General features: G+C 37.6%; 110 protein-coding genes, 3 pseudogenes and 4 riboswitches (2 of these 117 only partly in view). Of the genes and pseudogenes, 24 read left to right on the forward strand and 89 right to left on the reverse strand.

The window, feature by feature from the left end:
• The 10 genes in view from BFJ97_RS11065 to BFJ97_RS11110 are tightly spaced (at most 15 nt apart) and all read right to left on the reverse strand, a layout consistent with a single transcriptional unit that may run on beyond the window.
• Positions 1-813, reverse strand: the 5' portion of a protein-coding gene (locus BFJ97_RS11065; RefSeq protein WP_068984702.1) for a cobalt-precorrin 5A hydrolase. 309 nt of this gene lie to the left of the window's left edge; the window shows 813 of its 1,122 coding nt (coding positions 1-813); the start codon lies at positions 811-813; the stop codon falls past the left edge of the window.
• Positions 806-1,591, reverse strand: a complete 786-nt coding sequence (gene cobM, locus BFJ97_RS11070; RefSeq protein WP_068984703.1) for a precorrin-4 C(11)-methyltransferase — start codon at positions 1,589-1,591, stop codon at positions 806-808. The genes BFJ97_RS11065 and cobM overlap by 8 nt, the downstream gene beginning before the upstream one ends.
• Positions 1,591-2,298 (reverse strand): precorrin-2 C(20)-methyltransferase, encoded by a 708-nt coding sequence (cobI, locus tag BFJ97_RS11075; RefSeq protein ID WP_068984704.1) that lies wholly within the window; start codon positions 2,296-2,298, stop codon positions 1,591-1,593. Before cobI ends, cobM begins: the two co-directional genes overlap by 1 nt.
• The gene (gene cbiE / locus BFJ97_RS11080; protein ID WP_083227001.1) at positions 2,291-3,511 is read right to left on the reverse strand and encodes a precorrin-6y C5,15-methyltransferase (decarboxylating) subunit CbiE; all 1,221 of its coding nucleotides are present in this window, start codon (positions 3,509-3,511) and stop codon (positions 2,291-2,293) included. The genes cobI and cbiE overlap by 8 nt, the downstream gene beginning before the upstream one ends.
• Positions 3,468-4,601, reverse strand: coding sequence for a cobalt-precorrin-5B (C(1))-methyltransferase (locus BFJ97_RS11085; RefSeq protein WP_068984705.1), 1,134 nt, complete (start codon positions 4,599-4,601; stop codon positions 3,468-3,470). Before BFJ97_RS11085 ends, cbiE begins: the two co-directional genes overlap by 44 nt.
• The gene (locus BFJ97_RS11090) at positions 4,601-5,260 is read right to left on the reverse strand and encodes a precorrin-8X methylmutase (RefSeq protein ID WP_053483787.1); all 660 of its coding nucleotides are present in this window, start codon (positions 5,258-5,260) and stop codon (positions 4,601-4,603) included. The genes BFJ97_RS11085 and BFJ97_RS11090 overlap by 1 nt, the downstream gene beginning before the upstream one ends.
• A gap of 12 nt (positions 5,261-5,272) precedes the next feature.
• Positions 5,273-6,034 (reverse strand): precorrin-6A reductase, encoded by a 762-nt coding sequence (cobK, locus tag BFJ97_RS11095; RefSeq protein WP_068984706.1) that lies wholly within the window; start codon positions 6,032-6,034, stop codon positions 5,273-5,275.
• Positions 6,031-6,972 carry a sirohydrochlorin chelatase gene (locus BFJ97_RS11100; protein WP_068984707.1) on the reverse strand — a complete coding sequence of 314 codons (942 nt, stop codon included), beginning with the start codon at positions 6,970-6,972 and terminating at the stop codon, positions 6,031-6,033. Before BFJ97_RS11100 ends, cobK begins: the two co-directional genes overlap by 4 nt.
• Positions 6,973-6,987: 15 nt before the next feature.
• On the reverse strand, positions 6,988-8,661 hold the full coding sequence (cobJ, locus tag BFJ97_RS11105) for a precorrin-3B C(17)-methyltransferase (protein WP_068984708.1): 1,674 nt from the start codon (positions 8,659-8,661) through the stop codon (positions 6,988-6,990).
• Positions 8,662-8,665: 4 nt separating this feature from the next.
• Positions 8,666-9,037: a (2Fe-2S) ferredoxin domain-containing protein gene (locus BFJ97_RS11110; RefSeq protein WP_068984709.1), complete on the reverse strand. Its 372-nt coding sequence runs from the start codon at positions 9,035-9,037 to the stop codon at positions 8,666-8,668.
• Positions 9,038-9,179: 142 nt separating this feature from the next.
• Positions 9,180-9,363, reverse strand: a riboswitch (cobalamin riboswitch).
• Positions 9,364-9,770: 407 nt separating this feature from the next.
• Positions 9,771-9,956, forward strand: a riboswitch (cobalamin riboswitch).
• 258 nt (positions 9,957-10,214) lie between these two features.
• Here BFJ97_RS11110 and BFJ97_RS11115 point away from each other — a divergent pair.
• The 5 genes from BFJ97_RS11115 to BFJ97_RS11135 all read left to right on the forward strand — a co-directional run bounded on the left by BFJ97_RS11115 (position 10,215) and on the right by BFJ97_RS11135 (position 16,742).
• Positions 10,215-10,961 (forward strand): energy-coupling factor ABC transporter permease, encoded by a 747-nt coding sequence (locus tag BFJ97_RS11115; protein ID WP_068984710.1) that lies wholly within the window; start codon positions 10,215-10,217, stop codon positions 10,959-10,961.
• Position 10,962: 1 nt separating this feature from the next.
• Positions 10,963-11,235: an energy-coupling factor ABC transporter substrate-binding protein gene (locus BFJ97_RS11120; protein WP_068984711.1), complete on the forward strand. Its 273-nt coding sequence runs from the start codon at positions 10,963-10,965 to the stop codon at positions 11,233-11,235.
• 5 nt (positions 11,236-11,240) lie between these two features.
• Entirely contained in the window at positions 11,241-12,011 is a 771-nt protein-coding gene (gene cbiQ, locus BFJ97_RS11125; protein ID WP_068984712.1) for a cobalt ECF transporter T component CbiQ, read from the forward strand.
• The gene (locus tag BFJ97_RS11130; protein ID WP_068984713.1) at positions 12,011-12,847 is read left to right on the forward strand and encodes an energy-coupling factor ABC transporter ATP-binding protein; all 837 of its coding nucleotides are present in this window, start codon (positions 12,011-12,013) and stop codon (positions 12,845-12,847) included. Before cbiQ ends, BFJ97_RS11130 begins: the two co-directional genes overlap by 1 nt.
• A 397-nt stretch (positions 12,848-13,244) precedes the next feature.
• Entirely contained in the window at positions 13,245-16,742 is a 3,498-nt protein-coding gene (locus BFJ97_RS11135) for a S8 family peptidase (RefSeq protein WP_068984714.1), read from the forward strand.
• Positions 16,743-16,861: 119 nt separating this feature from the next.
• Here BFJ97_RS11135 and BFJ97_RS11140 read toward each other — a convergent pair whose 3' ends face one another.
• Positions 16,862-17,302: a GNAT family N-acetyltransferase gene (locus tag BFJ97_RS11140; RefSeq protein ID WP_068984715.1), complete on the reverse strand. Its 441-nt coding sequence runs from the start codon at positions 17,300-17,302 to the stop codon at positions 16,862-16,864.
• 302 nt (positions 17,303-17,604) lie between these two features.
• Here BFJ97_RS11140 and BFJ97_RS11145 point away from each other — a divergent pair, with 302 nt between their 5' ends.
• Positions 17,605-18,147 (forward strand): DUF402 domain-containing protein, encoded by a 543-nt coding sequence (locus BFJ97_RS11145; RefSeq protein ID WP_068984716.1) that lies wholly within the window; start codon positions 17,605-17,607, stop codon positions 18,145-18,147.
• Between the two features lie 141 nt (positions 18,148-18,288).
• Here the strand turns inward: BFJ97_RS11145 and BFJ97_RS11150 are convergent, their stop codons facing one another.
• On the reverse strand, positions 18,289-18,687 hold the full coding sequence (locus tag BFJ97_RS11150) for an alpha/beta fold hydrolase (RefSeq protein WP_068984717.1): 399 nt from the start codon (positions 18,685-18,687) through the stop codon (positions 18,289-18,291).
• A gap of 215 nt (positions 18,688-18,902) precedes the next feature.
• Here BFJ97_RS11150 and BFJ97_RS11155 point away from each other — a divergent pair, with 215 nt between their 5' ends.
• Positions 18,903-20,996 carry a hypothetical protein gene (locus tag BFJ97_RS11155; protein WP_175401733.1) on the forward strand — a complete coding sequence of 698 codons (2,094 nt, stop codon included), beginning with the start codon at positions 18,903-18,905 and terminating at the stop codon, positions 20,994-20,996.
• A 234-nt stretch (positions 20,997-21,230) separates the two neighbouring features.
• Here the strand turns inward: BFJ97_RS11155 and BFJ97_RS11160 are convergent, their stop codons facing one another.
• From BFJ97_RS11160 to BFJ97_RS11170, 3 genes are all read right to left on the reverse strand, one after another.
• Positions 21,231-22,469 carry a DNA polymerase IV gene (locus tag BFJ97_RS11160; RefSeq protein WP_068984718.1) on the reverse strand — a complete coding sequence of 413 codons (1,239 nt, stop codon included), beginning with the start codon at positions 22,467-22,469 and terminating at the stop codon, positions 21,231-21,233.
• 775 nt (positions 22,470-23,244) lie between these two features.
• Positions 23,245-24,159, reverse strand: a complete 915-nt coding sequence (locus BFJ97_RS11165; RefSeq protein WP_068984719.1) for a DNA/RNA non-specific endonuclease — start codon at positions 24,157-24,159, stop codon at positions 23,245-23,247.
• A gap of 295 nt (positions 24,160-24,454) precedes the next feature.
• Positions 24,455-25,852, reverse strand: a complete 1,398-nt coding sequence (locus tag BFJ97_RS11170; protein ID WP_068984720.1) for a PLP-dependent aminotransferase family protein — start codon at positions 25,850-25,852, stop codon at positions 24,455-24,457.
• Between the two features lie 128 nt (positions 25,853-25,980).
• Here BFJ97_RS11170 and BFJ97_RS11175 point away from each other — a divergent pair, with 128 nt between their 5' ends.
• On the forward strand, positions 25,981-27,144 hold the full coding sequence (locus BFJ97_RS11175) for a PLP-dependent aminotransferase family protein (RefSeq protein ID WP_068984721.1): 1,164 nt from the start codon (positions 25,981-25,983) through the stop codon (positions 27,142-27,144).
• Between the two features lie 307 nt (positions 27,145-27,451).
• On the opposite strand, the gene BFJ97_RS11180 is transcribed toward BFJ97_RS11175, so the two are convergent.
• From BFJ97_RS11180 to bioD, 5 genes are all read right to left on the reverse strand, one after another.
• Positions 27,452-27,652 (reverse strand): hypothetical protein, encoded by a 201-nt coding sequence (locus BFJ97_RS11180; protein ID WP_068984722.1) that lies wholly within the window; start codon positions 27,650-27,652, stop codon positions 27,452-27,454.
• 322 nt (positions 27,653-27,974) lie between these two features.
• Entirely contained in the window at positions 27,975-28,970 is a 996-nt protein-coding gene (gene bioB / locus BFJ97_RS11185) for a biotin synthase BioB (protein ID WP_068984723.1), read from the reverse strand.
• Between the two features lie 343 nt (positions 28,971-29,313).
• Entirely contained in the window at positions 29,314-29,898 is a 585-nt protein-coding gene (locus BFJ97_RS11190) for a biotin transporter BioY (RefSeq protein WP_068984724.1), read from the reverse strand.
• Positions 29,862-31,268 (reverse strand): adenosylmethionine--8-amino-7-oxononanoate transaminase, encoded by a 1,407-nt coding sequence (gene bioA / locus BFJ97_RS11195; RefSeq protein ID WP_068984725.1) that lies wholly within the window; start codon positions 31,266-31,268, stop codon positions 29,862-29,864. The genes BFJ97_RS11190 and bioA overlap by 37 nt, the downstream gene beginning before the upstream one ends.
• On the reverse strand, positions 31,249-31,953 hold the full coding sequence (gene bioD, locus BFJ97_RS11200) for a dethiobiotin synthase (protein ID WP_068984726.1): 705 nt from the start codon (positions 31,951-31,953) through the stop codon (positions 31,249-31,251). The genes bioA and bioD overlap by 20 nt, the downstream gene beginning before the upstream one ends.
• A gap of 274 nt (positions 31,954-32,227) precedes the next feature.
• Here bioD and BFJ97_RS24695 point away from each other — a divergent pair, with 274 nt between their 5' ends.
• From BFJ97_RS24695 to BFJ97_RS11225, 5 genes are all read left to right on the forward strand, one after another.
• Entirely contained in the window at positions 32,228-32,371 is a 144-nt protein-coding gene (locus BFJ97_RS24695; RefSeq protein WP_175401734.1) for a hypothetical protein, read from the forward strand.
• A 39-nt stretch (positions 32,372-32,410) separates the two neighbouring features.
• A complete protein-coding gene (locus tag BFJ97_RS11205; protein WP_254660157.1) occupies positions 32,411-33,049 on the forward strand; it encodes a hypothetical protein in 639 nt (212 codons plus the stop codon).
• Between the two features lie 322 nt (positions 33,050-33,371).
• Entirely contained in the window at positions 33,372-33,896 is a 525-nt protein-coding gene (locus tag BFJ97_RS11215) for a hypothetical protein (RefSeq protein WP_068984728.1), read from the forward strand.
• Between the two features lie 59 nt (positions 33,897-33,955).
• Entirely contained in the window at positions 33,956-34,654 is a 699-nt protein-coding gene (locus BFJ97_RS11220) for an ABC transporter ATP-binding protein (protein WP_068984729.1), read from the forward strand.
• Positions 34,647-35,759: an ABC transporter permease gene (locus tag BFJ97_RS11225; RefSeq protein ID WP_068984730.1), complete on the forward strand. Its 1,113-nt coding sequence runs from the start codon at positions 34,647-34,649 to the stop codon at positions 35,757-35,759. Before BFJ97_RS11220 ends, BFJ97_RS11225 begins: the two co-directional genes overlap by 8 nt.
• 36 nt (positions 35,760-35,795) lie before the next feature.
• Here BFJ97_RS11225 and BFJ97_RS11230 read toward each other — a convergent pair whose 3' ends face one another.
• The gene (locus tag BFJ97_RS11230) at positions 35,796-36,833 is read right to left on the reverse strand and encodes a beta-carotene 15,15'-monooxygenase (protein WP_068984731.1); all 1,038 of its coding nucleotides are present in this window, start codon (positions 36,831-36,833) and stop codon (positions 35,796-35,798) included.
• 1 nt (position 36,834) lies between these two features.
• The gene (locus tag BFJ97_RS11235; RefSeq protein ID WP_068984732.1) at positions 36,835-37,329 is read right to left on the reverse strand and encodes a MarR family winged helix-turn-helix transcriptional regulator; all 495 of its coding nucleotides are present in this window, start codon (positions 37,327-37,329) and stop codon (positions 36,835-36,837) included.
• A gap of 532 nt (positions 37,330-37,861) precedes the next feature.
• On the opposite strand from BFJ97_RS11235, the gene BFJ97_RS11240 reads away from it, so the two are divergent.
• Positions 37,862-38,908 carry a Cj0069 family protein gene (locus BFJ97_RS11240; RefSeq protein ID WP_068984733.1) on the forward strand — a complete coding sequence of 349 codons (1,047 nt, stop codon included), beginning with the start codon at positions 37,862-37,864 and terminating at the stop codon, positions 38,906-38,908.
• A gap of 82 nt (positions 38,909-38,990) precedes the next feature.
• Here the strand turns inward: BFJ97_RS11240 and BFJ97_RS11245 are convergent, their stop codons facing one another.
• Positions 38,991-39,623 (reverse strand): LysE family transporter, encoded by a 633-nt coding sequence (locus BFJ97_RS11245; RefSeq protein WP_068984873.1) that lies wholly within the window; start codon positions 39,621-39,623, stop codon positions 38,991-38,993.
• Between the two features lie 578 nt (positions 39,624-40,201).
• Complete coding sequence (locus tag BFJ97_RS11250; RefSeq protein WP_254660158.1) at positions 40,202-40,942, reverse strand: tetratricopeptide repeat protein; 741 nt, start codon at positions 40,940-40,942, stop codon at positions 40,202-40,204.
• A gap of 316 nt (positions 40,943-41,258) precedes the next feature.
• Here BFJ97_RS11250 and BFJ97_RS11255 point away from each other — a divergent pair, with 316 nt between their 5' ends.
• The 3 genes from BFJ97_RS11255 to nspC all read left to right on the forward strand — a co-directional run bounded on the left by BFJ97_RS11255 (position 41,259) and on the right by nspC (position 44,149).
• Complete coding sequence (locus BFJ97_RS11255; protein WP_068984734.1) at positions 41,259-41,462, forward strand: hypothetical protein; 204 nt, start codon at positions 41,259-41,261, stop codon at positions 41,460-41,462.
• 321 nt (positions 41,463-41,783) lie between these two features.
• Complete coding sequence (locus tag BFJ97_RS11260; RefSeq protein ID WP_068984735.1) at positions 41,784-43,013, forward strand: saccharopine dehydrogenase family protein; 1,230 nt, start codon at positions 41,784-41,786, stop codon at positions 43,011-43,013.
• Positions 43,010-44,149, forward strand: a complete 1,140-nt coding sequence (gene nspC / locus BFJ97_RS11265) for a carboxynorspermidine decarboxylase (RefSeq protein ID WP_068984736.1) — start codon at positions 43,010-43,012, stop codon at positions 44,147-44,149. Before BFJ97_RS11260 ends, nspC begins: the two co-directional genes overlap by 4 nt.
• A gap of 42 nt (positions 44,150-44,191) precedes the next feature.
• On the opposite strand, the gene BFJ97_RS11270 is transcribed toward nspC, so the two are convergent.
• From BFJ97_RS11270 to mce, 7 genes are all read right to left on the reverse strand, one after another.
• Positions 44,192-45,079 (reverse strand): amidase, encoded by an 888-nt coding sequence (locus BFJ97_RS11270; RefSeq protein ID WP_068984737.1) that lies wholly within the window; start codon positions 45,077-45,079, stop codon positions 44,192-44,194.
• A 43-nt stretch (positions 45,080-45,122) separates the two neighbouring features.
• Positions 45,123-45,216: riboswitch (cyclic di-GMP riboswitch) on the reverse strand.
• Positions 45,217-45,355: 139 nt separating this feature from the next.
• A complete protein-coding gene (locus BFJ97_RS11275; RefSeq protein ID WP_068984738.1) occupies positions 45,356-45,838 on the reverse strand; it encodes a chemotaxis protein CheW in 483 nt (160 codons plus the stop codon).
• Positions 45,839-45,863: 25 nt separating this feature from the next.
• On the reverse strand, positions 45,864-46,979 hold the full coding sequence (locus tag BFJ97_RS11280; protein ID WP_068984739.1) for a M20/M25/M40 family metallo-hydrolase: 1,116 nt from the start codon (positions 46,977-46,979) through the stop codon (positions 45,864-45,866).
• A 163-nt stretch (positions 46,980-47,142) separates the two neighbouring features.
• Entirely contained in the window at positions 47,143-48,102 is a 960-nt protein-coding gene (locus BFJ97_RS11285; RefSeq protein ID WP_068984740.1) for a hypothetical protein, read from the reverse strand.
• Positions 48,103-48,166: 64 nt separating this feature from the next.
• Positions 48,167-48,418, reverse strand: a complete 252-nt coding sequence (locus BFJ97_RS24145; protein WP_139114423.1) for a hypothetical protein — start codon at positions 48,416-48,418, stop codon at positions 48,167-48,169.
• Positions 48,419-48,510: 92 nt separating this feature from the next.
• The gene (locus BFJ97_RS11290; RefSeq protein ID WP_068984741.1) at positions 48,511-50,058 is read right to left on the reverse strand and encodes an acyl-CoA carboxylase subunit beta; all 1,548 of its coding nucleotides are present in this window, start codon (positions 50,056-50,058) and stop codon (positions 48,511-48,513) included.
• Between the two features lie 5 nt (positions 50,059-50,063).
• On the reverse strand, positions 50,064-50,477 hold the full coding sequence (gene mce, locus BFJ97_RS11295) for a methylmalonyl-CoA epimerase (RefSeq protein ID WP_068984742.1): 414 nt from the start codon (positions 50,475-50,477) through the stop codon (positions 50,064-50,066).
• A 125-nt stretch (positions 50,478-50,602) separates the two neighbouring features.
• Here mce and prli42 point away from each other — a divergent pair, with 125 nt between their 5' ends.
• Entirely contained in the window at positions 50,603-50,698 is a 96-nt protein-coding gene (gene prli42 / locus BFJ97_RS24700) for a stressosome-associated protein Prli42 (protein ID WP_175401735.1), read from the forward strand.
• A gap of 20 nt (positions 50,699-50,718) precedes the next feature.
• On the opposite strand, the gene BFJ97_RS11300 is transcribed toward prli42, so the two are convergent.
• The 10 genes from BFJ97_RS11300 to BFJ97_RS11345 form a co-directional block, all read right to left on the reverse strand.
• Positions 50,719-51,696, reverse strand: a complete 978-nt coding sequence (locus BFJ97_RS11300; protein ID WP_068984743.1) for an aromatic acid exporter family protein — start codon at positions 51,694-51,696, stop codon at positions 50,719-50,721.
• Between the two features lie 229 nt (positions 51,697-51,925).
• Positions 51,926-52,366 (reverse strand): BrxA/BrxB family bacilliredoxin, encoded by a 441-nt coding sequence (locus BFJ97_RS11305; protein ID WP_068984744.1) that lies wholly within the window; start codon positions 52,364-52,366, stop codon positions 51,926-51,928.
• 190 nt (positions 52,367-52,556) lie between these two features.
• Positions 52,557-53,654: a methylmalonyl Co-A mutase-associated GTPase MeaB gene (gene meaB / locus BFJ97_RS11310; RefSeq protein WP_068984745.1), complete on the reverse strand. Its 1,098-nt coding sequence runs from the start codon at positions 53,652-53,654 to the stop codon at positions 52,557-52,559.
• Positions 53,654-55,807, reverse strand: coding sequence for a methylmalonyl-CoA mutase (gene scpA / locus BFJ97_RS11315; RefSeq protein ID WP_068984746.1), 2,154 nt, complete (start codon positions 55,805-55,807; stop codon positions 53,654-53,656). Before scpA ends, meaB begins: the two co-directional genes overlap by 1 nt.
• Positions 55,804-57,495: a methylmalonyl-CoA mutase family protein gene (locus tag BFJ97_RS11320; RefSeq protein WP_368072743.1), complete on the reverse strand. Its 1,692-nt coding sequence runs from the start codon at positions 57,493-57,495 to the stop codon at positions 55,804-55,806. The genes scpA and BFJ97_RS11320 overlap by 4 nt, the downstream gene beginning before the upstream one ends.
• Positions 57,496-57,627: 132 nt before the next feature.
• Complete coding sequence (locus BFJ97_RS11325; protein ID WP_068984748.1) at positions 57,628-58,971, reverse strand: dihydrolipoamide acetyltransferase family protein; 1,344 nt, start codon at positions 58,969-58,971, stop codon at positions 57,628-57,630.
• Between the two features lie 300 nt (positions 58,972-59,271).
• On the reverse strand, positions 59,272-60,255 hold the full coding sequence (locus BFJ97_RS11330; RefSeq protein ID WP_068984749.1) for an alpha-ketoacid dehydrogenase subunit beta: 984 nt from the start codon (positions 60,253-60,255) through the stop codon (positions 59,272-59,274).
• A complete protein-coding gene (locus BFJ97_RS11335; protein ID WP_068984750.1) occupies positions 60,255-61,271 on the reverse strand; it encodes a thiamine pyrophosphate-dependent dehydrogenase E1 component subunit alpha in 1,017 nt (338 codons plus the stop codon). Before BFJ97_RS11335 ends, BFJ97_RS11330 begins: the two co-directional genes overlap by 1 nt.
• Positions 61,272-61,354: 83 nt before the next feature.
• Positions 61,355-62,782 (reverse strand): dihydrolipoyl dehydrogenase, encoded by a 1,428-nt coding sequence (gene lpdA / locus BFJ97_RS11340; protein ID WP_068984751.1) that lies wholly within the window; start codon positions 62,780-62,782, stop codon positions 61,355-61,357.
• 160 nt (positions 62,783-62,942) lie between these two features.
• Positions 62,943-64,037 (reverse strand): Leu/Phe/Val dehydrogenase, encoded by a 1,095-nt coding sequence (locus BFJ97_RS11345; protein WP_068984875.1) that lies wholly within the window; start codon positions 64,035-64,037, stop codon positions 62,943-62,945.
• Between the two features lie 298 nt (positions 64,038-64,335).
• On the opposite strand from BFJ97_RS11345, the gene BFJ97_RS11350 reads away from it, so the two are divergent.
• Positions 64,336-64,572, forward strand: coding sequence for a DUF2627 domain-containing protein (locus BFJ97_RS11350; RefSeq protein WP_068984752.1), 237 nt, complete (start codon positions 64,336-64,338; stop codon positions 64,570-64,572).
• Between the two features lie 184 nt (positions 64,573-64,756).
• Here BFJ97_RS11350 and BFJ97_RS11355 read toward each other — a convergent pair whose 3' ends face one another.
• From BFJ97_RS11355 to nusB, 16 genes are all read right to left on the reverse strand, one after another.
• Positions 64,757-65,482 carry a glycerophosphodiester phosphodiesterase gene (locus tag BFJ97_RS11355; RefSeq protein ID WP_068984753.1) on the reverse strand — a complete coding sequence of 242 codons (726 nt, stop codon included), beginning with the start codon at positions 65,480-65,482 and terminating at the stop codon, positions 64,757-64,759.
• Complete coding sequence (locus BFJ97_RS11360; RefSeq protein ID WP_068984754.1) at positions 65,475-67,046, reverse strand: DUF342 domain-containing protein; 1,572 nt, start codon at positions 67,044-67,046, stop codon at positions 65,475-65,477. The genes BFJ97_RS11355 and BFJ97_RS11360 overlap by 8 nt, the downstream gene beginning before the upstream one ends.
• Positions 67,047-67,469: 423 nt before the next feature.
• Positions 67,470-67,664 carry a hypothetical protein gene (locus tag BFJ97_RS11365; RefSeq protein ID WP_068984755.1) on the reverse strand — a complete coding sequence of 65 codons (195 nt, stop codon included), beginning with the start codon at positions 67,662-67,664 and terminating at the stop codon, positions 67,470-67,472.
• A 91-nt stretch (positions 67,665-67,755) separates the two neighbouring features.
• Positions 67,756-68,133 (reverse strand): PH domain-containing protein, encoded by a 378-nt coding sequence (locus tag BFJ97_RS11370; RefSeq protein ID WP_068984756.1) that lies wholly within the window; start codon positions 68,131-68,133, stop codon positions 67,756-67,758.
• Positions 68,134-68,277: 144 nt separating this feature from the next.
• Entirely contained in the window at positions 68,278-68,643 is a 366-nt protein-coding gene (locus tag BFJ97_RS11375) for a hypothetical protein (protein WP_139114424.1), read from the reverse strand.
• A 500-nt stretch (positions 68,644-69,143) separates the two neighbouring features.
• Positions 69,144-69,935, reverse strand: coding sequence for a sporulation transcription factor Spo0A (gene spo0A, locus BFJ97_RS11380; protein ID WP_068984758.1), 792 nt, complete (start codon positions 69,933-69,935; stop codon positions 69,144-69,146).
• Between the two features lie 356 nt (positions 69,936-70,291).
• Positions 70,292-71,239: a SpoIVB peptidase S55 domain-containing protein gene (locus BFJ97_RS11385; RefSeq protein WP_068984759.1), complete on the reverse strand. Its 948-nt coding sequence runs from the start codon at positions 71,237-71,239 to the stop codon at positions 70,292-70,294.
• Between the two features lie 122 nt (positions 71,240-71,361).
• Positions 71,362-73,053 carry a DNA repair protein RecN gene (gene recN / locus BFJ97_RS11390; protein WP_068984760.1) on the reverse strand — a complete coding sequence of 564 codons (1,692 nt, stop codon included), beginning with the start codon at positions 73,051-73,053 and terminating at the stop codon, positions 71,362-71,364.
• A 35-nt stretch (positions 73,054-73,088) separates the two neighbouring features.
• Positions 73,089-73,538 (reverse strand): transcriptional regulator AhrC/ArgR, encoded by a 450-nt coding sequence (ahrC, locus tag BFJ97_RS11395; RefSeq protein ID WP_054612951.1) that lies wholly within the window; start codon positions 73,536-73,538, stop codon positions 73,089-73,091.
• A 100-nt stretch (positions 73,539-73,638) separates the two neighbouring features.
• Positions 73,639-74,457: a TlyA family RNA methyltransferase gene (locus BFJ97_RS11400; protein ID WP_068984761.1), complete on the reverse strand. Its 819-nt coding sequence runs from the start codon at positions 74,455-74,457 to the stop codon at positions 73,639-73,641.
• Positions 74,457-76,358 carry a 1-deoxy-D-xylulose-5-phosphate synthase gene (gene dxs / locus BFJ97_RS11405; RefSeq protein ID WP_068984762.1) on the reverse strand — a complete coding sequence of 634 codons (1,902 nt, stop codon included), beginning with the start codon at positions 76,356-76,358 and terminating at the stop codon, positions 74,457-74,459. The genes BFJ97_RS11400 and dxs overlap by 1 nt, the downstream gene beginning before the upstream one ends.
• A 164-nt stretch (positions 76,359-76,522) precedes the next feature.
• Positions 76,523-77,404: a polyprenyl synthetase family protein gene (locus tag BFJ97_RS11410; protein WP_068984763.1), complete on the reverse strand. Its 882-nt coding sequence runs from the start codon at positions 77,402-77,404 to the stop codon at positions 76,523-76,525.
• 3 nt (positions 77,405-77,407) lie between these two features.
• Complete coding sequence (gene xseB / locus BFJ97_RS11415; protein WP_053597070.1) at positions 77,408-77,641, reverse strand: exodeoxyribonuclease VII small subunit; 234 nt, start codon at positions 77,639-77,641, stop codon at positions 77,408-77,410.
• 2 nt (positions 77,642-77,643) lie between these two features.
• Positions 77,644-78,996, reverse strand: a complete 1,353-nt coding sequence (xseA, locus tag BFJ97_RS11420; RefSeq protein ID WP_068984764.1) for an exodeoxyribonuclease VII large subunit — start codon at positions 78,994-78,996, stop codon at positions 77,644-77,646.
• A 455-nt stretch (positions 78,997-79,451) separates the two neighbouring features.
• Complete coding sequence (folD, locus tag BFJ97_RS11425; RefSeq protein WP_068984765.1) at positions 79,452-80,318, reverse strand: bifunctional methylenetetrahydrofolate dehydrogenase/methenyltetrahydrofolate cyclohydrolase FolD; 867 nt, start codon at positions 80,316-80,318, stop codon at positions 79,452-79,454.
• A 34-nt stretch (positions 80,319-80,352) separates the two neighbouring features.
• Positions 80,353-80,733 carry a transcription antitermination factor NusB gene (nusB, locus tag BFJ97_RS11430; protein WP_068984766.1) on the reverse strand — a complete coding sequence of 127 codons (381 nt, stop codon included), beginning with the start codon at positions 80,731-80,733 and terminating at the stop codon, positions 80,353-80,355.
• Between the two features lie 419 nt (positions 80,734-81,152).
• Between nusB and BFJ97_RS11435 the strand changes: the two genes are divergently transcribed.
• Both BFJ97_RS11435 and norA read left to right on the forward strand, forming a co-directional pair.
• Positions 81,153-81,992: a MerR family transcriptional regulator gene (locus BFJ97_RS11435; RefSeq protein WP_068984767.1), complete on the forward strand. Its 840-nt coding sequence runs from the start codon at positions 81,153-81,155 to the stop codon at positions 81,990-81,992.
• Positions 81,993-82,173: 181 nt separating this feature from the next.
• Positions 82,174-83,343, forward strand: a complete 1,170-nt coding sequence (norA, locus tag BFJ97_RS11440) for a multidrug efflux MFS transporter NorA (protein ID WP_068984768.1) — start codon at positions 82,174-82,176, stop codon at positions 83,341-83,343.
• An 87-nt stretch (positions 83,344-83,430) separates the two neighbouring features.
• Here norA and BFJ97_RS11445 read toward each other — a convergent pair whose 3' ends face one another.
• The 19 genes from BFJ97_RS11445 to BFJ97_RS11530 all read right to left on the reverse strand — a co-directional run bounded on the left by BFJ97_RS11445 (position 83,431) and on the right by BFJ97_RS11530 (position 98,427).
• Positions 83,431-83,841, reverse strand: coding sequence for an Asp23/Gls24 family envelope stress response protein (locus tag BFJ97_RS11445; RefSeq protein ID WP_068984769.1), 411 nt, complete (start codon positions 83,839-83,841; stop codon positions 83,431-83,433).
• A 529-nt stretch (positions 83,842-84,370) separates the two neighbouring features.
• The gene (locus tag BFJ97_RS11450; RefSeq protein WP_068984770.1) at positions 84,371-85,810 is read right to left on the reverse strand and encodes an MDR family MFS transporter; all 1,440 of its coding nucleotides are present in this window, start codon (positions 85,808-85,810) and stop codon (positions 84,371-84,373) included.
• A 40-nt stretch (positions 85,811-85,850) separates the two neighbouring features.
• A complete protein-coding gene (locus BFJ97_RS24150; RefSeq protein ID WP_139114425.1) occupies positions 85,851-86,276 on the reverse strand; it encodes a hypothetical protein in 426 nt (141 codons plus the stop codon).
• Positions 86,277-86,845: 569 nt separating this feature from the next.
• The gene (gene tlp / locus BFJ97_RS11455; RefSeq protein ID WP_053595505.1) at positions 86,846-87,082 is read right to left on the reverse strand and encodes a small acid-soluble spore protein Tlp; all 237 of its coding nucleotides are present in this window, start codon (positions 87,080-87,082) and stop codon (positions 86,846-86,848) included.
• Between the two features lie 656 nt (positions 87,083-87,738).
• The gene (locus BFJ97_RS11460) at positions 87,739-88,239 is read right to left on the reverse strand and encodes an NUDIX domain-containing protein (protein WP_254660159.1); all 501 of its coding nucleotides are present in this window, start codon (positions 88,237-88,239) and stop codon (positions 87,739-87,741) included.
• 752 nt (positions 88,240-88,991) lie between these two features.
• Positions 88,992-89,174, reverse strand: a complete 183-nt coding sequence (locus BFJ97_RS11465) for a hypothetical protein (RefSeq protein WP_068984771.1) — start codon at positions 89,172-89,174, stop codon at positions 88,992-88,994.
• A gap of 225 nt (positions 89,175-89,399) precedes the next feature.
• Positions 89,400-89,618, reverse strand: a complete 219-nt coding sequence (locus tag BFJ97_RS11470) for a hypothetical protein (protein WP_068984772.1) — start codon at positions 89,616-89,618, stop codon at positions 89,400-89,402.
• A 76-nt stretch (positions 89,619-89,694) separates the two neighbouring features.
• Positions 89,695-91,053, reverse strand: a complete 1,359-nt coding sequence (accC, locus tag BFJ97_RS11475; protein ID WP_068984773.1) for an acetyl-CoA carboxylase biotin carboxylase subunit — start codon at positions 91,051-91,053, stop codon at positions 89,695-89,697.
• A gap of 12 nt (positions 91,054-91,065) precedes the next feature.
• The gene (gene accB / locus BFJ97_RS11480) at positions 91,066-91,566 is read right to left on the reverse strand and encodes an acetyl-CoA carboxylase biotin carboxyl carrier protein (protein WP_068984774.1); all 501 of its coding nucleotides are present in this window, start codon (positions 91,564-91,566) and stop codon (positions 91,066-91,068) included.
• Positions 91,567-91,765: 199 nt separating this feature from the next.
• Positions 91,766-92,326, reverse strand: a complete 561-nt coding sequence (locus BFJ97_RS11485) for a SpoIIIAH-like family protein (RefSeq protein WP_068984775.1) — start codon at positions 92,324-92,326, stop codon at positions 91,766-91,768.
• Complete coding sequence (locus BFJ97_RS11490; protein ID WP_068984776.1) at positions 92,327-92,746, reverse strand: hypothetical protein; 420 nt, start codon at positions 92,744-92,746, stop codon at positions 92,327-92,329. It abuts the gene before it with no gap.
• 207 nt (positions 92,747-92,953) lie between these two features.
• Entirely contained in the window at positions 92,954-93,865 is a 912-nt protein-coding gene (locus BFJ97_RS11495) for a stage III sporulation protein AE (RefSeq protein WP_068984777.1), read from the reverse strand.
• Between the two features lie 12 nt (positions 93,866-93,877).
• Complete coding sequence (locus BFJ97_RS11500; protein ID WP_068984778.1) at positions 93,878-94,255, reverse strand: hypothetical protein; 378 nt, start codon at positions 94,253-94,255, stop codon at positions 93,878-93,880.
• Between the two features lie 5 nt (positions 94,256-94,260).
• A complete protein-coding gene (locus tag BFJ97_RS11505) occupies positions 94,261-94,470 on the reverse strand; it encodes a hypothetical protein (protein ID WP_008179863.1) in 210 nt (69 codons plus the stop codon).
• A 90-nt stretch (positions 94,471-94,560) separates the two neighbouring features.
• Positions 94,561-95,568: an NAD(P)H-dependent flavin oxidoreductase gene (locus BFJ97_RS11510; RefSeq protein WP_068984779.1), complete on the reverse strand. Its 1,008-nt coding sequence runs from the start codon at positions 95,566-95,568 to the stop codon at positions 94,561-94,563.
• 299 nt (positions 95,569-95,867) lie between these two features.
• Positions 95,868-96,425, reverse strand: a complete 558-nt coding sequence (gene efp / locus BFJ97_RS11515; protein WP_068984780.1) for an elongation factor P — start codon at positions 96,423-96,425, stop codon at positions 95,868-95,870.
• Between the two features lie 17 nt (positions 96,426-96,442).
• The gene (locus BFJ97_RS11520; RefSeq protein WP_068984781.1) at positions 96,443-97,504 is read right to left on the reverse strand and encodes a M24 family metallopeptidase; all 1,062 of its coding nucleotides are present in this window, start codon (positions 97,502-97,504) and stop codon (positions 96,443-96,445) included.
• 2 nt (positions 97,505-97,506) lie between these two features.
• A complete protein-coding gene (gene aroQ / locus BFJ97_RS11525; RefSeq protein ID WP_068984782.1) occupies positions 97,507-97,941 on the reverse strand; it encodes a type II 3-dehydroquinate dehydratase in 435 nt (144 codons plus the stop codon).
• 66 nt (positions 97,942-98,007) lie between these two features.
• Positions 98,008-98,427: a hypothetical protein gene (locus tag BFJ97_RS11530; protein WP_223553531.1), complete on the reverse strand. Its 420-nt coding sequence runs from the start codon at positions 98,425-98,427 to the stop codon at positions 98,008-98,010.
• A gap of 169 nt (positions 98,428-98,596) precedes the next feature.
• On the opposite strand from BFJ97_RS11530, the gene BFJ97_RS11535 reads away from it, so the two are divergent.
• Entirely contained in the window at positions 98,597-99,529 is a 933-nt protein-coding gene (locus BFJ97_RS11535) for a DUF1385 domain-containing protein (protein ID WP_083227002.1), read from the forward strand.
• 120 nt (positions 99,530-99,649) lie between these two features.
• On the opposite strand, the gene BFJ97_RS11540 is transcribed toward BFJ97_RS11535, so the two are convergent.
• The 11 genes and pseudogenes from BFJ97_RS11540 to BFJ97_RS11590 form a co-directional block, all read right to left on the reverse strand.
• Positions 99,650-100,381 (reverse strand): ABC transporter permease, encoded by a 732-nt coding sequence (locus BFJ97_RS11540; RefSeq protein WP_068984784.1) that lies wholly within the window; start codon positions 100,379-100,381, stop codon positions 99,650-99,652.
• Positions 100,378-101,103, reverse strand: a complete 726-nt coding sequence (locus tag BFJ97_RS11545; RefSeq protein WP_068984785.1) for an ABC transporter ATP-binding protein — start codon at positions 101,101-101,103, stop codon at positions 100,378-100,380. Before BFJ97_RS11545 ends, BFJ97_RS11540 begins: the two co-directional genes overlap by 4 nt.
• Positions 101,093-101,560: a DUF3021 domain-containing protein gene (locus BFJ97_RS11550; protein ID WP_068984878.1), complete on the reverse strand. Its 468-nt coding sequence runs from the start codon at positions 101,558-101,560 to the stop codon at positions 101,093-101,095. Before BFJ97_RS11550 ends, BFJ97_RS11545 begins: the two co-directional genes overlap by 11 nt.
• Positions 101,561-101,570: 10 nt before the next feature.
• Entirely contained in the window at positions 101,571-102,011 is a 441-nt protein-coding gene (locus BFJ97_RS11555; RefSeq protein ID WP_068984786.1) for a LytTR family DNA-binding domain-containing protein, read from the reverse strand.
• Between the two features lie 421 nt (positions 102,012-102,432).
• Complete coding sequence (locus BFJ97_RS11560; protein WP_068984787.1) at positions 102,433-103,368, reverse strand: alpha/beta hydrolase fold domain-containing protein; 936 nt, start codon at positions 103,366-103,368, stop codon at positions 102,433-102,435.
• A gap of 811 nt (positions 103,369-104,179) precedes the next feature.
• A complete protein-coding gene (locus BFJ97_RS11565; protein WP_068984788.1) occupies positions 104,180-104,968 on the reverse strand; it encodes a DUF4085 family protein in 789 nt (262 codons plus the stop codon).
• A gap of 254 nt (positions 104,969-105,222) precedes the next feature.
• A pseudogene (locus BFJ97_RS11570) lies at positions 105,223-106,350 on the reverse strand (hypothetical protein); the annotation flags it as partial.
• A 245-nt stretch (positions 106,351-106,595) separates the two neighbouring features.
• Positions 106,596-107,249, reverse strand: a pseudogene (locus tag BFJ97_RS11575) (hypothetical protein); the annotation flags it as partial.
• 229 nt (positions 107,250-107,478) lie between these two features.
• A complete protein-coding gene (locus BFJ97_RS11580; protein ID WP_068984790.1) occupies positions 107,479-108,360 on the reverse strand; it encodes an endonuclease domain-containing protein in 882 nt (293 codons plus the stop codon).
• Between the two features lie 93 nt (positions 108,361-108,453).
• Positions 108,454-109,248, reverse strand: a pseudogene (locus BFJ97_RS11585) (ribonucleotide reductase N-terminal alpha domain-containing protein); the annotation flags it as partial.
• A 202-nt stretch (positions 109,249-109,450) separates the two neighbouring features.
• Entirely contained in the window at positions 109,451-110,281 is an 831-nt protein-coding gene (locus tag BFJ97_RS11590) for a lipoate--protein ligase family protein (RefSeq protein WP_068984791.1), read from the reverse strand.
• 397 nt (positions 110,282-110,678) lie between these two features.
• Here BFJ97_RS11590 and BFJ97_RS11595 point away from each other — a divergent pair, with 397 nt between their 5' ends.
• Together BFJ97_RS11595 and BFJ97_RS11600 are read left to right on the forward strand one after the other, a co-directional pair.
• Complete coding sequence (locus tag BFJ97_RS11595) at positions 110,679-111,065, forward strand: rhodanese-like domain-containing protein (RefSeq protein ID WP_068984792.1); 387 nt, start codon at positions 110,679-110,681, stop codon at positions 111,063-111,065.
• A 600-nt stretch (positions 111,066-111,665) separates the two neighbouring features.
• Positions 111,666-111,742, forward strand: a riboswitch (glycine riboswitch).
• A 161-nt stretch (positions 111,743-111,903) separates the two neighbouring features.
• Positions 111,904-113,244 carry an amino acid permease gene (locus BFJ97_RS11600; protein ID WP_068984793.1) on the forward strand — a complete coding sequence of 447 codons (1,341 nt, stop codon included), beginning with the start codon at positions 111,904-111,906 and terminating at the stop codon, positions 113,242-113,244.
• Between the two features lie 423 nt (positions 113,245-113,667).
• On the opposite strand, the gene BFJ97_RS11605 is transcribed toward BFJ97_RS11600, so the two are convergent.
• Both BFJ97_RS11605 and BFJ97_RS11610 read right to left on the reverse strand, forming a co-directional pair.
• Entirely contained in the window at positions 113,668-114,636 is a 969-nt protein-coding gene (locus tag BFJ97_RS11605) for a glutaminase (RefSeq protein WP_068984794.1), read from the reverse strand.
• Positions 114,637-114,936: 300 nt separating this feature from the next.
• On the reverse strand, positions 114,937-115,343 hold the end of the coding sequence (locus tag BFJ97_RS11610; RefSeq protein ID WP_068984795.1) for a hypothetical protein. It continues 2,449 nt past the right edge of the window; only the last 407 of its 2,856 coding nucleotides appear in the window; its start codon lies beyond the right edge, outside the window; it ends in the stop codon at positions 114,937-114,939.

Raw genomic sequence — 115,343 nt, forward strand, 5'->3', positions numbered from 1 at the left:
AATGACCTGTTCAATTTCTTCCACTGATGTCCCACGATTACAGCCCATGCCAAGCACAACCGATTTTGGTCGATAAATGACACCATTTTCAAGAAGTACTTCTTCTTCAGGTTCTATTATGCGATCTGTAATAAGCAATGTCGCATGTGGTTTAGCTTCAATCGCAGCATACGTTGACGGATAGACTTTAATTTGCTCAGGCATTGGTGTGTCACGCATCCACCAGTCGCGTTCACCCGTTTCCTGTACGATTGCGACATGCTCCTCATTGACAACAGAGGCACTAACTGGTGTTAGTTTATCGGCACTATCCCATACCCAGCCAAATCGTGCGCCAAATAAATCAACAGGGATTGTCTTTTGCACATCTGAAGCTGTTGTAATTATTGGATTGGCTCCAAGTGCTGCGGCTACTTCATGTGTCAGCTCATTGGCACCACCTAAATGTCCAGATAACACGCTAATCACATTTTCACCTCGGTCGTCAATGACAACAACGCCAGGATCTGTTTTCTTATCCTTTAATATCGGTGCAATCATGCGTACAACTGCACCGAGTGAAATGATTAAAATTAAACCTTTATATTGCTTAAACAAGGTTGGCAGTAGCAAACGCACAGTCCCTGTAAACATTTGAATATGCTTTTCCGCTTCATCGCCCTGTTCAAATTTACTCATATAATATAAATCGCTCGCAGCAAAAGTTTGCTGCAAGCGGCGTCCGAGTTGAACACCATGTTTGGTGATGGCTACAACAGCATAAGCATTTCGTTGCTCAACTGCTGGTAAAATACCTTCTTGTAACTCAATCACTTGTCTTCACACCTTTTCTAAAACCATGTGTAAAGGTAGCATCATATAACTTCGAACGATATTGATCCTTATCATGAATAGTCGGATCTAATGCCCAACCAGCTAAAATCATCGCATGCTTACGAATACCGTTCACACGCATTGCTTCATCTAGCTCAACCAACGTAGTACGTACGATTTTTTGATCTGGCCAAGAAGCTCTTTGAATAACCGCTACAGGTGTATCATCAGCCCAGCCTGCACTCTGCAATTCTTTTACGATTTTCTTCGTTAGCGTTGCACTTAGGAATAAGGCAATTGTACAATGGTGACTTGCTAAATCGCGTAGTTTTTCGAATTCTGGCACAGGTGTACGCCCTTCTGCACGCGTTAAAATAAGTGTTTGCGTTAAGTCAGGGATCGTTAATTCTGCCCCAATTGCTGCCGCCGAAGCGAAGACAGAGCTAACACCAGGAATGACCTCGTAGCCAATGCCTTCTTTTTTTAATAATGCAACCTGTTCCATGATGGCACCATACATAGCAGGATCTCCTGTATGCATACGAGCCACTACTTTACCTGCATTGACACGGTCTGCCATTACGGCTATCATTTCCTCTAAATGCATACCCGCTGTGCGAATAACTTCCGCATCTGGCCTTGCTTTGGCAATAAGATCTTCATTTACTAACGAATCTGTATACATGACAACATCCGCTGTTTGTAGCATATGTAAACCTTTTACTGTAATTAAATCCGGATCGCCAGGACCAGCGCCGACAATATATATTTTCTTCATTATTTTCGCACCACCATTAATGTTAAGTATTCTAAATCGACACCGTCTAGCTCGCGTACATCCCAAATAATCTCCTCGTCAGATGTGACCTTCGTTACGACAGATGCCTTATCAAGTAGATCTAAATCACGTAACACCTCTAACATTAAATCAATCACCTTCGCCACTTTTATGAATACCACCGCATCGTGACTTTCAATCGCTTCACGCATTGCATCATAGTTATCATAGGCAGGTACGATGGCAACACGGTCATCACCATCTGCAAGCGCAATCCCTAAACGCGATGCCGAACCATTGAACGAAGAAATTCCTGGTACTGTTTGGATTTCAACCTCTGGGTGCATGTCCTGCATAAGCTTCATCATATGGATGAACGTACTATATAATAGTGGATCTCCTTCTGTTACGAATGCGACATCTTTGCCTTCTTTTAATTTGCCATAGACAAGTTCAACAGATTTTGTCCATTCACGTTCTAATACAGCCTCATCCTTTGTCATTGGGAATACTAGGCCAAGCATATCCTTTTCTTCTGGATTAATGTAAACATCTACAATACGATGTGCATAGCTTTTACTGCCTTTTAATTTTTTGGGATACGCAATAACTGGCGACTCCTGAATAACGCGGAATGCCTTAACTGTAATTAATTCTGGATCGCCAGGACCTACGCCCAAGCCATATAAAATACCAAGATTACTCATGATTTTCTTCCTTTCGATATGCAGAAATAATATAAATCGGATTTAATGGGACAAAACGTGTCATATCTAAAATTGGTTTACTGCGCGCAAGCTGTGCCTGTAAGATGTCAACGGCAAAGCCACAAGCTTTAAACGCTTCGACTGCCTTATATAAATTTTCAATTGTTGCAGCATTTAAGACAATGCGACCTTTTGGCTTTAAGCGGGTACAGCATAATTGCAATAGCTCCACCATTTCGCCTCCTGTTCCACCGATAAAAATCGCATCTGGATCAGGGAAGTTTTCAAGTCCTGCAGGTGCTTTACTATGAATAGCGGTTATATCAACACGGAACTTTTGCTGATTTTGCAGGCAATTTTCTAAATCAGGTGCATTTTTCTCTACCGCAAAAACTTGACCTTCTGGCGCAAGCTTACCAGCCTCAATCGCCATAGATCCCGTACATGTACCGACATCCCATACAATACTATCCTTTTGTAGCTGCATTGCTTGTAAACTTAAGACACGAATTTCTTTTTTCGTAATAAGCCCTTTATCTGGCTTACGCTGTGAGAATTCTTCATCATCAATCCCGAGTGTATAGCGTTTTGGTTCTAATGATTGTTTTAAAATCACGACATTTAAAGGAGAAAAGTCTGTAGTCTCTAATTCATCAAGAGAATACGAGCCAAATTTTTCATTAATGCCCTGTAAATTTTCTGCCACAAATGCACTGTATTCTGTCATGCCAAAATGCTTTAAATAGCGTGCTAGTGCATTCGGGTTATTTTCAGCATCTGTTAGAAGCGCCACTCTCTTTTTGCCATCAATACGCTGTGCTAAGCCTTTCATAGAGCGCCCATGAATACTTGTTACATAAGCGTCCTGCCAGCTTTCTCCCATCTTCGAAAAGGCAAGCTGTACCGAGCTCATATATGGATAAACTTCAACGTTTAGCTTTTTCGCTAAATAACCACCTATTCCATAAAATAGCGGATCACCTGACGCTAGAATAACGGTGTTTCTTGTTTCTGTAGATAATCTTTCAACAAGCGTTGAAAGACCACCTTTGATTATTATTTTTTCTCCAGTAAAGCTCGGGAAAAATTCTAGAACACGCTCACCGCCAACAAGCACCTCACAGTCTTCAATCCACTGTACATATTGTGGTAGCAAGCTTTCTTGTCCGTTATCCCCGATCCCAATCAATTTCATCGATCGATGCAATGTCATCAGCCCTTCCTAATAATTGTCCCTGCATCGAATAGATCGATGTGGAAAGCGTTAAACCGCCTCTAACATGATGTAATGAAGAATAGCAACAAGCCTCACATAAATGATGAAAGAATGCATCATAGCCCTTCTCTGCCATAATTTCGCCGACTTGTGAAGCAGTATTTGCCTCTCGTACCTCAGCTACTGTCTCTTCGTCTGCACCTATATCCACTGCCAATTGTGCTAAAGAGTTAAAATCAATCGGAGCACTTTTGGAATGCACCATCATCACACCTTGAGCAACCTTTGAAAACTTACCCATCATACCAACTAGTGATACTTCTTTAATACCAAGTCGTTTACAATGTTTTAATGTAAAGCCAACAAAGTCGCCCATCTCTATAAACGCTTCCTCTGGCAAATGAGGGTACTGTGCCATCCCAAATTTTTCACTGCGTCCACCAGTAGTCACGACTAAATGCTCACAGCCAGCTGCCTTTGCAACACTAATAGCTTGAACGATACTTGCCATATAAGCGGAACTCGAAAAAGGCACGACGGTTCCCCTTGTGCCTAAAATGGAGATGCCTCCAATAATACCAAGTCGCCCATTTAACGTTTTCTTTGCAATTTCCTCACCTTCAGGTACTGAAATCACTACATTGACGCCTCTGTCAATTTCAAAATCGTCAAGCACACCCTGTACAGTACTATGAATCATCTTCCTTGGCACAGGATTAATCGCTGCTTCTCCAACAGGCACTGGTAAGCCGGGCTTTGTTACGCGCCCGACACCAATCCCTCCGTCTAAATGAATGCCAGGTGTATCAGCCCAGCTCACTGTACCAATAATAAGTGCCTTATGTGTTGCATCAGGGTCATCACCAGCATCTTTAATCGTTTCACAACTTACAGCATTATTTTTAAATGTACATTTTTCTATCGTAAAGGTTGCATCTCGCCCAATCGGCAAATGAATTGTACTTGTTTCTTGCTCTTCATTTGTAATTAAGGCCAGTAATGCAGCCTTCGTTACTGCAGTTGCACAGGCTCCCGTTGTATAACCGTGACGCATGTCCTTGGGATCCTTTTTAGGCTTCCGCTCCATTATTTTTTCGCCTGTTCATCCGCTAGAAGTGAAACAGCATTCAATGCGGCAACCGTCACTGTACTACCGCCTTTACGACCAACATTTGTAATATACGGAATACCTTCTAGTTTTAATAACTCTTCTTTCGACTCAGCAGCAGAAACGAAACCAACTGGCATACCGATAATTAAATCTGGTTTCGCTAAGCCTTCTTTAATTAAACGAATTAATTCCAGCAATGCTGTCGGTGCATTACCGATTGCATAAATGCCGCCTTCATGTAATTTAGCTGCCTTTTGCATAGAAATAATCGCACGCGTAGTGTTTTGTTTTTTCGCTTCAATCGACACGTCTTCATCTGCAATATAGCAGTGTAAATCGCCACCATGTTTTTGGAAGCGTTTTTTCCCTGAACCACTTTCAATCATTTGCACATCTGCAATGACATGGCGACCAGCAAGAATTGATTTAATACCAGCTTCAAGCGCACCTGGTGTAATAATTACGCTACGTCCTAGTTCAAAGTCAGCAGAAGCATGAATGATGCGACGTACTACTTTCCACTCGTCTTCTGAGAAATTATGTTCGCCCATTTCCTCTGCAATAATTGAAAAACTGTAATCGTAAATTTTATCTGGGTCTACTGTTAATGGTTTGAAATCTGTTTTAAAGTCCATCTGGATTGCCTCCTAAAGTGTGTTTTGTACAGCTTGTAATACATCTTCAAATGTAGAGTATTGCTGTCCGTATTTTATATTTGGTCTTGCAATTAAAATCGTTTCAATGCCACATGCTAGGGCAGCATCTAGCTTTTCATCCACAGAACCAACCTTGCCGCTTTCTTTTGTGATCATCAATGTCACATCATATTGACGGAAAAGCGCTTCGTTTAATTCCTTTGAAAACGGACCTTGTATCGCAACGATATCTCTTTGTGCCACACCAAGTGCTTCACATTTTTCCATATTATCGAGTCGAGGAAGCATACGCGCAATTACTCGTGTATTGTCTAAGCCATGTAATACTTTTGTAAATGTTGCAAGTGTTTTACTGCCCGTCGTTAACATGATGACACCACGTTTTTCCGCTGCTAAGTGAGCAGCCTCCTCATAATCTTTCACAACCGTAATTAGTGGGTGTGAATAATGCTCCTGTGCTCGTTCATAGCGAATATATGGTACATTTGCTTGCTCAGCTGCAGCCATAGCATTTTTTGAAGCTTCCTCAGCAAATGGATGAGAGGCATCTACAACTAAACGATACCCTTGCTCTGTGATGATTGTCGCCATTTCTTCAGCTGTTAATCGACCGACTAAATGAGGCAGACCCACTTCTGCAAGGCTTGAAGCGGCTGATTCAGTAACGACTGTAGCTGTCACAACATAACCTGCTGACTGTAATTCTAGTGCTAAATTCCTTGCATCACTCGTCCCCGCTAACATGAAAATCATTTCACTGGCTCCTCTTCATGGTGGTGGTCGTGATGATGGTGGTGGTCGTGATGATGGTCATGGTCGTGATCATCGTGGTGATGGTGGTCGTGCCCATGATCGTGGTCATGATGGTGATGATGATGCGCATGTCCATGTACCGCCGCATAAGCACGATAGTTTTCTAAATCTTGCATACCTGTTGATGTACCATTCACAGCTTGCTCAATACGCTCTAATAACACATTTTGCAAACGCTCATGATAGCCAAAATAGTTAGCGATTTGAATATCACAATCCGGATATTTCTCGTTAAATTGCTTGCACATACCATTCATGCGTTCCATTAGGATACCTGTGAATAAAAAGTACGGTAGCATAATAATTTTTTTAGCACCAAGTTTTACACAGCGCTCAATGCCTTCTTCAACACGAGGATCTGTTACTCCCATAAAGGCGCTTTCTACGTACTGTACAGGTAGTTTTTCCCATAGCAAACGTGTAATTTTATAAAAATCACCATTCGCATATGGGTCACTGCCGCCTCGTGCAATTAATAAAATGGCAGTATCCTTATGTTCTTCTTCCGCATTAAAGCCAATCTCTGTTAGGCGGTCTTCTAGAATCGCAAATATTTCTTCATGCACACCAATTGTTTGGCCATATGTGAATGTAATATTTGGATAATGCTCACGCGCATGCTCGATTTCTGCAGGAATATGCAGTTTTGAATGTCCCGCATGAAGCAGAATAATCGGAATAACATGTACCTCAGTAGCGCCCTTCTTGACACAATTCGTAATACCTTCTTCAATGTTTGGCGAGGCAAACTCTAAAAAACATGTTTCTACTAAAAAACTATCATCAATACGAGGTGTCATTTGCTCGATAAATGTACGTACCTCATCATTTCCTGCTGCTAAACGGCTCCCATGGCCAACAAATAAAATTGCTTTCATCCTCATTACTCCTTACTAGTCGCCGCACGGAGCTGGCTCAACTTTTATTTTTGAAGACATATCCTGATACGTAAAATGAAGTATCTTTTTCACACGCTTAAAGTATTTAAACAAACGTTCATTCGGATGTGCATTTGCTTTATACTCTTCGATAATATCTGTGATCAGCGGTATAAGTTGCTCAGGTTCTAAACCCTCCACAACAGGCTGAGCGGCATGTGCTGTACGACCAACTGGCTTAGCCCCAATAAAAACATCAAACTTACTTTTGCGATACACAATACCAATATCATCAAATACCGCTCGATAACATGCCATACCACAGCCGTTAAAACCTATATTCAACGTTTTCGGTAACGACATACCGCCAAGCTTTTCTTGAATCTCTTCTGCATAAGGAATCGAATCAGTCTTTTCTCCATAGCAGAAATCACAAGCCTTTAACGATAGCACGTCACCAATCGGTGCTAGTAAAAAGCCAACTTCTCGAAGCTTTGCTGTAATCACTGCAGGATCAGTCGTCGGAATTTTCAGATTAATTCGATGGTCTGGTGTATACTCCATCGTTCCTTCTTCACCAACTACCTCTGCTAGCGTCATCATTTGTTGAGGAGTAAAGAACTTATTAGCTACTCCTGGACTCACAGCTAATTCAAAAATGGATTCAATTTTCTGTTGAACAAGCTTCGGTGTTACCCTCACTGCACTTGTTCCCTTCACCATTGCTAGTGCTGATGTCGCCATTTCAAGTGATGACTTTTTTTTAGGCTTTGGTTCTGATGTTATGGCTAAACTGGGCTTAATACGATTGGCATTGGGATCTGTCGCAAAATCATTACGAGCCATCCCTGTTTCTTGATTCATTGCCCATGGTTCATTTTCTTCTTTTAGACGTTGATGTGGTCGTAACGGTTGTTTTTCATCGCCGAGTGTATATTTACGCTGATAACCACGTGGCGTAATCATTTTATTGTCATAGAAAAACGTTGATGAATTCCCGATAACAACAGTTGTTAGCATGCCAATATCATGTTCTAGCATTTCCGCTAAAGTTGTCATCGTAATTTCCTGACGTTCACGATACGCACTTTTCACAAGTCCTACCGGTGTATCTGGAGAACGATATTCTAATAAAATTCGTTGTGCTTCTACGATTTGTCTCGTACGACGGCCACTTTTTGGGTTATAAAGAGCAATAACGAAATCAGCCATTGCCGCTGCTTCTACTCGCTTTGCAATTAAATTCCAAGGTGTTAAGTGGTCACTTAAACTAATCGTACAGGCGTCATGCATAATCGGAGCACCTAGTAAACTTGCACATGAATTGATAGCAGAAATACCAGGAACAATCTCTACCTCAACACCAGTTGCTTCCGTCCAGCCTAGCTCAATTAAAACTTCATATACTAAGCCTGCCATGCCATAAACGCCAGCATCACCGCTCGATATAACTGATACGATACTTCCTGCCTCTGCTTGGCGTACTGCTTCTTGTGCACGTGAAACTTCTTCTGTCATACCAGTACTAACAATTGACTTTGCACTAACTAAATCCTGAATAAGCTCAACATATGTTTTGTAGCCTATGATCATATCACTTTGTTGAAGTGCCTCAACAGCACGAGTCGTAATATGTTTAAAATCCCCAGGTCCAAAACCAACTACGAAAATCTTTCCTTTTTGCGCCATTTTGTTACCCCTCTTTCACCTTTTCAATGCCTTTAATGGCTGTTGTTTGTGCTGTACGCTGTAACGAACCTTCACGCAGTGTAAAGACATGCTCATTTTGTAATACTTCATGATTTAAATCTTGTACGAGTGCCCGCGCATGCTCTGTAGTCGGCACACGGTACCAATTCCCCTGAGGATAAGCGATAACAACACATGCATCCTTACATCTACCATTACAGCGTGTCCTAGTCGTATGTATGTCCTGATCAAGCGCTTGCATTTGTATTTCATCACGGATTGCCTGTGTAATTTCCTCAGCATCTTTTTTCATACAGCTACTGCCATTGCAAATAAAAAGATGCGTTTTCATCCCCTCTAAATTCCAAGTTGTCATTGTTGTTCTCCCCTCATTTGCTTTTAGGAAAAAGAAAAAACCTTTACTCTAGACGAAGAATAAAGGTTTTGTAGAAGCCAAATTAAAACGAATATATACAGGTACTCGCTCTCGCTTCAACTTCTCCCTCCGAAAAGTTTGCATGCATTTATCACAATAAGCAGGTTTCCTGACTTAAGCTTCCTTTTACTTTCGCGCCTTCCTAAGTTTTCACTAGTGGCATTTGCGATTTCATCAGCTATTACAGTAGCGGGGGCTGTATCGGATTTTCACCGATTTCCCTATTATCTCGAAAATATTCAAGCACTTATTGATGTTTTATATGAAATTGTTTAACTTCTTTCAGCAAGTCTCCCACCTGTATAGGTGGTGAGATGAATACGGGTTTTTATTTTTCAGCAAGTGTCCAAACATCCGCTGAAAGAAGTTAAAGCCTCCGGCGGATGTCACGAAATCGGAAAGGAGTTCTTTGTGCAAGCACAAAGCCGATTCCGGACGCAATTATGCCGAGGCATAATTGATTGTAATAGAAAACTGTCTCTATCATATCTTAATTTTTAAAAATTTCAATATTTCTTTCTCAAATTGTGACATTTTTATTAAAAATTCAGAGAAAACGCGAAATTTCTATCTGTATTTATCTGAATTTTCGACATTGACCTTTAATTCTAAAATTTTTATAAAAAGTATGGCATATATGTGGAAATTCATGTTACACTTTGTCGTGAAATCTCACAACTTCATACTTTTTCGGTGCGAAGTGTATACCATTTCGCTTAAAAGGGAAGCCGGTTCAAGTCCGGCGCGGTCCCGCCACTGTACTAGGGAGTTTTATAGATCATGTCACTGTCCAAAGGATGGGAAGGCCTATAAAACGTTGAACTAAAGCCAGGAGACCTGCCGAAAAATATGTGATCGTTTCAACCTACGAGGATAGGTGTGCGGCTTAGCAGATTAAAATTTTATTTGCCTCTTTTAGCTATGCACTTTTCCAAAGTCGGAGAAGTGCTTTTTATTTTCATTCAGAAGAGACCCCATCTTATGGTGGTAGATGTTTACAGATATAACCAAAACACCTCCTGAATGGAAATAAAGCCTCCGGACGCAATTACGCCAAGGCGAAATTGATTTCGTTCGCACGCTACATTCGAAAAATATAATGTTAGGAGGAGAGATTTTGAAATTCTCACATTGGAAGCTTAGTTATTTCTTGTTGGCATTTTTACTTGTGCCAAATCGTGCATTTGCTATGCATATCATGGAGGGCTTTTTGCCGATTGAATGGGCGATTTTTTGGTGGGTCTTATCGATTCCATTTATTATTTTAGGATTACGCTCTATTCGTAAAACCATTGATGAAAATCCTGAAACAAAAATGATACTAGGTTTATCCGGTGCCTTCGCCTTTGTATTATCAGCCTTAAAAATCCCTTCTGTAACGGGGAGCTGCTCGCATCCGACAGGAGTTGGACTTGGGACTGTTCTTTTTGGGCCACTAGCCATGAGTGTGATTGGGACAATCGTTTTATTATTCCAATCTTTACTTTTAGCACATGGCGGGCTTACAACATTAGGGGCAAATACATTTTCTATGGCAATTATTGGTCCTATTATTGCTTACTCTGTATTTAAAGGCGCACAAAAAATGGGGCTATCATTTTCAGTAGCTGTCTTTTTAGCAGCAATGCTTGGTGACTTAGGTACATATGTTGTTACATCTGTACAATTAGCTCTTGCCTTCCCTTCTGAAGTAGGAGGATTTATGGCATCATTCACAAAATTTGCTGGTATTTTTGCATTAACACAAATTCCGCTCGCGGTTAGTGAAGGAATTTTAACAGTGATTGTTATGAATTTCTTGAAAAAATATAATGTGAGCGAACTAAAAGCATTACGTGTTTTCTCAGCTAAGGAGGCACACTAAAATGAAAAAAAATTTACTGCTCTTGGCAATTGTTGTGTTTCTAGCTATCATTCCTCTATTTATCCAAAAGGGTGCAGAATTTGAGGGTGCTGATGGCCAAGCGGAAGCAGCAATTGGTGAAATTAACGCTGACTACGAACCATGGTTTGAAAGCATTTGGGAGCCACCAAGTGGTGAAATTGAAAGCTTATTATTCGCTCTACAAGCTGCTATCGGCGCTGGATTTATCGGCTATTTCATCGGCTTTATGCGCGGCAAACATAAAGAAGGTTAAACGATATGTTACTCATTGATAAGTATGCTTATTTGAATAAGCTAGCGTCTGTTCATCCGCTAGAAAAAATGACGTTATCCTTAGGACTACTATTATTGTCGCTTATCATGAGAGATGAACGAATTTCACTCATTACATTTATTGTAATGAGTGCTTTTACCATTTTAAGCGCAAAAATCCCAGTTAAATATTATGCAAAACTTCTATTACTACCGGGATTTTTTTTACTTTCTAGTTTAGTATCCATATTAATTTCTATAGCCCCATCAACAAGCACGCTTCCTACCCATATTTGGTCATTTTCTATTAATGGTTGGACAATTTTTGTAGGGCGCGCGAGTATAGAAACAGCCCAGCAGCTTTTTTTCATCGTCCTTGGTAGCATTAGCTGTTTGTATTTTTTAATTCTTACAACATCAGTACAATCGATCTGCTATGTTCTACGACTATGGCGACTTCCCACTTTATTTGTAGAGTTAGTGGAACTAACGTATCGATTTATTTTTATTTTTTTAGACAGTATGCAAAAAATCCATCTTGCCCAGCAGGCTCGATTAGGTTACCGCTCCCCTATGCAATGGCTACGCTCAATTTCAATGCTAATTGCAGCTTTATTTGCCGAGATGTTCCAGCGAAGTTGTGAACTAAACAATGCAATGCAAGCACGCGGTGGAGAAACTGTCTATTGGCAGGAGAATTGTACCTATTGCATGAAAAACTGGCTAGGTATGGCTGTTATTTTTATTTCCCTTATCATTTATGGAGGTTTTTTCTGATGACAGATTTATACTTTGAACTAAAACAATTATCCTACGCTTATGCAGATGGAACCCATGCTTTGACAGATATGACACTCCAAATTCCAAAGGGAAAAAAAATCGCTTTACTTGGTCATAATGGAGCTGGGAAGTCGACTTTATTTCAGCATTTAAATGGCATTTTAAAGCCTACCACTGGAAGTATATCCTTTTGTGGCGAAGAACTTAACTATAATAGAAAAGCATTAAAAGAATTGCGCCAACAGGTTGGTATTGTTTTTCAGGATGCAGACAACCAGCTTTTTTCAGGTACTGTTATGCAAGATATTGCGTTTGGACCTTTAAACCTTGGTTGGACAACTGAAAAAATTGAAGAGAAAATTGCATGGGCTGTTGCTCAAACTGAAGTTGAATCATTACTCGATAAACCGATCCATTTTTTAAGTGTTGGCCAGAAAAAACGTGTTGCAATGGCTGGAGTACTAGCGATGGAACCATCTGTTTTATTATTAGATGAACCAACTGCTGGACTTGATAATTATTATGCTGCACAAGTTTTACAGTATTTAGCTAAATTAGAGAATGGTGAACGGACTATTTTACTGGCAACGCATGATATCCCATTAGCTTATGAATGGGCAGACCAAATAATCGTGATGGAAGCTGGAAAAATCATTTATAATGGGGACCCTGTTGAGTTGTTCTTTCAAGAGCAATTGCTTGAACGGGCCCATCTCGAACGCCCATGGGTCTTTGAAATGGCGATTGCCTTGCAAAATAAGAAACTATTTGACAAAAACATTACAATGCCTCGTTCGAAGGAAGATTTACAAAGACTTATTGAGCAGCTTTAAGACGATGTTTTAAGGATGTAACATTTCTTGGACTATAGTTGTGTTTTTAGGCTCATCACCAAAAGTTGTGGATGACATTTATTAAGACGTAGGCCTTTTATCTTCATTCAGTAGAAGACTCCCACCTCTGAAGGTAGTGAGATAAATACGGATGTGGTTAATTGTTAATATATTCTAATCATTTACTGAAATAGAGGAACTCAGTCTAAGAACGCCACGTCCTCAGTCGGAACGGAAATCAACCACACGTTATGGTGATGATCCATAGATTTTACATAAAGGAAAAATATAGATTGGTACTTTTGGAAAAATAACACCTTATTTACGAAACTTTTCTATCATTCATCCGTATTAGTATAGATGTGACTTATATTAAACACTCAAGGAGGTAATACAGTTGAAGAACTGGAAAAAGAAATCATTTGCTATAGTAGCATCTGCTGCACTAATGGTCCCTACTGCTTCTGCCTTTGCTGAAGCACCGCAAAAAGCAGAGAAGAACCCAGAGTCAGTGAAAGTAGCTAGCAATCAGAAACAAGCAGAAAAGAATCAAAAAGAATGGATTAGTAAGGATACAATTATCGTCAAGCATTCTGGTCTTGATAAGAATGTCCATAAAAAAATTGGCGCAAAAGTAATCCGCTCTATTCCTTCATTAGGTTACGATGTTATCCAACTTAACAAAGGAGTAACTTTAGAAAAAGCAGTTTCATATTATGCAAATCAAAAAGGGGTTAAAAATGTTTCCCCAAGTTACATGTATCATTCCTTTGGCAATGGCGGAGACCCAAAGAAAAATGATATGTATCATTTAAACTTACTTGAAATTGATAAGGCCCTAGAATTAGCAGGCAATAACGAAGTAAAAGTAGCGGTTATCGATTCTGGTGTGGATTTTAAACATCCAGATCTAAAATCTCAAGTGCTTCCACCTTATAATGCAGCAGCACCTGCCAATACTACTAATACTGGTGATCACGGAACACACGTAGCAGGAATTATTGCTGCGGCAAAAGATAATGCTGTAGGAGGACATGGGGTTAATCCAAATGCCAAGATTCTTCCAATTGATGTATTCAACGGAAAAGCTGGAGCCAATGATTTCGTCATTGCACAAGGTATCCTTTACGCTATTGAGCAAGGCGCTGATGTTATTAACATGAGTCTTGGTGGGTATGGACAATCTCCACTAATGAAAGATGCTGTTCAGAAAGCGATTGATCAAGGAATTACCGTTGTAGCGGCGGCTGGTAATGAATCGACAGATAATTACTCCTTCCCTGCTTCTTACGAAGGCGTTATTAGCGTAGGTTCTACGAATGATAGAAACAAACTATCAAGCTATTCAAACTATGGCCCATCGGTTGACCTAGTAGCTCCAGGTGAAGAAGTATACAGTACAGTTCATGATGAGAAAAAAGGATCTTCCTATGTAAAATTTAGTGGGACATCGATGGCTTCTCCTGTTGTTGCAGGTGTGGCGTCCCTATTAAAATCAAAATATCCAAATTTAAAGCCTCATGAAATAGAAGCTATTCTCGAAATGACGGCAAAAGATTTAGGTGAGAAGGACTATGATTTGACATATGGACATGGCCTTGTTAACCCTGTGAAAGCATTACAGTTTGATTTAAAAAATCTTCCTAAACAGTATTCGGAAACAACAGATGAGCGTATGAAAAACGCAAAAGTCCTCAAAAAGAATACACTAAATACAGAAAAAGGTGAATTCAAGCAGCCGGACGAAAAGAAATGGTACAAGGTTGATTTAGAAGCAAATGAATACGCACAACTGACACTAAAAGGTGCAAATAAATACGATTATGCATTTGATTTGTACTTCTACCCTGAAGGTCAAAATGGGAAAGCAGAACCAATCAACGTGAATGATGTTCGTATTGGAAAGCAAGAAGGATACCTATATAAAGCAGATCAAAAAGGAACCCTTCTTGTTGGCGTAAAGGATCATAATGGCAGCTACGACTTAAAGGGTAAATCTAACTACATCTTCACAGCTCAAACAACTAAAGAATTACCAGTTGATTCATTAGAAATAGACAAAATGGAGAAAATTGCAAAATTCCCATTCAATACAGCAGGGAAAAACTATACCCTACTTTCTAAAGATCAGAAAAGTGACAAAGATTATTTTACATTTTCAGTAAAAGAACCAACGACACTGAAATTTGATTTATCTGGTATTCCAGGTGTTACAGCATCTATGGAACTTTATTTAAAAGAAGACTTAGATAATGTAGCAAAAGAACAAGTCGATACTGAGGAACCAGAAGAGGCCTATCCTCTCCAAGCATCCTACGGTATGGATAAAGGCGACGGAGTAAGCCTTATTGTCGATGCTATGCCTGAAGAAGAGTATGTACTAAGCGTATCTAATGAAAACGGAAACGACTTCTCGCTTGAAATGTTCTTTAGCGGCGGCATTGATACGAAAGAAAATGTAAGTGAATCAATTATTCCTTACACGTTAACAGGAGCAGCCGTTACCCTTCCTAAAGATGAAGACGGACTTCCATTAATTGAGGAAATGCCAGAAGAAAATGGACAAATGGATTCTGTACCTTTAGCTGAATCTAAAATAACAAAACGCAATGAAATAGATGATTTAATGAATATGTTCATGAATCCCGATGCTATGGAAAATCCAGAAGACGTGGATGCAATTATGAAGCATGCGATTCGTTTTGATATTGGTAAAGATCAAAAAGCATACTTCCAATCAGATTATGATAAAGATTACTTCTTATTTAAAGCCCAAGAAGATGGCATATATGGTTTCAACATTAAAAAAGGTATGAACCAAATGCCAGCTGGTACTGTATTTGAATATGATGAAGAAACAAAAGAATTATTACCAGTTTCTTCATTAACAAATGATTTAGGGCTAATGGGTCTATTCCTTGGATCAACAAGTGATGAAAACGTTGCAAAGACAATTTCATTGAAAAAGGACAAAACCTACGTTGTAAAAGTAGGTAATTTTGGTGACCGTTCTTCTGAACCATATACACTTAAAACAAGTAAAGTGGCAGCTATTCCAGAAGGCTATAATAAAGAAAATAATACAGAAAAAACAGCTCAAACGATTCAACCTGGTAACAACTATAAAGATTATCTAGTTTATCAAGATGATAGTGATTTCTACTATTACAAGCAACAAGGCAAAGATGAAGTCATGAGTCTTCTTGTTTCTTCTGAACTACTTAAAAATGAACAGCTAGATAAATTACCTAAAGAGCTTCAAAATAACTTAAAATTCACAGGTTCCATTATTGAAGACACAAATGGGAATATGCAAATTGATCCACAAGAAATGGCAACAGAAATTACATTTGGACAACCTGATAATATCTTTGAATTACTACTTGGTATTTCAGGGACATCAGATGTAAATACTTCTTTCAAAGCGAAAAAGGATCGCGGTTATTTTATTGTTGTTAACGGAATGAAACTTGGACAAGTATCAACTCAACCATATACATTAACGTTGTTTGATCATACAAAAGTAGATGAAGATGCAGATTCCAAGGTAGTGAATGGTATACCAACAAAACCATCTACACTTACGAAAAAAGACGACAAATGGGTAGCGACGCACTATCTAAATGCAGGTGTTCCATTTGGAGATAAAGACTATTTCGAATTTAATAATGACCGCAAACGCGATGTGCTCTTCTCTCTACAAACAGAAAAAGCACTAGATGGCGTCATCCGTATTATTGATGCAAAAGGAAAAACAGTAGAAACCTTAGATCTTTACGGCGCAGAAGATGCTGAAGTAGGTACAGTTGAACTGGATGAAGGAACATACTTTATTGAAGTAAGTGAAGCTGACGGCAAAGCAAGTACACAACCATATACACTTGAAATAAAATAAGTTGAAGGATTGTCCCCTAGATAATGAAATCTAGGGGATTTCTTTATCATTATCGATTTCATCCATGTTAGGCGAATACTAAAAAAGCATCTCATCCGTGATGGATGAGATACCTCTTTTTAGCTAAAATACTTTACATAATTACAGTATTGATCTTGTTTCATATTAAGATTCTCATATAGCTTCCGTGCATGAACATTATCAGTTGCCGTTTGAAGCGTCACGTAGCGAGCATATTGCTGTTCACAATATTGAAATACCTTTTCCATCAATGCCTTGCCCACCCCTTGGCCTCTAGCTTCTTCTTTTACATAAATATCATTTAATATATATGCACGCTGTAATGCAATGGACGAAAATGTCGGATATAATTGTGCAAAGCCAATTATATTTCCATTTTCTACAACTACAAAAATAATGGATTCTTTTAAGGCCATTCGTAATTGTAAAAATGCCTTCGCACTGCTTACATCTGACTCAATCCCATAAAACTGGCGATATTCATCAAAAAGCACTGTTAGCTCCTCTAGCTCATTCATTGTTGCTTGAAGTATTTCCATCCTATTCTCCCCTTGTGTCTACCCATGATCGTCTAAAATTATGAATCTAGTTTTCATTATAAAGGAAAAAATGGAATAAATAAAAGAATATCCATCCTATTCTAGCAAGGAGATACTTTAGCACAGCTTTTCATCTAAAACTTCGGAAACAATTTGCTCAATATGTCTTCAGGTTCTATTCCACCTATTGCGAATGCTTTGAGGTGCCCGTATGTATTAGCAGGTTCCTTCTTTAAGAAAGATTTTTTAATGTATTTAAAGTTTTGTATCCTTATTATTTTAAATGAGTTTGGAGGATTCGTATGCTAAAAAGAAAGTTTGGAGACCGTTCACAATGGCAACGAGTTATAGAAAGAAAATATGGCCAGTCATACCTTGATTCTAAAGATTTTAAGGGTTATATCACTTTATTAAAAACAGTAAAAGTGACAGAACCCCTTTCCGTGAATTATGGAGAGAAAAGATTATGTATTGTCGATAATGGCTATATATGGTTGCAACAATTTCCTCTTGAGAAAAACCATGCAGTAACAACAATGTTTGATGCTAACGGAGAAATAATTCAATGGTATATTGATATTTGCAATAAAAACTCAATCGAAAATAATGTGCCTTGGATGGATGATTTATTTTTAGACCTCATTTTGTTGCCGTCAGGAGAGCTGATTGAAAAAGATGCTGATGAATTAGAAGAAGCTTATGTAGCTGGTATCATTGATAAATCTCTTTATGAATTGGCATGGAACGAACTAAACAGTATAAAAAGAGATATAAGTAAAGGTGAATTTAAATTGGTTAATCTTTCTAAGCAGCATAAGGAAATATTAGTAAATAAAATAAATTAACTTTGGTTCTTCTCCTTACAAAACTCCATTTCGAAGTCATCTTTATTCAAAATGGAGTTTATATGTATTGGCAGCTTATTAAGTTTTACGAGCACATTATATGTAACTTTTAGAACACTCTTTCAAATTGACTATCTAGCACTAATTGATCACCTTGCCATCTGGTAATTTGTCAGCCTTTATCCACTCTTCTACAAAACAGTTAAAGAACTCGGGGTTTGCTAGTGAGACACCGTGGCCGATGTTAGATAACACAACACCTTTACAATTTGGATTGCTATTGACAAGATGGGCGGCTGATTTTTTCATGTTGCCCTTCTCTTTTTCACCAACCGTTACTAAAATACCGCATTGAGCTTTCGAAAAATTGTGAGGAAATGCAAATGACATATTTTCTTGCAATATTTTAATAAGGGTATCTAATTTCATCTTTGAACTATCTTGGTAATATTGCTCAAAATATTCTTCATCTACATACAATGTTTTAGCTTGAAGCTTCGCGAATGATTTATTTTTTATCAGCGGAAAAGATAATTTCACCACCCCTTCTTTCTTCGTTGTTGTATTTCTCGGGAAATAATCAGATTATTCTTTTACTTTATACACTGTATTTATTTTACTATTTTTAGTGTCATATTTATAGTTACTGCTGCATATATAATACTTGAAAAACATTTTGCATTTTTAATGAAGCATTGTGGCTCTTGGGATTGAGGAAGAAAGACAAAAAAATAATAAACATGGAGGTAATACAGATGGATCAAAACAAAACGAACGAACCAAAAGAATTATTAAAAGCCATTAACCCTTCCAGTTTAGGAGAATTTCCCCTCGCACCAATTAGTGGCTTATATGCATGGAGTGAACAGCTAATCCATGAGGAACTTCGCCTTGACGTAGACGGATACTACCCACAAATGGTAGCAAGCGGAACTATTATTTCAAACACGTCTTCTACTATTCATTGGATTGCCAAGTTAACAGCTAATGGTACAAATACTTGGACAGGCAATATTCGAAATAAATACCTAGACGAAATACAATCATTTCCTTATACAAATGTAAAAATACAGGTAACACGCGGTTCAATCCCTGAACAACATACTGCAGAAGTCATATTTCTTATCGGAGGGGAGACAGACAGAACTAGCACTTTCCAGTTTCAATCTCCTCACTTCCACCCTGTAGAATTTGAATTTGATGCTGAAGAAGGTACAACGCCATTCATAACCTATCAAACACATGCCCATCCAGACAAGCCTACATCTTTGCCGGATGAAACTTTGTCAATTTCAGAAGTTTTTAAACGCACTGGATTTGATGTAAAAATATCAGAAGGTAATAATATTGTTTCCAAAGACTATACAGGGACTGATAAAAAGTGGAACACTCAAGAGATGCATGATGCCATGCAAGTATATTGGTCACACTTTGATAATAAGCCCCAATGGTCCATGTGGACATTCTTTGCAAATTCGGAAGCTGAAGAAGGCCATGGTCTGGGCGGTATTATGTTTGATAGCATTGGTCCGAACCATCGTCAAGGAACAGCCATTTTTAATAATTCATTTATTTCCGATCCACCTAAAGGTGACCCCTCCCCAGAAGCTTGGGTACAGCGATATCGTTTTTGGTGTACTTGCCATGAGATGGGACATGCTTTCAATCTCCTGCACTCTTGGCAAAAACACCTAGGTCATCCTTGGGAACCGTTGGAGCGCCCTCTTACCCCAGAACCTAAGGCTCTAAGCTTTATGAATTATCCTTTCAAATTTGATGGCAACCAACAGGAGTTCTTTAAAAACTTTGAGTATCGTTTTAGTGATCAAGAGCTTTTATTTTTGCGACACGCCCCTGAGCGCTTCGTACAAATGGGTAATGCTGACTGGGCTGTTGATCATGGGTTTGAACAACCGATCATTTCTGATCACCCTTCTTTTAATCTTGAATTGAGAGTTAACCGTAAAACACCTATATTCCAATGGTTAGAACCTACCGTTATAGAAATCAAACTAACGAATACTTCAAATCAACCTCAGATAATAAATAAACATATTTTATCCGATTTATATGGAATGTCTGTAATGGTTAAAAAAGATGGCAAACAAGGTCGTCGCTTACTACCTTATGTTCAATTTTTAAGGAACCTAGAGAACAAAGTAATTATGCCTGGAGAATCACTGTATGAAACCATTTTCGCTTCCGTAGGGAAAAATGGCTGGTTAATTGATGATCCAGGATTCTATAACATTCAAGTAGCCCTGCAAATAAACGGCCATAACATCGTATCTAACAACTTAAGGCTACGAGTTTTACCACCTACAGGATACGATCAGGAATTCCTTGCTCAAGATTATTTCTCTGAAGAAGTCGGCCGGATTCTTGCATTTGACGGCAGCCGTTTTTTTGAAAAAGGGAACGATATCCTTCGTGAGGTAACAGAAAAACTTAGTGACCATGCTGTTGCTCTTCATGCTCATATCGCCCTTGCTAAACCGTTGGCGTTTGATTATCAATTCCTTGACTTCAAAGAAGACTCAGATACAAGAGGTAAAATCAAAATAATACCTGCCCAACCAGATGAGGCACGTAAACAGTTTACTTCTGCTTTAACTGCGCACAAACAAATAGCGGCTAAGACACTTTCCAACATAGATTATCATCAATATATGGTTACCTACAGTGAATTTCTAAGTAATCAAGCAGAAAACAAGGAAGCCGCAGAGGTACAGAATGTCCTTTATCAAACGCTGTCTGAACGGAATGTTCTAGACAGTGTATTACAAAAAATCAAAAATCGCAGCGAAATTTATGGACAAAAGGAAAATGAACACTTTACGAACAGCTAAAATAATTTAAGTTAAAACATTACTCATCGACAAAGATATTTAATTAAGATATAGAAAACTACAAATTGAAAACCGTTATTTCGAAAAAAGCTTGATCGAAATGACGGTTTTCTTTTGATTTTAACTAACTATTTCTTTATGAAATTAAACAAGTACTAGTTAGCTTAATAAGACGTAAGTGGTGCCATGATTATATAGTATTCCTTAAGAAACTAAATTCTTTACTCGTTCCTTTTACTTATGTTCGTCCCAAAAGTCCTTACTAAAACTCGTATTCGCATGATATTTCCCAACTGGTTTGGCAATATCTGAACCTCTAACGATCGTTCCTTTTCCAAACTTTTGTTCCATTTGATCAACGAGTTTAATGATTGGTTCTTCTTTTATATGTTCTTCAAAGTTAAATAACGTTAGCTGCTGTGTCGTTTCTTTAATATCACTGACATTCGATACGGTAACACCTAGTAATCGAACAGGCTCTTCACTCCAATGCTTATTAAATAAATACCACGCTTGCTCAATGATATCCTCTTTTGAATGAATCGCGTTATTGATGGACTTACTCCGTGTACATGTTTCCCAGTCTGCTGAACGAATGATGATACTTACGGTTACCCCTGCAAGTTTCTTAGCCTTTAATCTTTCCGCTACTTTTTCAGAAAGTGTTGCGATTACTTTATATAATTCATCTCTATCTGTCGTATCAAAAGAAAGTGTTGTAGAATTCCCTACACTTTTTGTATCGTATATTGCTTCTGGATCAACAGGTCTGTCATCTTCGCCATTTGCCTTTTGCTTCATACGTAGACCATTGATGCCAAAGTTTTGCTTTAATATATATTCATCAGCTACAGCTAGTTCTCCAATTGTTTGAATACCTAAATTACCTAATTTCTCCGCTGTACTTTTGCCAACCCCATGCATCTCAATTACATTCATCGGCCATAGTATTGTTGGTACATCTCGCTTACGGAGTATTGTAATACCCATCGGCTTTTTCATGTCACTTGCCATTTTCGCCAAAAATTTATTTGGCGCAATGCCGATTGAACAAGGGAGTTGCAGTTCGTTCCAGATTCTATCTTGAATATTTTGTACGTGTTGCAATACATTTTGGCCATCGACTATAGGAAGTTGCAAATAACCTTCATCGATTGAAACTGGTTGAAGAATTTCGCTATACTCTTTTAACAAATTAAAAAAAGACTTAGACGCAGCTCTATATCGTTCAAAATTAGGAGGTAGTACAATTAGCTCTGGGCACTTTCGCCGCGCCTCCCCGACATTCATAGTTGTATAAACACCTCTTGCTCTTGCTTCATAACTACAAGTAATTATAATACCTCTACGCTCTTTAGGATTCCCAGCTATAGCTATGGCCTTGCCTTTTAAACTCGGGTCATAAATCTGTTCTACTGAAGCATAAAAACTATTCATATCAATATGGAGAATGATTCTTGATTTATTAGCCATAATATTCCCTCCATAAATAACGTATTTTCGGCAACATCTAAATCGATTTAATGATGTGTATTTCTTGTTTAGATAGATGCGAAACGATAGGCTAAATTCTACGCTCCGTAAAACAAGAATATTTGTTCTTATTTTATCATCAAAAGGGATGTTTTGGCTATCACTAAGCGACATTCCTCACCTATTTTCTCATCGGAAACTGTCCCCGTTAGCTACTTGGTTTAATGTATTCTCCCGTTGAAGCATTAAAGCTTGCAGTATTCATTGTTGTGACACTTTATTCCATTTCAAAGTAGGCGGATATACTAATTCAATCACTTGTTTTATTGATCATTCTTGTTGTACATCGACTTCAAATGTAGCTTCATTTAATGAACAAGCAAATAATTTTTCGCTAGCACCAACTGAAATTAACAAATTTTTTTCATTTTCTTGATTCCGCTTCGTTAGTAAACTAAAAGAAATCCTACTAACATGAAAGCTAATAGGATTTCTTATCAAACATTATTTTAATACCACAGTAACATTAAAACTTATCTCAATATTTGCTGTTCCAATTAAATCTGCTAAAAGAAATGCGTCTAATCCTAAGACTTGCTAGTGATATTTTTGAATCATATAGTAAAAATTAAAAAGCTAAGAGTATTCAATTAAATGAAAACTCTCAGCTTTTTTGCATTACGGCAACCAGAGGAGATTACGACCAGTAGTCGCCAAAAGATGCTCTAAGTGGACGTGTTAGGATGTAAGCAATCCAGAAAGCCAACACTGCATATCATTTGGACCGATCCAATATTAAATCTGTTTGATCTCGAATAATGTATGCTTCTGGAGTAGCAATATTGGCTCTTTCCGTCATAGCGTTAGCATGATAATATAAAGGATTTGTCTCATATAGATAATCATCAAATTGTATTCCTGTAATTTCAGTTATTGTTGTTAAAGGAACTTGGTATTGTGTTAGTACATCCATTTTCTCTAGTAAGCGATTTTTTGTCGAAGAACGGAATTCCGCCTTTACGTTATGTCTCCAATAATCATCCTGTAATATTTTAAATGCGACTGAACGGAGCCTATCATCAACCCCTATAAAAAAAGCTACTTTCCAAAATCCGGCCGGTATCTTTATACCGCAACCTAAGGGTTTTTGATATCCACAGTACTCCCTGTCATTTTCCGTAAAGATCGGCCCAGTGAAAATTGAGAATTTTTTATTTTTGCTCTTAGTTTGATTAATAATCCACCCTTCGATGTCACCCCATTTTGTATGATGAAACTCCTTATGTTGAGGGGCAATATTTGCAAAGCAAAATGAATCACAATCTCCTTCCTTTGCTTCATCTCTTTCTCCCCAACCTACATCGTCTCTTCTAACAAGGTGACCTCTATCCCACAAGTCTGCTTGTCCTCCTTCATATAACCATCCACCTACCTGATTTTCCTCTCCAATCCGATCGTCAGTATGCCAATTATTACATCTTCTAAGTTGTATATCCCGTTCTTTATCCGTATTGTTCGCTCCATAAATGGCAAATTTCCGCTCTTTATTCATCACAATTGAAAAGTGCGTAAATGGATAAACTTTACCTCCTTCCAATGCTACTTGGCCTATATCTTCACGTAAACGTGGAAATGGGATAGGAAACTCTTCGCCTAAAAAGGTAGTATCAAAGCCTTTATTTAAACCCATTTTTGAACGACCTCCTTCTTATCTAGAAATCAAACCTAACAACTAGATCCTCTTGGACATTGCAAATATAGCAGAAATATGTTGCTCAAGAAAATAAAACAAAAGGGTGGGCATGTCCTAATTTTTTTGTTTCTATTTATATATTTGCACTGAGCAGCATATATGACTTCCACAAGCTGCTACGAAATAACTAATTCATCATTTGTTATGAAAAAGAATTCTAAATATTAAATGTTGACTTTTTGACTGAAGAAAAGCTTTCATTTTGAAAAAGTACCACTTGTCCTAACATATTCTAATCAACAAATGAATAATCCCCATCACTTTCAAGTAAATCCTTCAATATAATTAGTGCTTGTTCAAGCTGGTTTTCCGGTGCAGTGATGGCCAAACGCACCGCATTGATCGGTTTCACATTTCCCACAGCAAAGCGTTCAGCTGCATATACTTGCACACCTGCTTTTGATGCAAGCAATTCAAACTGCACACCAGTAAATTTTTCAGGCAGTATAAGCCATCTAAATATGCATTCTTCTTCCCCTAAAATGTTATAATCCCCTAAATATTGATTGACTAGTGAATTTTGTTGTTTTGCATACAATCGATGTTTCTCTAAAATGGATTGTGCAACACCATCATGAATCATCCTCGCTGTTAACTCCACCATCATCGGAGACACTGAGATATTTATATTATAAAGTGTTTCCATTATTTTCTTCCGAAGCGTTAAAGGTGTAACAATAAAGGATAGTCGTAAGCCCGGCGAGATGATTTTTGACAAACTAGCAATATAAATAACCTTTTCTGGTGCATAGGAAGCTATTGGTGCAAATGGCTGCTCCTTCAGAAAACTATATATCGCATCTTCTATGACGATTAAGCCTGTCTGCCTTGCAACTACCGCAATCATTTTTCTTGTTTCCATCGACATTGTATGGGTAGTAGGGTTATGAAAATCAGGAATAACATAAAGACCTTTAATATGCTCATTTTTACAAGCGTATAATAGCCCCTCTCTTGTCATTTCTCCATTTCTTTGTTGGATGGCTACGAGTTGGATACCCAACATATTTGCCGCTGTTTTTATCCCTGCATATGTAATGGGATCTGTACCAATTCGATCACCTGGCTGAAACAAAGCAGCTAATGTTCCAACAATGGCATTTTGTCCCCCCGCCCCAAGCAATATAGGTTGATCCGTTTGAAAGTTGACTTTTTCCAAAAGCTTCATTGCCGCCTCCGTTTGCCAAGCATTGCCTTCAGGTCGTCCGTATTGAAATAATTTGCTAAAATTCGGGTCATTCATCATCTTTTTCATATACCGTGTAATGTCCTCATTTGCATGATTTTCTGGTAATACAGACCCCATTTCAATCATATGAGAAGAATTACTAGTCGGTAATAAAATTTTATTCGTCGCGGCGTCTGATGAAACGAATGTTCCGCTTCCAATCGAGGCATAAATAAGCCCCTTCTGTCCACAAAGCTTAAACGCCCTTGTGATCGTGCTTAAATTAACGTCTAAAAAGTCAGCTAATTCCCGCTGTGGAGGAAGCTTAGTTCCTGGCGATAATTTTCCATTCTTTATATCTTGTTCAAGCTGTTCGGCAATTGCTATATATAACGGAGCCGAAATATTGCTTATATCGGGCTTCCAACTCATCGGATATTCTTCAAACGAATTTACTGGCATTAGCACAGCCCCTTCTCTCTCTTTGATTGCATACAATATTTAATTGTCTTGCATACAATGATAATATTGTATGCAAATGATTACAATGATATAATTTTTAAAAAATCAGAAAAAAGGACCGATACATTATGCAATTTTCAGAAAGAATTTTAAAAACCCCATCTTCATTCATCCGAAATATTTTGAAAGTAACTGATGCAGAGGATGTCATTTCCTTTGCAGGGGGTCTTCCTAACCCAATCTCGTTCCCGATTGATGCGTTACAGGCATCTGCGAACCATGCCATTGCTGAAAATGGCAGTCGTCTATTCCAATATTCATCTACGCAGGGTTATGCGCCTTTACGTGAATACATCGCTGCAAAATATCAACGTGTACACGGACTAGACATCCATGCTGACGATGTATTTATTACTACAGGCTCACAACAGGCTCTTGAATTAATTGGGAAAGTACTAATTAACAAAGGTGATGGCATTATTATTGAAGAACCTGGTTATTTAGGTGCCATTCAAGCCTTCACATTAAGTGAACCTACATTTTATGGAGTAACTCTCGAAAATGATGGCTTAAACTTAGAAGAATTAGAGAAAGCCCTTCAGCAACCAAATGTAAAATTCATTTATACAGTACCAAACTTCCAAAACCCAACAGGACTAACGTATTCTAAAGAAAAACGTCAGCAAATTTACGAAATCATTTCAAAATACGATGTAGCGTTAATCGAGGATGACCCATATGGAGAATTACGCTTCGAAGGTGAGCCACTACCATACATTGGTGCTGGTAAATTAGAAAATAGTATTTTGCTAGGTTCTTTCTCTAAAACAGTCACACCAGGAATGCGTCTTGGCTTTATCATTACAAAAAATAAAGAATTAATGCAGCATATTGAAACAGCCAAGCAAGCAACTGACCTACACACAAATATTTTCTCTCAATATGTCATTTATGATTATTTAGCAAACAATGACTATACGGAGCATGTCCAAAAAATTAAAGCATTATATCAAAATCAAGCACAGGCAATGCTAGATGCGATGGAAGAGTTCTTCCCTGCACATGTGGACTACACACGACCTGAAGGTGGAATGTTCATTTGGGCTACAATGAACAATGGAGCATCATCCTTAGATATTTTCCATAAAGCAATGGAGCAAAAAGTTGCTTTCGTACCTGGCGACCCATTCTACACTTCGAAAACGAATGTGAATACAATGCGACTAAACTATACAAATGCAACACCAGAAGTGATCCGTGAAGGTATTAAACGTTTAGGTAGTATTTTATAATCAAAACAAGAGAAAACCGTATGAGCGCTTTTGAACGCTTGTACGGTTTTCTACATTATACAGGATAATAGATGGTCATACTTAATCGTGTTAAAAGGCATAGTAGGTGTAATCAGTACATTCAGTTGGACCTTATTTGGTTCAGCTTTTCAAGCAGTACCAGCAACCGTTTAATATCGTGATGGCGCTTTTATGAGTGTGTAGTGCCATTTCAATTCTCATTCATTCATAGTTTTGTACAACGTAAAAACAACCCTCTTCGACGCGATAGCGCACAAAGAGGGTTGCTGATCTTTCACTACTTATATTATTTTGTATATGTTAAAACGGCATTTTTTTTGAATTTAGCTAAAGCTTGTGTTGCCTCATTTTTGTTTGTATACTCAAAAATTCGAACGTCCTTTTTATCAAATACTGTAATAACCCACATTAATAAAATCTCCCTTCCAACTCGTTTTTGTAATATAACAATCAATGAAAATCGTGCTACTTTTTCTAACTGTATCACAACAACCTCTTGCTCAATTCTTATTTTACACCGATTTTTTTAAAAAGAAAGCATTATGTGAAGCCCTTCACAAACTGTTCAATTTCAAAACGCTTTCATTGAACAATTTGTGAAAACCTAAATTTTCAAGGTATAAAAACAATCTTTATACCGTTTCAATATTGTCTATCCGTCGTTCGGGGTACACTATCGATTACTTTCTCCTTTCTTATCCGTTCAATACAAAAAAACCGTATGTACGCCTTTTCCACGACGCACATACGGCTTTTCAATTTCGATGATAATTAAGTAGTAGTAGTAAATTTTATTTCATAAGTTTTATTTAGCAGAACGCTTCTTCTTGCTTCGCTGATAATTCAATTTCAAAGCCTAAATCCTCAAGCATACGATAATCACTGTTTGCTTCTTGACCTTCAGTTGTTAAGTAATCCCCTACAAAGATACTGTTTGCTGCATATAGACCTAGTGGCTGAAGTGACCCAAGATTGACTTCGCGACCACCAGAAATACGAATTTCTTTTGTTGGATTAATATAACGGAACAACGCTAAAACCTTTAAACAATAGCGTGGATTTAATTCTTTCGTTCCTTCTAGTTTCGTACCGTCAATCGCGTTTAAGAAGTTGACAGGAATAGAATCCGCGTCTAATTGATGAAGTGCACGTGCAATATTCACGACATCCTCTTTTGTTTCTTTCATACCGATAATGGCACCTGAGCAAGGTGATATTCCATGCTTTTTCGCAATCTCAACCGTATTTACACGGTCCTCATACGTATGGGACGTAGTAATATAGGAGTGATGTCGTTCAGATGTATTTAAGTTATGGTTGTAACGGTCTACCCCCGCTTCTTTTAATTGCTGTGCCTGTTCTTCTTTTAATAAGCCAAGACAGGCACATACTTTTAAGCCATACTTTTCTTTAATTTCTGACACAGCCTCACTTACGACATTGACATCCTTTCGAGTTGGCCCACGACCACTTGCTACGATGCAATAAGTACCAATTTTATTGTCAAATGCTCGTTTTGCCCCCGCTAAAATTTCCTCTTTCGTAATGAATGGATATTTGTCAATCGGAGCTGTTGATTTAGATGACTGTGAACAATAGCCACAATCCTCTGGGCAATAACCGCTCTTAGCATTCATAATCATATTTAATTTTACTTTTTTCCCATAATAGTGCTTACGAATGGCAAAGGCTCCGTCCATCACCTTCAAAAGCTCATCATCGTCACTATTTAAAATAGCAAGAGCCTCCTCATTGCTAATGATCTTCCCCTCAATAACTTCCTCTGCTAATTGTAACCAATTCATTAGACATTCTCCCTCTCTACTTGTACAATCTATCAAATATGCCACGGCATAATTGCGTCCGGAATCGGCTTTGTGCTTAGGCCTGCAGATGTTTTTTGTGCGAAAGCGCAGTGCTAACGTATCGGCAGCAGCAGCATGATGCAGGTCAGTTAGCCGTTATCGCATGGATGCGATGGTTTTGGGCTAACATCCCCTAAGTATTCCTTTCCGATTCCGTGACATCCGCCGGAGGCTATAACTTATTTCAGCTAATGTTGGATATCCGCTAAAAAACAACTTAAATCTGCATTTATCTCTCCACCTATAGAGGTGGGAGACTTCTGTAGCTGACGCTTTGCTTTCGCTACAAAAGAGATTTGCTGAAAGAAGGTATTGCCCTTGCTGAATTAAATACTTTGTAAAGTCGCTCAGCCAGAAGTGCAGAAGCGATTGCTAAGCAAAAATCTGCAACAATACTGTTTAAAAAGCCAACTAAGAAAATATGTGACCAGCTAGTTTCCATGTGTAACCAGAAATTCAAAGACACATATAAATATGGAACTGCCACCGCATAAATAACGATAAGCCCGACAATATTTGCACCGATAAAATGTTTTTTCGTTGGAGTATCCACTCTTTCAATGATGAAACCAATGACTAAAGCTGCCAGTGCAAAGCCAATAAGATAACCAAATGTTGGTTGCAGTACATAGGTGATGCCTCCACCTTGTGTAAAAACGGGCAAGCCAACTAAACCAACGCCTATATAGACGAGCTGACTTTGAAATCCATTGCGACTGCCGAGCAAGCAACCTGCTAAAAAAACAAAGACAATTTGTAGTGTAAAGGGCACTACAGGTAGCGGTATTTTAATAAACGCCCCGATTGCGGTTAAAGCGGCAAACAGCGCAATCATGACAAGTGACAGTGTTGATTGTCGTTTGAACAAACTACTCCCTCCCACTCCTCAAAAAATTGCATAAGCGTTTCTTTTGTTGTATCAATCATAAAACGCATTTCATCATCAGATATAATGTAAGGAGGCATGAAATATAATATATTGCCAAGAGGACGAATCAGTAAGCCTTTCTCTAAAGCACGTTTATAGATTTGATAACCGATACGTTCTTCACTTGGAAGTGGCTCCTTTGTTTCACGATTGGCGACTAGTTCAATAGCGCCAACTAACCCTACCTGTCGATATTCGCCAACAAATGGCAATTGTTCAAATGCCTGCATAGCTAGCTTTCGCATACGTTCACCCTTGTTTTGTACAATGTCGATCACACGCTCCTCTTCAAACATTGTTAAAACTTCTAGAGCTACTCGACAAGCCAGTGTATTACCAGAATAGCTATGAGAGTGTAAAAACGCTTTCATCGTGCCATAATCATCATAAAAAGCGTTGTAAACAGCGTCAGTCGTTAATACAGCGGATAGTGGCAAATAACCACCTGTTAAACCTTTTGACAAGCACATAAAATCTGGAGCAATATCTGCTTGCTCACAGGCAAATAGTGTACCTGTACGCCCAAAACCAACTGCAATTTCATCTGCGATTAAATGAATATCGTATTTTGTACAAAGCTCTCGTAATCGCTTCAAATAGATTGGAGGGTACATTTTCATACCCGCTGCCGCTTGAATTAGTGGCTCAATAATAACTGCGGTAATTTCTTCATGATGCTGATGAAGCTCTTCTTCAACAAATTGTATACATTGGGCATGACAGCTTTCAGGCTTCTCTTTGAAAGGACATCGGAAGCAATCTGGCCCCTGTGCACGCACCGTATCCAATAATAGTGGCTGATATACTTCGTTATACAACCCTACCCCTCCAACAGATAAGGCACCAAGTGTTTCACCGTGATAAGCATCCGTTAAAGCTAAAAACCGCTTTTTCGTTGTTTTTCCAGTTTGCATATGATACTGAAAACTCATTTTTAGTGCGACCTCTATAGCTGATGAGCCGTTGTCTGCAAAAAATACTTTATTTAAACCATCCGGCGTTAAGGCTACTAATTTTTCTGCCACCTTAATCGCAGGTTCATGTGAAAAGTTCGCAAAAATCGCATGTTCTAATGTAAATGCTTGATCACTTAATGCCTGACTAATACGAGGATTCGCATGTCCAAACAAATTAACCCACCAAGAAGATACGGCGTCTAAATAGCGATGATTATTTTCATCGTAAAGCCAAACACCTTGTCCTTTTTTAAGTACAATAGGCGGAAATTGCTCATAGTCCTTCATTTGTGAGCATGGATGCCAGACATGTTGTAAATCTCTTTTCTGCAATTCAGTTAATGCTTGTTTCATAGTTGACCAGCCTTTCAAACAAAGATGTACCCGAAATGGAATAGTCAACAGCTTGTGAAATATCTGGAAGCTTTGGAATCGTCGCATATGGTAAATCATGATGTTGTAGAATCGTTTTCACATTATCTTGTTCCATCTTACTGCCTGTGTCTCCATTAAATACAATGCCAAGAACCTCAACATTTCGAGTATGTAAAGCCTCGAGAGTTAGCAAGGTATGGTTAATCATTCCTAGTGTTGTTCGTGTGACAATAACAACTGGAAGCTTACTTTGAACGATTACATCAAGGAGAGTATTTTCTCCAAATGTATCCAATGGAACAAAAAGTCCCCCTGCTCCCTCACAAATCACGACATCGTTTGATTGCTGTAACTTCTGAATTTGCTGTAATAAATGCTCCACATTAATTTGCTGGCCCTCCAGTTGCGCAGCAAAATGTGGTGATGCGGCTTCCTTAAACGAATAGCCATTTAAATTTTCTGGCTCCAGTCTTTGTAATGAATACTTTTCATACATTGCTGTATCGTAGTAATAGCAATGCCCATTCTCATGTATCTCGCCCGTTTGCACAGGCTTGTAAGGCGTGACTTGTAGATTATGCTGCTGTAATTGTCGCATCAGTAATGTGGTGATAACCGTTTTACCGACATCTGTATCTGTCCCTACAACCCAAAAATGTTGCATTGTTAACCTCCCCCTTTAAGTTAACTAATTACATTTCTAAAGTTAACACATATATTTTTATTTTGTAAATGCTATTTCCATATTTCTTCATAAACGATACTTTTCTTAACAAAAAATAAGGAATTTTGCGATAATTTAATAAGTTTTTAATTCACAAAAAACACTAGGCTCTTACCTTGAGGTAAAAATCTAGTGCCATATTGTTAAAAAACTATATTTTGTCAATGATATTTGTCCAATTAAATAAAGTTTGGCTGTTCGGCAATACGAGGGGTTGATTTCCGTTCCGACTGGGCGCTTTGTGCTGTGCGAAAGTGGAGTGCTAACGAAGCGGCAGCAACAACTGTTTTCTGTGCGAAAGCGGAGTGTTAACGAAGCGGCAGCAACAACTGTTTTCTGTGCGAAAGCGGAGTGTTAACGAAGCGGCAGCAACAACTGTTTTCTGTGCGAAAGTGGAGTGTTAACGAAGCGGCAGCAACAACTGTTTTCTGTGCGAAAGTGGAGTGTTAACGAAGCGGCAGCAACAATATTTCAACTGCGCGAAAAGGAAAGTATTTTTTCCGGATATTATCAAAAATTTAAAGGATTTCCTTCTTCGTTCGTAGTATTAAAACTAGACGGGGGTGGTTGTATGTTTGGTATTTTTAAAGAATCAGAAAAGATTATAGATACATATGAGCAAGTTGCTTTTATTTTAAAATACTTGCTCACATACGAGCTAAAAGACTTACCTATTCGTTATGAATTTTGGTATCGCGTGGCTATTCGTCAGGAAGAATTGCGAACATTAAATACTGAGCATCGAGCAAAGATTACGATGACTACAGCAGTAGGTCGCTTTCACAAAGCACAATATGAGGTAACGAAACAACAATTGGCAAAGCTTGAGCGCCTCGCAGATATATATAAATCGTTTTGTATCGCGGAAGAACGAGAAGCATTAAACCATCGACTCCATTTCCAAAAGGAAGCGATTACGGAGCTATATGAGCATGTTCAAAATAAAGAGCTATTTCTATATTGTGATTCTGTACAGCAACAATTTTGGGATGCAGTCAGTGAAGATATATTAAATGCAATTGCCCACCTGGATTAGCAGATGGGCAATTTCCAGGTCTATCTATTTTTCTATGAGTCTTCCTTTATCCATCTGTACAAGTCGATAAAAACATTTAAAGGCTTCTCTTCTATAGCCATCGCGAAAACGATTCCTTCCTCCTACGTAATGGACAGTACTATAGCGCCTTTCCCCCTTGCAAATGATATTCCACATATCTTTTGCGATATCCGCTTTCCTTTCTTCATGATTCACTATTTTTGGCATATCTTTATAATCTTTTTTAATACAATTGTTTTAATTAAAAACTTACGGTACTTTAATTACTATAACTGTATTAATTAAAGTTTGGAGGTTTTATATGATTGCCTGGATTATTACTGCGGAAATCGCCTTTTGGATTGTTATTATTCTAGGGCTTATTTGCAGATATGTTTTGAAAATGCCGAAACTGAGCATTTTCTTTTTTGCACTAACACCTGTTATAGATTTGTTACTTGTCACCCTCACTGCATTAGATTTAAAAGCAGGCACTTCCGCTTCTATATCTCACGGCATAGCAGCTATCTACATTGGGGTCTCCATAGCCTATGGTAAAACGATGATTACATGGGCAGATGAAAAATTCCAACAATGGTTTTTAAAATCTGTCCATAAAAAAGAGCCATTGACTGGAATGGCAAAAGGTAAGCATGAAATGAAAATGCTTGGACAGCATATTGTTGCCTTCATCATTGGTACTGGATTATTGTATGCTATGTCTCTTTTCGTTGGTTCAAATTCTGATACATCTCCCCTATTTCAAGTAATGAAAGTTTGGGGTATTGTCCTTGCGATTGATACTGCAATAAGCATTTCATATGTTTTATTCCCCAAAAAGAAATAACTCAAATTTCGAAACATTTCTCCTCTTTATTCGTAAGTAAATAAAAGGAGAGGACGTTAATGACAATAGATATTAATATACATAAAGGTGGCTATGTAGAAGAAGAAATCGTTATTACGGACATTCAATTTCAAGTAAACAGCGGTGAGCTTGTTGGATTAATCGGTTCAAATGGGGCAGGTAAAAGTACAACCTTGCAGGGAATGATGGGTGTCTTACCAATTATGGATGGTCATGTCTCAATAGGAACTTACGGCTACATACCAGAAAGACCAATTTTGTATGAGTATTTTACATTATGGGAGCATATTGATTTTTACATGCGTGTAGCAGGTAAAGAGGCTTCTTTAACCGATCGTGCACATGAATTACTAGATATTTTTAAATTAGACCATAAGCTACATGATTATCCAACAACGTTTTCCAAAGGTATGCAACAAAAAGTGATGCTTATTTTAGCATTTCTTCACAATCATTCTTCCTATATTTTAGATGAACCATTTATGGGGCTAGATCCACAGGCAATGCGTAAGCTCTTAACGACTTTAGACGAATTAAAAGCGCAAGGTGCCTCCATTTTAATGAGTACACATGCGCTCGATACGGCAGAAAAAATATGTGATCGTTTCATACTGATTGATCATGGGCGAATTCTACAGCAAGGTACACTCACATCATTACGCCTAACGGTGAAACAGGACAAAGCATCTCTTCTTGATATTTTCGATACATTACTTGAGGAAAATCACCATGACTAGTTTATTTCAGCAACGAAGAAAAATAGAGCGCTCCAATAATTTTAAGCTACTAGCAAGCATTATCGATTGGACAGTCGCCTTATATATTGTTGTGCCATCTCTTGTGATTGGCTTTTTCCTCTATAAAGACTTTATTCTTAATGTCCAAACATCATGGGTTGCTCATACTACTCCTGTTATCTACATTGTGCTGTTACTTTTCATCACACAAATTGAAACAATTCGTACATTTTTACAACGAGCTGATCGCCTTTTTTTAATCCAAAATCAAAAACAAATGATAAAGTTAAAACAAGCTGGTCTTTATTGGACGTTTAGTAAGCAGCTCTTCATACTTGTTTCTGCCCTTACTTTATTAGCGCCCATTTTTATAATCGTTCATCATATAACAATTTTGGAATTACTTATTTTATTACTGCTACTATTTACAACTAATTTTTTCAATGCACTTGTAAAATTAAGACTTCGTAAATGGCAGCAGCTTTTAAGTAAAATTGTGATGTGTATTCTCGGCACAGTTTTCTTTTTGTATGTACCCAATATTATTACGGCACTTTTTTATCTAATTCTTTTTGTCTATTGCGCAAGCTATTATTATAGACATTTTATTTATAGCACGAAATATTTTGATCAGCAGGTGAAGCTCGACCAAGCAGCTTTTTATAAATGGCAAAGTCTCTTATTTCGAATTACTCCTGAACTTAAAAGTCAGTTAGTGCCAAAATTTACAAAGCCTCGTCTACTATGGAAAAATTCAAAGCGCATGTTTAGACGTTCCGATTATTTTATAGAGGAAATAGTATGCAAAACGATGCTTCGCCAAAAACAGTATCGCCTTGGCTATCTTCGTTTTTTAGCGATGGGGATTGGGCTTACCATCATTGTTCCGACTTGGGGTAAATTTATCATAATTGGAATGCTTTATTTTACTTTACGTAGCGTTATGCAATCGATAATCCAACAAATTATTGAGCACAGAATTTGGTCAATCTTTCAATTATCCAATGAACAAATTCAGATAGCTAAAAGTCGATTAATTAAAGGGTTTGTAGATTTCCCATTATGTGTTCTTGTTATCTTAGTTATTTTTAGTCTTGTACATTAAACAGGTGCTAGCTTAGTTGCTAGCACCTGTATTTTATTATCTATTATTTTCCATTCCGTATAATAGCATATTTCTAAATTCCTGCACTTGGTCCGCTTTAATCGCCACTTTGTTATAATGTTTTTTTAGTCCAAGCATAAAAGTCACTTCCACAGGTTCCCTCATCTTTAAAATAAATTGTGGGTAGGCCTCACCAAAATCACGTGCTACAAAATCAATCGTATCTTTAGATAATTTTTCTTCCAACTGTTCCTTATCTTCAATAAGTTCTTCAATATCTTCAAAGCGAATTTCTGCACGTTTCATCAAACCTAAAGACAAATACAGCTTATCAGATGTAACATAGACAGGATTTAAACGAATTGCCTGCATATCTGCAATAAAAAATACAACAGAGTATACATTAAAAATAAGCAATAGAATAGAAAGAACCATTGATTTCTCATGTAACCACCAGTGAATTCCTATTGTTTCAATGGCAATTCCATGAATGATCATGATTTGAAAAGCAATATAGCTGGAGTTTTTATGTAAGGTTAATCCTGGACGCTCTTTTCTCTTCCAGCTTGCAAAACTATAGTAAAGTACTAAAAAGTCTGTGCACAGCATTTGAATAATAAGATGCTTTGGGACATGTTTTTCAACTGCTTGTGGAAATGTGAACAGGTCTGGTAAAGTATTTGATCGTACATCTGCTAGAATTCTCGGCATGTAACGAACAAGAGTTGCCACTAGTAATATTTCTAATAAAATAATCGAACCTTCAATGGCAAATCCAACCCATGTTACCGCAACAAAAGGCTGTAGATGCTCGATTGGAATAATAAAACGGGCTGCAATACAACCAGTCGCTGCTAAAATTACCGCTTGTTTTACAGAAAACTTACCCTTATACAGCATAAATAAAACAGGCATTACAAGGAGAAAATCAATTAATGAACCAATGACAACTCCATTTGTTTCAGTTGGTAAAATGGATATGCCAAGTCCCGTGTTATAGAGTGTGTAATTACTAGCGAGAACGACTAACAAAAATGCTAGCCATATATTTTGCTTTTTCTTTAAAGCGATCATGTTAAATCTCTCCCTTTCTTAAATGATGATCATTTAATTCATCGATAATGCCTTCCTTAATGACAATTTGATTTAGTTTCTGAATAATCTTCTTTAATTCCACGACCTCACTTAATTCGAGCTTAGAATAATATTTAGAGATAATAAATCGTTTTATTTCTTCCTCTCGTTCAAAATACTTAATGCCTAAAGTATCTAAACTCACAAATATTTCACGTCGGTTTTCAGGATTAATACTCCTAATTACATATTGCTGTTCTTCAAGCTTACTAACCAATTGACCGACAGCACTTGAAGTAATATTCGAATAACTTGCAATCTGACCTATCGTCACTTGGCTATTTTTTTCAATAAAATCTAATAAAATTATTTGCTTAGGCGATAATTCATCAGTCACTAAATTCTGATGTAACTTAATGAAATGACTATCCATCGAGTAAATGGCATCATTTATTTCCTGTACAAGGTGATATAGAAGTTCTTCATCCTTTTTCATTAAAAACCAAATCCTTTAAGTAAAGTTAATAGTAAAGTCTCCTTTACTATTAACTCTACTTTACTACATTTGGTTATTGCTGTAAATAAATCCAGCGTTAAAGCTCCATCCTTATACCTATAATTTTCAATAATTTTTCACAAATGGGGATTTGATTCTCATTTCATGGCTAGTCCTTGCTTCGCGCGCGGATATTACCTCTCTTCCGCGGGTATTCTTGCTTCGCAGCCTAGAACTCCTTAAGCTGTTATAACAAATGTATTTTGGCTTAAAATTTCCTTCGGTAGTTTTTAATTTATCGGAACTTTGCTTATTCTATGTATGATTTTATACCTCACTGTTTTTCAGAAAAAACACTCTTAGCATACACTCTATAAATTTGGATTATTCCGAAAAATATTAGTCGTTAATTCCTATAAAAGATCATAAATACGATAAATCTATACATAAAATTTACTTATTTTATATATCCTTTTTCCTTGTCTGTCCATTATACTGAAAATATCATCAATCATATTAAAGGGGTATTTTTATGGATAAAAAAGTTATTTTTTTCGAAGTTCGTGGCGGCACAGATAAGGGACCAGATGGCTATCGACAAGATACAATGCCAATGGTGAATGCGCTAAAACAACGAGGACAGGATGCAGAAGTCATTTTCTTTGATGTGACAAAAAAAGAGGAAATTTATCATTATGTCAAAGAGCATGGTGCAGCCTTTGTATCACGTATAAATCCAGGAAACTTACAGCATGAGGAAGAATATTTTGATATGTTACGCGAGCTATGTAATGAAGGTGTCATCGGTATGCCTCATCCAGATGCAATGATTGGCTATGGCTCTAAAGATGTATTATCAAAGCTATCTTCTACAAATTTAGTGCCCAATGATACATTTGCTTATTATACGGTTGAAGCATTTAAAGCCCAATTCCCTACCTCTCTTGCTATTACTGAACGAGTTCTAAAGCAAAATCGTGGTTCAACGGGCGAAGGGATATGGCGAGTAAAATTAGTTGAACCTCTTGCTAAAGGGATTACAGAAGTGCCACTTGATGCGGAGATTAAATGTACCGAAGCAAAAGATAATCATGTGGAATATTGGAAACTTGGAGACTTCATGACGTTCTGTGAACAGTATATTACAGGTCCAAATGGCATGCTAATTGATATGCGCTTCCTTCCTCGTATTACTGAAGGTGAAATCCGCTTATTTATGCTGCGTGATAAAGCAGTACACGTAGTACATAAAAAACCAGCAGATTCCGAAGACGCTTTTAGTGCAACACTGTTCTCAGGAGCTCAATATCGCTATGACGCACCGGAAGACTGGGAAGAGCTTGTTCAAAACTTTTTAACCCAACTACCTCTCGTAACTAGTTTACTAGGCAATTATGCTTTACCACTCATATGGACGGCCGATTTCATGCTTGATACAAACGAAGCTGGTGAAGATTGCTATATTTTAGGGGAAATGAATTGTTCATGTGTAGGCTTCACTTCTGAACTCTCTTTAGCACATCAAGTAGCAGAGGAAATTCTCTCTTGTATCCATGAAAATGCCGAAGTTTCAGCGTAAAGTGGACTTTAAGTAATGGTGCTTTTACTGACGGATAATACAGGATAAATGAAAAAAGTGCGATCTTTTGGGATCGCACTTTTCATATATAGATCTTAATAGCTTGTATAAATTCATAGATAAAATACCCTGCAAAGCCAATTAATAATACACCCGCTACTATTGTAAGCGACTTTATGACCTTACGACTCATCGCTTTACGGGTAACAGAAACAATGGTCATCAAGCCTATATCATGTAACAATATGCCACTCAGAACCCCTGCAGCAATGACTAAAAAATGATCCGACTCCCCTTGCCCATATGATTTGGCTAGTACGACACCGAAAACATTTACCCAGAAAACTAAATTTCCAGGCGAAATTGCTACTAGTAAACCATTTCGATAAGACGTGAAAAACGATTTTGTCACTTTCTCGCCTGCCAGTGTAATATCATGGTCAGCATTTTTTATCGAATCCAAGCCTAAAAGGAATAAGAAGCCCGCCCCTATAAGCCACATAGGAATTTGAATGATAGGCATTGCTAAAATGGAGGCAAGTCCCATATATAAAGCAAAAACCAATACAACATCAATTGTCATACCGCCAAGCCCTACAGCCCAGCCATGCATAAAACCATTTTTTAGTCCTTGCTTTGTCATTTCTACTGTAATAGCTCCAACAGGCATGGCAATCGCAATTCCTACCAACACATACGCTACATATAAACTCAAAGCAACACTTCTTTCATGCAATCAATTTCGCCTTGGCGTAATTGCGTCCGGATTTTGAATTGTGCACGCACAATTCATTCCTTTCAAAATATCCGTGACATCCACCGGAGGCTTTATCTTCAATCAGTCGGTGTTTGGGTATCCACTGAAAAGGAACCAAATCCGCATTCATCTCTTCACCTATAAAGGTGGATGTAACTGTCGCGTTGCTTTCGCTACAAAAAAACATTTTGCTGCTGTCGCTTCGCTTTCGCACAGAAAAACACTTTTGTTGCTGTCGCTTCGCTTTCGCACAGAAAAACACTTTTGCTGCTGTCGCTTCGCTTTCGCACAGAAAAGATCTGCTGAATAAAGATAAAATAAGTTTCATACGTCCGTTTATATTTGTATTATAGCATAAAAATACAGAAAAAGACGTAAATATTAATAATTATTCATTTTAATGGAATAATTATTAATATAGTTAAACCTGATTGTTCATTCCCTATTTTATTTATGATTCCTTAATTATATGACATTATTTGGAGTCATACTTATAGCTTTCTACCCCCCCTAACTACGAGAGGTATCCTTTCTTTCTATAACATTTGCTTTTTCCATTGCAATAGTAGGTCATTAGATTTCGCAATGTCCACTTTTAGGGCAATCTGTTTAGCAGAGCAGCGTTTTTTAGCCTTTTCCCAGGCTTCTTCTAAAGCCGGTAAATAGCTTAAATTTTTTGTTGCTGCAACAAGTTGCAAGAAAATATTTCCTTGAATATAGTACCAGCGAGGGTTCATGCTATCTAACTGTATTGCTTCTTCAATGAGACGCAGTGCTAAATACGGACTGCCTTCACTACGGTTCAAAAACTGTGCAAAGGCTCCCCAGTAAAGAGCTTTATTTGGCTGTAATTTTACCGCTTCAACAAATTGCGCCATTACCTTATCATACTCCTTAGCAAGAACAAAATATTCCGCCATTGTATAGTAGGCATTCGCTTGCGCTTCCACGGATCCAGCTAATAATTCGTCTACCACTTTAGCAAACTGTTCATCATCCTGACTTCCTAAATAAGCAGCGAGTACATCACGCTCTGGGTAGGAGCCATCTGCCCGTTCAACACTTTGCTTCTCCTTCTCAGTAGACGGAACAGGCATATTTGCATAGCCGTTCGCTTCTAACAACGCGACGTGCTGTTGAATGGTTGCCAATGATTCATGTTCAGTAAACGCTCTATCAGCTAAAACTATTTTCGCTAACTGATAGCTTTCTTTCACTTTTCCACTTAAAAATAATTCATTTATCTGTTGGACTTGCTCATCAAACTGTTTGATCACTATTAAAATCCTCACCTTCACCAAAAGAAAAGTCTTATAGGTAGTTTACCATCTTTAGAGAGAAAAGGAGCTATTATCATCTAAAAATTCTTTCAATTCAACTAATTTCATATGCCGTATGTTCCATTAGATGAGCTGGTATTAACATATCTACCAGGACTTTTCCCTTATCATCCTAATGCAATAGCATGACATTGCATTAGAAAAGTACTGTTTTTTACCATTATCAAAAAAGGTTGCTAAAGTTCTGAATTATGAGATAATTGAAGTAGTCTATCTGCATCATTTGTGCATTCAATCTAAAGGAGGGCTTGCTATGAATAGTCGTTATCATTTTATATCGCTTATTATTGGAAACTTGTTTACACTAGGAGCTATTTTTATTTATGCTCTGCAAAGTCAAGTGGACGTGGCCCTCAGTACTTATGCCCTTGTGACGGGATTTTTAAGTACATTACTCATTATCTTTTTTTATTTATGGCGGGATGAAAATTTAATTTCAAATCGTTTTTCTAAATAAATCGCTGGGTGGAAAATATAGTTTCGAAGCTTATAATTAGAATTGTGATGAGTTATCAATTTTTTAACAAAGTGCATCCTGTAATTCGAACAAAACGATTTGGTAAAAATGCTCATTTCCTCCCCTTTCTACAGCAGTAGTAAAGGGATTTTTTTTCATAGAACGCTTCCTTTTTCGTGGTATTCCCCTCTGAATACGACTGATTGTTGTAGAAAAATAAATTTTTTTGTAGAAAATTTAAAAACAATGATTGAGTAGTAAATCAATTTTCTGTATAATCAGCTTGTTTGACAATACTTTTATGAACTTGGGGGTAGACAATTGGGTAAAGCATTGATTATCGGAGCTGGCGGAGTAGCCAGTGTTGTGGTACACAAGTGTGTTCAAAATTCGGACGTATTTGAGGAAATTTGTATCGCAAGTAGAACTGTTTCAAAATGTGACGCTCTAAAAGAAAAACTAGAAGGCGGAAAAACAAAGATCCAAACTGCACAGGTAGACGCAGACAATACAGAAGAGGTTATCGAGCTTATTAAAGCCTTTGGACCAGATGTTGTCATTAACGTAGCACTACCTTATCAGGACTTAACGATTATGGATGCTTGCTTAGCGACAGGTGTACACTATGTGGATACTGCAAACTACGAGCCACCTGAAACGGCAAAATTTGAATATAAATGGCAATGGGCTTACAAAGAGAAGTTCGAAAAAGCTGGCTTAACTGCATTACTTGGTAGTGGTTTTGATCCAGGCGTAACGGGCGTTTTCACGGCTCATGCTCAAAAACATGAATTTGATGAAATCCACTACATTGATATTGTGGATGCAAATGCTGGTGATCATGGTTATCATTTCGCAACAAACTTCAACCCAGAAATCAACATTCGTGAAATTACTGCGAATGGTCGTTACTGGAAAGAAGGCGAGTGGGTAGAAACTGCACCACTTGAGAAAAAAGAAGTATATAACTTACCAGAAATTGGACCAAAAGATATTTACCTGTTATACCATGAAGAGTTAGAATCTCTTGCTAAAAACATTAAAGGCTTAAAGCAAATCCGTTTCTGGATGACATTCTCAGAAAAATACTTAACACACTTAAAAGTATTAGAAAATGTTGGTATGACTTCTATCGAGCCTATCGAGTTTGAAGGGCAAATGATTCAACCAATCCACTTCCTTAAAGCAGTACTGCCTGATCCAGCATCACTTGGACCACGCACAAAAGGGAAAACAAATATCGGTTGTATCGTTCGCGGTCTAAAAGATGGCAAGGAAAAAACTTATTATGTGTACAACGTATGTGACCACGAAGAATGTTATAACGAAGTTGGTTCACAGGCGATTTCTTACACAACTGGTGTACCAGCAATGATTGGTGCGATGCTTGTGATGAACGGTGAATGGCGTAAACCAGGCGTTTGGAACGTCGAAGATTTCAATCCAGATCCATTCATGGATGCGCTAAATAAATGGGGTCTACCATGGCAAGAAAGCCATAATCCCGAATTACTTGACCTTGATTTAGATGCAAAGGAACTAAGCAAATGAAACCAATTGATTTTTCAAAAGTTCCATCCCCTTCTTACGTAGTGGATGAGCGATTATTAACAAAAAATCTAGAGCTTTTAAAATCGATTCAAGATCGTACAGGCTGCCGTATTTTACTTGCCTTAAAAGGATTTTCAATGCACTCAACATTCCCTTTAGTAGGTAAATATTTAGCCGGCATTACATCAAGCTCACTTCATGAAGCACGACTTGGCTATGAAAAAATGGGCAAGGAAGTACACGTTTATGCACCTGCTTATATGGAGCATGAGATGGACGAGCTTCTAGGCTATGTTGAGCACATCGTGTTTAACTCATTTAACCAATGGGCACAGTACAAGGATAAAGTAAAATCTGCTGGTAAAACAATTGAATGTGGTATTCGTATTAATCCTGAGTACTCTGAAATTGAAACAGCACTTTACGATCCTTGCTACACAAATTCTCGCCTAGGTACAACATTAGCCAACTTCGACAAGTCACAACTTGACGGTATTGATGGCCTACACTTCCATGCAATGTGTGAGCAAAATTCAGATACGTTAGAGCGTATTATACAAGTTGTCGAAGAAAAATTTGGTGATGTTTTGCATCAAATGAAATGGTTAAACTTTGGCGGTGGTCACCATATCACTCGTGAAGATTATGATGTGGAAAAGCTAGTGAATATCATTAATTATATTCAAGACAAGTATAACCTTCTCGTATATTTAGAGCCAGGTGAAGCTGTTGCACTAAATACTGGTTATTTAGTAGCAACTGTTCTTGATATTCAGAAAAACGGTATGGACTTAGCAATTTTAGACACATCGGCAACATGTCATATGCCAGACGTTCTAGAAATGCCATACCGCCCTATGATTATCGGTTCTGGTCAAGCAAATGAGCTAGCACACACATATCGTCTAGGCGGACTTACATGTCTTGCTGGTGATATTATTGGTGATTATTCATTTGAACAACCTTTAAAACCAGGAGATCGTCTTGTATTCACGGATATGGCACATTACTCAATGGTGAAAAACCATATGTTTAATGGGGTAAACCTTCCATCAATCGTTTCTTATAACGATGAAGAAGGCATTAAAGTTATTCGTGAATTTAAATTTGAAGACTATAGCGGTCGACTTTCCTAATAGAAAAAATCCTCTCCAACTTCAGCTGGAGAGGATTTTTTATTATGGCCGCATATTCATCCAACTATCGACATGATGAATGGCAAAACCATTAAAACTTGTTTTATTGGCATAATGACGATGAACCGTTGCTAATTGTTTATTCATAAAGGCTTCTCCATTATCATAAAAGGTAATTGTTTTCCCCTCGTTAGAAGCGCCTGTTTCTACACCAATCACAATTGATTTATTTACTTTTTGTGCATACTCTATTTCATTTTCAACTATTTTGATAATGTTTTTAGCTGCATCTCGATAGGCCATGATCGAAACACTATCCACTTGATCGATAACCCATTCAGCTAATATACCATTGCCATATTGATTGCTATAAGCGATCTCATCAAACCAAAATGGCATATCGACTTCCAAAGGTATTTGTAATTGATTGGCCCCCTCTTTCGCTCTAGTAAGGAGCGCTTGATAGGATTCTATTGTATTTACTTGGTTCGAGCTCCATCCACTATTTAGATAAGGCTCTACATCCAGGTGGACTCCAGAAAATTGCTCTGTTGTTAATGCACTCTCATTATATGTATGTAACCACTCAAACAGTTGATCCTGCATTTTATAGCCATCCTCTGATACCCAACTTGCAGCACCATCCAATGCATATACTTTTATACCTTTTGTTGTTGCTTTGTCAATAAAGCTTTTATAATTGTCATTTGCTATATCAGTATTAATCTGTAAATAGACTTTGTTAACATCTTTGCTTTCTAAAAATTGGAGTACGCCTGATTCATCTTCAACAATTTTTGTCGTATCCCATAACCAAGTTGCTCTATCTTGCATGGCCGTTGCCTCTACCTTTCCTATTGTTAAACCTAGCGTACTTACAATTGTTACTATAAAAGCAATGATTGCTTTTGATAGTGAACGACTTACCATATGTTACATCTCCATTCTATTTACCAAGGCTCATAGAACAGAACCTGGCAACCTGACAATCATGCACTATACTAATATAGTGTTTAGACTCATGGCTTTGCGTCCTTCCCTTTCAGTGAAGTTTGCCTTTTACAGTAGTTTTATTACTTTACATAATACGCAGTTAGAACGAAAATGTCTGTAGGTCCAATTAATAATTATCGGGAGTACTGTTCGATAAAATCGTATAAACACAGGTGATTTTTACTATAGAAGCAAAAAAAAAACGTAGAGTACTCAAGCCTCTACGTTTTCATTTTCAAGCAATTTGTGCAAATAATTAATAATTTCACGAATACCTTCTAATGAATTCACAAGTATTTTTGGATCTACGTATGTAATCATACGATTTTCCAGATTTGCCACAGCTGTAAAGTAGCGTGTTTTTGAATAATTGACAAGTCCCACTTGCTTTAATACAGACTCATCAAAATCAAGAATTTCACGAGCATCTGTCACAAGTAATCCATAATTCACAACATCCGTGTTCAATACGATAACACGTGCTGTTGCAGTATTTGAAGAACGGTTGTAAAGAATACGTTCAAAATCAAGCACAGGCACAAGCTCACCACGAATTCTTGTGAAGCCTAGTAGATAATTTGGTAAATGAGGAATAGGTGTTACATGCTCTAACTTTTCAATCGAAATCGCTTGCTCCACAGGTACTGCATATTCTTCTGTACCACAAGCAAAGACTACTGCCTTTACACTTTCCATGCGGTCACATCCTTCGACTCTGTTGTTATTTTTTTGCAGACTCTTTTACAATTTCGACAAGTAAATCTGCTAATTTTTCTAATTCTTCTACTGGTATTTTTTCATTTGTTGTATGAATATCTTCATAACCAACAGATAAATTTACTGTAGGGATACCGAAGCCAGCAATAACATTGGCATCAGATCCACCACCAGAAATACCAAGCTTTGGTGTACGTTCAATGCTATGTGCAGCCGCCATTGCCACTTGAACAACTTTATCCTTTTCTGTTACACGGAAGCCAGGATACATTAGTTTCACTTCAACTTCAGCTTTTGCCCCTAATGAAGCAGAAACTTGCTCAAACGTTTCCTGCATATGCTTAGTTTGTGCATCAAGCTTCGTTTTGTCGATAGAACGTGCTTCTGCTAGTATTGTCACTTCATCACATACAATATTTGTTGCCTGGCCACCTTCAAAGCGACCGATATTTGCTGTAGTTTCTTCATCTAAACGACCAAGCTTCATTTGTGCAATACATTTAGAAGCAACCGTAATCGCAGATATTCCTTTTTCTGGAGCAACACCAGCATGAGCTGTTTTCCCAATTATTTTAGCGAAGATTTTTGCTTGGAATGGTGCAGCTGTTACAATACCGCCTACTTTGCCATCACTGTCTACAGCAAAACCATATTTTGCTTTAATTTTAGATGGATCTAACTCTTTAGCTCCAACGAGTCCACTTTCTTCACCAGCTGTAATAATAAATTCAATATCTCCATGTTCAATATTTTGCTCTTTTAAGCGTTTAGCCATTTCAAATAAAGCAGCAAGGCCAGCTTTGTCATCAGCACCTAAAATTGTTGTACCATCGGATACGATATAGCCATCTTCACGAAGAGACGGTTTAATACCTTTACCTGGAACAACTGTATCCATATGAGAAGTAAAATAAATAGGTTCGACATCCAACGAACCTTTTAATGTTGCAAGTATATTCCCTGCTCCATGCCCGTTACGAGTATGTGCATCATCTTGTTCTACTGTAAAACCTAGCGCTGTTAATTTGTCGATTAAAATCGGCGCAATCACTTGTTCATGTTTTGTTTCTGAATCGATTTGTACGAGCTCAAAAAACTCTTCTACTAAACGACTTGTCATGTTGTAAGACTCCCTTAGTTTACGTGTTTTTCCACGTTATAGTATATATTTTATTTTAGCACAACGTCTGCAGAGTTGAAATAATTCGCTACGAAAATCACCAATCACTCCTTATTGCAAAATGAAGAAAAAACCTATGAAAGAAGGAGATTCTTTTCACAGGTTACTTCGATGCTTGGAAAATAGTTTCTTTCTCTTTTTGTAGAGACTGCAAATAATCCTCTGCCTTGTTATGTTTATCCTGCAGACGCCAAATCGTATTATGTACATCATCTTGTACACGAGAAACCTGTTCTCTTGCTGTTGATATTTTGGAATGGACGGACCAAGCTGAAAAAATGTCATCAAAGAAATAGTCCGCAAATTTTACAAATCCATCGGTCTCAACTGATAATGTTTTCGTAGACATATCATGTACATCCAGTAGTTCGTTATGAAAACGTTGCAAAGCTATTTGAGCATTATGAAGATAATTTTCGGACTTATCAAGTGCATCATGCTTTAAATGTGTAGCAATAAGTCCCCCACTAAAAAACGTATCCCATGTTGAGTATCCATTTGCGGAATGCAAGGACTCTGCTGCTTGTCCAAGCTTAGTCAGTGCTGCTTCACCAGCCTCTTCAGCTTCCTTTATTTCTACAATTAGTTGTTTCGTTAACATTTCTTCATGCGCTAATTGTTCTAGCCTTTTTGCCTGTTCAGGCTCATGTATTTGTAAGTAGCTTTTCTTTTTAGCATTTAATACGCTTAACGCCTCGTGCAACACTTGTTCATCAATTTGAGAAAGTTTAGTGTTTACTTGCCCTAAATCAGCTATCAAATCAGTTTCCATCTTCTTTGCTTCATTTATTTTTAATTCAAGCACGGCTGCCTTGTCGATTTCTTCTGCACGTAGCTCATCTTGTTGCCCTGTCCACGTACGAATCATATTCATAAAAGAAAAGCCTTCTAACTTATCGAGTTTCATACGAATTTGATTGAGTGCTGTAGAATGTTTATAAATTTCTTGTTGTGCATGCTCGATTTGCTTTTCAATTAAATCCCTTTGTTCACTTAACCTACTGACAGTTCTTAATTGTGCATGAATCATTTCCTGCTCTTTTTGTAATTGTTTCCATTCCATTCATCTCAACTCCTCTACATATATGTACGGTTGAAACGAGGATATGTTTCAATTATCTTTCTCATCAGCATTCCGTGTGATTGATTTCCGTTACGGCTGGGCGCTTTGCCGCTGACGCTTCGCTTTCGCGCAGATAAAACATTGTTGCTGACGCTTCGCTTTCGCACAGATAAAACATTGCCGCTGACGCTTCGCTTTCGCGCAGATAAAACATTGCCGCTGACGCTTCGCTTTCGCGCAGATAAAACATTGTTGCTGACGCTTCGCTTTCGCACAGAGCAAAGCTTAATGAGGGGCGTCCCTTGTGCCGCTTCACTCGCGTAATCCGCGGAAGCTTTAACTTCTCAAATTAGTTCAAGATTAAAAGAAAAGCCTAGTAATCGAATGACTACTAGACTTGTACAATTCTTATAGAGGAATGTTTCCGTGTTTTTTCTCTGGACGTGTTTCGTGTTTGTTTGATAGCATATCTAGCCCTTGAATTAACTTAATACGTGTATCACGTGGATCGATAACATCGTCTACCATACCGCGAGATGCTGCAACGTATGGATTCGCGAACTTTTCTTTATATTCTTCAATTTTCGCTGCACGTGTTGCTTCTGGATCTTCTGATTTGGCAATTTCACGCGCGAAGATGATGTTTGCCGCACCTGCCGCTCCCATAACCGCGATTTCTGCGTTAGGCCAAGCAAATACAAGGTCTGCTCCGATTGATTTAGAGTTAAGGGCAACGTATGCACCACCATATGCTTTACGCAGAATGACTGTAATTTTTGGTACAGTAGCTTCTGAGTATGCATAAAGGATTTTAGCTCCATGACGAATGATCCCACCATGCTCTTGTTTAACGCCTGGGAAGAAGCCAGAAACGTCTTCAAATGTAATGATTGGTATATTGTAAGCATCACAAGTACGAATGAAACGAGCAGCCTTGTCTGAAGAATCAATATCTAATCCACCAGCTAATACTTTAGGTTGGTTACATACAAGACCAACTGATTCACCAGCAATACGCGCAAAACCAACGACTACGTTTTTCGCAAATTCTGCATGAACTTCCATAAATGAGCCTTCATCCACTATTTGCTCGACAACTTTACGTACATCATAAGGACGAGTAGTTTCGATTGGTACAGTATCCACGATTTCTGGACGATAGTCATCACCCTCTGGTCGTGCCTGACGCGGTGCTTTTTCTTTATTATTTTGTGGTAAGTAGCTTAATAGTTTCTTAATTTCATTAATAGCTTCTTCTTCAGATGGTGCGCGGAAGTGTGCATTACCACTTACAGCGTTGTTTACTTTAGAACCACCTAAATCTTCAGCAGAGATTTTTTCACCTGTTACTGTTTCAATAACTTTAGGTCCTGTAATGAACATTTGAGATGTTTTATCAACCATTAGAATAAAGTCTGTTATTGCTGGAGAATATACCGCTCCACCAGCACATGGTCCCATGATAACGGAGATTTGCGGAATTACTCCAGAGTAGATTGCATTACGATAGAAAATATGGCCATAACCGTCAAGTGAAAGTACACCCTCTTGAATACGAGCACCGCCTGAATCATTTATACCGATGAATGGTGTACCATTTTTCGCAGCTAAGTCCATTACTGTTGCCATTTTTTTAGCATGCATTTCACCAAGCGCTCCACCAAATACTGTGAAATCTTGAGAGAATAAGTATACTGGACGTCCGTTGATTTTACCAAAACCTGTGACTACACCGTCACCAGGACCTTCCATTTTGTCCATACCGAAGTCTACTGTACGGTGTGTTATGAATGGGTTGATTTCAAAAAATGTATCTTCGTCAAGTAATAATTCAATACGCTCACGAGCTGTTAATTTCCCTTTTTCATGTTGCTTGTCGATGCGTTCATAGCCACCACCAAGTTCAATTACCGTCTTACGGTCATACAAGTCATTAATTTTGTCGAACATATCCATACTGATCACTTATCCCCTTTTCCACTTTTATCACATAATTCATATAACACACCGAAAGATGATTTCGGATGCATGAAAGCAACCTCAGCACCACCAGCACCTGGTCCTGGTTCATCGGATAATAGACGTACGCCTTTTTCGCGAAGCTCTGCCATACGCTCACGAATTCCTGTCACACCGAAAGCTACATGGTGAATACCTTCCCCACGTTTTTCGATGAATCCGTGGATAGCACTTTTTTCACTCATCGGTTCTAATAACTCAATTTTTACGTTACCCGCATCAATGAATGCAACACGAACCTGTTGAGATTCTACCTCTTCCACTTTCAGTAACTTTAAGCCTAAAGTTTCTGTATAATATGTAATGCGTTCATCAAGATCGCGGACTGCAATCCCAATATGATCTACTCTCTCCATGGTGACATCTCCTTCTGTTATGGTACATAATCTATTTTACAGACTTTTTCGTCAAAACTCTACTACTTGAGAAATTTTTCAGATTTGCTAAACTATTTATAAGAAAAGAAGGAGCGAACGAGCATATGAGTAATAAAAAATTTCAAAAAATCGTTATCTATACTATGATCGCGATTATGTTAATTTCATCTCTAGCATTTGGTTTATCAATGATAGTATAAAGAGAGGCGAGGCGTCTGCATTACTGCGGACGCTCTTTCTTTACATTTAAACCTTTAAAAGTCTGCTTAATTTCTAAATAGCGATCCATTTCCTCAATAAATTGATAGAGCGCCGCTTGTGCTAGAAATTGCTCATGGTTTTTCGGTAAAGGTAATTGGGCGAAATCTCGCTTTACCTGCTCTAGTTTTTCTCTAAAATGGCGAGCCGTATTTCCTGAATGAACGTGCTCACCGAGGTCTTGCAGAAAGTCGGCAACGATAATTGCCTCTTGTACTATAACAGGAAGTGCCGTTATTTTTGGAAGGACCCTGTCTATAATTTCTAGCTGTTTTTCACGCATATCAAAATAAACATAGTAGTCATTTTTCCGTCTCGTAAAATGATTTTCAACATCTTTAAATGCTAAGGATTTCGCATTATTTAATACTGTGATTGCTTCAATGATTTCCTGTCCATCCCACATTGTATCGCCTTCTCTTAAATAGTTGGCAATTTCTAAAAAAATCTTACTGTAAAGTTCCTCAATTTTAACTCGATAGTAATTTAATTCCTTTTGAATGTCTGGCATATACATATTTATAGCTATTCCCGTCCCATAGCCAATCGCCATTAAAGCAAATTCATTATAAACAAGTGCCAATGAAAAACTTTTAGCAGCATAAATATGCATAATAATAACCGCACTCGAAACAAAACCATCTGCTACCTTTAATGACACGATTGTTGGTATAAAAATGATAAGCATACCTGCTAATGTAAGCGGATGATAGGAAAATAGCTCAAAGCTCAAAAATGCATAAAGCATACCGATTATACTTGCGACGAATCGTGTATAAGCAGCATGAATGGATTTTTTCTTCGTTGGCTGTACACATAATATTGTTAGAATACCAGCAGATGCATAAGAAGCTAAATCAAAATATTGGGCAATGGCAATAGCGATTGCTGCACCAAATGCCGTTTTTAAAGTACGATAGCCGATTGAAAATTTCTTCAAGTCGACTGCCTCCTATCTTTCAGTATTCTACTTATTTTATTCATTTTAAGAAAACTATCAGCCAATCATTTAGCCAATATTACAAAAATTCCAATCGCACTATAATTACGTCTAAAGAATCAAAGCTATCCACGGGGAATGTGGTTAGGTAAGAAGTCTCCGCAGACGATTTATAGCCTGCGGAGCTTTCTACTAAAAAATAGCTTCTCTTTTAATTTAATGATTGAAATTAAAGTTCGTCGCAGTATTCTTCAAAGTTTGCTTGTAAATTTGTTACTACTGACATTGGGTCATGACCCTCAATTTCATAGCGTCCAACTTCTGCTACTACTTGTCCATCCTTTAATAACACAAATGACGGAGAGGATGGTAAGTGATCTTCACCGAAGTGATAACGAGCAGCTGCAGTTGCTTCTTTGTCTTGACCAGCAAATACCGTTACAAGATGGTCTGGACGTTTATCGTAATGTACGCATTGTGCTGCTGCTGGACGTGCAATACCCCCTGCACAGCCACATACTGAGTTTACCATGACTAATGTTGTACCTGGACGAGCAAACGCCTCTTCAACAGCTTCTGGTGTGCGAAGCTGCTCATAACCAGCACTCTCAATTTCTGCTCGTGCTGTTTTTAAAATTTCTTGCATAAATAAATCGTAATCCATATTCATATAGCGATTAGCTCCTTTCAAGTTGCGTCATCTTCATCAATTATGTCTCGGCATAATTGCGTCCGGAGGCTTAAACTTCTTTCAGCTGAAAGAAGTTTAACTCTAGCTTTAGATATTCGACGCTCATCATCTCCTATCATAGCAGTTAGTGACGAATTTGTGCACCTACTTGCTCATATAAAAGATGATATTATTTCTGTGATTGTTCATCGCTAAACAAACGATCCACACCTTGTGTTACTGTCAGCTGTCCATTTAAAATTTGACGTTCGAAAAGCTGCACTTGTGCTTTACGCTCCGGATTACCATAAAACGAATCAATTAACTGGTCAATAATCATCGATTGGAACCAATCTTTCGTCTGATTTTGGCGTCTGATTGACCAGTAATTATTTTCTTCAACAATTTGTCTGAATTCCCCTATTGTACTCCATACTTTGTCGAGGCCACGTTTTTCCCACGAACTTACCGGCATTGCTGTCGACATCCATCCTGGAGTTGCAGGCTGTAAAAAATGTAAGATTTGCTTGTACTCGGATACAGTTTTTTTCGCCAGACGAACATTATCGCCATCAGCCTTATGGACAACGATAGCATCAGCCAATTCCATAATGCCCTTTTTCATGCCTTGGAGCTCGTCTCCTGCACCTGTTAATACTAACAGTAAGAAGAAATCAACCATACCACGGACATACGTTTCACTTTGTCCAACACCGACTGTTTCTATTAAAATGACATCATAGCCTGCTGCCTCACAAACAAGCATTGTTTCACGTGTCTTTTTATGAACACCCCCAAGGGTACCAGCTGATGGAGAGGGACGAACAAAGGCATTAGGCTTTTTCACGAGCTCTTCCATTCGAGTTTTATCGCCTAAAATGCTTCCTCCTGATAAAGAGGAGCTTGGATCAATCGCAAGGACTGCCACTTTTTTTCCCATCTCACAAAGCATCGTTCCGAAAGCCTCAATAAACGAACTTTTTCCTGCACCAGGAACGCCAGTAATCCCAATACGGACACTGTTTCCTGTATGTGGTAGAAGCTCTTGTAGAAGTTCTTGTGCTTGCACTTTATGCGTTACGTTTGAACTTTCAATGAGTGTAATAGCTTTTGACAAGTGTGTACGAGAGCCTGCACGTACTTCTCGTGCAAGCTCCTGTATGTTTAAATTGTCTGCTTTTTTCTTTCGGAATTTTTTCGGTGTACCATATTGCATTCCGTCGTGAGTTGCCTCTACTCCGTCCATAACAAATAGCGCACTTTCTGGCATTCCTTTGTTTTTGTCCATTATTCAGACACTTCCTCATAACCTAGACGTTTGTAGATTTCTTCAATAATTTTTTGTGCCGATACAGGAATAACTGTACCAGGACCAAAGATTGCTACTGCACCTGCGTTATATAGGAACTCATAATCTTGTGCTGGAATAACTCCTCCAACAATGATGATGATATCTTCACGACCTAGTTTTTCTAGCTCTGCTACTAATTCAGGAACTAGTGTTTTATGACCGGCTGCTAATGAAGATACACCAATGACATGAACATCGTTTTCTACCGCCATTTGAGCTGCCTCAGCAGGTGTCATGAATAACGGAGAAATATCAACGTCGAAGCCTAAGTCCGCGTAACCCGTTGCCACAACCTTCGCACCACGGTCATGTCCATCTTGTCCCATTTTCGCTACTAAAATACGTGGACGACGGCCTTCATTTTCAAGGAACTCCTCAGTCATTTGTTTCACTTCAGAAATTTGCTCTTCATCTGAGAAATTTGCAGAGTATACGCCAGAGATCGAACGGATTACTGCTTTATGACGACCAGAAACAACTTCAATTGCATCGGAAATTTCACCTAATGAAGCACGAGCACGTGCTGCATCTACTGCTATTGCTAATAAGTTTTCTCCACCATCTTGTGCTGCTTTCGTTAATCGTGCTAGATGTTTTTGTACTTCTTCTTCATTTCGAGCTGCCTTCATTGCTTCTAGACGTTCGATTTGCTTTTGACGAACTAGCGTATTATCAATGTCTAGAATGTCGATAGGTTCTTCTTTTTCTAAACGATATTTGTTGACACCAACAATCGTTTCTGTTTTAGAGTCGATTTTCGCTTGACGTTTTGCTGCAGCTTCCTCGACTTTCATTTTTGGAAGACCTGTTTCAATCGCTTTCGCCATACCGCCAAGTTCTTCGATTTCTTCAATTAATGCCCATGCAGATTTTGTAATTTCATCTGTTAATTTTTCCACATAGTACGAACCACCCCATGGATCAATAACTTTTGTCATGGCTGTTTCTTCTTGTAAGAATAGCTGTGTATTACGTGCAATACGTGCAGAGAAATCCGTTGGTAGCGCAATCGCTTCATCAAGTGCATTGGTGTGAAGAGATTGCGTATGCCCCATTGATGACGCATTAGCTTCGATTAATGTACGTGTCACATTGTTAAATGGATCTTGCTCTGTTAAAGACCAGCCAGACGTTTGTGAGTGTGTACGAAGTGCTAATGTCTTAGGATTTTTCGGATTAAACGTTGACATCATTTGTGCCCAAATGCGACGAGCTGCACGCATTTTTGCCACTTCCATGTAATAGTTCATACCAATTGCCCAGAAGAATGATAGACGTGGCGCAAAGGCATCAATGTCGATTCCAGCTTTTAGCCCGGTACGAACATACTCCAGACCATCTGCTAATGTATAAGCCAGCTCGATGTCATTTGTTGCTCCTGCTTCTTGAATATGGTAACCAGAGATCGAAATTGAGTTAAATTTTGGCATATATTTCGCTGTAAACTCAAAAATATCCGCAATAATCTTCATAGACATTGCTGGTGGATAAATATATGTGTTACGAACCATATATTCTTTTAAAATATCGTTTTGAATCGTACCAGCTAACTTGTCTGGTGTAACTCCCTGTTCTTCAGCAGCAACGATATAGAATGCAAGAACTGGTAATACCGCTCCATTCATCGTCATAGAAACCGACATTTGATCTAAAGGAATTTGATCGAATAGGATTTTCATATCTTCTACAGAGTCAATCGCTACCCCAGCTTTACCAACATCCCCTGTTACACGTGGATGATCTGAGTCATAGCCGCGGTGGGTTGCTAAGTCAAAGGCAACGGAAAGACCTTTTTGACCCATTGCTAAGTTACGCTTGTAGAATGCATTTGATTCTTCAGCCGTTGAGAAACCAGCATATTGGCGAACAGTCCAAGGACGAGCTACATACATCGTAGGGTATGGACCACGTGTATTAGGCGCAATACCTGCAACATCATTTAAATGTTTTGCATCTTTAACATCTTCTTTTGAATATATATCTTTAATTTCAATACCTTCATTTGTCATGAATTTTTCATCTGATGCTTGAGGTGCTTCAGCTACTAAAACTTTTTCGATTTCAACTGCACTAAAATTTGGCTTGCTCATCGTTGGACCTCCTTCATGCTAGCGAACACTGAATTTAATTTTTCAATGATGTTCTGTCCTGCGAAAATAAAGCCGTTTAAGCCATTTGCTAACCAAGCTTCTTCTTCGTCTCTAAATTTACCTGCAACGTCAACAATTACGTTAGCTGGTTTACCTGCTAAAATTGCTGGTACTAACTCTTTTGCATCATCATCGTTACCAGCAATCACCACATACGTTGCTTCTGTTGCATTTAGCCAAGCTAATGCTTCTTCAGCTGTTGCTACTGGTTCACTTTTTTCTGGTACTAGACCTACAGTGTTTAAGAAACCTGACACAAAATCAGCACGTGGTTTTGAGCTTTTCAGTGTACCTAATGCTAAAATTCCTGTTTTTACATTTGCAGCTGTCATCTCCATACGTAATTGCTCGAAAGGTACAGCAACTCGTTTAACTTCTGCAAATTGAGGATTTGTTTCGCTTTCAAGCACATCAGCAGGGTTAGCATAAATATTTGTACCGATTAATGATTGCTTACGCGTTTGTGCCGACTTGATACGAGCTTGATAAGATTTTTCTAGTTCCTCCGTAAGCTTTCCTGATGCAATGAAAGCGTCAATGCCTCCAGCTGCTACTATTTCTATAAATAAAGCCCAAGCTTCTTTAACAAAATCTGCCGTTAATGACTCAATAAAGTATGAGCCACCAGCTGGGTCAGTAACTTTTAAAACGTTTGTTTCTTCTTTTAAAATTAATGATACATTTCTTGCAATACGAATAGATTGATCTGTTGGTTTCGTTAATGCATCGTGAGGGTGAACTGTAAAGACATCCGCACCACCAATTAAGCCAGAAAGCGCTTCATTTGCTGCACGTAATAAGTTTACATAAACATCCAGCTTAGAGAAGCTTCTTAAAGATGTTTCTGCAAGAGTAGGGATTTTTACGTTTTCTGTTACACCGTATGCCGATGAGAACGCTTTCCAAAGTACTTTAAAAGCACGGAGTTTAGCAATTTCTGTAAAGAATTGCGTATCAACCGCAAAGGATACATAAAATTTCTTAGCGAATGCTTCAAAGCTTTCTTCTTGATTTGCGTATTTTGCCGCTAATGCAAGTGCATATGCTAATTCCTGCACAGCGTTAGCGCCTTCATTGTGATAAACCGTTGTGTCCGCGCCGATCGAGCGCACGCTCGGGAAATCATTTAAAGTGATAGGGTTTTTTGATACGATGAAACCTTTTACAGTTTCTCGCTGATCAACTGTTATTTTTTCGAATACTGCTAATAATGGGTCATTTGAATTCTCAACCGAAATTTTAAACGAATATTCTGAGAAATAATTCGCTAATTGTGCCAATACTTCTTCAGTCCATTCAAAATTTACACGGCTATCAATTGTTACTACTTCATTGCCTCGAGCTAAACTGTCATCAAGCTTTGCAAAAAATGCTTCGCTTGTATCAGCATATATTTGTTGAGCCACTCGAAATGCTTGATTATTTTGTAGGGAACGGATTGTGGCAACTTGTTTATCAAGTTCTTCACCAAGTTTTGCTACTAAACTTTCTTGAGTGTAAAGTGGTTCTAATGTAAGACCTTCACTTGTTTTCGTTAAAAGAGACTCGAATGGTTTCCCTTTTAAAGCCTTGATTGCTGCATCTTGCCATTCTGAATAGGACGGCTTTTCAAATTCAATATTTTTCATGTTGTTTGACATGCGGACGCTTAATCAGCTTCCCCCCTTAGTAGTTTCTATTTTTTATTCTACATGACAAATTGCGACTGGAAAAGCAAAAAAAATTCGGAAACCGTTATACAACAGGTTTCCGACAAGTCATCAGTAGACTGACGTTGAAGATTTATTTGTATTTTCGAGTATTTCTTTTACTCTATTTAGGAATTTACCACAAACAAGTCCATCGAGAACTCGATGATCTAAAGATAAACATAAATTCACAATATCTCGTGCAGCGAACATGCCACCAGGTAAAACAACCGGTTTTTTTACAATACTTTCCACTTGAAGAATTGCTGCTTGTGGATAATTAATGATGCCCATCGACTGAACAGAGCCGAATGCACCCGTATTATTTACCGTAAATGTACCACCTTTTATATCATCCATCGTCAGTTTTCCAGCACGCACTTTCGCTGCAAGCTCATGAATTTCCTTGGCAATACCTTTAATGGATTTTTCATCAGCGTGTTTTATAACAGGAACAAATAATGCATCATCTGTCGCGACAGCAATGGAAATATTTATGTCATGCTTTTGAATAATTTTGTCCTCTGCCCACATAGAATTCATCATTGGGAATTCCTTTAGAGCTTGCGCGACAGCTTTTACAAAGAAAGCAAAATACGTAATATTAAAGCCTTCTCTTTGCTTAAACTCCGTCTTCATGCTATCGCGATATGCTACTAAATCAGTAACGTCTACTTCCATCATCATCCATGCATGCGGCACTTCATGAACACTTCGCACCATATTATTCGCAATGGCACGGCGCACCTTTGTTACTGGAATTTCAATATCACCTGCTTGAAGAGGCTGTGCCGGTGTGGCTGGTTTAGCATTCTCCAGTGAAGCAGGTACAGCAACTGGTGTAGGCTGTTCAACAGCTGTATGGACCGTAGTCAAAGTTTCAACTTGGGAAGTTGGTATATTTCCTGCTTCAATCAGTTTCATGAGGTCTTTTCTTGTAATACGACCTCCTTCACCTGTTCCTGTGACTTGATCAAGTGCAATATCATGCTCTTGTGCAAGTCGAAGAACCGCTGGTGAATAGCGAACTTTATCTTGTCGAACTGTTTTTTGCGCTACTACCGAAGCTGTTGTTGGTGGCTGAACCTCTTGCTTCTTTTGTACACCAGCATTTAAAATTGCTGTGCTTACTGCTGATTTTTTCGGTGAAGGCGGAGGAGGTAGCTCGCTGTCACCTGCTATTTCAACGCAACAAACGACTGCTCCAACAGGTAATGTTTGCCCTTCCTCTGCAAGTAGTTCTGTAATAACTCCTTCAAAAGAAGACGGAATTTCAGCATTTACTTTATCAGTTACAACTTCTGCTAGTGGATCATATTTTTTTACTGTATCACCTGGCTTTACAAGCCACTTTTCAATCGTACCCTCTGTTACGCTTTCGCCAAGCTGAGGCATTGTAATATTTTGAATCGCCATCATCTATTCCTCCCATCAATTATGCCTAGGCGTAATTGCACCTGACGCACCGCTATAGCATTGACAACGACACTGTTTCACTTACGCGTAGATAAACAATTGTGCAGATTATGACTTATCATAAATAGCTACTAGTTTCATCTCCTATCGCACTTGCTTAGGTGGGTCATCGCAGAAACTAGTAAGCAACGTTCATTCCAGCCAAAATCTATTTATCCGTCCGAGGCTTTAACTGTTTCACTAAGTATCCCTGCCACTTAGTGAATAAAACCACCAATATACAGAAGTTTGCCCTTTGTTTTAAAAAGCAGCTAGTTCTCGCATCGCGCGTTCTACTTTTTCAGGGTTGATCATGAAATACTTTTCCATTGTTGGTGCATACGGCATCGCCGGAACATCTGGTCCTGCTAGGCGTTGAATTGGTGCATCAAGCTCAAATAAACAATGCTCTGCAATGATTGCTGCAACCTCACTCATAATGCTGCCCTCTTTATTATCCTCAGTAACTAGTAAAACTTTACCTGTTTTACTTGCCGCCTCAATGATTGCTTCTTTATCGAGTGGATATACCGTGCGTAGATCAAGAATATGCGCGGAAATCCCGTCTGCTGCTAGACGCTCAGCTGCCTGTAATGCAAAATGGACAGCTAAACCATACGTAATGACAGTAACATCTTCCCCTTCACGCTTAACATCTGCCTTACCAATCGGTAATGTGTAATCGTCCTCTGGCACTTCACCTTTTATGAGTCGATAAGCACGTTTATGTTCGAAAAATAGTACTGGATCCTCATCACGGATTGCTGCTTTTAACAAGCCTTTTGCATCATACGGTGTGGATGGAATAACAATTTTCAAGCCAGGTGTTCCTGCAAAAAGTGCCTCTACAGATTGCGAATGATAGAGTGCTCCGTGAATACCTCCACCAAATGGTGCACGAATAACCATTGGGCAAGACCAATCATTATTCGAACGATAGCGGATTTTTGCTGCCTCAGAAACGATTTGGTTAACGGCAGGCATGATGAAATCAGCGAATTGCATCTCGGCAATCGGGCGCATACCATACATCGCAGCCCCAATACCAACTCCTGCAATGGCACTCTCTGCAAGAGGCGTATCAAGCACACGATATTCACCAAATTGCTCGTAAAGGCCTGTTGTCGCTTTGAAAACCCCGCCTTTGCGACCAACGTCTTCTCCTAAAATGAAAACACGCTCATCACGTTCCATCTCTTCCTTCATCGCTAATGTAATCGCATCAATATAAGACATCACTGCCATTACACGTCACCTCCGTCCACTGGTGCATATACGTATTTCAAAGCGTGCTCTGGCATTGCATACGGAGCAGCTTCTGCATAATCTGTAGCTTCATTCACCTCAGCCATGATCCGGTCTTCTATTTCAGCACGTATTTTTTCTGTCATAACTCCAGCATCCAATAGATACTTTTCAAATAACAGCACGGGATCCTTTGCCTTTCCTTCTGCTATATCCTCCGCAGTTCGGTATTGACGATCATCATCATCCGAAGAATGTGCCGTTAAACGATAAGTCACTGTTTCTATTAGACTTGGCCCTTCACCATTACGTGCACGATCTGCCGCTTCTTTGACAACCTTATACACTTGTAACGGACATTTTCCATCAACCGTAACACCTGGCATCCCATAGCCAATACCACGATCTGACACTTTCGCACAGCCTAATTGACGTTCAACTGGCACAGAAATTGCATATTGATTATTTTCTACCATGATAATTACTGGAAGCTTATGAACCCCCGCGAAATTCGCACCTTCATGGAAATCACCTTGGTTTGAAGAACCTTCACCGAGTGTAACAAAAGTAATAAAATCTTCTTTTTGTAGACGTCCCGCAAGAGCTACTCCCACCGCGTGTGGAACTTGTGTAGTAACTGGTGAAGAACCTGTTAAAATACGATTTTTCTTTTGTCCAAAATGTCCTGGCATTTGACGGCCACCGGAGTTAGGATCCTCTGCTTTGGCAAACGCTGATAACATCAATTCTCTTGGAGTCATTCCAAAATGTAACACAACACCCATATCACGATAGTACGGTGCAATATAATCTTTGTTATTATCGAGTGCAAAGGCTGCTCCTACTTGTGCTGCCTCCTGTCCCTGACAAGAAATAACAAACGGAATTTTTCCCGAACGGTTTAATAACCACATACGTTCATCTAGTCTTCTTGCCATTAACATCGTTTCGAACATTGCAAGTACATCTTCATTTGATAAACCTAAATCCTCATGCTTGATTTGAACATCTTGCATACGAACACCCCTTTCGTATTAAAAAAATACCTAAAGCATTTAAGATCACTCATGATAATACTTTAGTGATGAAATGTAGAATTTTAAAAATGAATAGCACGATGATCAACTGCTAAAGCTGATTCTCCTAACACCTCATTAAGTGACGGATGCGGATGAATGGCCTGACTAACTTCCCACGGCGTAGCATCAAGTAATTTGGCAAGTGATGCTTCTCCAATTAACTCTGTTACATGTGGTCCTACCATATGAATACCCAAAATATCATTCGTTTCTTCATCAGCAACAATTTTTACAAAGCCATCTGTCTCTCCATTAACTAACGCTTTTCCAATCGCCTTGAATGGAACCTTACCAATCTTCAATGTATAACCTTGCGCTTGTGCAGCACTTTCTGTTAAGCCAATACTTGCAACCTCAGGGTACGAATAAACGCATTTTGGAACCTTTAGAACATCAAGTGGCTCTGTTTTACCCGTTGCAATATGCTCAATTGCAGATAACCCTTCGTGTGAAGCAACATGTGCTAATTGTAAGCCACCGATCACATCCCCTATGGCATACATATGTGATTCCTTTGTTTGATACGAATCTTTGACTTTAATAAACCCATTTTCAACTTCTATCTCTGTATTTTCTAATCCAATACCTTGTGTATTTGCTTCACGCCCTACACAAAGCAATAATTTGTCTGCCTCAAATAATTCTTCCTTATCATTGACTTTTGCAGAAATGAAAACGTTATCATTTTCAATTTTCAAGGTACTCGTATCTAAGCGAGCATTGGTCACGATACGGACTCCTCTTTTTTCCAGCTGCTTCGTTACTTCTTTTACAATATCTGTATCCTCCGCAGGTAAAATGGATGGTCCATATTCTATGACTGTTACGTAAACCCCAAAATCACAAAGCATCGAAGCCCACTCAATTCCAATAACTCCTCCGCCCACAATTAACAATGACTTTGGCAGTTCTTCCATTTGCAGTGCATGATCAGAGTTCATCACATATTTACCGTCAATTGTTAGCCCTGCCATTCCTCTTGGTTTAGAACCTGTGGCAATGACAACATTTGTTGGTACAAGCATTTCATTTTCATCACCATTCGCCATTTCAACTGAAATAGTGCCAGGCATTGGTGAGAAAATGGACGGTCCTAAAATTCGCCCTGTTCCCTGATAAACGTCTATCTTACCTTTTTTCATCAGTGTATTCACACCTTGGCTCAATTGCTCAACAATCGCTTGTTTCCTAGCCTGCACTTTGTCGAATTGTAATGTAACCCCTTCAATATTTACGCCATATTCAGCGGATGTTTTAGTTGCCGTTCGATACACTTCTGCACTTCGAAGTAAGGCCTTACTCGGTATACAACCTTTATGCAAGCATGTTCCACCTAGACGTTCACGTTCAACAATGGCTGTTTTCAAGCCCAACTGTGCAGCGCGAATCGCTGCAACATAGCCTCCTGTACCTCCGCCTAAAATGACAACATCATAATTTTGAGCCATATTGATTCCCCCTTATGAGAAAAATGCTAAAGCATCCTATTCGCTTCAATCACATTCAGATGTGTCGAGCTTTAGCTTATCTTCATTGAAAGCTATTCATTTACCATTTTAAAGGTAGAAGAAGTCAACAATGCGACTTCTTTCAACGACTATGCGGTTCTTAACGACCGTTTAAAATATTTTTTTCATTTTTCAGGAATTGGCTACGAGACTTTGATACTCGAGCAATACGTTCCTCTGCTAAACGGTTAGCCGCTACATATGTCGGGATGCCGTCACGTTTAGAGATAGTGAAGATTTTTTCGATGCTATCATAAATGCCTTCAACACGCTTCATCGCACGCTCACTATTATATCCATATAATTCATCAGCTACATTAATTACACCACCTGCATTGATCACATAATCAGGTGCATAAACTATTCCTAATTCATGTAAATAATCGCCATGACGAGAATCTTGTAATTGGTTATTGGCAGAACCAGCGACAACCTTTGCTTTTAGTTGCGGGATCGTTTCATCATTTAAAATGGCACCTAATGCACAAGGTGAGAAAATATCAACTTCCTGTGAATAGATTTCCTCTGGTGCCACAGCAGTCGCACCAAAATCATTCACAACTCGATCAATTGCCGCTTTATTAATATCTGTAACAACAAGTTTTGCCCCCTCATTATGTAAATACTCGCAAAGCTTGTAGGCAACATTTCCAAGCCCTTGTACAGAAATTGTACGTCCCTCCAGTGAATCAAATCCAAATGCTTCTTTTGCCGCTGCTTTCATACCACGGTAAACTCCATACGCCGTTACTGGAGATGGGTTTCCTGATGAACCAAATGCCGGAGAAATTCCCGTTACATAATTTGTTTCCTCATGAATTAAATCCATATCTGTCACTGTTGTACCAACATCTTCTGCTGTAATATAGCGACCATTTAGCCCTTGAATGAATCGTCCTAGTGCACGGAACATTTCTTCATTTTTATCTTTAAATGGGTCACCGATAATGACCGTTTTTCCACCGCCAAGGTTTAAACCAGCTGCAGCATTTTTATAGGTCATCCCTCGTGCTAAACGCAATGCATCCTCAATTGCATTTTCTTCTGATGCATATGTCCACATACGTGCCCCGCCTAGTGCTGGTCCAAGTGTTGTGTCATGGATCGCGATAATCGCTTTTAACCCTGATGCTTCATCTTGGCAAAATACCAATTGTTCATAATCATACTTTTCCATATACTTGAAGATTTCCATGAAAACTCGCCCCTTTGCTTTGGAAAGTGCATCCCCAAATGCCCATCCCAACTCGTATAATAAATGTTTAACAATGGATAATATTGCTCCATATATTTTTACAATACTCACAATTTCGCAATTTATCAACTATTATTACACTTTCTTGTTTAAGTAAGAATTTTCTAAACATTCAGTTATAGTTACTAGGTTTATATTTTACTCGCAGTAAGGTTCATCCGTTACATAGATTTACTAGCTTCCTTGACATTCCAATATCCACAGGTACAATTAAAGTTAGGTATAAGGAGGGACATGCATGGCTCGTTTTGCTGCATTTATTGTAATGCTTATTCCAGGCCTTATGGCTGCGGGTGGCATTAAATTCATGCGTGATACATTATTTGGTAAGCTCATCTCACCTTTCCCATTTTTATGGCTGCAATTCGTCGTTGGCATTATTTTCTTTGTTATTGGCTTTGGCTTTTTCGCAGGATTTTTACTTCATCGCGATCGAAAAAATGGAAAAGTGGCCCCGCGCTTCCAAAAAAAATAAAAATAGCTATCCAAATAAGTCACGACAGACTTACTGGATAGCTATTTTTTTCTTACATATTTTTTTGTAACGAAAGCACAGCGTTAGCACAAATATTTTCTGTAACAAAGCACAGCGGCAGCTACAAATGTTTTATCTGTGCGAAAGCGTAGCGGCAGCTACAATTACGTCAAGGTGAAATGGATTAACGTTGCTGTTTCGCAATTACTTTATCAGGATAATCAGTAATCCAACCTATTACGGCTGGATGCGGATTCGTTAAAAATGTTTCATTACCATCAATCGCATAAAAACGACATGCTTTATTACTTGCTACACACGCCTCTATAAACCTAGGTTTATAATACCTTTTATGCATATGCACGCTGTCAATAGCTTTATAATCACTGAGCAAATCCCATTTTAATTTCTTTGTTGCGATAAGTGCTGTTTCATATTCTGGCTTATATTGCTTTACAATCTCCAGTAGCTCGTAGTGAAATGATGAAAAATGGCTACCTACAGGAAAAGTAAGATCATGAAGTATTTGAATGAGTGCGCTTTTATTATCTAGGACTGTCGATTTTAATTCGATATTTAAGGGTAGTTGTTGCGAATTTGCCCATGCTAAAACTAGATCAAACGTTGGTATTTTATACGTTGAAAATAATCGCTTCCATGGCTTTCCAAGTTTAAAGCTTAATAGCTCCTCTATCGTACATTCATTCACAAGTTTATTGATGCCAACCAATCTTGACAGCTGTGGATCATGATACACAACCGGAATTCCTTCTTTTGAAAGCTGGATATCTAATTCAATGCCATCTGCCCCTAGCTCTAATGCCTTTTCAAATGCCTTAAAGCTATTTTCAAGTGCATACGCTGAAGCCCCACGGTGTGCAAATACTGGAATGAACGATTCTTTAGACATTTAACTCACCAAATTCAATTAAGAATTTACCATTTGTCATTTTACTTAAAAAAGATGATTTTTTACCAATTTGAATAAAGGTACCAGGATGAGCTTCCTTTTTCACAATAATTTCCTCTTTCCCAGCATGACGCATTTCATCCATCGCTAGTTTAATCTCACGATCATGTGTGGCCGCTTCCGCCTTCAATTTGGCTAAGCCTTGTTTTGTTTCCTCAAATGTAGCTATCTGTTCCTTAGACATTTGGTTAAGGAATGGTAGTAAGTTTTTAATTTTCGTCTCGTGCTCTGAAATTTCTAATTGCAGTTGCTTCAGATGCGTTGCCTTCCCTTGTATAACGGAATAGCTTTCCTGTTTATTGATGCTTTCGATGATTAAATCAGTCCGACGCTCTAAACGATTCCCAGAGATGGCAGTGACGATTGTATTCTTGGCTACTGCACGACCACCAATTATTTTCCCTTTTCGTTCGTCCACATAGATAGAATGTGCAGAGAGCTGTGATCCCAATGCATATGATCCTATATGAATACTGTCAGCCGCAACTAAATTCGCCTCATTAACATGCTTCACGAAAATATTGCCGCCTGCCTCTACAAGAGTTGATCCTAGGCCAAAAATTCCTCCTCGAATGTAGACATCACCTTCAATGGATTTAATTAGTTTGGCACCGCTTACACCTTCAGCACCCTCAATGGAAATATCTCCAGTAGCAATGACTGTATAACCCGATATAACTGTTCCTTTTATGCTAAGAGAGCCATTAAATTCGAGATTCCCTGTTTCAACGCCAACATCTCCATGAATTGGCAAATGTCTATTAACACCAATCATGCCCTTAACATCATCTAATACTCCAGCTATTTTCGAACGGATTACAACTTTTCCATCCTCTTCCACTTCATAAGCTGATTTTTTATCGTACCGTATAGGAAAATCTCGACCTGGTACAGCAGCCATAATTTCACCTAGTACATTTTGTCCTGGTTTACCTAATGTCGCAGGGATTTTCTCGCCTAGCCATGAACCCTCGGAAATTTCAGAAATAAAGTTCATGTCATAATAATCAGCTTTCCCATCTTCGCTAATTAACGGCTTTCTCTCGGGTTTAGGTAAATATGTAATTTGTGCATCGGTTCCTGTTACAGGATGTGTTCCTTGAGCAATTAAAAATGCTTTTCCTGGCTCAATCTTTGAAATATCGAAATCTAAAATTCCGTGGACAATTCCTTCGTTTTCGAGAGTTTCCAAAATTTGCCGAGTCAAATTTTCTTTATTCTTTAAAATAAAATCATGTGTTTCATTTATAAATATAGAGGCAGACATTTTATCTCGTGCAATTTCTGCTTCAACATTCGGAAGCCAACGACCAATTTCAACAGGGTTTGTATTTGCTGTTGCTAAAACATTCTTTAATATTGAAAAATTAGACAATTTAAGTCGGGGATGACTTCGTAAAATACTATCAAATTCTTTTAATGGGAAACCAGCACTGTATGTAAGTATAAATACCTTGCCATTTTCTTCTGATAATTCGAAGTTATCATTTCGAACTAGTATCAAGCTACCTCCTCCTTTCTTCTAACTGTAAGTATATACAATCTATTTACATTTGTTTAGAGACAATTGTCACTACTGATGAAGAAAATATACCTACTTTATCAGTAAAACATGTACACACCCATTCCATTTTCCTCACCTTCGTTAGTCAATACAGACTATAATAAAGGTATTTTTTTACTAAATGACAAATTTACACCTTTATTACAACAGGTAATCATTGTGAATAATAGGGATATTTACTAAATCACAAATTAATTCATACAATATGTAATCTTTCTATCATAATTTTTATGACCCTGCATACGTCTTCAATACTAGAAATACGTATTATAAACAGACTAAATGAAAGAATAATAAGGCTACGAGTTATTCCCTCTTGTCGTAAATGTAGTAAGTTTTTCACCATCAGTACTCGATGATTCATTATAAACCTGGAGGAAAAAAAGTCTCAATACGAATATGACCGCCTAGTTGTTCGACATCTAGAAGTTGATCTCGCGTCATATAGTAAATGCTCATGCTCCCGTTAATTCCTAGTCGGACTTCATATAAATTATTCTCTACCTGCGTTATCTCTAACGAATTGTTATCGTCAAGTTGAAAGTTTACGCTTTTCATATATTATCACCTCGTTCAATTATAACGGATTACTAATCAATAAAAAGAATCAACAGCTTAGATTTAAACTGTTGACCATTAAAATTTATAACTAACCTAATACATATTCTGCTAATACACTTTGAACTTTATAGATGTTAGTCGATTTATTAAAATGTTTCTGTATTGGGATCTGACTACTTGAAACCCAAATTTTTAATTCAGCATCTAAATCGAATGTTCCCGCAGTTTCAACTGAAAAATGAAGAATATTCTTATATGGAATTGAATGATATTCCGTTTTCTTTCCTGTTACTCCTTGTTTATCGATTAAAATAAGTCTTTTATCCGTAAAAATAAAGGTATCCCTTATAATTTTATATGCATTTTTAATTGTCTCATTCGGTATTAATAAATCTTTCACTTCTTCTTGTAATTTTTCAAAATTTACTTCGCTTGCGTTACCTATAATTCCATCAAATAACCCCATTTCAATTCCCCCTTCAAATGTTCATTCTTTATTTAAAATATGAGATTAATTTTCCATACATTCAATACGTTACAGGTAATCTCCAAATGCTTAAAACTCGATCATAAGCAGGAAACATCGATAAGGAAAATAAAAATAAGCTCATCACCATAACGTGTGGTTGATTTCCGTTCCGACTGAGCGCTTTGTTGCTGTCGCTTCGCTTTCGCACAGATAAAACATTTGTTGCTGTCGCTTCGCTTTCGCACAGATAAAACATTTGTTGCTGTCGCTTCGCTTTCGCACAGATAAAACATTTGTTGCTGTCGCTTCGCTTTCGCACAGATAATACATTTGTTGCTGTCGCTTCGCTTTCGCACAGATAATACATTTGTTGCTGTCGCTTCGCTTTCGCACAGATAATACATTTGTTGCTGTCGCTTCGCTTTCGCACAGATAAAACATTTGCTGCTGACGCTTCGCTTTCGCGCAGAGCAGAGCTTCCTGGGGGCGTCTGATGAGCCGCTTCACTCGCGTTGCTCGCTCCAATCAACCTATATATATGACATACGTTTTAGCAAATATCATCCACAACTATTGGTGATGAGTAGAAAAGTAGGCGCTTTTAGATTCCAAGGAAAAATGCACCATATAATACTAAGTATTGATTTTTAGACATGAAAAATGCAGTAATTTATCATATAGCCTTTTACATTCTAAATCTAAAGTATTTTTGTGGCAGTTTTGATATTTTCGATAATACTTTCAAATTCACCACATTCCTCAAAATCAGGAAATGCGCTGAGTTTTCAAAAACAATGAAATTTTTGACTGGTACTTTGATTAAATCGAAATACTTTCTTGATACATGCATTGAAACTTTGAAGCATAAAAAAATACGCCCCCTCAAACAGTCGGCATAAAACTGTCTAAAAAGGCGTTACATAGTAGTAGTATAAGTGCAATAATTAATTAGCTTAACCATCATTCTCAGTAACGTCTGACATCTATAATTTCATTTAAAACAACGTTTAACTAGCCATCATGTCGATGCGAATCTTGTCTGCAATCATTGCGATAAATTCACTATTTGTCGGCTTCGACTTTAAATGATGTACGGTATAACCAAACATCGACGAAATCGATTCATAATTGCCACGATTCCATGCGACCTCAATGGCATGACGAATCGCGCGTTCAACTCGTGATGGAGTTGTATTGAATTTTTTAGCGATTTCTGGATATAAAATTTTCGTCACAGAGCCTAATAACTCGATATCTTCGAACACCATCTGAATAGCCTCTCGCAAATAAGAGTATCCTTTAATATGCGCAGGAACGCCGATTTCCTTAATAATAGCTGTGATCGTGCTATCCAATTGATGTTGATTTAATTTTTGAGGTGCTGCCGGTTGTAAAACACTTGTCTTTTTCGGAAGTGTTGCCTTCTGTCCTGCACAGTTTAAAATCTTTTGAACCAATTGATCAAATTCAAATGGCTTAAGCATAAAATAGGACGCACCTAAGTCTACAGCCTGTTTCATGACATCTTCTTGACCAAAAGCAGTTAACATTATTACTTGAACAGATGACATTTGTTCATTTTGATACATTGACTCCAATACAGCTAACCCGTCAAGATGCGGCATGATAATATCTAGCAGCAAAATATCTGGTTTAAATTCCTCCAACATTTGCAAACAAACTTTACCATTTGAAGCAGTTGCAATTATTTCAATTTCCGGATGCCCTTGAAAATACTGCTCCATCGTTTTCAATAACTCACGATTATCATCTGCAATTGCTACTTTTACCTTTGTCATTTCAATTCCTCCTTCTGAACTTTGCTTTGAATCACCACAAAGCGTCACACTACCCCTTATGCATTTTTTAGCACACTGTGGAAGTTTCGACATTTTTGTTTTAAAAACCTTTTCTATTTCCAAAAATGAGTATGTAGTCCGATAATTTCTTTTTTTATCGACAAGTTATGATAAATATTAACAAATCGTTGTTTGCTACTACTAATTATTTTAGTGAAAAAATTGAGATATAACTACAGTTTTTTTAAAGAATCGCTAATCCCTTCATAAATAAACGAAATACTTGGAGAACGAAATAATAAATAGCACTTTCATGAAAGAATGGAGCCGCCATATGGTATGGTAGCTCCATTCTTTCATGATGATTTTTTTAACATTTCTGCTACTGTAATTGCTGCGCCTTTTTTAGGTTCCTCCACAAACATATGTGTAACTGCACCTACAAAACGACCGTCTTGAATGATAGGACTGCCACTCATTCCCTGCAAAATACCACCTGTTTTTTTAATGAGCTTTTCATCAGATACTATGAATTCAAGGCGTTCATTTTCGACCTTTGTTATTTCAATTGTAAAAGTTTCCACCTTACTGCCCTCGATCGCGGTGTAAATTTCAGCTTTCCCTTTCTTTATATCCTTTTCATGCATAATTTCAATTGCTTTAGGCAAACTTTGTGGATAACCGTCTTCCCAACGGCCAAAAATTCCATAAACTGTATTTTTATCTATACTCCCTAATCGTTCCTGATGTTTTTTAATGGAGGATATTTTATAGCCGGGTTGACCAGGTATGCTTTTACGAATTTGTTGAATCGAAGCTAAGAAAATGGAACCAGCATGAAAAACAGGGGCTTCTTGTAAGGTTGAATCGACGATTTGATGGCCTAATGCACCGTAATTTTTTGTCTCTGGATCAATGTATGTCAATGTTCCTACTCCATCTGTTTCATCTTTTAAAAATGAAATAACATGTTTTGCTTCTTTCTCCTGTAAATCCAGCGTTATTTCTTTTCCTTCACTTTTTATCGTCCATTTCTGTTGTCCCTGCTGAGCAACAGCTTTTTTGGCGTCTGCAAGTGTTTTTACAGAAATATCATTTATTTTTTCAATAACAGCGCCTCCCTTCATCCATTGATTGGAAGCTAATAGCACATCATGCGCTACGAAAACATGTGATAACTGAAGTTGAATTCCAATTGCTTCGCCCATCGGAATAAGCTTTTTGGCGGCAAAAGCCTGTACGGGCATGAACAATAAAACGATGAGCATAGGCAAAATGACAAATTGACGCCAACGACGATACATACGACACCTCCTTTTCATTTTTGTCTTTTTACTATGTGTTGTTGTGGCATTCTTATAAGCGGTAAATATTTGTGCAAAAAGAAAAAAACCAGAAACAACGGAGCTGTTTCTGATTTTCTTCGCTATCTCATTTGTTTTTTTCGTTCATTAGCCATATTTAACAGCTCTGTAGCGTGCTGCAAAGTTAACTCTGTAATTTCTGCTCCAGATATCATCCGGCTTACTTCTTCAATACGTGCATCTGTATCTATTTCCAACAATGACGTAAATGTTCGATCATGTTCGACTTCTTTTTTAATAAAATAATGATGATCTGCCATCGCAGCCACTTGTGGTAAATGCGAAATACACAAAACTTGAGAGTTGATGGATATTGCTGCAATTTTTTCTGCAATTGCTTGCGCTACACGACCGCTTACACCTGTATCTACCTCATCAAAAATAATGGACGTTATGCCATTAGAGGAAGAGAAAATCGTCTTTAGTGCAAGCATCATTCGCGATAACTCTCCACCAGAAGCAATTTTCGGTAAAGATTTTGGTGGCTCTCCTACATTCGTTGAAATATAGAAAATTACTTGGTCTTTACCATTCGCATCAAAATAAGGCAACTCATCAAAATTAACAATAAATTTTGCTTTTTCCATATGTAATTCACGTAGTTCAGCCATAATAGCTTCACTTAAATTATGTGCAGCAGCCTTTCGAACAGTAGAAAGTTCTGCAGCAAGCTCATTTAGCACCACTTCCATTTTCAGTAATTTTTGTTCTTTTACTTGCAAAATTTCATCGCGATTTAAGAGCTCATTTAGCTCTGTTTTAATTTTATCATAATACGCTAATATCTCTTCGATTGTTGAACCATATTTGCGCTTCAAATTTTGTAGTAAGGCTAAACGTTGCTCCACCTCATTTAAACGTGCTGGATCAAATTCTAATTCATCTAACACATTTTTAACTTGGTAAGCTGCATCCTGTAATGCATAAAATGCAGTAGTGACAGATTCTGAAGCCTCTTTAAATTGCTCGTCAACGTTTGCAGCATCTTCTAAGGCGCCCATTGCATTGCCAATCCAGTCAAGGCCCTTTGATTCACCTTGAATAGCTTCATATGCTGCATTTGAACGTTCAAAAATCTTATTGAAATTCATAAGACGACGACGTTCATCAAGAAGCTCATCTTCCTCGCCAAGCTTTAATTTGGCATCCTCTAGCTCTTTCATTTGGAACTGGTACAAATCAATACGCTGTGCCATTAACTGTTCATCAATCGAAATCGAAGCTAATTCTTTTTTAAGTGAACGATATTCATCATACTGGGAACCGTACAAGTCTTGAATTGGTGTAAGTTGTTCCTCGGCAAAGTGGTCAAGCAAATAGATATGCTGTTTCTCATCCATGAGTTCTTGGTTTTCATGCTGTCCATGAATATCGATGAGGCTAGCTCCAATCTCACGTAGTACAGACAATGGCACAAGCTTACCGTTTACACGACAAACACTTTTACCAGAATCATTTAAATCACGGCGCAAAATAATCGTATCTTCTTCAATTTCAATGCCTGCATCTTCAAGTTTCTTATAAACAGGATGCCCAGAACTCGAAATTTGAAATAAACCACCTAATTCAGCCTTTTTAGCTCCATGACGAATAAATTCAGAATTCCCTCGGCCGCCAGCAAGTAAATGCACTGCATCTATAATAATTGATTTTCCTGCACCTGTTTCACCTGTTAAAACAGTTAAACCACCTGAAAAGCTAACTGTTAAATCCTCAATAATGGCAAAGTTTCGAATACTAAGCTCTCTTAACACAAAATGTCACCTCTGTATCAAATTACCTTGCTATTTTATAGCATGTCTAATAAGCGATTTTTTGTATTTTCACGCTCATTTTCATCACGACAAATAATTAAAATAGTATCATCTCCAGAAATAGTACCTAAAATTTCTGGCCAATCTAAATGGTCAAGCAGTGACGCAATCGCATTTGCATTACCTGGAAGAGCCTTCATTACTAAAAAGTGAGATGCACCATCAATGCTGACAAAAGCATCAGCCAACGCACGATGTAATTTTTGTACAGGATTGAAACGTTGATCTGCGGGCAAACTATATTTATAGCGTCCATCTTGTAATGGCACTTTCACAAGATGAAGTTCTTTTATATCTCGTGATACCGTTGCTTGTGTCACATTATAGCCTGCATCCTTTAAAAAATCGACTAAATCATCTTGTGTTTCAATTTCATGATTGGCAATAATATCCCGAATTCGTATATGTCTTTGTCCTTTATTCATGTTGGTCACCTCTTATAAATAGTTAGTTATTTGTATATTCACACTACCATTTTAAACAGCAAAGCACAAGAAAAAACACGGCTCTGTATACGAGCACGTGTTATTTCAGTGCACTATGCGCTTCTTCAACGAGTGCATTAAAAGCTGTATATGCAGGGATTTCTTCATGATCAATAGGATTCACTAAATGGAATAAAAATTCAATATTCCCCTCTCCTCCTGTAATTGGAGAAAACGAAGCATCCTTAACGACAAAGCCAACCTCCGTTGCCATTGCAGCTGTTTTTTCTAAAACTTCTAGATGTACTTTTTTATCGCGGACAATACCTTTTTTACCGACATTCTCTTTTCCAGCTTCAAACTGGGGCTTTACTAGCGCCATTACATCGCCACCTGGCATTAACAGCGTTTTTAAGACAGGTAAAATCAGCGATAATGAAATAAAGCTGACATCAATTGTTGCAAAGTCTGGTAAGCCTTCTGTTAAATCTGGCGCTGTTGTATAACGGAAATTTGTTTTTTCCATTACGGTTACACGTTCATCAGAGCGAATTTTCCAAGCTAATTGGTTGGAACCAACATCTAATGCATAGCAGTGTCTTGCGCCATGCTGTAAAGCACAGTCTGTAAAACCGCCTGTAGAGGAGCCAATATCGAGCATTAGCTTCCCTTCTACAGACATATCAAAAATTTGCAGTGCCTTTTCTAGCTTTAAGCCACCACGACTAACATATTTTAAATCAGAACCTTTTACTTGCAGTGGTGCGTCTATTGCTATTTTCTCCCCCGCCTTATCGATGCGAGTTTCATTAGAAAAAACAAGCCCTGCCATAATAGAGCGCTTTGCTTTTTCACGTGTTTCACATAGCCCACGCTCTACAAGTAAAATGTCTACACGTTCTTTCGGATTTTTTGTCATTATTTATTCAAACCTACTTGCTGTTTTTGTTGAAGTAACACTTGCATACGTGCCACTGTATCTTCAGCCGTCATATGAATTTCAGCGAGTAGCTGATCTACATTGCCATGCTCAATAAATTGATCTGGGATACCCATACGATCGATCAGTGCACCTAAATAGCCATGGTCATGGGCAAATTCTAATACTCCGCTACCAAAGCCACCTTGTAGAACTGCTTCTTCAATCGTTAATATTGGCTTACGACTAGATAATAAACGATGGAGCATATCCTCATCCATCGGTTTAATGAAACGAGCATTAACTACTTCTATCTCCACACCTTGCTGTGCTAGCATATTGGCCGCTTCCATTGCCATTGGAATCGTTGTACCAAAGGTTAAAATCGTTGCATCTTTACCTTCACGTAATACTTCCCAGCTGCCAATCGGTAAAGTTATTAGCTCATCATCTAACGGAACACCTACCCCATTACCTCGTGGATAACGTAACGCAATTGGACCGCCATCATAGTCAATAGCTGTTTTTACCATATGCTGACCTTCATTTTCATCCTTTGGCATCATAATTGTCATATTTGGGATATGACGAAGGAAAGCAATATCAAATACACCTTGATGTGTTTCACCATCTGCGCCAACTAAGCCAGCACGATCAATCCCGATAAAGACATTCATGTTTGGACGAGCGATATCATGCAGTACTTGATCATAGGCACGTTGAAGGAATGTTGAATAAATAGCTAAAAACGGCTTCATTTTTTGTGTTGCTAGACCGGCCGCCATCGTAGCTGCATGTTGTTCAGCAATCCCTACATCAAAGAAACGTTCTGGGAAATCCTTTTGAATTCCTTGTAATTTCGAGCCTACTGGCATTGCAGGAGTTATTGTGACTACTCGTTTATCCTCATGTGCAATTTTGCGAACAGTCTCAGCAATCAAACTACTCCATGCAGGACCTTTTGCTTCTGATTTTACAAAGGCACCATTGTCAATCTTATAAGGGCCTGTACCATGCCAATTACCAATGGTATCTTCTTCAGCAGGTTTATAACCTTTGCCTTTTTTCGTAATAACATGAACGAGCACTGGGCCTTTTACTTTTTTAGCTTGTGATAATGATGCCTCAAGAGCATCAAAATCATGTCCGTCAATCGGTCCTAGATATTTAAAACCTAACTCCTCAAAGAACACACCTGATACCACTAAATATTTTAAGCTATCTTTTAAGCGCTCAGCAGTTGAAGCAAGCTTACCACCAAGCAAAGGAATTTTATTAATTAGAGATTCCAGTTCTTCTTTTGCTTTTGAATATTCCTTGGCTGTACGAAGACGTCCTAGTACACCGTGTAACGCTCCGACGTTTGGAGCGATTGACATTTCATTATCATTTAAAATGACAATCATATTTGTTTTGGCGTGGCCAATATGGTTTAATGCCTCAAGCGCCATACCGCCAGTTAACGCTCCATCTCCAATAATTGGTATCACGAAATTCTTTTCATTTTTAATATCACGTGCTGCAGCCATACCCATGGCTCCTGACAAAGATGTCGAGCTATGACCTGTTTCCCACTCATCATGTTCACTCTCCACAAGCTTTGGAAAACCACAAAGCCCTTGAAACTGACGTAATGTGTCAAATTGACTCGCACGACCTGTCAAAATTTTGTGCACGTAAGCTTGGTGGCCTACATCCCATAAAAACTTATCTTGCGGACTGTCAAACATTTTATGGAGCATAATCGTTAACTCCACAACACCTAGGTTCGGCCCGATATGACCGCCTGTGACAGAACATTTTTCGATTAAGAAAGTACGAATTTCTTGTGCAAGTTGCTCAAGACCCTTCTTATCTAAGTTTTTTAAAAAGGATGGACTAGTAATTTTATTTAAATCCACCTTTCTCACACACCTTTTCAATAAATTATTCACCGTAATTGTGTTTCCACCATTATAACAGTGTTATCAATATGCTAAAAGTACGAACACTTTACTGTTTGCACATCGGCAAACGCCCTCACCTATTCTAGCATATTCTTTGCCCTAAACGCCTTGATTTTCTCCTAGTTTTTACGATGAACAATATAGGCTGCAAACTCACGTAATAAGCTGACCTCTACTTGTAATTTCTCTAACGCGTTAATGGCGTGCTGATAATGCTCAGCAAGCTTTTCTTTTGCTCCATCTAAAGATAACAGGGCTGGGTACGTGCTTTTATCACTCGCTACATCCTTACCTGCAGTTTTACCTAGTTCTTCTGTAGTTCCCTCAATATCTAAAATATCATCTTGAATTTGGAAGGCCAGGCCAATATGATGCGCATATTCCTTTAAAATTGTGCGCTCTTCTTGCGTTACATCAGCTAATACAGCTCCAGCTTCAATACTAAATCGTAATAAAGCACCCGTTTTATTAACATGGACATGCTCTAGCTCAGCTAAGTTTAGCTGACGTTTTTCACCTTCCATATCGAGTACTTGACCTCCAACCATACCTTCTGCACCCGCTGCTTCACTTAAAAGATTGACAAGCTCAATACGTTTTTCAGCTGACACATCCATGCGTGCTAAAATGCCAAATGCAAGTGTATTCAAAGCATCCCCTGCAAGTGTCGCTAGTGCTTCACCATATACTTTATGATTTGTCGGCTTACCTCTACGGAAATCATCATTATCCATGCTTGGTAGATCATCATGAATTAACGAATACGTATGAATCATTTCAATAACTGATCCTACCGTTAACCCTGCCTTCAAATTCTTATTATATAGCTCAAGTACAGCCATTACGAAAAGAGGACGAATACGTTTTCCTCCAGCTTTTAATGAATACAGCATCGATTCTTTTAAATCGGCTGGTGCATCAATTTTCTCAACAAGTGCAAACATTTCAGCTTCAACTTGTGGTATGTTGCTTTCAATAAAATGTTTTAATTGCTCGTTCATTTCTTAGTTCTCTCCCTTTAGTGGATCAAATGCTGTAGTCTCACCTGTCTCTTGGACAATTGAAATTAACTGCTCCTCAGCATGTTGCAGCTTGCTATGGCAAAATTGTGATAGCTCCATTCCTTGTTTATATAAATCAATCGCGTTTTCCAATGGCACATCACCTTGCTCTAGCTGGCGGACAATTTCCTCAAGTGCCGTCATGGCTTCTGCGAATGTTTGTTGTTTCTCTGCCACAATTATTCCTCCTCATTATTTGGCAAAATCTTTACCACATCAGCAATAACCTTCCCATCATGGAAGGAAAGTGTTAATTGATCATGCGGCTTTACATCAGCGGATGATTTTAACATTTCATTTTCTTTATAAGCTACCGTAAAGCCCCTTGTTAAAATAGCAAGTGGATTCAATGCTTCTAAAGTTCTGACAGTTGCTTCAAATTGTTGTTTTTGCTTCGTTACATAATGTGTTGAAGCACGTGTCAATTGTTGGATGCGTGTTTCAAGCTCCCGTTGATAGAAAGTTAGTGCCTTTTTCGGTGAATGCTGCTCCACCGCACTATGTAATTGCTGGAGCTTTGCAGTTTTCTTCATCACATCAACTTGCATCGCTTTTTGTAACCCCGATTCAAGCTGTGCTAGCTTTTCCGTAAACGGTCGATATAGACGTTCTGGCATCGACAACGGATAAGATTGTTGGAGTTTATTTAGACGCTGCCGTTCAGCCATAAGTTGCGCCCTTACTATTTGATGGAGCTGTGATTTTTGTGTAAGTACACGCTGAAATAAATCCTGTTGATCAGGTACAGCCATTTCAGCGGCGGCTGTTGGTGTCGGTGCACGTAAATCAGCTACGTAATCAGCAATAGTTGTATCGGTTTCATGGCCTACCGCACTAATAATAGGTATTCGACTACCAAAAATAGCTCGCGCGACAATTTCCTCGTTAAAAGCCCATAAATCTTCTATCGATCCACCACCTCGCCCAACGATAAGAACATCACAATTAGCATCAATATTTGCTCGTTCAATATTATGAACAATGTTTGGCCCTGCTTGTGCTCCCTGTACAAGTGTTGGATAAATTAATATTTCAGCAAGCGGATAGCGCCGCTTTAACGTTGTACAAATATCTCGAATGGCTGCTCCTGTTGTTGATGTTAACACACCAATTTTTTCAGGAAACCTAGGAATCGGTTGTTTCCAGTCTGGTTTAAAAAGCCCTTCTTTTTGTAACTGCTCTTTTAGTTGGTTAAAGGCAACGAACAAGCTACCAATTCCATCTGGCTGCATTTCCTGTACATATAACTGATATGTACCATAGCCTTCGTAAACGTTTACATCTCCACGGATAAATACTTGCATACCTTCCTTTGGTTCAAACGCTAATTTCGTAGCTGCTGTTTTAAACATCGTAGCCGCAATTCGCGCTCCATCATCCTTTAAAGTAAAGTAGATATGCCCTGATTGATGAATCTTGACATTCGAAAGTTCTCCCTTTACGTAGACTTCACGTAAATGCGGATCAGCATCAAATTTTCGTTTAATATATTTCGTTAATGCTTTCACTGTTAAATAAGAAGCGGATGTCATTTTTTCGGCTCCTTTACTAAAATCAAGTTTTTCACAAAACTACAACTATCATAACATTTTTTATTGCACCTGACGTGCCAAAATGCAGTTTTTGCTAGAAAATACGACTGTCTTTCATACTACTGAAAACCTTACTATAACATATCTATTGAATAGAGGCCTTACTATAACTTCTTTAAAACGGCTCATCACCATAACGTATGGTTGATTTTCGTTCCGACTGGTCGCTTTCCTGGGGGCAAAGTTATGAGACCTTCATGTTGTTATTAATACTATTATGTCAATGAAATTAAGCTGTCATAATTAAATAAAATATGAATCTCCGGCAAAATGAGGGGTTGATTTCACTTAACATGTATCTTCTGACATGACCCAAAAGTTCACAAATAGACAAATAAAAAAACCATCTCAATCAAAATTGAGATGGCTGTTAGCAAACTTATGAGTCTTTCAAATTATTGTTTAACTTTACTCGCAAGCTTATTTTCTGCTGCTTGAACTGTGTTGAAAAGTAACATAGTAATTGTCATTGGTCCCACACCGCCTGGTACAGGTGTAATATGAGACGCAATTCCATCAACCTCACTATAGTTTACGTCACCGCAAAGCTTGTTGTTTTCGTCGCGATTCATGCCGACATCAATAACAACTGCTCCTTCTTTAACATGCTCTTTCGTAATAAATTTTGCACGTCCAATTGCTACAATTAATATGTCCGCTTGTTTTGTGAATGATGGTAAATCCGGTGTTTTCGAATGCGTATATGTAACCGTTGCATCCTTTTGCAGTAGAAGTTGTCCCATTGGTTTACCAACGATATGACTACGTCCTACAATGACCGCATGTTTTCCTGAGATGTCAATCCCTGAATACTCAAGAAGCTTCATCACTCCAAACGGCGTACAAGGTAAAAATGTTTCTTGACCAAGCATCATTTTCCCAACACTTACTGGTGAGAAGCCGTCTACATCTTTTTCAACAGCGATTGTAGCAATAACAGTATCCTCATCAATATGTTTTGGGAGTGGTAATTGTACTAAAATACCATGAATATCTTCGCGATTATTTAATAATTCAATTTGTGCTAATAATTCTTCCTGTGTCGTTTCTTCTGCTAGTTTAATCAGCTCTGAAAACATACCAATGGCTTCACAAGATTTTTGTTTATTTCTCACATATGTAGCTGAGGCTTGGTTGTCTCCTACTAAAACAACCGCTAAGCCTGGTGTTAAGCCTTGCTCTTTTAAACGCGATACTCGCTCTGCTACTGAATTACGAATTTCTTGACCAATTTCTTTACCATTAATAATTGCACTTGACATAAACCTTAGTTACTCCTTCCAATTCCACACATTTTTATTGTTCTGTAAATTTAGAAAGTACGCCATTAACAAATTTTGACGAACTTTCGTCTCCAAATGTTTTGCATAACTCGATTGCTTCATTAAGTACTACTCTTTTTGGTGTTTCTGGCATGTATAAAAGCTCGTATACAGCTAGACGTAAAACCGTTCTTTCAATTTTGGGTAAACGGGCAAGTGACCACTTTTCAAGATGCTGTTCTAAAGTAGCATCGATTTCCTCCAAATGTTCAGCTGTTCCAGTAACAATCTTTTCGTAGAAGACATTTGTCGGTTGACCTTTAATATGCCCCATTGCTTCTTCGACTGTTAGATCGGTATTGTCTAGCTGAAACAAAACTTGCAACGCTTTTTCGCGTGCCTCATGTCGTTTCATGTAAAGCTCTCCTTCTTAAGTGGCATTAAGGTTTATAATAGCATAAATTCGTACAAGAAACACGAATTCAAGCAAGTTTTCAATAATCTGAAACCTTTTTCAAGCAACTTTGTGCTTATTTTAACACCCAACAATCAACTTTATGAGGTTTAATGTTGAAAATGATCATCTACCAATATTGTTTAAATATCAAAAATGTTATAATGAAGGAAATAAAATTTCATCTTCTGAGGTGTTCAATATGCATTATGAAGTTCAATGCACAAGCTGTAAAAGAGCATACACATTTTATGAATGCGAGGAGCAATAAAAGCAATTGTTAGAGCGCAAATCCCGTCTATTTTATTTCGAGGATCGTAAACATAATACACTTTGACGCCATACTAAATTTCTTTAGCCATTACTAGTGGAGGCAATATATGAAAGAACATTATTATACAATTGGTGAAGTTGCCAAGCTCTCTAATTTATCAGTGCAGACCTTGCGATACTATGACCAAATTGATTTATTTAAACCAGCATATATCGATACTTTGACGAATTATCGTTATTATCAAGATAACCAAATCTTTTATTTAGATATTATAAAATCTCTTAAGTATATTGGTATAGCCCTTGAAGATATAAAAAAGGCACTCGGATTAACCTCGGGAGAATTGCTAAGTTTTTTAGAGCAACAGGAACAACGTATAGAGGAAAAAATTTCACGTTTAAATGAAGCAAAATATACTTTGCATAAAACAAAAAAACAACTACAAGAGCAAATTGATATCCCTGTCTTCGGAGAGGTTTACGTTCAAGTAGAAGAAGAAATGTCCATTTTACAAGTGACTACTACAGAACTTACACCTATTTCTAACACGAATACTCACTATGCTACACTAATAAAAATCATTGAAAACGAAGGAAGTGTCTTAAATAGTCGTTACGGTTGTATTTATCCATTAGCCCCGTATTCAAATGTTAATGAAATTATTTATGATGCTATCTTTACACCGCTATTAACTGAGCGTACATTTTCTCAGCTTTCTCCAAATGTTAAGCAAACCATTAAACCTGCGGGCAAATATGCATGTATTGCCTTTATCTATCATCCTGATACATATTTTTCATTTTATGAAAAACTAAGAAAACACGTAGAGGTACAACAAAAAACCTTTGAATCAAAAGTATATGAACTCTACATGCCTGCGACATTAACTTCTGAGCATGAAAAGAAGTTTATTGTCGAATTAAAAGTTAGACAACAAACTCTCTAATCTAATCGTGCCCTCGCATAAATTTAATTGGATTAACTTGTATAACTGTTCATTGATTCTTCCACACTGAAATAAAACGAATAAAATAAAACAAATCTTTTGACCCTATAGTTACTATAGGGTTTATTGTATAACGTGGAAATATTTTAGTAGATTTAAGTGAAGTTTGAAGGAGAAATGTATGAGTAAGAAACAAAATTTAACATTAGCTATTTTATTATCTAATCTATTCATTGCTTTTTTAGGTATTGGATTAGTAATCCCTGTGTTACCAACTATTATGAATGAGCTAAATATTTCAGGCTCTGTTGTTGGTTATATGGTTGCAGCATTTGCCATCACACAACTTATCGTATCACCAATTGCAGGTAAGCTCGTAGATAAAATTGGCCGCAAAATTATGATTGTTGTTGGTCTTTTTATTTTTGGCCTTTCAGAACTGTTATTTGGTTTTGGTCGCTCTGTTGAAGTACTTTTTATTTCACGTATGCTAGGCGGTGTGAGTGCTGCCTTTATCATGCCAGCAGTGACAGCATATATTGCTGATATTACTACTTTGTCACAACGTCCAAAAGCACTGGGCTATATGAGTGCAGCGATTAGTACTGGTTTTATTATCGGTCCTGGAATCGGTGGATTTTTGGCAGAATTCGGAACACGCATACCATTTTACTCTGCCGGTATACTTGGATTTTTGGCAGCTATCTTTTCAATTGTATTGTTAAAAGAACCGACACGTGCTTCAGATGATGAAGAGTCTGCACCATCAATGTTAGGCAGTGTGAAGCGTATTTTCAGCCCACTATACCTTATTCCATTCGTACTTATTTTCGTACTGTCGTTTGGTTTAGCTGCTTTTGAGTCGTTATTTAGTCTATTTGTAGATCATAAATTTGCCTTTACGCCTTCAGATATCGCAATTATTATTACGGGAAGTGGAATAGTCGGGGCCCTTGCTCAACTATTGCTATTCGATGGGCTTATTAAGAAAATGGGCGAAATCAATCTGATTCGTGTATCTCTCGTCCTATCTGCTGTTCTAACCTTCGCTATGACATTCGTTAGCCACTATTTCGCGATTTTATTTGTCACATTCTTTATTTTCGTCGGCTTCGATTTAATACGTCCAGCCGTTACCTCTTATTTATCAAAAATCGCTGGTAATGAACAAGGATTCGTTGGTGGTATGAACTCTATGTTCACAAGTCTTGGTAATATATTTGGACCTATTTTAGGCGGGATATTGTTCGATATTAATTTAAACTATCCTTATTACTTTGCGACAATTGTTTTAGCACTTGGCGTGATACTTGCTTTGTTCTGGAAAAAGCCAAAGCATATTGAAATCTAATAAAGTAGTGCTATTATTCACTACTGATAAAATAAAAAAAGGGGTTGCCTTTCGATGAATACATCATCATACAGGCAACCCCTTATTTTATTCTTGTACTGCTACCTCATCTTTTTCAAAGTGAATACCTGTAATGTGGACATTCACCTCAGCTGTTTCAAGAGCTGACATATTAAAAATAGCTTGGCGGATTTGAGTTTGCACTTCCTTCGCTACTTTTGGAATAGCAAAGCCATATTTCACAGAGCAAAATACATCAATCGAAATTTCACCAGTTTCAGTGACACCAGATTTAATGCCTTTATTGTGTACCTTTTTACCGAAGCGTTCTACTACGCCTGTTGCAATATTACCACGAGTTGCAGCAATTCCTTCCACTTCGTTCACTGCGATTCCCGCAACAACTTCAATTACTTCTGCTGCTACTTCAATTTTCCCAAGTTCTTCTTTTCCAGAAGGTGTTGGTTGTACGAAAGATTGTCCTACTTTCTCTGCCATACAAATATCATCCTTTCCCTTACACATCACAAACAAATGCTGTACTTACGCTTATTATACTATAAAAAGGAAAGTTTGGCTTCGTAAAGCCGCTTTAATTTATTTAGGGCAGGTTTATGTCGAAAAATATAAAAAGTTGGGCGATAAATCCAAAATTTTATTCGGTACATTATCAAAGTTTATCTTAAAAAATGAAAAGCGAAAAAAATTGGAGATAAAATTGGATGATCACCATAACGTGTGGTTGTTTACCGTTCCGACTTATATACATGACATACGTTTTAACAAATGTCATCCACAAGTTCATTAAAAAAGAGTAAATAGTAAATATAAATATATCACAATTCCAAGAGAGCGACAGTAGCATGAATGTTCAATCGGGGAGTAACTATTATCTTAGTACACGTAAAAAAGATGCTCGAATCTTTTGGGTAAAGATAAAAAAACATATGAAATCAAATCATGTTTGAAATAAAAATAAACTATGAAGAAAAATTTCTTCACAGCTTATTTTTATATTAATTATTTTTTATTGTTCACTAGTTTGTGTGGATGGCTTTAATAAGAACCAAACAATTACTAAAGTTACTAGTGCTAATATAAAAGTACCCATATATATGAAATGTACACTTGAAGCTAATGCCTCTTGTGATTTGGTTACTACGTTTGCTGTAGTTGTTTCATGTCCACCAGAAGATACAAGATCAAGGTTTTTAATACCATGTGCATGAATCATCGTGTTAAAAATTGCCCCGAATACTGCCGCTCCTAATGTTTGACTAAACGTATTGATAAATGTGTTTAAGCCAATTGCCGTCCCGCGCGTATGAGTAGGAACAGCTGCTTGAATTGTTACCATGTAGATAGGTGTAACAAGCCCCATTCCTAAACCTAATAATCCAACTGCAACATAAATAAGAAATGCTGGTGAATCTATTGACAATGTAAATAATGAAAAGGCAGCAACTGAATTAACACTAGTTCCAAGTAGAATGATTTGTTTCGTATTTAAGTTACCAACTAGTTTACCAGAAAAAATAGTGCCAAATGTCCACATAACAGGAAGTGGCATTAAAATGAGTCCAGCAGCTGTCGCATTTTTTCCTAAAACCCCTTGGCTCCAAATTGGAAGATACATTGTAATACTAATAAGCATTGCACCAGAAATAAGAGTTAGTATATTTATAATAGATAATGTACGGTTAGATAACAGTGCTAGCGGAATTAATGGTTCCGGCGATTTTTTCTCAATGAATAAGAAAATAATGAATGAAACAGCTGCAAAGATCAGGAGACCTATAATTGTCATGTCCCCCCAGTTGTGCTTACTGCTACCTGTTAATAACGCATATAGTAGAGCGATTGTACTTAATGAGAATACTGTTGCACCAAGATAGTCGATATGATGCTTAGCAGGCTTAATAGATTCTTTATAATAAATTACGATCATTAAACAAGCGATAATTCCAAATGGAATGTTTAAGAAGAAGATGTAGCGCCAAGAAAGAGAATCAACTAAAAACCCGCCAACTAATGGTCCGATAACACCAGAGACGCCCCAAACAGCACTAATCAAGCCCTGAGCTTTTGCACGGTCTTTCACTTCGCTATATAAGTCACCGATGATTGTCATTGTTATTGGCATAATAGCACCAGCACCTAGACCTTGAAGGGCACGAAAGACAATGAGCTGTTCCATCGATGTAACGACACCGCAAAGTGCAGAGCCGACTAAAAATATTGTAGCTCCGATAAGTAAAACTTTTTTACGACCGAATAAATCAGCCAATTTCCCGTATATTGGAGTCGATACAGCTGCGGCAAGCATATAAATTGCATATACCCAACTAACAAGTTCGACGCCTGACAAATCATTCGTTATACGTGGGATTGCTGTACTAATAATTGTTCCTTCTACAGCAGAAAGAAATGTCATTAACATTAATGATAAAATAACTTTTTTTCTCATATTTTCCCCTTCACTTTTATCTAGTTAAAATTATGGCTCTTCACCAAAACGTGTGGTTGATTTCCGTTCCGACTGGGTGCTTTGTTGCTGCCGCTTCGCTTTCGCACAGACAAAACATTTGTTGCTGCCGCTTCGCTTTCGCACAGACAAAACATTTGTTGCTGCCGCTTCGCTTTCGCACAGACAAAACATTTGTTGCTGACGCTTCGCTTTCGAACAGATAAAACATTTGTTGCTGTCGCTTCGCTTTCGAACAGATAAAACATTTGCCGCTGTCGCTTCGCTTTCGCGCAGATAAAACATTTGTTGCTGTCGCTTCGCTTTCGCGCAGATAAAACATTTGCCGCTGTCGCTTCGCTTTCGCACAGATAAAACATTTGTTGCTGACGCTTCGCTTTCGCACAGACAAAACATTTGTTGCTGTCGCTTCGCTTTCGCACAGATAAAACATTTGGTGATGAGTCAAAACGAGTCAAAATTACCCAATATATAACTATGTACCTTTCACTATTTACCAACCAACAACTGTCAAAGCGAATATCTCCACCATTGGAACTGATATCAATAAAAACAATTATAATTAGACTCCATGAATTTTCCCCTCATAAACAATCGTAACAATAATCAGGAACAGGTCATTTATAACCCATTGGAAGTTTATCATGATACTACCGCACATTTACATAAATAACCTTCTTGATCATAGTTCAATATAATACTCCACAAGTCAAACATATATTTTAACACAAATATCCATCAAAAAACCACCTCAAAGAAAACTAAAGAGGTGATTTTTATCAAACTTTATTCATTCTTTATTATAAATGATCAATCTTTCTTAAAGAGCCACATCACAAATGTTTAGTGACAAAAAATCTGGTACTACAATTTTTTAAAACCCGCATTCTTACGTTATGCAAAAACATTCGCGAAAAAGAAGCTAGTGGTTTAACAGTTCTAATACTTATTGAACCTTGAGGATAGATATTTATCTCTGCATTATCAAATAAGTCCCCATCTTTTGAAAGACAAGTTCTACACTTCACCTTTTTTACGTGCTGCCATTTCATCTTTCATTTCTTCTTTTAATCCTTCAATTGACTTTTGACGTCGCTTATTTTTTTCTTTAATCATTTCACTTTGCATAGGGTCTGCAAATTCCAAACTAATTTCCGCTTCATGAAGTTTTTCTTCAGTGTTCTTAACGATATCACGAATACGTTCAACGTTATTGGATCTATCATCTGGTTTCGAGTGTCTTGAATTAGCCATGGTAACCTCCTAAAATTTCGACATTAAAATTAGTTTGTATTTTTTTTATGTTTATATGTACACTAATTTTTACTAAGAAAGGTGCTTTTGTCCTTTAAAGCATTGGACGGTGTACTTGCCACGTGAAGAGACTCTAAATGTAACCAGCCGCTGAAGCGAATACCATAACATCATGAAAATTATAACTTTCTTATCTAAAAAGCCCTAAAGAAAGTAGTAATCCCTTAAAAGCTTTTTACTCAAAATCAAATACCCTGTTCTCTATTTATTTTTATACAAAAAAACTCCTAACCAATAAAAGTTAGAAGGTAATAGAATTACAAGCTGCTTTGATAGATGTTCCCTCCTTAAGTCCGCGAAAATAATTACTTGCTTGTCCCTAGAACATCACTCTCTTTTAGAGGGCCAACTATCCGATTCAACGATTCTCGATGCTTCTGACAGCGTTGAATATCGCAGTTTTCGATTGACCGCCCGAGTTAAAAAAATTATAGCGAAATTTTCCGAAGTCAAAGTGATTTTTAATGAGATTACTATTTCGGTTGTTTTCTCAAAGTTGTTGCTAAACATATTAAACGGACAAAAAATAGCTTAAATATTAAACTAAAGTCCCCCCTTTGTTTGAAGTTTCAAATCACAGTTAAGATGATAAATAACTAAAAACCTACAGTCTCTTTGATAGCTGACCATTGTATTTCAGATTTAGATTCATTGTTAGTCATCATCGTTCCAACAAAAATGTCATCACTATTTTTATTATTCAAATAGTGTTCAATAGTTAAATTGATAATTTTTGAGGTATATAAATCTGATAATTCATTCTTAGGAACCCAAAATAACTCTCCTTCTTCAGATGGAATAAAGTTCATATGTTTTGTTTCTCCGAAGTAAACATATTGTTGACGTATTTCTCCGCTATTTTTTTCAAGCAGAATATATTTAAGCCTAAAGTTTTTGATTTCGTCTTTTTTAAAGCCTGTCTCTTCTTCGATCTCCCTATAACTAGCCTCCATTGGTGAATTAATTTCATTGGATTCCATATGACCTCCAATTCCACCCCAAAATTCAAAATTAAAGATTTTACTATTTTCCTTTTTCATCATTAATACACTTCCTTGATGAATCAGAAATGCAGTTGCCATTTGTCGGACTTCCAATAATTCCATCTCCTCTATAATTTCCACGTATTTTATTAACCTATACCGTTAGTTAAATAGTAACAATTTCCTTCAAAAACATCCATTATTTCCCTAAATAAAAAAAGTTGTATGTAATGCCTGAACAACAGAGAGCGCCTGCCAGAACCAAGGGCTTTGGGGTCACGCACTTTAAGCCGTCTAATAGCATGTGAATTAATATCTTTTAGTCGATATTTACTAGAATAATAAGACAAACGTTTTGTAATTGCGCAAGGCTTAGATTCAACGTCTAACGAGTCTCCAAATTTACTGATAAAAATATATTTATTACGTTTTTTTAGTGATTTCGGATAATATCGTTTTGTTTAATTAACCTTTTCAAATACATTTCTAATTCATCATCGAATGGTAGTTTTAAAACATCTCTCCCTTTCATAATGTCTCCCTCGATAATATAGTATCGGTCTCCTTTTGGTTATTATTTTGTTATACGTGAACGCCGATTGCTCGACGGAATTGCCTCATACTACATACTCCTCGGTAAAATTTAATTTCGTTAACACTTCCGGTAAAAAATTTGCCTCCTACTTTGTATACCCGAACGAAAAACCAGTTTCGGACATGTTTCGGAAAACTTCTTCCTTTACAATACATAGGGGAGTAAAATTAGAAATCGATATCGCTTTTTATAAAATTTTCGTTCTACTCTATACTGCACACTAAAACGATAGATTTTGGGACAACTTTTAGGAAAAATTTATTCCTCCTCATTAAATTGCGTTCATTATTAATTCCATTTCAGACACTGCATAAATAACGTTCTGCACCGTCAAGGCGTCTCCCATGAATACGTACAAAGCGCCTTGACCTTCGCTGTAATATACATCAGTTTTACGTCCAGTCTGCTCGAGTATCTTCCGTTGAATATCTAAGATACCTATTGTGATGTTCACTTCGTTCAATCCTCCTTATAATTCCGTTTGGTTTAGCGTCAAAACGCTTTAGATGGTAATTACACCAACTTATGATTTAAAACCGTTTTTAGCAACGGCTATAGAGGTGAAATGAAGGCGCTACGCTTTACTCTTCCGAAACCCGACGAGAACTTTTGATAAGGAGATAAAGAAAAACGGCTACTCTGCAAAGTAAACGTTTTATAATCGCAGTTGGCGCTACGATTATGATACTAGTCGCTTGTTGGCGCAAGCCCTAGCGAATATTTGCCGATTCTGTTGGCGTTGGCGAAGGATCAGCATTGTATATGACTCTACTAGTTGAGCGTTTAACTCTTGGCAATGGATCTTTAATTGCGATAATTGAGCGTCAAAATTAAGATTAATATCGCCTTTCCTATCTATTAAATCAAATAAGCCTGAACGCTGATTAATTTTAGACAAATAAAAAACCTCCTGACAGTAAAGTCAGAAGGTATAAGAAATAGACGTTAACATTCTATTCCGTTGTTAATAAAAATTACTTGCTTGTCCCCAATACATCATTCTCTTCTAGGAATTTCGTATTGAATTGCGCTGATTTGAAAACGTCATTGTTCATCAATGCTTGGTGGAATGGAATTGTTGTATTGATCCCAGGACCAGATACTTCAAATTCGCTAAGCGCACGATTCATTTTCGCAATCGCTTCTTCACGTGTATTGGCATGAACAATTAGTTTAGCAACCATTGAATCATAGTATGGAGGGATTGTATAGCCTGCGTAAACAGCAGAGTCAATACGTACACCATAGCCACCAGGAGTTACATAAGTATCTACTGTACCAGCTGATGGCATGAAGTTTTTATAAGCATTTTCTGCGTTAATACGGCATTCAATAGCCCATCCGTTTAATTTAATATCATCTTGAGTGAAAGGAAGTTTTTCACCAGATGCAATTTTTAATTGTTGTTGTACAAGATCTACACCAGAAATCATTTCAGTTACTGGGTGTTCTACTTGGATACGAGTATTCATTTCCATGAAGTAGAATTTATCTTCTCGATAGTCATAAATAAACTCGATTGTTCCAGCACCTTCATAGTTACAAGCTTCTGCAGCTTTAACAGCAGCTGCACCCATTTCAGCACGGCGCTCAGAAGATAGCGCTGGAGATGGAGCTTCCTCTACTAATTTCTGCATACGGCGTTGAACTGTACAGTCACGTTCACCTAAATGTACAACGTTACCATGGCCATCCGCTAATACTTGGATTTCACAGTGACGGAAGTACTCGATGAATTTTTCTAAATATACGCCCGGGTTACCGAATGCTGCAGCAGCCTCTTTTTGCGTAATTTCAATGCCTTTTACAAGGTCTTCTTCTGTACGAGCTACACGGATACCTTTACCGCCGCCACCAGCAGTTGCTTTGATGATTACTGGGTAACCAATTTTAGCAGCCCATTCTTTACCTGTTTCGATATCTGGAACAATACCAGTACCCGGGACAAGTGGAACACCCGCTGCTTCCATTGTTGTACGTGCAACGTCTTTAATACCCATAATTTTAATAGAATCAGATGAAGGCCCAATGAACTTAATGCCTGCGTTTTCACAAGCCTCAGCGAAGTCAGCGTTTTCAGATACAAAGCCGTAACCTGGATGGATACCGTCTGCACCAGTTTTTTCTGCTACGCTAAGTAAAGCCGGGAAGCTAAGATATGAATCTTTTGATAGCTTTGGCCCGATGCAGTATGCTTCGTCTGCTAATTTCACATGTAATGCGTCTGCGTCTGCTTCTGAGTATACGGCAACAGATTGAATACCTAACTCTTTACAAGCGCGAATGATACGCACAGCGATTTCGCCGCGGTTTGCAATTAATACTTTTTTCATGGTTTGCACTCCTTACTCAGCTTTTACAAGGAATAATGGTTGACCGTATTCTACTAATTCACCGTCTTTAACAAGTATTTCAACGATTTCCCCTTGAACTTCTGCTTCAATTTCGTTGAATAGTTTCATAGCTTCTACGATACATACAATTGTTTCATTACCAACTTTGTCCCCCACTTTAACGTAAGCTGGTGAATCTGGGTTTGGAGATTGATAAAAAGTACCAACCATCGGCGACACAATTTTATGTAACGATGGGTCGTTATTTGCTGGCGCTGCAGCTGGTGCTTCTTCAGCTTTTACTGGCGCTGCCACTGGTGCAACAGGTGCTGCTGGTGCAGATTGTTGTACAACAGGTGCTGCTACTTCTTTTTTAGGTGCTACAGTTTCAGTAACAACAACACCATTCTTTTTTAACTTAACTTTTGCGCCATCTACTTCATAAACGAACTCGTCAATTGAAGAAGAATCTACCAATTTAATGATTTCACGAATTTCTTGAATTTTGAACATTTCTAACTCTCCTTATGAAATAAAATCTACTACAAGCACTATTTTATATTTATTTGAAACAATTTGAAATAGTTTAATGAAAATTAAGTAAATATGCACAAAATAAAAGGCTTTCCTTTACTAAACGAAAGCCTTTTCATTACGCTGATATATAACAATGTTATTAAATAAACAGAATCTTCATCTTTTTCTTTATCTTTTAATAGTTATTATTTGCACTGAATTTTACTTGGACGTCATTTGCGCCTTCCATCTCTGTTCTTACCAAATAAATAATTTCATTTGCTTGAGATTTTGATAGCTCCTCCGCCATAACCGTTACGGATACCTTATCACCATCAGCTTTCACAAAGGCATCTGAGTAACCTAAAGATTTAATAAGCATTTCTAGCATTGCTTCTGCGGATTCTTGTTTAATAAGACTATCCATATCATTATATGCCTTATTTTTTTCTTCAGCCGAGGCTTCTTGTGAACCGATTTTCTGCGTTAATTGTTGACGAAGCTGGCTTCTTTCATCACTAACTTGCATGCGCATTTCTTCAAATAAGTGACTTGGAGAAGATACTTCCTTCGTCTCACCCTCTTTTGTTGCTTCTTGATCTGTCACACCCGTTACTGCAGTTTGCTGTAATGTATCATCTGTGAAAATAGTTAGTCCATTGAATTGTTTTGCTGGATCAACCAAATAATACACTGAAATAACCGCTACTAGACTTAATAATGTCATAAACCAAACTGTTCTTCTACGTACGCGCATTTACTTTTCCTCCTTATTTTCCATTGGAACGATAATTATTCGATGAATCGGCAATTGCATTACTTGACTAACGACAGCACGAATTTCATTTTTTACAAAGATATCTGATGCTCCTTCTGAAACAATTAACATCCCTGTTACCTCTTTCGTGCTTTGTTCAGTCCCTCGAAAATATTGACTGAATAGTTTATTTTCATCCTTCTCATCTGTCATCTCTCCGTAATAAAAATATACTTTGACCTCCCCAACACCTTGCATAGCCTTAAGTGTCTGCTCAAGTTTTACTTCATTGGTTACTGGTGTTTCTTGCTCATTCATTGAATTCGTTTGATACATTGGTAAAATGATAAAAATTCCCATGGAGGCAGCAATAAGCACTAAGATTAAAAATGACGTTGTTTTTTTTCGTGTCTTTTCCACATCACTTGTACATTGCCTCCTTTCATCTTCTCTTTTTCAAGTGTATGTACGCTTGTTTCCTCCTATGAATTGATAAATGGAATCTTTAATAACAATTGCAAAAATAGCAACGTAATGACAAGCTTTGTGAGTGAAATTATTTCTTTATCATCTGTTAGAAACACAAATATCTGACAGATAAAGAGCATTGCCAATAAAAGAATCAATTTATCTCCCCCCGGCCATAACTTGTACAAAAACGATGAGGAAAAAACAAGTAAACATAAATGAAAAAGCAATTAGAAATGATACAGCACATAATGTAAATAGAGATTTACTAACATGATCTAGTAGTTTACAAATATCATCGAAGGCAACTGGTTCTAAAATGGCGGCTAACAGTTTCAATGAATACGCACTGACAACAAGCTGAACTGTTGGAATGAACGCTACTGTAATTACCGCTATAAACGCAGTAATACTACTAACAGAAGAAGTAAATTGCGTCATATGCTGAAACATCGAAAAACTATCCACTATAAAGGAACCAACAACAGGGATATTTTCCTCTATTAATTTCTTCACAGGCTCTGCAACAGCTGCGTTGACACTAAAGGCCACAACACCACTTGCTGACATTAAGATGATGTAACAAATAACAGATGCAGAGACGACACTCATAATCGTAAAACGAATCAATTCGGCAATTCTCGTAAACGAAATTTCTTTGACAATAACACTGCAAACATCAAAAACAATGGCAAAAAGCACTCCTGGAATAAGCCACTTACTACTAATAATCGTTAAGACTTGTACGAAGAATAGTAAAAAAGGCTGCCATGAAGCAATGGCTGTAATACTGCTTGATAAAAGAAAGCTTGAAGTAAGAATGGGGTAAAATGCAGTGAATATATGGGCCAGTCCCTGTGCTATTTTGTCAATCAAATTAAATGAATCCACAACGACAGGTCCTATTGTTGCAAGTACAATAAGAAAAAAAAGTAATCTTGTCCCTTTTTCGAATTCTGGTAATATCATATTGACAATCAAAATAATGATGACGTAGCCACATAAAATAAGTGTCATCTTTAGCAATAGAAAAAATGGATCAATTAAAAACGAAAATATTTGCTCTTGCAATGTCTTCGCCCCTTAGTTTAGCCGTTGTAAAATGGCCGACACCTCCTGTAAGACTGCCAAAAATTCCTTAAACCAATACCCCAAAATGACAATCTTGACCCCATCATTGACAATGTTCCCGAGTACTTTATAGTTTTGTTCTATAAGTAACATAGACACCCACTGCCCAATATAAAAAAGACTGGCACTCACCACAACGGCTTTTGCATAAGGCAAGAAAGCTAACGTCTCAAGTAATTGCTTGATGAATGGCAAGAGGAGTGCCGAGAACAACATACCGAACAGCAAAAACGAAAACATCACACTAATTAGCGCATGGAGTGGCTGTATGACTTCTTTTATAAGCATTAATAAAAGCAGCATGACAACAGCTACGATGACAATTTCCATTTACACTACCCGGAAGAGGTCAGCCATTGGAAGAATGTAAGGATTTCAGTGAAAAATAGACGCAAAAATCGCAGTAATTCCGCTGTCATATATAAGTAGGCAATGAAAAAAAGGAAAAATGAAAATTCTTTTTTTCCTGTTTGATCAAAGAAAACATGAAGAAGCGCAACTACTAGTCCCACTCCAGCGACCCTTAATACGTCTTGTAATTCCATTCATACGCCCCCTCGTGTACAGCAATATATGTTGCAAGCAAAAAAAAAAGACCTCCATACATACGTATAGAGATCTAAGATATTTATGATTTAAAGTAATTTTTCAACAATGCTTTTCACGGATCCAGTTTGTTTCACTAAATAACTATTTTCACCCATCCACATTGATAAATATTCAGCATTTCCTTGTTTCGCACTTTCTTTACGAATAGCTGTAGTTAAATCATTTTGCAATGGATATGGTGCCACAACAGCATCCTTCATACGTTCCGTAAAAGCATTCGCTAAGCCTCTTGCTGGTTTACCCGAAAAAGCACGAGTAACGGTCGTCTGCTGTGCTTGTGATTGAAGCACAGCATTTTTATAAAGCGAGGAAATTTCACACTCATCTGCCACTAATAAAGCTGTACCAATTTGAACTGCCTGTGCACCTATTGCTAATGCTTGTTCGACAGCTTCTTTTGTGACAATACCTCCTGCTGCGATAATCGGAATGGAAATTTGTCCTATTACCTGCTGCAGTAAATCGTGCAAATGGATGAACTGCATCGGCTCAGTGAAGGAACCACGATGACCACCAGCCTCACCACCCTGAAGGACAACAGCATGCATTCCCGCTTGTTCTACATGCTTCGCTTCCTCTAATGTAGTAGCTGTACCAATAACATAAACGTCATTGTCCTTTAAGCGCTGAATGACATCTGCTGAAGGAATGCCAAATGTAAAGGAACATATAGCTACATTTTCATCAAGAACGGCTTGTACTTGTCCTTCAAATACTTCCTTGGACATAACACTTTGCACAGGCGAAAGGCCAAGTTCGTCGTAAAACGGTTGTAAAGCCATTCGAGCCTTCTGAAGAACATCAATATCAATACGTGGCTCTTCCTGTACAAATAAGTTTACTGCAAACGGTTTTTTCGTTAGCTGTTTAACTTCCTGAATAAAGCTTTTCGTTTGTTCTCCATCTAAATAACCCGCTCCAATCGAACCTAAAATACCTGCCTCTGCGCAGGCAGCAACAAATTTTGGCGATGTTACACCAGCCATTGGTGCTTGAATCATCGGGGTTGGTATTTCAAAAATTGTTTGTAGCATAGCATTCACTCCTTACTTTTATTGTAAACGTTTCTTCCATATATGACCATCAGATAATTATAAAAATCTTCTCTTCATAACTTTCTATCTATGCATTGCTTCGGTAACTCTACCTTCACTTTGGCTCTTCTATGGCTCATCAGCATAACGTGTGGTTGATTTCCGTTCCGACTTATATACAAGGCATTCACCTTAACAAATGTCATCCACAACTTTTGGTGGAGAGCCTTTTCAATCGTGATATGTATAAAAAAACCTACTCTTTTGTTAGAAAAGAGTAGGCTGCATGTTGTTATTCATTACGCACGAGAAACGTAAGAAGCTTCTTCTGTATTGATGATTAATTTGTCACCTTGGTTAACGAAGAATGGCACTTGTACAATAAGACCTGTTTCAAGAGTTGCAGGTTTTGTACCACCAGAAGCTGTATCACCTTTAATACCAGGCTCAGTTTCTGCTACTTCTAGCTCAACAGTGTTTGGTAATTCAATACCTAGCATTTCACTTTGGTATGATTGAATATGAACTTCCATGTTTTCTTTTAAGAATTTTAATTCATATTCAATTGCAGCTGAAGCAAGTTCAGTTTGCTCATATGATTCTAGATCCATGAAAACATGCTCGTCACCTTGTGCATAAAGGTATTGCATTTTACGGTTATCAATTTGTGCTTTTTCAACTTTCTCACCTGCACGGAAAGTTTTTTCATTTACTGAACCGTTACGTAGGTTACGTAATTTAGAACGTACGAACGCTGCACCTTTACCTGGTTTAACGTGTTGGAAATCTAACACGCGGTATAATTGGCCATCAACAATAATTGTTAGACCTGTACGGAAATCGTTTACTGAAATCATTTGTGTTCCTCCATAGATTATAAAATAATGAGTTCTTTTGACGAATGCGTTAGTAGTTCATTACCTGTCTCTGTGATTAAAATATCGTCCTCGATACGTACACCACCGATTCCTGGTAAATAAACTCCTGGTTCAATCGTTACGGCCATACCTGGCTCTAGCACCGTATTTGAACGCATCGATAAGCCAGGGCCTTCATGTACTTCAAGACCAATACCGTGTCCTAACGAATGACCAAATGCCTCGCCATAGCCTTTTTCTTTTAAGTAGTCACGTGCAATCGCATCTGCTTGAACCCCTGTTAATCCAGGACCTACTTTTTCAAGTGCTAGAAGCTGGGAAGCAAGTACTGCGTTGTACATATCCACTAATTTTTCAGATGGTTCGCCAACTGCCACAGTACGTGTAATATCCGAGATATAGCCATTGTACAGCGCTCCAAAGTCTAATGTGACAAAGTCGCCTTTTTCAATCACTTTATTCGTTGCAACGCCATGTGGTAGCGCTGAGCGAAGACCAGACGCAACAATTGTATCGAATGAGGACTGGGTTGCTCCTTGTTTACGCATGAAGAATTCTAATTCATTCGAAACTTCAAGCTCTGTTTTACCTGGCTTGATGAAGTCTAAAATATGTGTAAATGCGTGATCAGCAATTTCACACGCAACCTTAATAATATTAATCTCTTGTTGCGTCTTAATCAAGCGAATTTTTTCAATTAGCCCAGAAATCGGTACTAAATCTGCTTGAATTATATTTTTATATAGCTCATATGTGCCATAGCTAACAGTATCTTTCTCAAAGCCCAATAATTTGATACCCATGTTATTTACTTGCGTTCCAATTTCCTCAAGGATTGTTGCCTCATGCTGTACAATTCGGAAGTCCTGTACTTGTGCAGCAGCTTGCTCTGTATAACGAAAATCCGTGATAAACACAGCATCATTTTGAGACACAATCGCTACGCCCGCTGTTCCTGTAAAACCAGTCATATAACGACGATTATACCCGTTCGTAATTAAAATGCCATCGATATTTTGTTCTTGAAGTGCCTTACGTAGCTTTTGCAATTTCAACATAATCAATTCTCCCTCTCGATAAATGTGCGTAGTGCCAGTTCATAGCCTTTCGTACCTAGTCCACAGATTTGACCAAGGCATGCCGGAGCAAGATAGGAATGATGACGAAAAGCCTCACGTTTATGGATATTTGAAATATGTACTTCTATAACCGGCACAGAAATCCCTGCAATCGCGTCATGTAACGCTATACTTGTATGGGTATATGCACCGGGATTAAAGATAATACCATCATATTTTTCGTCTTCTGCTTCATGTATCCAATCAACAAGTACTCCCTCATGATTAGATTGACGAAACTCGACAGTGGCACCTAAAGACGCCGCAAGATTCTGAACATTTTTTTTCACATCTTCTAATGTTTCATAACCATAAATATGTGGCTCTCGTTTACCTAGTCGATTTAAATTAGGTCCATTCAAACATAATAACTTCACGCATATTCTCCTCTTTCTATGTACTTGCCATTTATTTTATCATACAGGGCAAGGCGCATACAGCAACTAATTTCCTTTTTGTGCTGTATGCTCTCTCTGATGGAAATTCGCTGTTTCAAGCAAGAACCGTAAAAGACAAATAACAACGACCATGAAAGGAATCGATAATTTTTTAAAGGATGAAAGTTGTAAAGGCAAATCAAGAGCAATCCATTCTAATGTGATGGTCAAAAAAAGTCCGAGTAAAAAAGAAGATAAAATAGCTGGAATAATATAAACATATCTCAATGTAATAAATAATAAAAATCCTATGATAAATAAAACTAGAATTAAAAAACTCCATTGAAAAAGTTTTGAGCTACCTTCAAACAGCTCCCACTTTTTATAAAAACCTATTGGATTCCATTTAATAAGATGCAAATATTGAAGACCCTTTAAACACAATGCTAAAAAAAGTGCACTGACGAGCGATGTTATACTAGCCACTTTCAAGCAAACCCCTCCTACCCTTAGTTAATTTTCTACCGTTAATCATTTCCTAACTTGTACGATTAGTGTAGCCATATAGAAATTTTACTATGCGTAACTCTAGAGGTTTTTCACTAAATTTAGTACAATGGTACAGTTGAAATAAATAAAGAGAGTGGTGTTAGCCTTGAGCAATTCACCTGTTTACGGGGGACAAGCACAATTAGAGGGTGTAATGTTCGGAGGAAAGGAACATACGATTACTGCCATTCGCCGTAACGATGATTCCATTGATTATTATCATTATAAAAAGGTTCAAAATCCTATCTTACAAAAGCTAAAAAAAATTCCATTGATTCGAGGCGTTGTCGCACTAATTGAATCTGCTGGTTTAGGCTCACGCCATATGCAATTTTCAGGGGATCGTTACGACATTACACCTGGCGAAGAAGAGGAACATAAAGAAGAAGGTTCGAAACTTCAAATGATGTTAGGAGTTGCAGTTGTAGGTATTCTTTCCTTTTTATTTGGTAAATTTGCCTTTACATTAATTCCAGTATTTATTGCGGATTTTTTCTCTAGTTGGATAGAGAGTAAGACCGGTCAAATTTTACTTGAGAGTGGTATTAAGCTACTTTTATTACTAACCTATTTATATTTTATATCTTTAACACCTATTATTAAACGAGTCTTCCAATATCATGGTGCAGAACATAAAGTTATAAATTGCTATGAGGCAGGAATGGAAATAACAGTGAAAAATGTACAAGCACAATCACGCTTACACTATCGATGCGGTAGTAGTTTTATGCTATTCACTGTCTTTGTCGGCATGTTTTTATATTTCTTTGTGCCAACTGATCCACTATGGTTACGTCTTTTGGACCGTATTTTATTAATCCCAGTTGTTCTTGGTCTATCTTTTGAAGTACTTCAAGCGACAAATGCGTGTCGTAATATTCCTGTGTTACGATTCCTTGGCTATCCAGGTTTATGGCTACAATTACTGACAACACGTGAACCGAAAGATGACCAAGTGGAAGTAGCCATCGCATCTTTCAATATGTTACTTCAAGTTGAGCAACAACCAGAGATCGCAGCTACTTTGAATCATGACTAAAAAAATCAGCTAGGCTTCGGCATAATTGCGTCCGGAATCGGCTGAAAGAAATTAAAGGTGCAGGTCCAACTGATGAATATCTGTTTGGACCTGCCCTCATTATTAAACTATTTAAAGTTTTTAGTACAGGCCTCGCATCTTTCGTTTAAATAAGAGAGTCGCAATAATAAAAATAAAGACCGTATAACCTATAACGATAGAGAGTGGTAGGCAAACATCTAAATAAGCTCCACTTAGTGCTGCACGTGCTGCATTAACAGCATGAACAAACGGCAATAATTGTGCAATAGATTGAAATGTACCACCGATCATCTCAGGCTCAAACCACGTACCGCTTAACCATGTTGATAAATTGACAAATATCGCAAAGATGCCTCCTACCTGCTTATCCGTAAAAATTGTTCCAAATAATAAACCGAATCCAATATACAGCAAAGAAATGACAATAAGTACGCCTACCATTAAAAGGACAGATATATTGAATGACAAACCTAAAAATAGAGCGGTGAGCAAACAGAAAATAATTTGTAATAATGCAATTGGCAGCAAAGGCAATACATAGCCTAAAATATAATCACCTGCTGACATAGGAGAGGCAAAAATCCGCATTAAAAAGGATGAGCTTTTATCCTTACCTAGTAACATGCCAGAAAAAAGAGTAAGAAACGAAAAACTAAAAACAATCACGCCGGGTGCTAGATTACTAATTTCAAATAATCCAAACTGCATATTTTTTTGCATGACTGAAAATAGAGCCATAATTAGAACCGGTAAGCCCATCCCAAAAATTAGAGTTACTGGATCCCGTACTATTTCCTTATGATTTCTTATCGCAAATACACTTGCCTTCAAAGTGAATCCTCCTCTGTAAGCTCTAAAAATACTTCTTCTAAAGAATGTTTTTTTGTTTCATGCATTAATTGCTGAATTGTACCAAGAGCACGCATTTTCCCACGATGCATAATCCCTACACGATCTGCCAGCATCTCTACCTCTTCTAAATAGTGAGTTGTTAAAACAATCGTTACCTCACCTTTTAATTGGCTCAGTATTTTCCATAGATCACGACGTGCACGTACATCCATCCCTAATGTCGGTTCATCTAGAAAGAGTATTTTCGGATTAGACATCATAGCCATTGCAACACTTAATCGACGCATATACCCACCCGATAACGTTTTAGCTTTACTAGACTGGCGAGGAGTTAAACCAAACAAATTCATCTGTGCATTTGCTCGTTTTTTTGCCTCTATTTTTGAGCAACCATAAATCTGGCCCATAAATAGCAAATTTTCTAATACAGTTAAATTAGGTGCAACAGCCGTTTCCTGTGGAGAAATATTTATTTTCTTTTTAGCAGCGACCTGATGGTAAACTATACTTTCCCCATCCAAAATGGCATCTCCATCTGTTGGTGGTAATAGTCCGCAAAGCATTTTAATCGTTGTCGTCTTGCCAGCTGCATTTTGACCAAGAAGTGCAAAAAATTCTCCCTTTTCTATACATAAAGATAACTGATCCACTACCACAATTTCCTTATAATGCTTCGTTAAGCCCTTTATTTCAATTGTCATGATAGTCACCTCTCTCAATTAGCATGGCATTAATCTTTTCAATTTCGCGCTTCGAAAGCTTATATTGCAATAGCCATGTCACAACATAAGTTCCTAAGAAACTTGCAAATAAGGAGAAAATATTGGCCATCGTTTTCGGCATCCATAAAACCATGACAATTGGTATCCAAATTATGGCCGTTACAAAAAAGTGCACAATATATTGCTTCAACATACCCCATCTCGCAATTTCAAAGAATAGTGCAGCTAGAGCAAATGTGACCCCAATCAAACCCGTCAACACAACTTGAGTCATAATTGCCATTGTTTCACTTTCAAATAAAGCTTGAAATTCAGGAACTACCCAAACGTAGCTTTCTTGTGATATCCCAAGCGATACAAAAAATTGTACGATTTGTCCAAATACCGCACCTATAATAAACCCACCTAAAATCCGAATTAGTATGTCTTTTCGCACATCTTTCACCTCATATCCCCAATTGCTTCTTAATTTTTGTTACATAACGCCTTGACGCGTATGTTTTAATCCCACCTGTTAGCTCAACACCGATCGTTCCTGTTCTGCTAATATCCATATGTTTAATCATGTTACGATTAACAATTTCAGCATTTGAAATACGTACAAACAGCTGTGTATCCAGCTTTTCTTCAAGCTCATACAAGCGAAGGCGCGCAATGTAAATACCAACCATTGTTTGCACGAAAACCTTCTTTTGCTCCGTATAAATGCGCACAATGTCCCCACAGCTAATAAACTCGACACCTCTATCTGAGAAGACCAATAATGTATTGACTTCAGCGGAAGCGATACTCTGCATGAGATGCTCTATTTCATCGGTCATCTTATCAGTGTGAATAATAACTTTTGGCTCTTTGCATGTCGGATCAATCGACACTTCTACCTTCATTTCATCAGTCCTTTCATTCGTTTTCACTATAATTTTTTTTACTAATTATGTAAATGGATTTTGGACGACTGGTCGTTTACATGGGATAAGTGGTTTAAAAATCAATTTCTCCTTGCATAATTGCGAGTAGCCCGTAGCGGAAATCAGAGCCTTCAAATTAATCAAGATGGATAAAAATGATTAATCAGAAATAAAGTTTGATCAAATAGCTACTTATAATATTGATAAATGAACAAAAAGAAAAAGCATGTTTTGAAAAAAAGATTGATTCAAACACGCTTTTTCTATTCTCAATTGTTATAAAAAATTTGATGTTTTTTGTGAACCTTGCTTATTTAAATCGCCTTTTTATTGGACAAACATATTGCAATAATCCTTTGATCAGCTCATGCTTCTTAAAGTAACGCACACTTTCGTTTAGCTAATCTATCTGGTTACTAATTATATTAATAATTTTATGTTGAGCATCTATGGCTTCAGGGATGGGCATCACAACAAACACATGATTCATTTTAGGATAAACTAAGGTATTGATTTCAATCCCTTGTTCCGTTAGTTTTTCATCAAATTTGATTGCATCTGGATATAAACATTCGTGTGTTCCAATAAAATGAGTAATTTTACCAAGTGCTCTGAAGTCACCGTAAATAGGACTAATCAATGGGTCATTTAAATGTTTATCAGCTGCCCATATCTTTGTAATGACTTCCATTCCCTCACTAGCTAACATCGGGTCCTTTTCCTCATATTCAGCTATAAGAGGGTTTTCAAAACCCATATCAACACATGCAGATAATAAAATAATATCTTTCGGTTGAGGCAAATGGTTCATCTTCAAAAGAAGGGCCAGACCAAGTGTTATATTACCGCCTGCAGAATCTCCCATGATCGTTAATTGATTGGAACTGTCAACACTTCCAAGAATTTCTTTATATAAGTTAAGGAGTTTTGGATAGGTATCTTGATAGTTAAAATGAGGTACTTTAGGATAAATGGGCGCAATAATTTTCACATTTAAAGATTGTGCCATTTTATCCATGAACAACCAGTGTAAATTTAAAGGTTGATTTGTCCAAGCACCACCATGTAAATAGAGAATAACTTTTTGTTTCAAAGACTTTTGGTCATTTAAAGTGATAACCTGCATACCCTCGAATGCCTGCTCCTTCATATCACTTAAAAAATTAACATCATCCCCAATAACATAGGGCTGAATATTTTCTGTTCCCCTCTGCTTAATGAACTGTTTTGTATTTTCAATACTAGAAAAACTCTTTTTATTGCTTTGGAAAATTAACCATTTTTCAAATTGAACACTTTCTTCAGAACGTTCTCCGTTAAAAATTTCTACACTCATTTTATTCTCTCCTTTAAACATTTTTATTGTTCATCCTTTTCATAACACGAAATGATTTATAATAGCCATGTATTAGAAGTCTTAACAAACTCGATAGAAGATCTTGAATTGAACGGAGACTTTCGTTTTCTTTCAATTCTAGTATAATACTAAATTTCACCAGGCAATCTTCTATATATTAACTATACCGTTAGAACTTCGTTTTAGAAGAGCTAAAATGTTATTTTCTACTTAGAAACGAAACTGCCCCGTTACTTTAAGTGTAAACCTTCACAATCTCTTATTTTAACCCTTGATGTCACGGTGTCGTTCAACAATATTGCCCGATGGTTGAACAAAGAAAGATTCTACTAAATAGATCTTTTTATCAGACTTTTTTATAAATGATCTAATTTCATTTTAATTCCATATTTTGAAGTATACCCCTTCAAAATCCATGACATTTACCGAGTGAAATAAAAAATGCCTATCCCCCCTGTTGGTGAGTTAGGCTGTGATACTTAAAATTCCATGTTGTATATGCAAAACTTTTATTATCTATTTTGGAGGATCATTTCGTACGAAGTTGGTTGGCCAGAACTGACTTGAATGTACGATTGGCCATAGCTAAAAGCTTTGGTGTTGGTTTAGAATAAAATTTGATTATAAATCCTTGATTTAATTGTATATAAAAAGTTGTCGTTTTGAATAAAGATTGATCATTTTAAATCCCCTCACTCCCAAGCTCCCGTTAGCCATCCATGAAGCGCAATAAACAGCTCTTCACCACAAAAAATGAAAGATGATTAAGTTCTTTCATGGGAGTTTACTATCAAAGATTATTTTTATTACTTATAAAGGAAATTTGTTCAGCTGATATAATAAAATCAATTAATTCCATCGTTTCATTGTGTAGCAAGACGTGAAATTCATAATTGCCATTTACTTTATATATTTCCTCATACATCCACCATGAATCTTCTAACAAATCATCCTGTTTGATAATATTAAAATTTTCAAATATGACTTCATCTATATTTGTATAACTCCCTTTATTATCAAGGAGTAATTTTAAGGATTTATCATTCTTAATTGATTTTATAATTTTGCAATCACGGAAGCTACAACCCCCATCAATTTCTATATCCAGTAATGTTGAGTTTTCTTTTATATATCTTTCGTAATCTTCAATTACTGTGGTTACAATTCTGTCATTTTCCTCGCAAAATTGAGTTACAGCATTTATTACCTTACGAGTTGCCTTATCTAAAGTAAACACCCTTATATCTGCAATCTGTTTTAATATTGTTTCTGGTAATTGCTTTTTTAAATACATAAGATTATGTATGAAAATATCATGAAATTGTTCTATTCCCTTTTCTTTATTAAAAGGTTCATAGTTATTATCATCATCTCTGTTTGCTGTTTCGTTAGATTTTAATATTAAATTAGCTTCTTCTTGTACAGTACGCCAACTATTCAATTTTCTATTTAATTCAATGTGGTAAAGCTGTTGAAAATATTCTTCTGAGAATGTTTCAGCTTGCTTTTCTTCCTCTAAATGCAGATGGATATTATTTTTTTGACACAGTTCATACCATTCTTTAGTAAAATATTTCATTTTATTACCCTCGTCTCTCTATGTAGATAATTTTTAATTAACCTGCACAGTTAGTTTAAGTACAATTCTTCACAAGATAAACATCGTTTTTAACATTCATGCCCAATAAAAAACCATCTCAAAGAATAACAAAAGAGGTGATTTTTATTAATCTTTATTACAAATTACCAATCTATATTATAAACGATTAATCTTTTTTTACAAAGCATACAATAAAAAAAGTGCCTATCCGAGATAGACACTTTTTCATTATTTTATAGGCCACATTTTAACTGTGCAGCACAGTTTGTACATGTATTACAGCCGCCGATTTCTTCAACAGTTCCTTTACGGCATACTGGGCAAGTATTCCCTACATCTGAACCAATTACTGTTGTCGATTCTAAAGCTTGAATCGTATCTACTAACACAACAGGACGTTTTGTTGGCTCTTCTACAAATTCTTCTTCAAATGATAATTGATCCATATCATTTTCTTCTGCTTTCAATGTAAGTACTTGTGAATCACGGCTACCATCTACATAGACCGTACCACCTTTAGCGCCACCTTTATATAAACGCTCGTACACTTTTTCAACTTGTTGTACTGTATAACCTTTTGGTGCATTTACAGTTTTTGAAATCGATGAATCGATCCATTTTTGGATGATACATTGTACATCCGCGTGAGCCTCTGGTTTTAACTCCATCGCTGTAACAAACCATTCAGGAAGGTTATTTTCATTTACTTCAGGATGACGTTCTAAATATTCTTGGACGATCTCCGCTTTTACTTCGATGAACTTACCTAGACGACCTGAGCGGTAATATGTGAACGAGAAGTATGGCTCAAGACCCGTTGCTACACCTACCATCGTACCAGTAGAACCAGTTGGAGCTACTGTTAGTAAATGCGAGTTGCGAATACCTGTTGCTAAAATTTGCTCTTTAATGTGTGCAGGCATTTTTTGCATAAAGCCTGTTTCAGTAAATGCTTTACGTAAACGTGATGTCTCTTCCTCAGTTGCTCCTACAAGGAATGGGAAGCTACCGCGTTCTTTCGCAAGTTCTGTTGACGTCTCATACGCAGTTTCAGCAATCGTCTTAAAGATTTCATCAACTAGCTCATTACCAGCTTCTGAGCCATATTCTTTCTCACAATAAATTAGTAAGTCCGCTAAGCCCATTACGCCTAAGCCAACACGACGCTCTCCAAGAGCTTGTACACGGTTTTCTTCTAAGAAGTATGGTGTTGCATCAATTACATTATCCTGCATACGAACACCAACACGAACTGTTTCACGTAGTGCTTCGAAATCAATTGTTTGATCTTCTTTATTTGCAAACTGCGCTAAATTCACAGCTGCTAAGTTACACACAGAATATGGTGCAAGTGGTTGTTCCAATTATTGTTATCCTAAAGGCTTTTTATCCTCTAGTTCTTACAGTTCAATTCCTGTAAGTTCAGCATACATTTTCATTACAAAACTTCTGTAATGTTGCGGTCTCGTGCCCGGGTTATAGTCTACTAAGTAGGATCACCGGGTATGCGTTGCCCCTGACTGAAGTTTTACCTTTAGCCTTCGGTTCGGATTAGCATCTCAGCCTTCCCGCTTTATCCCGCAATTTTTAACGTGAGGCGAAGTCCACCACACGGATTTGTCGCTACAACACTTTGACCATAAGCTTTTGCGTTTGTCATGTCATTAGCATTGTCGATGAAGAAAATACCTGGCTCTGCAGAGTACGTCGCACAAACGTTGATTAAATTCCATAATTCTTTCGCTTTAATCGTACGGTATGTGCGTACTTTATAGCCCATTTTCTCCCATTCACGTACGTCGCCAACTTTATGCCATTCCGTGTTGTAAACGTTCATTTCTTCTTTTGTATATTCTTCAACCGCTGGGAAGCGAAGCTCGAAGTCAGCGTCATTTTCCACAGCTTGCATAAATTCTTTTGTTAATGTTACAGAAATATTTGCACCTGTTAAAAACTCTTGATTGTGAACAGTATACGTACCACCATCACGTAATTTGTTCTCCGCTTCACGAATAATAGCCGTATCAAAACCGCCTAAGCCTTCAATCCCTTTATAGTTTACAATGCCTTGATACATAGCTTCTTCTTGGAATGAAAGAGGTTTGAAGTTTAACTTTTCTTTTGCTAGACGAATAATTGATTCATCTGTTGTATTTTCGATTAGGTATCGTAGAATACGTGGATTTTGCATTTTTGATATAATAAATTCCACGATATCAGGATGCCAATCTGCCAGCATAATCATTTGTGCCGATTCCCTTACGCGGGTTCGCTACACCCACTCTCTATGTCACCATAGAAGTTGAGACCATATCTTACATCTTATTAGATGTCCTCGCACTTCGGAGTGGCTTCACTCCTACTCTACTCACTTCCGCTAACTTAGCGTGCTTTCGATGGTCGTTGAACCTTCCTCTCTGAAAGAGGCTTGGCTGCTGATTGTCTTTATCCCACTGCTATTTTCAAGCATTCACGCTTACCGTTTCCAGTTACGTTGTAGCTAGCAGTGCATTTATAATGCGTTGTTTAACATTTTCAAAATCATTTTTTATCTCATCTTCCCAGAAACGGAGTAAGGTGTAACCGTGAGCTGCTGCAATTTGATTTTTTTCAACATCCCTGGCTTTTATCCTCTTTTGGACTTCATAAAAAGAGGAATAAAATTTTGGATTCCCATGCCAAAAATCGCCATCACATTCAATTAGAATTTTTGTCCCTAATAGTAAAAAATCAAATTGTGCTCCTTCAAAGATGAAGGAATATTTGTAGGGGATTGATTGTTCAACTAAGAAATGCTCTAAAGCTCTTTCAATACTAGTTTTTCTAAATGTTTCTCTCTCTAATTGTTTTAATGCAGCTTGTCGAATTTTTTCGATTGTTTCTTTACTATAAACCCCTGTCTTACCACTATTCCACGAAGGAGTTCCATTTATTTTTCTAGTTTTTGCTGTTTTCGAAATGATATTTTCAAAATGAACCTTTTTTTGTTCATCTGGCATTTCATTGTGCCACTTTCCTGTATTTTGTGATCGAAGTCTACTCGCACACTCTTTACTACAAGTTTTAGTCTGCCGATGTTTTTCATCGAATAGTTTTCCACAAATTACACAAGTTAAAGGCTCACCTTTTCCGCGACAGCTTCTACTACAAAATTGATTGGGAATACCTCGCCTCAATTTAACCTTTTTATTACATAAAATATATTGGCAGGTCACCATTTCTATTGGGTAAAAATAAGATATTAAATAATTATCTAATGTTAAGTTATGCTCATTTTTTAAATGAGTCGTAAACCACCCTTGCTTATTATGATTTATTGTAAAACCACATATTAAACAAGTTTGTGGCTGTTTCGCATCATAAACATCCATATTTCCCACCTCGATTAAAGTGACAATATTTCTGTTAAAGAGTTCCCAGCAATTCACGAGGTTTGTTTACGCAGAAGCACCTAGATTATGTTGACCTCTGCGGCTTCCACCTTGTTCGACAAGATGAGTCAGCTTCGCAATATCATCTAACCATGACACAGAACCAGATGATTTACCATTTACACCACGTGCTAAAGTGTTACGCGGACGCAATGTTGAACCATTTGTCCCTACACCACCGCCGCGGCTCATAATTTCCATTACTTGCTTACGGTGATCACTGATTCCTTCACGTGAATCTGCTACAAATGGCATTACGTAACAGTTGAAGAAGGTTACATCTGTTTCAGAACCCGCTCCGTATATAACTCGTCCAGCTGGAATGAATTTTAATGATACTAACTGCTCATAAAACTTCTCAAACCATTCTTGGCGTTTCTCTTGTGTTTTTTCAACAGAAGCAAGCCCTGTTGCATTTCGTTTTGCGATTTGTTCATAAAAAATTTCAAGAGGCTTTTCTAGCACGTCAATTGAACGCGTAATCACACCCGTTTCTTGCTCTTTCGGATCATCTAAAGCACTACGATAATCTTCCTCAATCAAAATATCTGCTGTTTTTGTAGACATATCAAGCTTTTGGATTGTCCCTAAACCACGTGCAGGGAATTTTGGATCTGCCTTCACTGTTAAGACGACGAAATCACCGGCTTTTAACGTTTTCTTCTCCGTATCCTTAAACGAGTAGCGATCGATCATTACAAGTCTTGATACACCTTTATGCGTAATGTGCATATCAGGCGTTACAGGATGCACCTGTGGAAATTGTTCAATATCTTTGTTTAACTGTTTAAATTTGTTTACTTCGGGTTGATGATTTGTGAGTACCATCGTTTTGCCTCCCTTATTTTCTGCCTTACAAATATAAATACACAATATCATGTGTCGCTAAACACTACATATTGTGTATTAATCTTTAAAAAAGATACTATATATAGTTTTTTAATTCAACTCTTGCAATTTCGAGTAGCATCCGAAATGCTCGTCCTCACAAGGTTTGAACGATAAAAAAATATTTTTCTTATACCATTTTTTATTTTTTGAAGTTCCAATCATCACATGCATATTTTTTTTCTTCAAGTGCATGCACATATTCTAATTGCTCCTCAGAAAGTGTAAATGGTTTTAAATCAATTTGCAACGATTTTGCAAAACCATCTCTAAAAGCTGTCACACATTGTTCAATAGTCACTGGTTCTTTCACAAGGTTATTGATAGCAACCGCTTTCTCTGGCATCTTTCTACGCATACGTGCTCTCGCCTCTTCACTTGAAAAATTGAAGACAGACAATAATTTTTCTTGATCTAAATCAAGTAAAATAGCTCCGTGCTGTAAAATAACACCTTTTTGACGAGTTTGTGCACTACCAGCTACTTTTTTACCTTCTACGACAAGCTCATACCAGCTTGGCGCATCAAAGCAAACTGCACTTTTAGGTTTCTTTAAGTCAGCTCTTTGTTCCTCTGTATTAGGCACACTAAAATAAGCATCCATACCTAAATTATGAAAACCTTGCAATATCCCTTCACTTAACACTCGATATGCCTCTGTCACTGACTCAGGCATATCTGGATAGCTTTCTGAAACAATGACGCTATATGTCAACTCATGCTCATGTAAAACAGCTCTACCGCCTGTTGGACGACGAACAAAGCCTAGTCCTTGTTCACGCACCGCTTCTAAATTGATATCTCTTTTCGCCTGCTGAAAATAGCCAATCGAAAGAGTTGCTGGCTCCCACTCATAAAAACGAATAACCGGCGGAATTAAACCTTCACTGTGCCAATCAAGTAATGCTTCGTCTAATGCCATATTAAAAGAAGGACTACATTTCCCTGAATTTAGAAAATACCAAGTTGTCATATATTCATCTCCTACAAGTATTAAATTAAACCTTCGCGAACGTGTACAAAATAAGTCGGGTTGATCTCCGTTCCGGCAGGGTGCTTTCCTGGAGTCGCCCCGCCTTCACTCCAATCAACTTATATATGGCATACGTTTTAACAATGTCATCCAACTATTAATGATAGCCCAAAATAGTGCTTCTCAAAATTTTGACACTCTGCGTTTAGTTCTATTCTTTATTGAAGTAATCCCCCACCCTAATCCAAGAATGGGGTGGAATGATTCTGTGGCCTTTCACTCATAACATTCAATAGATTAATTCTAGCCACAATGTAATTAATTTTATCAAACTCATTGGACTATCGCTAGCGCATCTTTTATAATAATAAAGAAGATAGAAAGGGGTAAGAAAATTTTGGACATACTTATCACAATCGGTATAATGTTAGTAGTCGTAATTGCATATATCGTCATTAATTCTATGCGACTAAAAAAAGCCGTAACAAACCTAACACAAGAACAATTTATTGAAGGTTATCGTAAAGCTCAACTGATCGATGTACGTGAGCAAAAAGAATTTGAAGCTGGTCACATTCTTGGTGCACGTAATGTTCCTTCAACTACACTACGTCAACGTTACAAAGAAATCCGCCCAGATTTACCAGTATATTTATACTGCCAAAATACAGGCCGTAGCTCTCGAGCTGCACTGTTTCTTAAAAAACGTGGCTACAACCAAATTTACCAACTTCAAGGCGGCTTCCGTACTTGGACAGGTAAAATAAAGTCCAAAAAACAGTAATGAAACAAAATAGATAAGACAATAGCGACTTATATAAATAAATTCACTCTTTGAAACTAAGTAAATTTATATATATTTACCTATATCGCTTTGTTTCACACCGAAAGAACCATCTCAAATGACTATGAGATGGTTTCTTTTTTTGCAAAAAATTCTGAGTTTCTACTATATTATACTTATTGTTTAACGTCTAACAAGTTACTTCATGTTCACTAAGCACCTAATCATGCATTGGACGAAATAAGGAAAAGCAACGCGAGGCAATGTTCTGCTCGTTGTCATTGGAGATTCTTTGTTGTGGATAGGCGATCGGACAAACTGAGGAAAGCGGCTGGCCGGAAGAAAAATCAACCTTACATTATCATGGCAGCTTTACTTTATAGCAAATATTCAACATCATCCACCTATTAACATATGCCTAAAAATACTATTTTTCGTAAAGTATTTCGCTAGACGGACCATAATCTTCTTTTTTTCTGAAAATAGCTGAAATTCCCCCTTGAATAATTATGTAAGCACTGATAGGATGTATAGTATCTTAAAATAATGTCATCAAGACAACACAATACAAGCTATGAATGCTATGGATCACACTATAGCAGGAGCAGTTCTGGAGAGAACGCATTTTGCGTCGCCGAAGGGTTCACTATCTCAGGCAAAAGGACAGAGGAGTAATATCTACTTTCATCATGAAAGCTATACCACATGAATGTTTATTTTTTCATATCCAGCATTCTCAATTGGTATTTGTTATTCTGACGTTTACGAGACTAGTGTCAATACTAGTCTCTTTTTATTTTCCAGTCAAAATTTTTATGCATCTTTGAGGGGGATTAACGTGGAACAACATCAATTAAAACGTGATTTAAAAAATCGCCATGTGCAGCTCATTGCTATTGGCGGAACAATAGGCACTGGTTTATTTTTAGGTTCAGGCAAAGCCATTGCTTTAGCAGGACCTTCCATCATCTTAGCCTATTTAATCGTCGGAACTGCCCTATTTTTTGTTATGCGTGCATTAGGTGAATTATTATTATCGAACGCAGGCTATACATCATTTACTGATTTTGCATCAGAATACATAGGTCCTTGGGCAGGCTACGTCACTGGCTGGACTTACTGGTTCTGCTGGGTCATGACCGCTATGGCAGATATTATTGCTGTCGGTGTTTATGCACAATATTGGTTTGATATACCTCAATGGGTACCAGCTATTGGCTGTTTAGTACTGTTATTATTTTTAAACTTATTAACTGTAAAACTATTTGGTGAGCTAGAATTTTGGTTTGCCCTTATCAAGGTCATCACAATTGTTGCGCTGATCGTTATTGGACTAATCATGTTATTTACAGGCTTTCAAACAAGTTCTGGCACAGTGACAGTTGAAAATCTTTGGGCACATGGCGGGATGTTCCCGAATGGCCTATACGGCTTCCTAATGGCCTTCCAAATGGTTGTTTTCGCTTTTGTAGGTGTCGAATTAGTAGGTGTTTCTGCTGCTGAAACGAACGACCCTAGAAAAAATATTCCTTCTGCCATTAACAAAATTCCATTTCGTATTTTATTATTCTATGTAGGTGCATTATTTGTTATTTTATGCATTAATCCTTGGTATGAAATGTCTGCCGCAAGCAGTCCATTTGTACAAGTATTTACACTAGCTGGTATCCCTATTGCTGCAGGGATTATTAATTTTGTTGTTCTAACATCCGCTGCTTCAGCAGGTAATAGTGGTTTATTCTCTACAAGCCGCATGCTTTATAATCTTGGGAACAATAAGCAAGCTTCACCATCGTTCGCCAAGCTTAATAAAAACAGTGTACCAAGTAACGCACTTGTTGTTTCCGCAATTGTTGTATCTGCAGGAGCATTACTAAGTAAACTAATGCCTGAAAGCGCCTTTAGTGTTGTTACAACGATCAGTGCTATTTGCTTCATTTGGGTGTGGAGTATTATTTTAATTTCTCATATCATTTATAAACGGAAAAATCGTGCACTTCATGAGGCATCAATTTTCAAGGCACCATTTACTCCATTCGTGAACTATTTAGTACTTGCCTTCTTCGCATTTCTATTAGTTATTATGTTCATTTCAGAGGAAACACGTACGGCATTACTGTTAACACCAATTTGGTTTATCATACTAATGATGATTTACAAAGTGAAAAGAAAGAAATAACTACGTTAAGAGGCATTAAAAATAACTGTCCTGAATAGTGACCCTTCAAAGAAAGTGAATCTATTCAGGATTTTTCTATTTTTCTCAAAGTAATAATCCCTAACAAATTAACGATAGTATGAATAAAAGGGAGTTAAAAAAAGGAGGGTTTTTATTAAAAATAAGATCGTTATTTCTATTACGCTATTGTTTACCATTATTCTGATTTTAATATTATTGTGGTTTAGTATTGTCTAGGAGAAAAATCCAGACAATATAATAATAGAACGGATTTGCTTTAACAAGGCGAGAGAGAACGGGTTAAGAGAATTAACAACTAAAGATCTTACAATGAAAAGGATTCCCGTAAACGAAACTAATTACCATATATACTTATGAACAAAAAAGATGACCTCAGCACAGAAGTCATCTTTTTTTCATTGTTTAAAAAATCGTCATATTCCACTCGGTCGCGATATGCTTTAGTAAATTCACTCCTGCTACACTATTCCCAATGGTATCAATTGCTGGTCCGTAAATGCCAATACCGCAGCCAGCAGGAAAAGGTGAATCTAAGCCTGCATGACTTGGTACAGCCACCAAAATTGCACCAGAGACACCACTTTTAGCGGGTAACCCGATAAATGCAGCAAATTTACCAGAAGCATTATACATACCGCATGTAACCATTAATGCCTTCGCTAATTTAGCCACTTGCTTTGGAAAGAGTTGCGTTTTTAATAGAGGATGATAGCCATCATTGGCGATTACTAAACCAATCATCGCTAAATCCGAAACATTGACTTCAATAGCACATTGTTTCAAATAAACCTCCAATGCCTCCTCTACAGGGCAATCTAAAAAGCCAGAATCCATTAAATAGTATGCTAATGATCGATTACGATTAGCTGTTTGCCATTCAGATTGAAAAACCTCTTCATTTACCCTTATTTTTTTGCCAACGATTTGTTCTAAAAAATGTAGGATTTTTGTAACCTTCTCTTGTGGTGAATTTCCGTCAAGCATAGAGGAGACTGTAATCGCTCCTGCATTAATCATTGGGTTAAAAGGTTTTCCAGGTTGATGGCTTTCAAGACGAATGATTGAATTGAAGGTATCACCTGTAGGTTCAACATCTACTCGCTCTAAAACATAGGGTAATCCCCGTTCCATACACGCTAAAATAAATGTCACAACTTTTGAAACACTTTGCAGGGTAAACAGTTCAGCTGTCTCTCCTGCTTTGATTTCGTCACGATTTGGTCCGATAATCGAAATAGCTAATTGATTTGGATCTTTTTCTGATAAAGCAGGAATATAGCTTGCGCATTGTCCCTCTTTCGCATAAGGACGAAACTGTTTGACCCATTCTGATACAAGTTCATGATGATTGTTGATATGATTTGTCGGCAATTTTGTGTTCTCCTTCCAAAAAAAAATACATCTTTGTTGCTCTTCCGTACACTTCACTAAAAAAATTTAATGCTAGGCAAAAACAGAGCCTCCCTAGTTTACACTATGAAGACTCTATCCGATATAATTTTTTAAAACTTTGATGGCATCATACCTTCTGGAATTAACGATTAACTGTAAATAGTATAGCGAAGATTTGATATTCTACACAAATGAAAAAAATAAATTTATCAAGAGACTTTTTCGCTACAGAAAAACCCCGAATAAATTCGTTATTCGGGGCTAGTACTAATTAAAATATTATGGCTGCATTTGTTTATAAAGAAGTTCAAGCTTTTTCGAAAGCTTGCCATAAGCAGTTTGCCACGTTTTATATGCAGCTGGCTTCTTTTCTTCTGTTGCCGCTTCGTAAGTTTTATATAACTCATATACTTCCGTAACTTTTTTCAAATCACTTTCTGCCTGCGTTAGCTTCGAGTAATTTTTCACTAATTTTTTCTCAGTAGAACTAAGCTTGTCATACGATATACGAATTTTCGTAACTTCAGTATCTAAATTGGCAATATATTCTCCATTTTTCTCAAGCCCATTGATCATTTCCACCAAATTTAAAGCAGATTCGTTTGCAGCTTGTTGTTTTGCTTCTGCTTCAACAATTTTTTTCCGAACACTTTCATTTATTAAACTCGTCTGTTTTGACGTCAATT

Source organism: Lysinibacillus xylanilyticus, from assembly GCF_001708185.1.
Taxonomy (GTDB): domain Bacteria; phylum Bacillota; class Bacilli; order Bacillales_A; family Planococcaceae; genus Lysinibacillus; species Lysinibacillus xylanilyticus_A.

Bases quoted from the DNA above. Each gene is read 5' to 3' on its own strand.
- lpdA (WP_068984751.1), bottom strand. From the start codon at position 62,782: ATGGCTCAAAATTATGATGTTGTCATTTTAGGCGGAGGTACAGGAGGC.
- BFJ97_RS11330 (WP_068984749.1), bottom strand. From the start codon at position 60,255: ATGGCAGTGATGTCTTATATTGATGCGATTACATTAGCGATGAAGGAA.
- BFJ97_RS11485 (WP_068984775.1), bottom strand. From the start codon at position 92,326: ATGCGCGTACGTAGAAGAACAGTTTGGTTTATGACATTATTAAGTCTA.
- spo0A (WP_068984758.1), bottom strand. From the start codon at position 69,935: ATGACAAAGGTAAAAGTAGCAATTGCAGATGATAATCGTGAGTTATTG.
- BFJ97_RS11505 (WP_008179863.1), bottom strand. From the start codon at position 94,470: ATGGAATTACAAGACGTATTAAGGGTCGCTGGAGTGGGACTAGTAGTT.
- cobK (WP_068984706.1), bottom strand. From the start codon at position 6,034: ATGATTTTCATGTTAGCGGGGACGAGTGATGCAAGGAATTTAGCACTA.
- mce (WP_068984742.1), bottom strand. From the start codon at position 50,477: ATGGAGAGAGTAGATCATATTGGGATTGCAGTCCGCGATCTTGATGAA.
- BFJ97_RS11100 (WP_068984707.1), bottom strand. From the start codon at position 6,972: ATGAAAGCAATTTTATTTGTTGGCCATGGGAGCCGTTTAGCAGCAGGA.
- folD (WP_068984765.1), bottom strand. From the start codon at position 80,318: ATGTCAAGTGCAATTATTAATGGTAAAGAAATTGGTCAAGAAATTCGT.
- BFJ97_RS11175 (WP_068984721.1), top strand. From the start codon at position 25,981: ATGCAATTTTCAGAAAGAATTTTAAAAACCCCATCTTCATTCATCCGA.
- BFJ97_RS11410 (WP_068984763.1), bottom strand. From the start codon at position 77,404: ATGAACGAGCAATTAAAACATTTTATTGAAAGCAACATACCACAAGTT.
- tlp (WP_053595505.1), bottom strand. From the start codon at position 87,082: ATGGCTAATTCAAGACACTCGAAACCAGATGATAGATCCAATAACGTT.
- BFJ97_RS11305 (WP_068984744.1), bottom strand. From the start codon at position 52,366: ATGAATATGGATTACGATTTATTTATGCAAGAAATTTTAAAAACAGCA.
- BFJ97_RS11355 (WP_068984753.1), bottom strand. From the start codon at position 65,482: ATGTCTAAAGAATCGTTCATTCCAGTATTTGCACACCGTGGGGCTTCA.
- BFJ97_RS11085 (WP_068984705.1), bottom strand. From the start codon at position 4,601: ATGGAGCGGAAGCCTAAAAAGGATCCCAAGGACATGCGTCACGGTTAT.
- BFJ97_RS11350 (WP_068984752.1), top strand. From the start codon at position 64,336: ATGGCTCGTTTTGCTGCATTTATTGTAATGCTTATTCCAGGCCTTATG.
- BFJ97_RS11545 (WP_068984785.1), bottom strand. From the start codon at position 101,103: ATGACAATTGAAATAAAGGGCTTAACGAAGCATTATAAGGAAATTGTG.
- BFJ97_RS11110 (WP_068984709.1), bottom strand. From the start codon at position 9,037: ATGACAACTTGGAATTTAGAGGGGATGAAAACGCATCTTTTTATTTGC.
- BFJ97_RS11560 (WP_068984787.1), bottom strand. From the start codon at position 103,368: ATGAGTGTAGAAATTTTTAACGGAGAACGTTCTGAAGAAAGTGTTCAA.
- BFJ97_RS11240 (WP_068984733.1), top strand. From the start codon at position 37,862: ATGGATAAAAAAGTTATTTTTTTCGAAGTTCGTGGCGGCACAGATAAG.
- BFJ97_RS11275 (WP_068984738.1), bottom strand. From the start codon at position 45,838: ATGGAAAGTGTAAAGGCAGTAGTCTTTGCTTGTGGTACAGAAGAATAT.
- ahrC (WP_054612951.1), bottom strand. From the start codon at position 73,538: ATGAATAAAGGACAAAGACATATACGAATTCGGGATATTATTGCCAAT.
- bioD (WP_068984726.1), bottom strand. From the start codon at position 31,953: ATGCAACATTTTTGGGTTGTAGGGACAGATACAGATGTCGGTAAAACG.
- cobM (WP_068984703.1), bottom strand. From the start codon at position 1,591: ATGAAGAAAATATATATTGTCGGCGCTGGTCCTGGCGATCCGGATTTA.
- BFJ97_RS11385 (WP_068984759.1), bottom strand. From the start codon at position 71,239: ATGTATCGTCGTTGGCGTCAATTTGTCATTTTGCCTATGCTCATCGTT.
- BFJ97_RS11370 (WP_068984756.1), bottom strand. From the start codon at position 68,133: ATGGGGTTATTTGATGGAATTATAGGTAACGCAAGCGAAGTAAATTTT.
- BFJ97_RS11255 (WP_068984734.1), top strand. From the start codon at position 41,259: ATGAATAGTCGTTATCATTTTATATCGCTTATTATTGGAAACTTGTTT.
- prli42 (WP_175401735.1), top strand. From the start codon at position 50,603: ATGAGTAATAAAAAATTTCAAAAAATCGTTATCTATACTATGATCGCG.
- cbiE (WP_083227001.1), bottom strand. From the start codon at position 3,511: ATGACATTGCATCGATCGATGAAATTGATTGGGATCGGGGATAACGGA.
- BFJ97_RS11215 (WP_068984728.1), top strand. From the start codon at position 33,372: ATGATTGCCTGGATTATTACTGCGGAAATCGCCTTTTGGATTGTTATT.
- BFJ97_RS11580 (WP_068984790.1), bottom strand. From the start codon at position 108,360: ATGGATGTTTATGATGCGAAACAGCCACAAACTTGTTTAATATGTGGT.
- BFJ97_RS11325 (WP_068984748.1), bottom strand. From the start codon at position 58,971: ATGGCGATTCAAAATATTACAATGCCTCAGCTTGGCGAAAGCGTAACA.
- BFJ97_RS11285 (WP_068984740.1), bottom strand. From the start codon at position 48,102: ATGGAATGGAAACAATTACAAAAAGAGCAGGAAATGATTCATGCACAA.
- BFJ97_RS11120 (WP_068984711.1), top strand. From the start codon at position 10,963: ATGAAAAAAAATTTACTGCTCTTGGCAATTGTTGTGTTTCTAGCTATC.
- BFJ97_RS11130 (WP_068984713.1), top strand. From the start codon at position 12,011: ATGACAGATTTATACTTTGAACTAAAACAATTATCCTACGCTTATGCA.
- xseA (WP_068984764.1), bottom strand. From the start codon at position 78,996: ATGACATCCGCTTCTTATTTAACAGTGAAAGCATTAACGAAATATATT.
- BFJ97_RS11555 (WP_068984786.1), bottom strand. From the start codon at position 102,011: ATGAAGGTAGAAGTGTCGATTGATCCGACATGCAAAGAGCCAAAAGTT.
- BFJ97_RS11450 (WP_068984770.1), bottom strand. From the start codon at position 85,810: ATGAGAAAAAAAGTTATTTTATCATTAATGTTAATGACATTTCTTTCT.
- BFJ97_RS11145 (WP_068984716.1), top strand. From the start codon at position 17,605: ATGCTAAAAAGAAAGTTTGGAGACCGTTCACAATGGCAACGAGTTATA.
- BFJ97_RS11155 (WP_175401733.1), top strand. From the start codon at position 18,903: ATGGATCAAAACAAAACGAACGAACCAAAAGAATTATTAAAAGCCATT.
- BFJ97_RS11225 (WP_068984730.1), top strand. From the start codon at position 34,647: ATGACTAGTTTATTTCAGCAACGAAGAAAAATAGAGCGCTCCAATAAT.
- BFJ97_RS11435 (WP_068984767.1), top strand. From the start codon at position 81,153: ATGAAAGAACATTATTATACAATTGGTGAAGTTGCCAAGCTCTCTAAT.
- BFJ97_RS11230 (WP_068984731.1), bottom strand. From the start codon at position 36,833: ATGATCGCTTTAAAGAAAAAGCAAAATATATGGCTAGCATTTTTGTTA.
- norA (WP_068984768.1), top strand. From the start codon at position 82,174: ATGAGTAAGAAACAAAATTTAACATTAGCTATTTTATTATCTAATCTA.
- BFJ97_RS11520 (WP_068984781.1), bottom strand. From the start codon at position 97,504: ATGTTGAAATTGCAAAAGCTACGTAAGGCACTTCAAGAACAAAATATC.
- BFJ97_RS11270 (WP_068984737.1), bottom strand. From the start codon at position 45,079: ATGGTAAGTCGTTCACTATCAAAAGCAATCATTGCTTTTATAGTAACA.
- BFJ97_RS11290 (WP_068984741.1), bottom strand. From the start codon at position 50,058: ATGGATATGTTCGACAAAATTAATGACTTGTATGACCGTAAGACGGTA.
- nusB (WP_068984766.1), bottom strand. From the start codon at position 80,733: ATGAAACGACATGAGGCACGCGAAAAAGCGTTGCAAGTTTTGTTTCAG.
- BFJ97_RS11345 (WP_068984875.1), bottom strand. From the start codon at position 64,037: ATGGAAATCTTCAAGTATATGGAAAAGTATGATTATGAACAATTGGTA.
- BFJ97_RS11365 (WP_068984755.1), bottom strand. From the start codon at position 67,664: ATGAAAAGCGTAAACTTTCAACTTGACGATAACAATTCGTTAGAGATA.
- BFJ97_RS11160 (WP_068984718.1), bottom strand. From the start codon at position 22,469: ATGGCTAATAAATCAAGAATCATTCTCCATATTGATATGAATAGTTTT.
- BFJ97_RS11220 (WP_068984729.1), top strand. From the start codon at position 33,956: ATGACAATAGATATTAATATACATAAAGGTGGCTATGTAGAAGAAGAA.
- BFJ97_RS11400 (WP_068984761.1), bottom strand. From the start codon at position 74,457: ATGACAAAAAATCCGAAAGAACGTGTAGACATTTTACTTGTAGAGCGT.
- BFJ97_RS11280 (WP_068984739.1), bottom strand. From the start codon at position 46,979: ATGACAAGTCGTTTAGTAGAAGAGTTTTTTGAGCTCGTACAAATCGAT.
- BFJ97_RS11590 (WP_068984791.1), bottom strand. From the start codon at position 110,281: ATGACAACTTGGTATTTTCTAAATTCAGGGAAATGTAGTCCTTCTTTT.
- bioA (WP_068984725.1), bottom strand. From the start codon at position 31,268: ATGAAACAAGCATTAACTGAATTGCAGAAAAGAGATTTACAACATGTC.
- BFJ97_RS11090 (WP_053483787.1), bottom strand. From the start codon at position 5,260: ATGGACTTTAAAACAGATTTCAAACCATTAACAGTAGACCCAGATAAA.
- cobJ (WP_068984708.1), bottom strand. From the start codon at position 8,661: ATGGCGCAAAAAGGAAAGATTTTCGTAGTTGGTTTTGGACCTGGGGAT.
- BFJ97_RS11170 (WP_068984720.1), bottom strand. From the start codon at position 25,852: ATGCCAGTAAATTCGTTTGAAGAATATCCGATGAGTTGGAAGCCCGAT.
- BFJ97_RS11565 (WP_068984788.1), bottom strand. From the start codon at position 104,968: ATGAAATATTTTACTAAAGAATGGTATGAACTGTGTCAAAAAAATAAT.
- bioB (WP_068984723.1), bottom strand. From the start codon at position 28,970: ATGAATTGGTTACAATTAGCAGAGGAAGTTATTGAGGGGAAGATCATT.
- accB (WP_068984774.1), bottom strand. From the start codon at position 91,566: ATGTTCAAAATTCAAGAAATTCGTGAAATCATTAAATTGGTAGATTCT.
- accC (WP_068984773.1), bottom strand. From the start codon at position 91,053: ATGAAAAAAGTATTAATTGCAAACCGCGGCGAAATCGCTGTGCGTATC.
- BFJ97_RS11140 (WP_068984715.1), bottom strand. From the start codon at position 17,302: ATGGAAATACTTCAAGCAACAATGAATGAGCTAGAGGAGCTAACAGTG.
- meaB (WP_068984745.1), bottom strand. From the start codon at position 53,654: ATGGACAAAAACAAAGGAATGCCAGAAAGTGCGCTATTTGTTATGGAC.
- BFJ97_RS11320 (WP_368072743.1), bottom strand. From the start codon at position 57,495: ATGAAAAATATTGAATTTGAAAAGCCGTCCTATTCAGAATGGCAAGAT.
- cobI (WP_068984704.1), bottom strand. From the start codon at position 2,298: ATGAGTAATCTTGGTATTTTATATGGCTTGGGCGTAGGTCCTGGCGAT.
- BFJ97_RS11235 (WP_068984732.1), bottom strand. From the start codon at position 37,329: ATGAAAAAGGATGAAGAACTTCTATATCACCTTGTACAGGAAATAAAT.
- BFJ97_RS11500 (WP_068984778.1), bottom strand. From the start codon at position 94,255: ATGGAAATTGTCATCGTAGCTGTTGTCATGCTGCTTTTATTAATGCTT.
- nspC (WP_068984736.1), top strand. From the start codon at position 43,010: ATGAAACCAATTGATTTTTCAAAAGTTCCATCCCCTTCTTACGTAGTG.
- scpA (WP_068984746.1), bottom strand. From the start codon at position 55,807: ATGAGCAAGCCAAATTTTAGTGCAGTTGAAATCGAAAAAGTTTTAGTA.
- BFJ97_RS11510 (WP_068984779.1), bottom strand. From the start codon at position 95,568: ATGCTACAAACAATTTTTGAAATACCAACCCCGATGATTCAAGCACCA.
- cbiQ (WP_068984712.1), top strand. From the start codon at position 11,241: ATGTTACTCATTGATAAGTATGCTTATTTGAATAAGCTAGCGTCTGTT.
- BFJ97_RS11165 (WP_068984719.1), bottom strand. From the start codon at position 24,159: ATGGGTTTAAATAAAGGCTTTGATACTACCTTTTTAGGCGAAGAGTTT.
- BFJ97_RS11445 (WP_068984769.1), bottom strand. From the start codon at position 83,841: ATGGCAGAGAAAGTAGGACAATCTTTCGTACAACCAACACCTTCTGGA.
- efp (WP_068984780.1), bottom strand. From the start codon at position 96,425: ATGATTTCAGTAAACGATTTCCGTACAGGTCTAACAATTATTGTTGAT.
- BFJ97_RS11335 (WP_068984750.1), bottom strand. From the start codon at position 61,271: ATGCAAGATGTTCAAATCAAGCATGAGGATTTAGGTTTATCAAATGAA.